This is a genomic window from Xanthomonas sp. 3793 (assembly GCF_024806835.1).
GTDB lineage: Bacteria > Pseudomonadota > Gammaproteobacteria > Xanthomonadales > Xanthomonadaceae > Xanthomonas > Xanthomonas arboricola_F.
Genome location: NZ_JANTYU010000004.1, coordinates 403699 through 517215, shown reverse-complemented (window position 1 = coordinate 517215; position 113517 = coordinate 403699). Strand labels below are relative to the sequence as shown.

Sequence of the window (113517 nt, the reverse complement as noted above, 5' to 3'; positions counted from 1 at the left end):
CGCCACAGCTGATCTGCGTTCTGCCGGTCTGCGCGGGCATGCCACCGGCATGCCCGCCATCGCGAGCGATCACATCGCCGGCTGCTCTCGACGGCGCTTGAGGTCCGCGCGATCGAGTGACTGCTGGCCTTGGCGATGGATCCATCACCTGCCCGCCGTCCGTATGCGCATTGCGGGCCTGTTGCATTGCCACGATGGTGCTGCAGTTGATCGTGCTGCAGGCCCTCTTTCTTGACGGAGCACCATCGCCTCCGCGTTTAGGCCTGTCCATCCGGCAGCCACGGTATCTGATCGACAGACACCCGCCACGGCGCTGGCGCATCACACCCTTGTGGCCTGCCAGCGCACAGGGCCGCGCCCAGACCCAGGTGGCGCGGTGGTTTCATCACCGGTTGCAAACCGGTATGTTCCCGTAGGTGCGTTGTTGTGCGTCTCAAGACGATGCCGCACGTGTGGCCGTCTCTTCTCCCGGGTTTTTATGCATTCGATCGATGTCGTCCTCGCCATGTTGCTGGCGGTCGCGGCCAGCGGTTATCTGATCCGCATCCTGCCGTTCTCGCTGCCGTTGCCGTTGGTCCAGATCGCGCTGGGCGCGGTGGTCTCCGGCGTGTTCGATGCGGGGCACGAACTGGAACCGGAACTGTTCTTCCTGTTGTTCCTGCCGCCGCTGCTGTTCCTGGATGGCTGGCGCATTCCCAAACAAGGCCTGTTCCGCGACAAGGCGGCGATCCTGGAACTGGCGCTGGGCCTGGTGGTGTTCACGGTGATCGGGGCCGGGTTGCTGATCCACTGGTTGATCCCGGCGATGCCGTTGGCCGTGGCGTTTGCGCTGGCGGCGATCATCTCGCCGACCGACCCGGTGGCGGTGTCGTCGATCGCCTCCAAGGTGCCGATCCCCAAGCGCCTGATGCACATCCTCGAGGGCGAGTCGCTGCTCAACGACGCCTCCGGCCTGGTGTGTTTCCAGTTTGCGGTGGCTGCCGTGCTCACCGGTACCTTTTCGGTGGCGACCGCCTCGCTCACCTTCCTGTGGGTGGCGCTGGCCGGGCTAGCGCTGGGCGTGGCCACCACCTTCGGACTGAGCCGCATCCAGGCCTGGATCTGGCGCCATTTCGGCGAAGAGCCCGGCTCGGCGATCCTGGTCAACCTGCTCACGCCGTTCGCCGCCTATCTGCTGGCCGAAGCCTTCCATGCCTCCGGCATCCTGGCCGCAGTCGCGGCCGGCATCACCATGAGCTACGTGGAAATGGCCGGCAATGCGCCGGGCAATATGCGCCTGCAGCGCTCGGCGGTGTGGGACACGGTGCAGTTCACCTTCAACGGCATCATCTTCGTGCTGCTGGGCGAGCAGTTGCCGGGCATCCTCGATGGCGCGGTGCGCAGCGTGCAGGAGGCCGGGCACCTCAATCCGTGGTGGCTGGCGGTGTACGTGGCCACCATCAGCGCCAGCCTGATGGCGCTGCGCTTTGTGTGGGTGTTCCTGTCGCTGCGCTGGAACATCTTCAAGGCGCAGCGACGCGGCGAGGCGCACGTGAGCCCGCCGTGGCGGATCGTGGTGGCGGTGTCGCTGGCCGGCGTGCGCGGTGCGATCACCCTGGCCGGTGTGCTCACCTTGCCCTTGATGCTGGATGACGGCTCGCCGTTTCCGGCCCGCCAGCTGGCGATCTTTTTGGCTGCCTCGGTGATCCTGGTGTCGTTGCTGGTGGCCAGCGTGGCATTGCCGCGGCTTCTGCGCGGGCTGGAATTGCCGGAAGAGGAAGACGAGCAGCAAAAGGAAGACCTGGCGGTGAAGGCGGCCTCGCAGGCAGCGCTGGAGGCAGTGGAGAAGTTGCGCCAGCGGCTGGTGGAAGACAGCGCGCATGCCGAGCGCTACAACGCCGCCGCCAACCAGGTCAGCCAACGCTACCAGCGCAAGCTGGGCGCGGTGGACATGGCCGAGACCGACCCGGAAGAAGCCGGCGCCTACGAGCAGGCCTTGCGCCAGTTCCGTCACGCCGCCCTGGTGGCCGAGCGCAACGAGCTGTTCAAGCTGGCGCGCCGTCGCGAGATTTCCGACGACCTGTCGCGCCGGCTGGTGCGCAATCTGGATCTGATCGAGTCGCGCAAGCGGGCTTGAGCGCGCTGACGCGCGCGGGATTCGGGATTCGGGAATCGGGATTTGTAAAAAGCAAAAGCCCGGGCAATGAAAGCGGCCGCCGTAGGAGCGCACCCGGGCGCGACCGGGCTGTCCCGATACACGTCCCGGCGTGCTGGCTCGGGAATCGGAAATCGCAGCGGCCAGGGCGATGACGACGGCTGCGCCAGGAGCGCACCCGGGCGCGAGAGGCGTTTTCTGGACAGTCCCCGTCGCGCCCAGGTGCGCTCCTACGACACCGCGCGCGTCACAAGGATGTAAGCATTGCAGCTCTTGAGCCGACGCAACGCGCAACCTGCCGGTCCTGTCCGTGTGCACCAGGCACCAGGTACATCAAGGGTCGGGAGACACCATCCCACCAGACCCCCTCCCATCGTCACGGCACGCGGCCTACCCTGTGGCGCTTATCGTTGCCGTGCACAGCCCATGACGCCCATCGTTTCCATCCAGGGATTGAGCAAGACCTACGCCGGCGGTTTCCAGGCCCTCAAACACGTGGACCTGGACATCCAGCGTGGCGAGATCTTCGCGTTGCTCGGCCCCAACGGTGCCGGCAAGACCACCTTGATCAGCATCATCTGCGGGCTCATCAACCCCAGCACGGGCACCGTGCTGGCCGATGGCCACGACATCGTGCGCGACTACCGCGCCGCACGCGCGAGCATCGGGCTGGTGCCGCAGGAGTTGGCCACCGACGCGTTTGAAACGGTGTGGGCCACGGTGCGTTTCAGTCGCGGCCTGTTCGGCAAGCCGGCCAACCCGCACTACCTGGAAACCATCCTGCGCGAGCTGTCGCTGTGGGACAAGCGCAACAACAAGATTTCCACCTTGTCCGGCGGCATGAAGCGGCGCGTGCTGATCGCCAAGGCGCTGGCGCACGAGCCGCGCATCCTGTTTCTGGACGAGCCCACCGCCGGGGTGGACGTGGAGCTGCGCCACGACATGTGGCAGATGGTGCGGCGGCTGCGCGAGCAGGGCACCACCATCATCCTGACCACCCATTACATCGAGGAAGCCGAAGACATGGCCGACCGCGTCGGTGTCATCAATCGCGGCGAGCTGGTGCTGGTGGAAGACAAGCACACGCTGATGCGCAAGCTGGGCAAGAAGCAGCTGACCCTGAGCCTGCAAGCGCCGCTGCAGGTCCTGCCCGCCGCGCTGGCGGACCTGCCGTTGGAAGTGTCGGCCGATGGCAACAGCCTGATCTACACCTTCGACACCCAGGCCGAGCAGACCGGCATTGGCGCATTGCTGCGCCGGCTCAACGAGCATGGCATCGACTTCAAGGACCTGCATTCCAGCGAAAGCTCGCTGGAAGAGATCTTCGTTAACCTGGTGCATGGCGCACGCGCTGCGCAGGTGAGCGCATGAACCTGCATGCGATTGCGGCGATCTATCGTTTCGAAATGGCGCGCGCGTTCCGCACGCTGACCCAGTCGATCGCCTCGCCGGTGTTGTCGACCTCGCTGTATTTCGTGGTGTTCGGTGCAGCGATCGGCTCGCGCATGGGCGATATCGACGGCATCAGCTACGGTGCCTTCATCATTCCCGGCCTGGTGATGTTGTCATTGCTCAACGAGAGCATCTCCAATGCCTCGTTCGGCATCTACATGCCGCGCTGGGCAGGCACCATCTACGAGGTGCTCTCGGCGCCGGTGGCATGGTGGGAGATCGTGATCGGCTACGTGGGCGCGGCCGCCAGCAAGTCGGTGATGCTGGGCTTGCTGATCCTGCTCACCGCGCGGCTGTTCGTGCCCTACGAGATCGCCCACCCGGTGTGGATGCTGGGTTTTCTGGTGCTCACAGCGCTGACCTTCAGCCTGTTCGGTTTCATCATCGGCATCTGGGCCAACGGCTTCGAAAAGCTGCAGGTGATCCCGCTGATGGTGGTGACGCCGCTGACCTTCCTGGGCGGCAGTTTCTACTCGATCAACATGCTGCCGCCGGTCTGGCAGAAGGTCACCTTGTTCAACCCGGTGGTGTATCTGATCAGCGGGTTCCGCTGGAGTTTCTACGGCAAGGCCGACGTGCACATCGCAGTGAGCACCGGCATGACCTTCCTGTTCCTGATCGTGTGCCTGGGCGTGGTGGCGGCGATCTTCCGCAGCGGCTATCGGCTCAAGGCGTGAGTGGTGAATGCAGTGGTGTTGTCGGCCGCGTCTTGCTGAATGCTGTCGCAAGTCCAGGTCAAACGCTGAGTAGGTCGAGGGCGCGGTGCCCTCACCGCTCGCGGGACACGCCGCAAGTACGTCCCTATAGGCTCGGTGGCGGCATCCATGCCGCCACACGGTCCCGCAATCGGTGAGGACACCGCACCAGAAAGTCTGCTGCTTGCTTGAAAGCCATGAACACCGACCATCGTGACTGGTCCTTGCCCGCCCACCGTAGCGGGACCTTACGCGGCAGGGGTGCCGCGTAAGCGCCTACATGAACATACTTGCGGCGTGTCCTGCGATGGTGGGCGGGCAAGGGCCCTGCAGCCAAGTCGCAGATCAGCTGCTAATACGGCAGTCATCGCTGCTACACGAACGGACTTGCGGCGTGTCCCGCGATGGCGGGCGGGCAAGGACCCTGCAGCCAAGTCGCCGCTCAGCAGCTCTGCGATTGAACAGCGTGAAGTAGTTTGGTCAGCCGCTGTTACTCGGCAGCAGGCTTGGCGTCGTGCTTGGTGTCCAGGAAGTAGGCCACCACCTCGCCCTTGACCTTCATCGTCATCGGGTTGCCGCGACGGTCGCGCGCCTTGCCGACCTGCACCTTGATCCAGCCTTCGCTCACCGAGTATTCCTCCACGTTGTCGCGTTCGACACCGTTGAAGCGCACGCCGATGCCGCGGTTGAGGGCGTCGGCATCGTGGAACGGGCTGCGTGGGTCGATGGCCAGATGATCGGGAGGGGTATCGCTCATGGGAAAGGCGTCATGACGGGCCGGATGGCCGTCTTCGGCCGCACAGGATACGGGCCTGCGCCGCGATGACCAGCCCCTGGCAGGCGGCCGCATGGGCGGAGACGGTTTGCTTGGCGCGCGCCAGGCGGCACACTTCACGCTGAATCTTTCTGCGAGACTCCGCCATGCCCGACAACAGTGCCGATTACGAAGACGATGACGGCCTGCCTTCCGATCTGGAGGAAGGCGACGACGTCGACGATCATCCTGCGCGGGTCTGGAACCTGCTGGTCCTGATCAATCCTGGCGACGAAGACACCGCACTGAGCCAGTTCGACAGCTGGCGCGAGGCGCAGGCCGAGGCGGACGCGGACGATGAAGACGACGCCTGGCTGTGGACGTTGAAGGACACGATCGACTGGCGCTCGGGCTTCTACGTCGACTGGAAGGACACCGACTCGTTCATCGCCGCCATCGACGAACTCAGTGCGCGCTGGAACCTGCGCATCGATTGGGGCGGCGACCTGGACGATGAAGACTTCGCGCGCGATCTTGACGTGCCCGACCTGATGGCGGTGGCGTTCGATCGCCTGCGCGAGCATGGGTATTCGCTGTGGAACTGGAACACCGGTGGCGATGCCTATGCCGGCTGGATCGCGCTCAGCCGCGACGACGACGCGATGCTGGCGTTGACCTCGCTGTTGGGCGTGGAAGTGCGGCTGGGGAACGAGGCGTTCTGAGCCAGCCGCACGCCTGGTGACGGAGGCGGCAGACACCGCCCCCGGCGCGCTTGCCGCTTACTGCCGCGCCATCAGCGACACGTTGTTGAAGCCACCTGCGCCGCCGACCAGTTTGATGTAGTAGGTGCCGGTCTGCGGCGCCGTCAGCCGCAGCGTCTGCGCGCTGCCGGTGCGTGCCGATTTCAGCAGGTAGTTGCTGGTGGTCGGCTCGGCCTCGAAGCCGATGTACAGCGCGACGTTGCCGCCGCCACCGTAGCTGAGCACATTCAGGGCGCTGCCGGCGGTGGCGGCGAAGCGATAGGTTTTCTCGTCGCTTTGCGCGCCGCTCTGGCCGGTCAATGCGACCCGGTTGGTCAGGCTGACGGTGACTGGCGTGCAGGTGCTGCCGCTGCAGCTGTTGCGCACATAGTCCAACGCCGCAGTGGCATCGACGATGCCGGTGCCGATCGATCGGCCCGCCGGTGGCCGGACCGGGAACGCACGCGCGGTCTGGCGCAGCATGGCCTCCATCTGCGCAGGGACCAACGGCGTCTTGCCAGATGCAGCCAGCGCGCTCTGCACCAGGGCCGCGACTGCCGCCACATGGGGGGTAGCCATCGAGGTGCCGGCCATGCCGGCATATTCGTACTCGCCGGACGTCGGTGTGGTCGTGCCGCTGTAGCCGGTCGACAGCACCACCCCGTCCCAGCTATTGTTACCGGTGTCGTCGCTGGCGCCACCGCCAGGCCCGGACAGATCCACGCTGCTGCCGAAGTTCGAATAGAACGCGATACCGCCCGTGATACGGGTAGCGCCGACCGTGATCACGTTACCGCAGCTCGACGGGCTGAACTGCGAGGCATTGCTGGCTTCGTTGCCTGCCGCCACCACCACCACCGCACCGTTGGCCACCGCGGTGTCGATGGCGCTCTGGGTGTTGCTGTCGCAGCTGCCAGAGCCGCCCAGGCTCAGGCTGATCACTTCGGCCGGATGGGTGTTGTCCGGCACGCCATCGACATGGCCGCCGGAGGCCCACACGATGGCATCGGCGATATCCGCACCGGTACCGCCGCACTGGCCGAGCACGCGCACCGGCAGGATCTGCGCGTCGTGGGCCACGCCGGCGCCGCCGATCGTATTGTTGGTGAGTTCGCCGACGGTGCCGGCAGTGTGGGTGCCGTGCCAGCTGCTGGGGCTTGCCGGCAGACCGCAGAAATTGCCCTCTTCGGTCCAGTCGCCGTAGTCCAGCGCGCCCGGCACGCGGGCGTCGCTGTCGCGCCGGGAGATCGTGGCGTTGCTGATGAAATCGTAGCCCGGCAGGATGTGGTCGTTACGCTTCAGGTCCGGATGATCGGGCAGGATGCCGGTGTCGAGCACGGCCACCACCACGCCGGCGCCGGTGGAGGTTTCCCAGGCCTCCGGTACGCGGATGCCGCCGGTGCTGTCCTGCAGATGCCACTGGAATCCCGCATACAGCCGGTCGTTGGGGGTGACCGCCGTGGCCGTGGCCTGTGGCGTCACTGCGCTGGCGCCGGCCTTGAGCGCAGGTCCGGCGAAGTCGTCGACCGGACGCAGCATGCGGTCGAACTCGGCGTATTGCACCTGCGGGTCGGCACGCAGCTCGGCCAGCAGCTTGTCGCGGTCGCCGCTGCTCAGCGTGCGCGCCACGTCCAGCAGGCTGGCGCCGGTGCCGGTGCGGCGCAGCACGCGTGCGTTCAGCGGCGTCGCGCGCGCGGCACCGCTGGCGGCGCGCAGCACCCCGGCGCGGTTGGCGGCCGCAGACAGGATCGACAGGCGCGAGCCGTCGGAGGGCACGCTGCTGTGGTACTTGACGATCAGGCGTGTGGGGAGCGTGGTCGGGGTGCCAGCGGCCGGCAGGCCGCGCAGGCTGAGTTGATCGGTGGCCGCATGGGCCTGAAACGTGGCCGTGGCCAGGATTGCGCTCAATAGCAGGGACTTGAGCGGCAGCGAAGCGTTGTTCATGGGAATGGCTCTCGCAAGGATCGATGGAGTGAGGGGGAAGACGTGCACGGCGCGGCGCAGGCGCTACAGGTCCAGGCCGAAGCCCAGTCCTGCGGAGGACTCGCTGCCGCTGAAGGCGCCGCCCAGGCTGAAGGAGGCACGCTCGCCCACTTTCTTGGCGTAGCCGATCGAGAGCGCGCGTTCGCCGCTCTGGAACCCGGCACCGACCGCCACGCGGCCGCGCGCGCTCTGGGTGCCGGCGGCATTGATGCCCATGTTGAGCATCGCCGCGCTCATCGCGCCGATGCGGTCGATGCGGCGATCCATGCTCTGGAAGCGCCGCTCGCTGCCATCGCGCAGTTGGGTGAAGCTGTCGCTCAGCGCCGACACCCGGCTGTCGGTGTAGCTGTTGGCCGAACTCAGCGTGCGGCTGTCGCCGGCATTGAGCTGGGCCACGTTGGCGGCGTCGGTGTCGCTTGAGCCGGCGGCGACGTTGGTGATCTGGCGCGCGTTGCCGGCACTGCCGACCGAGACGCTGTTGGCGCGATCAGCCACCGCACCGCGTCCCAGTGCCACCGCGTTGTCGGCGTCCACGCGCGCACCCTGGCCAAGCGCGGTGCCCGAGGCCGCAGCAACGCTGGCGCTTTCGCCCACCGCCACCGCGTTGGTGGCGGCGGTGGCGATGGTCGTATTGGCACCGACCGCGGTGCTGCCGTCGGCGTTGACCCTGGCATTGGCGCCGAGCGCGGTGTCCTGCGGGCCGTAGGCCAGCGCGTCGGCGCCGACCGCCAGGCCGTTCTCGCCATTGGCGGTGGCCGACGACCCGATCGCCACGGCATTGGTGCCGCTGCCGACCACCGGCGCCAGGCTGCCGCCGCCGACCGCCACATTGCCCGCGGTGACGTTCTGCAAGGCACCGATGCGCCCATCGAAGCCGGTCAAGGCCGCATCGATGGCGCCCATCGCCTCGCCGAAGTTGCCGTAGCTGCTGCCCTGCACCAGATAGCTGCCGCTGATCAGGTTGCCGCCGGGATCGAAGGCGCTGCCGGCGCCCAGGGCGGTGGCCACGCTGCGCAGCTGGGCAAGGTTGACCGCGTCGGTGTCCTCGCTGCCGGCCGCCACGCTGGTGATCTGCCGGGTCAAGCCGGACGCGACATCGCCGACCGCCACGCTATTGCTGCGCGTGGCATGCGAATACGCGCCCAACGCCACCGCACTGCTGGCCGAGCGGTTCCAGCCATCGTCGACCCAATCGCCGACCTTGGCGCCATAGCCGATGGCGGTGGCATCGACGCCATTGACCTCGGTGTCGGCGCCGATCGCGGTGCTGTTGGGGTTGAACCAGGACGTCTCGGCATTGGCACCGATGGCCACGCTGTTGGCGGTGTAGGTCACCGCGCGCTGCCCGATCGCCACCGAGTCGACGTCCTGGGTCAGCGCGAATCCGCCCACCGCCACCGAGTGGGCGCCGAACGATGCCGCGCTATGGCCGATCGCCACCGCGTCGGTGTTGCCCGGCAGGTTGGGAAATACGTTGGCGTTGTAGCCGATGGCGATGGCGTAGTCGGACAGCGTCTGCGCACCGGCACCTACGGCAATCGCGCCGGTGCCGGTGGCTGCAGCAATGCCGACGCTGTTACCGGCGCTTTGCGCAGCGGTGCTGATGCCACCGACGACTACGCTGTCGGTCCCGCTGGCGAACGCGTTGAGCCCTACAGCCACGGTGCTGTCGGCGAGTGCACGCGCGCCGTTGCCGAGTGAACTGCTTCCGAAGCCGAGTGCCTGCGAGCGGCTGCCCACGGACGTGGCGCCTTGCTCCAGCGCGCGCGCACGATGTCCTAGCGCAGTGGCTTCGAAGACACTGGCTTCTGCACCGCTGCCCACCGCGGTGGTCAGCGCATCCAGCGCCTTGGCCCCACCGCCGAGCGCAGTGGAAGCGAAGCCGGTGGCTTCGGTGGATTCGGCATGCACAGCGAGAATGTTGCCGCTATCGTCGTAGTCAAAAACATCGGTGGTACCGCCGACCGCGACCGCCGATTCGCCGGTGGCTGCCGCCGCGTAGCCGGCGGCGATGGCGAACTTCTCGGTAACCGTGGCCCCGGCGCCCAGGGCGATGCCGCCCTCACCGAGCGCATTGCTGGCTTCGCCGATCGCCACCGCGTACGGCTCGCCGGCAAACGCGCCCACATCGGTGCTGGCGTCGGCGCCGCCGACGATATGGAAATGCTTGCCGGTGTCGGCAGCATCGTCCTGGTCGGCATCGGCATCGGCTTGCGAGGCGCTGTCCTGATCGACCGCAAGGGCGGCTGCATCGGTCGCGTCCTGGCCATGGGCTGTGCCTGCGCCGCGCTGGGTGGTGGCGACCTGCGCGATCGCCGTGCCGCTGCCGAGCAGCAGTGCGGTCAGCACTGCGGCATGCAGCAGCACGCGCTGCGGACGTGTGCCGGCATGGGGGTGCGGCGCGGTGGTGGTCGCGTGCCGGGCGCAGGCCCGGTTCGAGAGACGATCAATCTGGCTCATGGAGATTCCCTGGCGCATGGATGGAGTGGTCGACCGCGGCACTCCGGCTCTCAGACACCCCCACATGTCCTGGAGTCCGGTAATTTTCATGTTGCGGGACAACCCAACATAGTCAGGCGCGGCGCCACGTGTCACCAAGCCACGATTGCATCCACTCACCACGAATGTGAGGATGCAAAGACACTCACAGACGTCCCGTCGCGATGCTGTCTGCCGCAAAATCCAGGCTCCTGCCGCGCTGGTTGGCCACGCGCTGGCGCGAGGATCCGATCGATCGACGGCAGGTGGCCTTCCTGCAGCTGCTGCTGGTCGCCATCGCGCTGTACAACCTGGGCGATGTCGGATTTTTTCTGTATGTCGCCGGGTTGGGCCGCTTGCAGGCCAGGCCCGATCTGGCCTGCGCATTGGCCGGCACCGTGCTCACCGCGTTCGGCGCGCTGGCTGGCGTGCCGATGATCCGTCGCGGCCGCAGCGCGGCAGGCGTCAAGGTCTTCATTGCCGCCGCGCTGCTCGGCACCTTCGTCACTTACGTGCGGGTTGACATCTTCGATTTGATGACCAATCCGATGCCGGTGATTGCCCTGGTGCTCGCCGGCATGGCGCTCGGTCGGCGCAATCTGTGGCGCGTGTTTGCGCTGCTGGCGGCGGTGTGCGCGATGGCCTTGATCGCGCAATTGCTGTGGTTTGCGCCATCGCGTTCGACCTGGGGCAATGTCGGCCTGGGGCTGATGACGGTGGGGGTGTATCTGCTGATCACCCTGATGCTCGACCGCACCATCGCCGCGCTGCGCGACAGCCTGGTGGAATCGGAACGCCGCCGACGCGAACTCGAAGCGGTGAACCGCAAGCTGGTGCGCGAAATGGCCGAGCGCGAGCGGGTCCAGGAGCAGCTGCTGCACACGCAGAAGATGGAAGCGCTGGGACGTCTGGCTTCCGGTGTTGCGCACGATTTCGATAACCTGATCAACGTCATCATCGGCTTTGCGCAGCGTCGCGACGCGCTGGAAGGCCGTGGCGAGGCACCGTTGCTCAAGACCCTGGAAAACATCGAAGCCGCCTCGCGCCGCGCGCTGACCGTCAGTCGCAGGATTCTCAACTTCGGTCGTGCCGAACCCGGCATCGCGCGCCTGTTCGATGCGCGCCACGCGTTGCTGGAGATCGAACCCACGCTCAGGCAACTGTTCGGACACGAGATCCGCCTGCAAGGCATCGCGCCAGGACCGCCGCTGTGGATCGCGATGGACCTGGACGAACTGGAGCTGGCATTGCTCAACATCGCCGCCAATGCGCGCGATGCGATGGACGGGCAGGGGCTGTTCCGCATCGACGGCGAGCAGCAGGCCGGCATGGTCGTGCTGCAGTTCGCAGACACCGGCCCGGGGATTCCCGAGCAGTTGCTGGCGCGCATCCTGGAGCCGTTCTACACCACCAAGCCGGCCGGCAAGGGCACCGGTCTGGGCTTGTCGGTGGTGAACGAAATCGTCATCGCCGCCGGCGGGCGTGTGGAGGTCGGCAATACGGGCGACGGCGCCTGCATCCGCCTGCTGTTGCCGCTCGCCGCGCCGCCGGCGCGATCGATACGCGCCGATCAGCTGGCCAGCAGGTAACCCATTCCACGCGAAGACAGCAGCGGAAACGCCGGCGCATCGGCTGCGGTGATGCGTGCGGCCTTGCGTCGCAGGCGATGGATCAGCATCTCCAACCGATGCAGGTCGAAATCGCCGACGCAGTCTTCCAGCGCCGACACCAGCGCATCGCGTTCCACCGCCTGGCCGCGTTGTGCATCCAGGCAGCCCATCAGGCAGCGCTCGAGCGAGGTCAGCACCACGATGCGCGCATCCGGTGCGACCAGGCACCACCCATCCGATTCCAGGCGCCATGCCGGCTTTGCAACGGCACTGGCATCGGCCGGGCGCAATCGCCGCGACAGGTTGCGCAGCGTCAGCGCCAGGATTTCAGGGTCGGCGGGCTTGCGCAGGAAGGCGTCGGCGCCGCTGCTCAGCGCGTGCACATGGTCCGAGCGGCCGCGGTTGCCGGTGAGCACCACGATGCCCAGGCCAGTGAACAGCGAACGCAGATGCGCAACCACGCTCAGGCCGCTTTCGTCCGGAAGCCCAAGGTCCAGCACCACCATGTCGAAGGTCTGCTCGAGCATCAGCCGGTACAGCGCCCCCGCGGTGCCGGCGCCACTGACCGCGAATCCGAACTCCTGCAGGCCGGGAATCAGGATCTGCTCGCGCAGCACGTCGTCGTCTTCGAGAACGGCGACGCGCAACATGGAGGGTGGGTCGGAGGCTGGGGCGCGAACAGGCAATGCAACGGCTCCGGAGGATGGGCGCTTGGATAGTGACAGGCTTGTGCTTGGGCGCGGAAGCAGCGTCGCCGGTCGCACCGGTGAGTGCGTCGCAGACCGCATCCGGTTGCAAGCCTGCATGCGTCGTATGCGCGCGCCTGAGGCGTCGTTGCAGCGCCATGGGTTTCTCGCTGGCGCACGACCGGTATGGGTTGCGTCATCGTGCGGATCTGCGGCGGGTGCTGCGGTTCGATGTGGCGCCGCAACACGTGCCGATAGTGCGTACTGCGGCCAGCCGACCCAACGCGTTGCGTGCTGGCGATGACTGCGCGGATGCGCTTTCCGCAGTGATGTGCTGCGCGCGATTGGCGTGTCGCTGGACCGGCGTTACGGCACCTGGCCGCGCGCCTGCGCACGCGCATTGGCGATCAACGCCTTGAGCAGTGCGCGATCGGTATGGCGGGAGATGGGGATGGTGCCCAGGGCGATGGCCTCGGCGCGTAGCGGTGCGGGCACGTCGTAGTGCGCGCCGCTGAGCTTGTTCTGGAAGGCGCGGCGGGGAATGCCCAGCCGCGCCGCCATGGCATGCAGCTCGTCCAGCGTATCGCCGAGCAGGTGCGCCCAGCGCTGCTCGCGCCACAGATGCACCGCATCGTCGATGTAGACAGCCATCGGCCGGGTCAGGCCTTCTTGGAGGTCTTGCGCTTCTTGCCGGCCGTCTCGCCGTCGGCGTCATCGGGTGTGGCATCGCTGGCGTCTGCGTCTGCCGCGCTGTCGTCGTCGCCGGCAGCGTCGTCGCCAGCCGCATCTTCCGCATCGGCATCGGTACCGGCATCGGCCACTGCGTCTTCGGCGTCGGCATCGCCGTCTTCATCGGCATCGGCGTTCTGGAACTCGGACACCAGCTTGGTCAGATATTCCTCGGCGGTCTGGCCTTCTTCGGCGGCCAGGTCGTCGATCATCTGCTGCAGCTGGGTCGAATATTCCAGCGAGATGGTCTTGCCTTCGGCTTCCTGCAGGTTGGCCAGGTGCTTGAGCATGGCCAGCATCGGCACCGGGTTGTCGGCGCTGCCCATGGTCTGGCCGCCGATCGACAGCATCCACTCGCTGCCACCCTGCAGACCGATCGCGGCCACGACGCGACCGTCGGCGTCCTGCAGCACGGCATGGTTGGTGACCTGGGGCGCCTGGCCCAGACGGACGATGGGGCGCTTGGGCTGCTGCTTCTTGCGCTTGTCGCGCTTGGCCTTGGAATTGCGGGACACGGTGTTCTCGACGCTGGGAATGGCCGCCCATTCTAGAGCGTGCGCCTCACGATGCGATGAGCAGCGGGAATCGCGGGTCCCGGAGCCAGGCGGAACCGGCACCGCAGGCGCGATCAGCTGGCCGATCCGGACCTCAACGCCGCCGGTTACCTGGCCAATCCCCGCTCCCGCAGGGCCGATTACTGCCCCTCTACCGCCACCCGCGGCGCGGCCACGGCCGCTTCGGCCGCCTTGGCAAGTGCGGTGGCCGAGGCCACCTGTGCGCTGGAGGACACCCGCGGTGCGGCGGGGCGTGCCGCGGCCGTGCCGGTCGGTACCGGTGTGGTCCCCGCAGCGGCCTTCCCGGCAGCCGGTGTCGCCGTCGCAGTCGGCGCAGCGCCAGCCACTGGCGCGCCCACGGTGGCCGTGCCGGTGGCAGCGGCGCTGAGGTCCGGCACCTGGGTGTCGGCGTCGTGCACCGACTTGCCCAGCGCCACGCCCTGGCCGGCGCCGGCCAGCGCGGCCTGTTCGGCATCCTGGGTCATCACCACGATGCTGATGCGGCGGTTGATCGGGTTCTGCGGGTCGGTCTTGTCGAACAGCACCGACGACGACAGGCCCACAACACGCGTCACCTTGGCGTCGGACATGCCGCCCCCCACCAGCGCACGCCGTGCGGCATTGGCGCGGTCGGCGCTGAGTTCCCAGTTGGTATAGCCAGCATCGCTGCTGTAGGCGGTGGTGTCGGTGTGGCCGGTGATGCTGATGTGGTTGGGCACCTGATTGATGAAGCTGGACAGCTCGCGCAGGATGTCCACCGTGTACGGCTTGAGCTGATCGCGGCCGATATCGAACATCGGGCGGTTCTGCTTGTCCACGATCTGGATGCGCAGGCCATCGGGCGTGAGGTCGAGCAGCAGCTGGTCCTTGAACGGCTCCAGCGCCTGGCTCTTGTCGATGGCTTCCTTCAGGTCCTGCATCAGCGCCTCCAGGCGCTTCTTGTCCTTGGCGCGGCTGTCCACGTCGGTATCGGCCGCGTTGTCGCGCTTGCGGCCCATCTCGTCCTTCTGTCCCTTGGCCATGTCGGCGGTGCCGCCGAGCTTGATCATCGAGGTGCTGGCGCCCCCGGGGCCGTTCATGCCGGGCGAAGGCGCCGGCGATTTGCCGGACAACGGGCTGGGATTGCGGAAGTATTCGGAGATCGCCGCGCGCTGTTCCTTGGTGGTGGCAGCCATCAGCCACAGCACCAGGAAGAAGGCCATCATCGCGGTCACGAAGTCGGCAAACGCCACTTTCCATGCGCCGCCATGGTGGCCGCCGCCCTGGACCTTCTTGACCCGTCGGATGACGACGGTGGATTTGGCCTCGGCCATGACCGTGGCCCTACTTGATCGTCTTCAGGTGCGTTTCGAAATCGCCGAAGCTCGGACGCACGTTGGAGGGCAGGGTCTTGCGCGCGAATTCCAGCGCGATCTTCGGGTTGTAGCCGCGCAGGCAGGCCAGCAGGGCGGTCTTGACCGCCTCGTAGATGCGTCCGTCCTGGTCGGCGCGCGCTTCCATCGCCGCCGACAGCGGCGCCACGAAGCCATACGCCAGCAGGATGCCCAGGAAGGTGCCGACCAGTGCGGCGCCGACATGGTGGCCGATCTCTTCGATCGGGCCGCCGATCGAACCCATGGTGATCACGATGCCGAGCACCGCCGCCACGATGCCGAAGCCGGGCAGGCCGTCGGACACCTTGCTCAGCGCATGCGCCGGCGCCATCGCCTCGTGGTGATGCTTTTCCAGCTCCAGCTCGAGCAGCGGCTCCAGTTCGTGCGGCTCGATGTTGCTGCCGATCATCAGGCGCAGGCAGTCGGTGATGAAGTCCAGCAGGTGATGGTCGGCCACCACCTTGGGGTAGTTGCCGAAAATGGTGCTGTCCTGGGGTTTTTCGACATGGTCTTCCAGCGCCATGAAGCCGTCGCGACGTGCCTTGTTCAACAGTTCGTAGACCAGGCTCAGAGTGTCCTTGTAGTCCTCGGACTTGTACTGCGGGCCCTTGAACACGCCCATGATGCTGCTGAAGGTCTCTTTGACGATCTTGCCCGGGGTACTGACCAGGAACGCACCGAATGCCGCGCCACCGATGATCATCAGCTCGTACGGCTGCCACAACGCGCCCAGCTTGCCGTGCGACAGCACGTAGCCGCCGAGGACGCTGACGATGACGACAATGAAGCCAACGATGATGAGCATGGCGAAGCCGGAAGCAATCTGGGAGTGCTAGTTGTTTCGGCTTGCGCGGCGGATTCTTGAAGCGCGCGGCGTGAAGATGTGCGCTGTAACTGAATGCTCAGCCGATTGTCGTGGCGGCCTCATGCACGCACCACCGCTTCGCCGCCTGCCAGCGACGGCGTCGCCTCGCCGGCAGGCTCCCGGAACTGCTCGCCCTGCGCGTCGGCAAACCGCGCCCCGGAGGCGGCCCGGGCGTTGAGCAGGGTCAACGTGCGGCCATCGACGCTTAGCTGCACCACATCGGTGGCCGGATCGACGCGGATGACGATCGTACGCGTGCCGCAACGCCAGGCCACCGCGTCCAACGGGCTGCCTGCCTGGCTCAGCTGCTCAGCGAGCTTGCCGGACCGCTGCGTTTCATCAGGCCGGCTGCGCTTCGGCACCGCCGCGCTGCAGCGGGTTGGGCAACGCCTGGCCGTTTTCGGTAAAGCCCAGCGACACCGAGTTGAGGCAATGGCGCTCACCGGTCGGCGGCGGGCCGTCGGGGAACACGTGGCCCAGGTGGCTATCGCAGCGTGCGCAGACGATTTCAGTGCGGATCATGCCGTAGCTGATATCGCGGATTTCGCGCACATGCGCGGCATCGTAAGGGGCGAAGAAGCTCGGCCAGCCGGTGCCGGATTCGAACTTGGCGCTGGAACGGAACAGCGGCAACCCGCACAGCCGGCAGGTGTAGACCCCGTCCAGCTTGTTGTCCAGGAACACCCCGCAGAACGGCGCCTCGGTGCCATGGTGCAGCAGCACGCGCTGTTCCTCGTCGCTGAGCCCGGCGATCAGGGCATCGCGCTGGGCAGGGGAGGGAGGGGTCAGGTCGAACTGGCTCATGGGGTTCTCGCATGCGCGCGCTGGCAGGGTGCCGCGCCTGCACCTGTGATGTGGGCGTAGTCCGCGTGGTTCAAGCGTGCGGGGAGACCAAGCCCCTTTCCCGCCGGGGCGCCACGGCACAGCTTGCGCGCCACTGGCGCGCGTGCCTTGGCGCGCCTGCGCCGGTGGCGCAGGCCGGGGCGCGGAGCGGGGGTTGGGGTGGGGTACGGCAGCGAAGCCATGACGCAGCACTGGTTGCCAGGCCTCGCACGCACCCTCATCCGGCGCTGCGCGCCACCTTCTCCCCATGGGAGAAGGACGTGCTTTTCGCGCCGCACTCATCTCGCGAACGCGTTCAGGCCACCGCCGACCCGATGCATTGCCGCAGCACGCCGGTGCCCCCATCCAGTGAATACTCCTCGATCAAGCACGGTGTCCGTCATGGCGATCCCTTCTTCAACGCGCGGCCTGCTGCTGTGTGGCCTGTTGGTTGCCACCGGCGCGGTAGCAGCGCAATCGGCTACCACCACACGCTCTTCCAGTACCCTGCAGCCGGTCACGACACCGGCTCCGGCGCAGCCCACGCTGACGGCGCCACGCGCCGTGCAGCCTGCGCCGGCCACGGCTCCGGTGCCCTCGCAGCTCGGGCAGCGCCCGTCCGCGCCCACCATTCCGACCCGTGGCCCGGCACAGACGCCGGTGGCACCGGCCGGCAGCCAGGTTGCGCCGGCCAGTGCGCCGATGGTCTACGACCGTAATGGCCGCTTGCTGCAGGGCATGCAGCCGGCCGGTGCCAACCGGGTGCTGGATACCAAGACCGGGCGCTATTACGACGCGGTCCCGGCCGGCGACGGCATGCGCGTGGTGCGCTGACCCACGCTGTTACCAATCCCGAATCCCGAATCTCAGCCCTCAATCGGCAACGCCAAGGTCTCCTTGACCTCTTCCATCACGATATAGCTCTTGGATTCGCGCACATGCGGCAAGGTGAGCAAGGTGCTGCCAAGCAACTTGCGATAGGACGCCATCTCGCTGATGCGGGCCTTGAGCAGGTAGTCGAAATCGCCGGAGACCAGGTGGCACTCCAGCACATTGGGCAGCTTGAGGGCGGCGCGGCGGAACTCCTCGAAGATGTCGCCGGATTTGTAGGCCAGGCTGATCTCCACGAAGACCAGCAGGCTGGCCTTGAGATAGTGCGGGTCCAGCCGCGCGTAGTAGCCGGTGATGGCGCCATCGCGCTCCAGCCGGCGCACGCGCTCGGTGCATGGCGTGGTCGACAGGCCCACCCGTTCGCCCAGTTCGGTAAACGAGATCCGCCCCTCCTGCTGCAGGATGCGCAGGATCTTGCGGTCGATCTTGTCCAGCTCGCGGGCGCGGGTGGGCATGGGGTTTGTCTCCACAAGATTTGACAGGAAGTTTCACTGCGAAGCTGTGTCTATTCCAGAAATGACACTGCCTGGATCGCAATATACTGCGTCTAACTGTCTCCCCTAGCGCGTGGTTGTGGGGGAATACCCTTTCAGGAGAGCGACATGCGGGTGCTCATTCTCGGTAGCGGCGTCATCGGCACCACCAGCGCGTGGTATCTGGCCCAGGCGGGCTGCGAGGTCACCGTGGTCGACCGCCAGCCGGCGGCTGCGCTGGAAACCAGCTATGCCAATGCCGGCCAGCTCTCGTTCGGCTACACCTCGCCGTGGGCCGCGCCAGGGGTGCCCGGCAAGGCGGTGAAGTGGCTGTTCGAGCAGCACGCACCGCTGTCGATCCGCCCCACGCGCGACCTGCGCCAGCTGGCATGGCTCAGCCAGATGCTGCGCAACTGCACCGCCGAGCGCTACGCGGTGAACAAGGCGCGCATGGTGCGCATGTCCGACTACAGTCGCGACTGCCTGAACGCGCTGCGCGCCAGCACCGGTATCGAATTCGAAGGCCGCCAGCTTGGCACCACGCAGTTGTTCCGCACCCAGCAGCAACTGGATGCCGCCGCGCAGGACATCCAGGTGCTGGCGCAGTACGGGGTGCCGTACGAGCTGCTGAGCCCGGCACAGATTGCACAGTTCGAGCCTGGCCTGGCCGGCGGCGGCGCGCAGATGGCCGGCGCGCTGCGGCTGCCCGAAGACCAGACCGGCGACTGCCGCCTGTTCACCCAGCGCCTGGCCGACCTGGCCGCGCAGGCGGGGGTCACGTTCCGCTACGGACAGCAGATCGAGCGCCTGGAACACAGCGGTGGCCGCGTCACCGGCGTGCAGATCGATGGCCGCATGGAAACCGCCGACCGCTACGTGCTGGCGTTGGGCAGCTATTCGGCCGACCTGCTGCTGTCGCTCGGCCTGCATCTGCCGGTCTACCCGCTCAAGGGCTACTCGCTGACGATCCCGATCGTCGATGCCGCGCGCGCACCGACCTCCACCGTGCTGGACGAGAGCTACAAGATCGCGCTGACCCGCTTCGACGACCGTATCCGCGTGGGCGGCATGGCCGAGGTGGCGGGCTTTGACCTGTCGTTGAACCCGCGCCGGCGTGCCACGCTGGAAATGGTGGTCAACGACCTGTATCCAGGCGGCGGCGACCTGGCCCGGGCCGAGTTCTGGACCGGCCTGCGCCCGGCCACCCCGGACGGAACCCCGGTGGTGGGCGCCACCCCGTACGCCAACCTGTTCCTCAATACCGGCCACGGCACGCTGGGCTGGACCATGGCCTGCGGCTCCGGGCGCTACCTGGCCGACCTGATGCAGGGCCGCACGCCCGAGATCGATACCGAGGGTCTGGACGTCTTCCGTTACCTGTCCACGCGCAGCCAGCGCCCGCAGCGGGAGGCCGCGTAGTGCGTCCTGCGCAAGCGTCGATCGATCTGGATGCGTTGCGTCACAACTACCGCCTGGCCAGGCAGCTGGGCAGCGGCAAGGCGCTGGCGGTGGTCAAGGCCGATGCCTACGGGCACGGCGCGGTGCGTTGCGCGCAGGCGTTGGAGCCGGAAGCCGACGGCTTTGCGGTGGCGTGCATCGAAGAAGCGCTGGAACTGCGCCAGGCCGGCATCCGCGCGCCGATCCTGTTGCTGGAAGGCTTCTTCGAACAGGACGAGCTGCGCCTGATCGCAGAGCACGCGTTGTGGACGGTGGTGGCCACGCCGCAACAGGTACGCGCGCTGGCCGAGTTCCAAAGCCCGCGGCCGCTGCGCATCTGGTTGAAGCTGGACAGCGGCATGCACCGGCTGGGGCTGTCGCCGGAAGACTTCCGCGCCGCCTGGCTGCGCCTGCGCGGATTGCCGCAGATCGCCTCGGTGGTGTTGATGACACATCTGGCGCGCGCCGACGAGCTGGAATGCAGCCGCACCGACGAACAGGCAGTGGCGTTTGCGCTGACCGCTGGCGGCATGCGTGCGGAAACCAGCATCCGTAATTCTCCTGGCCTGCTGGGCTGGCCGGCGCTGCGCAACGATTGGTCGCGTCCGGGCCTGATGCTGTACGGCGCAAACCCGTTCCCGCAGGACACCGAGCTCACCACGCAGCTGCGCCCGGTGATGACGCTGCGCTCGCGCATCATCAGCGTGCGCGACCTGCCGGCCGGCGAGCCGGTGGGCTACGGCGCACGCTTCGTGGCCGAGCGCCCGACGCGTGTGGGCGTGGTGGCGATGGGCTATGCCGACGGGTACCCCCAGTTCGCGCCCAACGGCACGCCGGTGCTGGTGAACGGCCAGGTCTGCCCGCTGATCGGCCGCGTGTCGATGGACATGCTCACCGTGGATCTTACCGACCACCCGCAGGCCGACATCGGTGCTAGCGTACAGCTATGGGGCGATGCGCCGCGCGTCAGCCCGCTGGCGACGCAGTGCAATGTCAGCGCGTATCAGCTGCTGTGCGGACTCAAGCGCGTGCCTCGCGTGTATGTGGGCGAGGCTGCAGCAGTTGAAAGATCGGCAGTTTGAACGACACGCGCGCTTTGCCCGTACCTGCACCCCGACCCCCGCTGCGCGCCCAGCCCGCGTTGGCGACGCGGGCGCTCCAGGGCACGCGCGCCACTGGCGCGCAAACCGTGCCTCCTCGCCCCGCCGGGAGCGGGGCTTCAAGCGCCAGCTCGACTGCTTGTCCTTCTCCCGCCAGGCGGGAGAAGGTGGCGCGCAGCGCCGGATGAGGGTGCGCTTGAGGCCTCGTGTAGTTTGAACGACACGAAAGCGTCGCCCGTACCCTCACCTAAAGCCCGCGCGCGTCCACGTCCGCGTTGGCGACGCGGACGCTCCAGGCACGCGCGCCAGCGCCGCCCAAACCGTACCTCCTCGCCCCGACCGGAGCGGGGCTTCAAGCGCCAGCTCGACTGCTTGTCCTTCTCCCGCCAGGCGGGAGAAGGTGGCGCGCAGCGCCGGATGAGGGTGCGCTTGAGACCTCATGCAGTTTGAACGATACGAAAGCGTCGCCCATACCCTCACCTCAACCCCCCGTCACGTCCCAGCCCGCGTTGGCGACGCAGGCGCTCCAGGTCACGCGCGCCAGCGGCGCGCAACCCGTGCCTCCTCGCCCCGACGGCAGCGTGGCTTCAAGCGTCAGCTCACAACCCGGCCGTACTACGATCGCTGCGGAATTGCTTGCGCACCCAGTCGTCGATCATCGCCTTCTCGAAGCGCAGCGGGTCGCTGTCGGTCAGTCGCGGGCCGCTCATCAGGAAGGCCGAGTCCACCAGCTTGCGTTCGCCCTGGTCGATCACCCGGCCGTCGGCACCGGTCAGCGTGTAGCTAAAGCTCAGGCGGGGCGGGTAGATGTCCTTGACCACGCGCACGTCCTGCAGGCGTGGGCCGTGCCAGGGCTCGTACTGGCCGGCGCGGCGGATGTCGGTGATGGTCACGCTCAGGTGCTGGCCTTCGGGCAGCTGCCGCGCCGCGCTCTGCCGGAAATGGGTTGCCAGCTGGGTCACCCAGTCGCCACGCTGCGCTTCCCAGCGATTGCCGCTGAAGCGGAGATCGGAAAACTCGGCCGGGTCGGTCCAGCGCACATCCACCCTGCTATCGCTGGCGAGCGCGCGTGGCGCCTGCGGGTCGGTGACGTTGCGCACGCGCGCCTGCACACCAGTCGCTGCAAGCAGTCCTGCCAGCAACAGGCCGGCGCCGGAAACACTGGAAAGTTTCATGGAAAGCCTCCAAGCGAAAGGGACGTTGCGTACCAGCTGTCAAGGTAGTGTGGGGCTGCACCACGCCGCCCGCAACGCGCGCCGCACTGGTGCCGCCCCTGCGTTGCCGCCCGGTTAATCCGCGTCGCAGCGGCCATGACGGCGAGTTCACCGCGCCTGCGCCCGCGCTTCACGGCGCAGCCTGGAAGATCGAGTGCATGGATACCCACTCGTTTCGCACAAAGTCAGCTTCATCGGCGCCGGCGCATATGCCGGCGGACGTGCGCCTGCAGTTCATCGACTGGGCAAAACAGCACGGCCACAATCCCGCCACCGGCGCCGCAGCCTTCGTCGCCCTGCAAAGCGAAGTGGACCTGGATCTGGCCACTCGCAGCTTGCGCATCGACCCGGGTACCGACCCACGCGACGCGCTGCGCGAGCATCTGGCCGGGCTGGCACGTCAGGTCGACGTGGCAGTGCAGTTTCCCCCTGTATACGCGTACACCGCTGCAACTGGTCTTGAGTATCGCTACTCGCTGATGCTGGTGATCGCCGAAGATTGCGTAGAGTGGACCGGGCGGGTCTGGCAGGACCTGGACTACCAGGGAATGCTGACCGGCCGTGGCCAGGGCCCGCGCGCAAATTACACCCAACTGGCGCGCATGGCGCTGGAACACGAGCTTGATCAGGAGCGTCCGCGTTATGTCCAGGCATGAGCTCGAACTGGAATTGCCACTCGGCGCACAGGTGGCCCCGGGCCAAGACGGCTTCAGTGAGCGTTGCCGGGGCGAATGCGCCGAACTCGGGCTATCGCGGGTAAGGCTGCTGTTGCTAGATGCAGACTACGCACGTTCCACCGCCTGGCGCGAGGAGGCGCAGCGTTGGATGGACGAGCAGCTGCGCCGCGAGGGCGAGTGGGTGTTTCGCGGCGTGATCGCCGGCATCGTGGTCCTGGCCGCCTGCATTGCCCTGGCCGCCGCCACCCTCTGGTGAGTGAGCGGCAGCCCTCCAGGCGACCAGAGGGTGCACCGGAGACGTGAACTCCGTCGTGCCCCTGTGCACCCGCTGACGACATCGGGCATGGTTTCATCTGTCCGTCATCCGCTCCGGCAGCATCCGTGGTTTCCGATTTGAACACCTCCAGTGCCAGCCAAGACCTGGCCGCCGCCTTGCCGGCCGCCATCGCCGAATCGTTTCTTGATCCGGCGATGTATCATGAGATCTTCCACAACATCGATGCCGGTTTCTGCGTCATCGATATGGTGTTCGAGGGCGAGGAGGCGGTCGATTACGTCATTCGCACGACCAATGGCGCATTCGAGCGATATACCGGTTTGTCCAACGCGCTGAACGTGTCCATTCGCGGCATGCTCCCCGATCATGAGCAGGAGTGGTTCGACCGTTATGGCCAGGTCGCCCGCACCGGCAACCGCATCCATTTCGAAATGCAGGCCAAGGCGCTGCGTCGCTGGTATTCGGTGGACGCGTTCCGGGTCGGCCAGCCTGACCAGGCGCGGGTCGCAGTGCTGTTCATGGACATCACCGAGCGCAAACGCGTGGAGCGCGAACTGGCCGAAAGCGAGGCGCGTTTTTCCGCACTGGCAGACGGCCTGCCGATGCCGGTATGGGTGCTGGACGCCCAGGGCGTGGTGCGCTTCGTCAACAGCGCCTACGGTGAGTTCTTCGGCCTGGACATTTCCAGCGGCACCGTGTCGGCATGGAGCGAACTGCTGCACCCGGACGATCTGTCGATTTTCCAATTCGAGCTCTCGGCTGCGCTGGAAGAACAGCGCGGGCTGCGTGCGCTGGTGCGTGCGCGCCGCCACGACGGGCAGTGGCGCTGGATCGAAATGACCGCTACGCCGCGCTACTCGGCCGATGGACGCTTTATCGGCCTGGCCGGCAGCAGCCCGGATGTAACCGAACAGCGCGAAATCGAACTGGCACGCGAGCAGCTGCTGGAATCGGAACGCAGCGCGCGCAACGAAGCCGAAAGCATGGCGCGGCTGAAGGACGAGTTCCTGGCCACGTTGTCGCACGAGTTGCGCACCCCGTTGACCACCATTCTGGGCTGGAGCGAGTTGCTGCTGCAGCGCGTGGAAGAAGGGCATCCCAATTACAAGGGCCTGTCGGTGATCGCCAGCAGCGCGCGCGCGCAGAAGCGGCTGATCTCGGACATGCTCGACCTCAGCAGCATGTTGCTGGGCAAGGTGCAGCTGGAAGTCGAAGCGCTGGACCTGGCCGAACAGGTGCGCGAGGCGCTGAGCACGCAGGAACTGGCCGCCGACGGCAAGGATCAGCTGCTGGAACTGCATGTGCCCCCCACCCCGTGCCTGGTGCTCGGCGATGCCACGCGCCTGCAGCAGGTGCTGTGGAATCTGCTCTCCAACGCGATCAAGTTCACCCCTGCGCACGGCCGCATCGACGTCACCATCGAACGCGACGACGGGCATTTGCTGGTGTCGGTACGCGACTCCGGCGACGGCATTGCGGCCGAGTTCCTGCCGCATCTGTTCGGCCGCTTCCGTCAGGCCGACGGCACCACCACGCGCCAGCACGGCGGCCTGGGCCTGGGCCTGGCGATCGTGCAGCAACTGGTGGAAATGCACGGTGGGCAGGTCGGCGCCACCAGCGGCGGACGCGGCAAGGGCGCCACCTTTACGGTGCGCCTGCCCGAGCATGTTCCCGATCACGCCAAGCGCCCGCGCCGCGAGCTGCGGCGGCGCCTGATGTCCGAACAGATCGTCGAAGCGCGTGCGCTCAACGGCCTGCGCCTGCTGGCGGTCGAAGACCAGCCGGACATGCTCGACTACCTGCGCCGCCTGCTCGAAGAACAGGGCGCCGAAGTGGTCACCGCCGGCAGCGCCACCGATGCCTTGGCCTTGATCGATCATCGCGGGCACGCGCGTTTCGACGTGATGCTGACCGACATCGGGATGCCTGGCATGGATGGCTACGGATTGATCCGTACCGTGCGCGATAACCTGGGGCTGGACGGGCAGGCGCTGCCGGCCGTGGCGGTGACGGCACTGGCACGCGACGACGATCGCAAGCGCGCGCTGGATTCGGGATTTCAGGAACATCTGGCCAAGCCTTACAGCGTTGCGCAGCTGGTCACCGCGGTCCGGGCAGCACGCGAATCCGTGGAGTGATGCGGGCGCGGCGGCAACCTCGCGCAGTCGACGCTGTCGCGGTGCGCGCGGGCCGATCGCAAGGCGGTTGCGCTCGATAGCTGGTCGCATGACAGGCCGCCGATGCCTGCGCGGTGTGCGTAGGGTGCGGATGTAGATGCGGCAATACGCCGCGTTTGCTGCATCTTTCACGCACGTTGGCCTAGCGTGATGCGCTCCGCTCATGGAGATATCGCGATGTCCAGATACGCCCCGCACGTCTATTCCGAGCACGTGCAGATCGCCACCCTCGAGCATTGGGTGGCCCTGCTCGACGGACAGGAACGCGTGCGCATCGAACTCGACGACGGCAGCACGCTCAGCGGCACCGTTGCCGTGCGCCCGACCATCCAGACCTATCTCGACGAGAACGACAACGAAGGCGTCAACGGGCAGTTGCGCCTGGATCAGCTGGACGCCACCCAGGAGCCGCACTGGATCTGGATGGATCGCATCGTGGCCGTGCACCCGCTGCCATTGGGTTCCGATCCACACGTCGTGCCGTGATACGGGGCGTGTTGACGATGTATTTACTTCTCTCCGAGCAGTTGTCGGCATGATGGCCGACTGTCGCAACTGTTCAGGAATGGTTCGCAATGCATGCATCCCTGCCTACGCTGATTCGCTGGCCGCTGTCCTTGATGGCGTTGGCCGTTCTCGCCGGATGCGGCGACACCGCCACGCTGGCCATCGAACAGGGAACCGGGCCTGACCCGCAATTGCCCGAGCCGGTCAAGCGCCTGATCCCCACGGTGAAGGTGGCCCCGGTCAAGCGCTGGGCCGCCAACGCCAAACCCATGGCGGCCGACGATCTGCAGGTCAACGCGTTCGCGCGCGATCTCGATCATCCGCGCTGGGTCTACGTGCTGCCCAACGGCGATGTGCTGGTGGCCGAAACCGCCGAACCGCCGAAGCCGGAAAATGCCGAAAGCGGCGGCGGCCTGCGCAAGAAAGTGCAGGGCGCGGTGATGAAGAAAGCTGGCGCCGTGGTGCCCAGTGTCAACCGCATCACCCTGCTGCGCGACGCCGATGGCGACGGCGTGGCAGAGGTGCGCACGCAGTTCATCAGCGGCCTGTTCTCGCCATTCGGCATGGCGCTGGTCGGCGACCGCTTCTACGTGGCCAATGCCGACGCGCTAGTGAGCTTCCCGTACAAGCCTGGCGATACGCACATCAGTGCCAAGCCGACGTTCGTGGCCAATCTGCCCGGCGGGATCAACCACCATTGGACCAAGTCGCTGTTGGCCAACGCCGATGGCAGCAAGCTGTATGTGGGCGTCGGGTCCAACAGCAACGTGGCCGAAAACGGCATGGAGGCCGAGCTCAACCGCGCGGCGATCCTGGAGATCGATCCAGCCACCGGCAGCAGCCGGGTGTTCGCCAGCGGCTTGCGCAACCCGGTGGGCACCGCGTGGGAACCGCAGAGCAAATCGCTGTGGGTTGTGGTCAACGAGCGCGATGAAATCGGCAGCGATCTGGTGCCGGACTATCTGACCTCGGTACGCGATGGCGGCTTCTATGGCTGGCCCTACAGCTACTACGGTCAACATATAGATGAGCGGGTCACGCCGCAGAACCCCGAGCTGGTGGCCAAGGCGATCAAGCCGGATTACGCGCTAGGCCCGCATACGGCCTCACTTGGCCTGACCTTCGCCAGCGGAACTCTGCTGCCGGAGCGGTTCCGCCAGGGCGCCTTCATTGGCCAGCACGGCTCGTGGAATCGCGACCCGCCCAGTGGCTACAAGGTACTGTTCGTCCCGTTTGTCGCTGGCAAGCCCAGCGCAACGCCGATCACGGTCCTGGATGGATTTCTGGACGCCGAAGGCAATGCCCAGGGTCGCCCGGTGGGCGTTGCAGCGGACAATAGCGGTGCCTTGCTGGTCGCCGATGACGTGGGCAATGTGATCTGGCGGGTGACGCCGAAGGCGCGCTAAGCGGAGACGTTCGCAGGCTTTATCTCTTCTCTCGATCCCTTCTCCCGCCGGGAGAAGGGGCCCCGCAGGGGCGGATGAGGGTACGCGCGCAGCCTCGCGGAACTGCCGCGTTGCATGGCTTCGCCTCCTAGCCTCGCCCAACCTCTTTACCGCGGAACTGTCCTTTCTCCCGCCGGGAGACGGTGCCCCGAAGGGGCGGATGAGGGTACGCGCGCAGCGCGGGCCTGCTGCACAGCGTGGCTTCGCCTCGTGACCGCACCCCACTCCCTCTCCGAGCCCCAGCCCGCACTTGCGACGCAGGCGCCCCAGAGCACGCGCCACTGGCGCGCAACTGTGCCCTCGCTCCCCGAAGGGAGAGGGGCTTTACACATGGTCGAAACGTGAACCGCTGACTCACCCATCGCACACCTTTCATACAGTGGCAGCGAGTCGATAGCCGCAGCGCGTCAAGTCCTGGCTGTGATAACAACGCTTAGCGCGGCGATTCCGGCGATGCGCTGAAACGGCGTGCGTAGCCGCGCTCTTCGGTGATGCGGCTGATGTCGTCGTCGGCCATTTCCGGCGCACCGTAGACGGCGTAGGCCACGCTGCCGTCGTCGCGCTCACCGACCTGGTGCAGACGGTAACGGGGGCGGCCTGCGCCGGTGTTTTCGGGGTAGTGCATCGGTGGCGGTGTGTCGTCCAGATCCATTTCGCTGTTGTCGACAACTCCACCTACGAACAGGGCTCGCATCGCGTATCTCCGGTGTGGGCTTGAATTCCAGCCTAGGCCGGCAGATGTTGCGTATGCATCAACGCTCCGTATAAACCGTGCAAGGTCGCCTGTTCGCAGGTCACGTAATGGACGACCCGCATCAGCGCGTGACGGGCTGTCATGCTGCAAGACCGGATCGGGGGCGACCAGGACGGGTGGCAGGCAGCGCTCCCTTACAATGGCCGCCTGTTCACGACCCGACGATCCGATGGCTGGCCCGCACGATGCACCGCTTCAAGCCCTGTTCCTGCCCTTCGCCCAAGGCGCGCTGCCGTGGCCGACAGGCCCGGTCCTGTTTCTGCGCGCGCGCGACGGTTTTCCGCTGCGCGAGCATGCATCCGCCGACGCGCTGACCTGCGAGCAGAGTTTTCGCCCGTTTGCGCAGGCATTGCAGGGGAGCGGCTGGGGCGTGCGCGAAGAGAGCGAGATCGAGGCCGACAGTACGCGGTATGCGCTGGTGCTGGTGCTGCCGCCGCGGCAGCGCGAAGAAGCGCGCGCGCTGTTTGCACGCGCGCTCGCGCTGACCGCGCCCGGCGGCAGGGTGGTGGCGTGCCAGTCCAACAACGAGGGCGCGCGCTCGGGCGAGGCCGATCTGCGCCAGCTCGCCGGCCTGGCCGGCAGCCTGACCAAGCACCACTGCCGCACCTACTGGACCGCGCCGCTGCCTGCCGACACCGACGCCGCGTTGCAGGCGCGCTGGGCCGCGCTGGATGCGCCACGCAAGATCCTGGATGGGCGCTTCGTCAGCCGACCGGGCGTGTTCGCCTGGGATCGCATCGATCCTGCGTCGGCGTTGCTGGTCGAGCACCTGCCGGCCACTCTGTCCGGGCATGGTGCCGACCTGGGTGCGGGGTTCGGGTATCTCTCGGCCGAACTGCTGGCGCGCTGCCCCAAGGTCACCGCGCTGGACCTGTACGAAGCCGAGGCGCGCGCACTGGCGTTGGCGCGACGCAATCTGCAGGACATCGCGCATCCGGCGCAGGTGCAGTACCTCTGGCATGACGTCACCGCCGGGCTGGCGGCGCAGTATGACTTCATCGTCAGCAACCCCCCCTTCCACACGCCCTCGCGCGCCGATCGCCCGGACATCGGCCAGCGTTTCATCGCCGTGGCCGCGCAGGCACTGCGCCCGGGCGGGCAGCTGCTGCTGGTGGCCAACCGGCATCTGCCCTACGAGCAGGTGCTCAACGAAAGCTTCGGGCAGGTCCGCGTGGCCGCCGAGCGCGACGGCTTCAAGTTGATTGCTGCCGTGCGCGGCAAGGCGGCGCGCGCATGAAGCTGGTCAAACACATCGCCAATCTCGGCTATGGCAGCCGCAAGCAGGTGACCCAGCTGTTTCGCCAGGGCGCCGTCACCGATGCGCAGGGCGAGGTGCTGTATGCCGACGACCAGGTGGAGCACGATGCCATCCGCATCGACGGCGAGCCGCTGGACCCGCCGCCGGGTTTCAGCCTGTTGCTGCACAAGCCCAGCGGGTACACCTGTTCGACCAAGGACACCGGCCGGCTGATCTACGAGCTGCTGCCATCGCGCTTTCGCTCGCGTGCGCCGGTATTGGCGCCGGTGGGGCGGCTGGATCGCGACACCAGCGGCATGCTGCTGATGACCGACGATGGCGCGCTGCTGCACCGGATCATTTCGCCCAAGTCCGCGTTGGACAAGGTCTACGACGTCAGCCTGGCCGACGACCTGCGCGGCGACGAAGCGGCGCTGTTTTCCAGCGGCACGCTGCTGCTGGAAGGCGAAACCAAGCCATTGCTGCCGGCCGAGCTTGAGGTGCTTGGCCCACGCCAGGCACGCCTGACCCTGCACGAGGGCCGCTATCACCAGGTACGCCGCATGTTCGCCGCAGCCGGCAATCATGTGGCGGCGCTGCACCGCAGCCGTATCGGCGGCTTGTCGCTGGACGCGTTGCCGGCCGGGCAATGGCGTGCGCTGCAGGACAGCGATCTGGAGGTGTTGTTCGGGCGTGGAGCGGTTGCATGACGGCGGCCACCCCGCTGCCGTTCCGCCCGCAGGCGGTGATCTTCGATATGGATGGCCTGATGCTCGACAGCGAGCGCGCCATCACCGCCTGCCTGGCACAGGCGGCCGAGGCGCAGGGGCTGACGATCGAGCCGGCGTTCTGGTTGCAGATGGTGGGCACCGGCGATGTCGCCTGCCGCCGCCTGCTCGGCGAACGCGTCGGCGACGCCGCTGCCGACCGCATGCTGGCGCGCGCGCAGCTGCTCTATGCCGTCGTTGCCGAACGCGGTATCCCGCACCGGCCCGGCATCATTGCGTTGCTGGAGTATCTGGTGGCGATCGGCATGCCGCGTGCGGTGGCGACCTCCACCCAGCGCCCGCTTGCGTTGCGCAAGCTCAAGGCGGCCGATCTGCTGTGGCGCTTCGACGCGGTGTGCACGGCCAGCGATGTGGCCCATCCCAAGCCGGCGCCGGACATCTACCTGTTGGCAGCGCATTCGCTCCAGGTGGACCCTGCGCACTGCCTGGTGCTGGAAGATTCGCCGACCGGCGTGCGCGCCGCATTGGCGGCGGGCATGACCCCGATCCAGATCCCGGACCTGCTCGAACCGGATGCGGACGTGCGCGCGCTGGGCCATCGCATCATGCCTTCGCTGAGCGATGCGCAGCGCCTGCTGGAAGCGCAATTGTCGGGCTGACCGGCGGGGTGGGTGAGCGTGCGGACGCGCATCCGGACCGCAGTGCGATGCCAGGCGCAGCAATCCGCGCTGGCGATCAGCCCATGGCACGCTGGCGATCAGCGCGCGACCACCAACGCCCCGCTCCCGCCGGGGCGAGAAGGCACGGTTTGCGCGCCACTGGCGCGCGCGGTTTGGAGCGCCTGCGTCGCAAACGCGGGCTGGGCGCGGTGCGGTACGGACAAACCAACCCAAACCGCTTCACGCATGGACAACGCGCAAAGCCCCGCTGCAGCGGATGCACGATGCGCACCGCTATCGGAGCTTGCGCCTCACCGATGCGCAAACGGGGTTGTCGTGCATGACCACCGCCACAGACCGGCAAGCACGCGCGTAGCAGCGTCACGCCCGGCACGCTGCAACGCGCATCACCCAGCCCGCATCGGCAGCACACCTCACACGTATTGCATCTTGCGCGACATGCCGCCGTCGACGACGAAGTCCTGCCCGGTGACGAACCCGGACAGCTGCGGCGACAGCAGATAGACCGCCAGCTGCGCGATGTCTTCCGGCGTGCCCACACGTCCGGCCGGGTGCTGCGCATGGTCGCGTCGCGACAGTTTGGGCGCACGACGGCGCTGCGGCGCACGCCAGGCATCGGTGCTGATCCACCCCGGGCTGATGCTGTTGACGCGTACCTGCGGGCCTTCGCTCAACGCCAATGCGTGAGTGAAGGCGACCAGGCCGCCCTTGGCCGCCGCATAGGCTTCGCTATGCGGCTCGGACTGCCAGGCGCGGGTGGAGGCGATATTGACGATCGCACCACCGCCCTGCGCCTGCGTCAGCGCAGGCAAGGCATGTTTGCTGCATAAAAATGCGCCATGCAGGCTTGCCAGACGCCGGTTCCAGTCGTCCCATTCCAGCTGCGGCAGCGGCGCAACGTGCGGGTCTGCGACGCCGGCGTTATTGACCAGGCCATCGAGTCTGCCGAAGCGCTTGCGCGCCGTGGCGATCAAGCGCGCGGCCTGGGTCTGGCGCGCGGCATCGCAGCGCACGAACGCACTGCGTTGTGGCAGCGCCCATTCCTGCAGGCAGGCCTTTCCGGCATCGGCATCCAGATCGCCGATCACCACGCTGCCGCCGGCACCAAGCACAGCCTGCGCAATCCCGCGTCCAATGCCTTGCGCGCCACCGGTGATCACCACCACGCGGTCCTGCAGCGGTGACGGGTTCCATGCGGAAACAGCGGGAATCAGGGCCATGGCGTGCGCACATAACGGAAGGATGCGGCACTGTAGCGCGCGCCATGTCAGTGCTGCAGCAACACCGGGTATGCGTGCGACAGTGACGCAAACGTGGTCCTTATCGGCACTTCAACCGATGAGCTGTCGACGCAGGCTGCCGACGGTCGTGGCTTGCTGCACGCGATGGCGCGTAACAGCAGGCGTGCTCAGTGCTCGGCGCCGTTCAATACGCGGTCCCAGCCCGCGTGGCCCAGCCGTTCCAGCGTCTGGATATTGCGCTCGACAATCACGTCAGGATCCGGGAACGCCGCCACCGCACGTTCCACGCTGTCCTCGCGCAGCAGGTGCAGGGTCGGGAACGGCGAGCGGTTGGTGAAGTTGGCCACATCGTCCGGCGCAGCGCCTGCGAATTGGTAATCGGGATGGAAGCTGGCCACCTGCAGGATGCCTTGCAGATCCAGCGCTTCCACCGCTGCGTCGGCGTTGTCGAGGAAGTCGTTGTACTCCAGGAAGTCGGTGAGCACGTCCGGATGCACGATCAGCGTGGTGTCGATCTGCTCGGACGGCGTGTCGCGTAGCAGCACCAGTTCTTCGGCCAGTTGTTCCAGCAGGGCTTCGGGCGTGCTGGCATCGCTGAGTACCAGCCGCACCTGGTCCTTGACGTACACCGCCTTGGCGAACGGGCAAAGGTTCAGCCCGATCACCGCGCGCTCGATCCAGGTGCGGGTCGCGGTCAACGGATCGGGCGTGGCAGGCGTGGTGGTCATCGTGGCGGCAGCGTGATGGCGCGCCAGTGTATGCGATCGCTGCGGGCGCGGCGGCGCTAGCCGATTCATCAACGAGGACGCAGCAGACGCAACCGATGCCGTCCGGCGCGATGTTGCTGCGCCCACGCAATCAGCGCGTGTCGCCGTCGTCGCCGTACTCAGCCTCGTCAACATGTGCACCGACATGCGCACGCAAGAACTCCACCGACACCTGTGCAACGTGTCCGGCCAGCGGCGTCTTGTGCGGCGACCCGATGGCATGCGCGCCGCTGTCGAAGGCGATCGCCTGCTTGAGCGGAGCAGCGGTGCCCAGCGCGTCGAACATGGCCAGCATCGCCGGCACCGAGGCAATCTGATCTTCGTCGCCATTGGGCGCGCGGTAATAGCCCAGCAGCACCGGGCAGCGCACCTGTGACCACGGCGGCGCGGTGGCGAGCGCATCGAAGACGCCGCGCAAGGTTCGAAAGCCATCCGGGTGGATGCTGTCCGACCAGTAGGCCAGCTCCGCGGCGCTGCGCGGGTACGGGTCGGCGATCGGCGCATCGGCGTCGCAGAGCCGATCGAGCAGGTCCGCATTGACCGGCTGGATGCCGGGCGACCACGCCACCACCGCCGCAACCTGCTCGGGATGCCGGGCCGCAAGCCATAACGCCAGCGTGCCGCCCAGTGATGAACCGACAATCGCAACGCGCTCGCCCATGCGCTGCGCCAGCGCCAGCGCCTCCCGTGCAGAGCTGTGTAGCGCCGCTGTGGTCAGCCCCCGCATCGCATCGGGTGCGCTGTCACCATGCTGGGGCCAGCGGTGCACGTAGCCGTTGGCGCCCAATGCATCGGCCATCTGTTCGGGCAGCGCGCCGGCCTCGCCCGGACTTGCAGAAAACCCATGCAGGAACAGCAGCGCCAGTGGGGTGCGTTGCTGGGCAGCGCTGCGCCAATGCCAGCGTGCCGCGGTACCTGGCTTCAGCTCAGTGCTGTGGTCGTTGTGCATGGTGGGCCAGCAGGGCCAGCAGTTCGTGGGCGTTGATCGGCTTGGACAGGTAACCGGCCACGCCGGCGGCTGCGGCTTCGCGCATCGAATCGGTACGCGTGTCGGCGGTCAGCACGACGATCGGCGGCAGCGCGGCAATCGCATCGCGGGCCTGCCCCAAGGCATCCCAGCCGGAGGTGCCGGGCATGTGCAGATCGAGAAACACCAGGTCCGGCGCGGCCTGGGCAATGCGCTGCACCGCATCGGTGCCATCGACATGAAAGCTCACCCGATGCCCGGCGCGCGTCAGCAGGTTGCCGATCACCAGGCGATTGGTGTCCATGTCCTCGAAGACCAGGCAATGCAGCGGCGGAACGGTCTGCGCGTGGTGCGCCAACGCATCGCGCAGGTCGAGCGTGCGGCTGCTGTCGGCTGCGGCCACCGGCAGCTCGAAGATCCAGCGGAAGATGCTGCCGCCGGCCGGGTTGTCGCCCACCGTCAGGCTGCCGCGCATTGCATCGGACACCGACAGGGCGATATACAGCCCCAGGCCGACCCCGCCCTCGGCACGGCTGAATCCGGTGCTGAGCTGGGTGAACGGCGTAAAGATGTAGGCCTTCTTGTCGTCGGGCACGCCGATGCCGGTGTCGGTGATCGTCGCGGCGATCAACCAGCGCTGCTGTATCTGGGTGGCTTCGAGCAGCAATTCGACCGCGCCACCGGCCGGGGTGAACTTGATCGCATTGATGACCAGGTTGCTGATCACCTGCTCGATGCGGCCCTCGTCGCCCAGCACGTAGGGCGTGTTCGGTGCCTCCATGCGCACGCTCAGCGACACGCCCTTGGTGGATGCGGCGGTTGCGCAGACCGCTTTGACGGTGGTCAGCACGTCCAGCAGGCTCAGAGGCTTGCTCTGCAGCTGCAGTCGCCCACCGTCGATGCTGGCAACGTCCAGCACTTCATTGACGCGATGGCGCAGTGCGGTCGCATTGACGGTCATGGCCTGCATCAGGTCGCGCTGTTCGGACGACATGCTGTCGGTGTCGATCAGCTGCGCGCAATTGATGACCGCATTCAACGGCGTGCGCAGCTCATGGTTCATGGTGCTGATGAAACGGCTTTGCGCATCGCGCGAGGCCAGCGCCTGCAGCGCCACTTCCTGCATCGCAAGCACGATGCGCGCCACCAGCAGCGGCAGCACCATGCTGAGCGCCACCGCATACACGAAGTACGCCGGCCGCGACAGCCAATAGCCGCTGGGCGCGGTCAGCAGCATCAGCACGAAGGTGGCCAGCAGCACCGGCAAGGTCGCGCGTTGCCCATAGCGGGCCACCGCCGCGATGGTGATGAACGGCAAAAACGCGTTCAACGACATCAACAGGATGAAGGCCAGCGTGGTCTGGATGCCGATGAACAGCAGGTTCATCGCAAAGCCCATCGCATCCAGCCACTCGCTGGGCGGGATGACCCGGCGCCGCACCAGCACCATCCACGCGACCGAGATGACCCATAAGGCCACGGCGGTGGGGAATACGTTGTGCGCGTCCTTGACCAGCACCGGCTGTGGGCCATACAGCCAGCCCAGGCACCACAGGGTCACCATGGTCTGCACGATCACCCGGCCGACGCAGGCGCGGTATTCCAGAAACGACTCGAACAGCCGCACCAGTCTGTCGTTGCGCAGCTGCCGGGCGGCCAGAATCAGGCCGGGCGCTGCGCCGTCGGAAGTGCTACGCATGAGGCTCCGCGTCGTCGATGGGAAGAGTGCGCCGGTAGCGCTTGACCAGTAGACCTGCGGCAGTGGCCACGGCGGTGAAGCGGTGCGCAAGCATGTCGCTCAACGCGTCGCGTTCCACATCGTCACGCAGCTGGTCGCAGGCCTTGAGCAAGGGCTGCGAGCCGGTCAACGAGATGGTGTTCTTCAACGAGTGGATCTGTTCCAGTGCCTGCGCGTGGCTGGTGTTGGCGTCGCCAAGCGTGCACCGCGCAATGGCGTGTTCGATCTCCACCGCAAAGGCGTCGGCAAAGGCCGCAGCAGCCACCGGGTCGAGGCCGGCCATGGTGTGCAGCGTGGATCCGCTTTCGATCTGCGGTTGCGCATGGATCCTGACCGCCTGCACGCCGCCTGCGGCAGGCGCGCTGGCCTGTAAGGTGCGCAGGCGATGCAGCAGGCGGGTGAGCAGGGAGCGCATCGCGCCGCTAGACCTGCGGCCCGCAGCGACGATCGCGCTCAGCGCGGCCGCAACGCAGGCGTTGCTGGCCCCACTGCACGGCGCCGCAACGCACTGCAGGCGCCTGCATGTCGGCGTTGGCCACCGCACTCACCGGCATCGCCCGCGCACGCTCAGTCGCGGAAGTTGTCAAATTGCAGCGGAAGCTCGAAATCGGCCTTTTTCAGCAGCGCGATCGCATCCTGCAGGTCGTCGCGCTTCTTGCCGGTCACGCGCAGCTTGTCGCCGTTGATCTGCGCCTCGACCTTGATCTTGGCTTCCTTCAACTTGGCCACCAGCTGCTTGGCCTGCTTCTGCTCGAGGCCCTGCTTGACGGTGACCTTCTGCCGCGCACCGGCCAGATTGGTTTCCACATCGCCAAAGTCCAGGCAGCGCACATCGATGCTGCGCGCCAACAGCCGCGCGCGCAGGATGTCGGTCATCTGCTTGAGCTGGAAGTCGCTGGGCGCGGACTGGTTGATCACCTTGCCGTCCTCCAGTTCGAACTTGGCTTCCACACCCTTGAAATCGAAACGCGTGTCCAGTTCACGGTTGGCCTGGTCCACCGCATTGGTCAGTTCGTGCTTGTCGACTTCGGACACGACGTCGAAGGAAGGCATGCAAAGCTCCTGTTGTCTGAAAACAGCGGCCATTCTAGGCCATCGCGCCCGGATGCCCGTCATCGGCGCATGGCGGTTGGCGCGTTGCGACGGCGATAATGCGTCCATGCCCAACCCCCGTTCTCCGCTTGCCGCCATCGCCTGGATGGTCGCCGCCGTGGCCTGCTTCTCGCTGATGGATGCGGCGATGAAGCTGCTGTCGGCGCATTACCCGCCGTTGCAGGTGACCCTGTTGCGTGGCGCCGCGTCGCTGCCGTTCGTGCTGGTGTGGGTGTTCGCCACCGCCGGGCCGCGTGCCATCGTGCCGGTGCGCTGGGGCCTGCATCTGCTGCGCGGGGGCCTGGGCATGGTGATGATCGGCTGCTTCGTCTACGGCCTGAAGCGGATGCCGCTGTCCACCGCCTACACCATCTACTTCGTGGCACCGTTGCTGGTGGCGGCCTTGTCGGTGCCGCTACTGGGGGAACACGTGGGGCCGCGGCGCTGGACGGCGATCGCCATCGGCCTGGTCGGGGTCATCGTGGTGCTGCGCCCGGGCGTGGGCGGGTTGGTGTCGCTGCCAGGGCTGATGGTGCTGCTGGCGGCCACCGCCTATGCCATCGCCGCAGTCACGGTGAGCCTGCTGACCCGCACCGATACGCCGCAGTCCATGGTGGTGTGGTTCCTGCTGTTCATGGCCATCGGCGCCGGCTTGCTGGCCATCCCCGACTGGGTGCCGTTGCAGGCCAGCCACGGCTGGCTGATCGCCGGCATGGGCCTGGCCGGCGCGCTAGGGCAGATTGCGCTGACCCAGGCCTTCCTGCGCGGCGAGGCCTCGATGATCGCGCCGCTGGAATACACCGGCCTGGTCTGGGTGATCGGCTGGGACTGGCTGCTGTGGCAGACCTTGCCCGACGGCTGGACCTGGACCGGCGCCGGCATCATCGTCGCCAGCGGGCTGTATTTGTTGCGGCGGGAGCGGATAAGGCAGGCCGATAGGCCGCCGCCGCTGGATAGGCCGTGATTGGGGATTCGGGATTGGGGATTGGGGATTCGCAAAAGCCAAAGCGCCTTGCCGTTGCCCTTGCGAATCCCCAATCCCGACTCCCGAATCCCAGCCGTTAGAACCTAATGGAATGACGGCCGTAAACATTGACTGGTAGGCTTCACGACCCCCCAATCGGCCACGCGCGGTGATCCAGTTTCAGGGCCTGCACAAGTCTTACTCCGTCGACGGTCGCCAGATCGTGGCGCTGCATCCGCTCGATCTGCGGATCGGCCCTGGCGAGGTGTTCGGCATCATCGGTCATTCCGGTGCCGGCAAATCCACGCTGATCCGCTTGATCAACCGGCTGGAGGAGCCTAGCGGTGGGCGCCTGCTGATTGGCGAGGAAGACGTCACCGCGCTGGACAGCCAGGGCATGCGTGGCCTGCGTCGGCGCATCGGCATGATCTTCCAGCACTTCAACCTGCTGTCCTCGCGCACCGTGGCCGGCAATGTGGCCTTTCCGCTGGAACTGGCCGGCACCGCGCGCGCGCAGGTCGATGCGCGGGTTGCCGAGCTGCTGGCGCGGGTCGGCCTGCAGGAGCACGCCAGCAAGTATCCGGCGCAGCTGTCCGGCGGCCAGAAGCAGCGCGTGGGCATTGCGCGCGCGCTGGCCACCCGGCCGCAGATCCTGCTGTGCGACGAGGCCACCAGCGCGCTGGACCCGCAGACCACCGCCTCGGTGCTGCAACTGCTGGCGCAGATCAACCGCGAGCTGGGCCTGACCATCGTGCTGATCACCCACGAAATGGACGTGATCCGCCGGGTCTGCGACCGCGTGGCGGTGCTGGACGCCGGCAAGCTGGTGGAAACCGGCCCGGTCACCGAGGTGTTCCTGCATCCCAAACATGCCACCACGCGGCGCTTCGTGTCCGAAGCCGAGCACGTGGACGAGGCCGAGCTGCACCGCGATTTCGCCGCCGTCGGCGGGCGCGTCGTGCGCCTGACCTTCCTGGGGAACGGTACCTATGAGCCGGTGCTGGGCCGCATCGCCCGCGAGACCGGGGTCGACTACAACATCCTGTCCGGGCGCGTGGACCGCATCAAGGACACGCCGTACGGCCAGCTCATCGTCGCGCTGACCGGCGGCGACCAGAATGCTGCGCGTGCCGGCTTTGTCGCCGCCGGCGTGCACGTGGAGGACCTGCGCGTATGAACCTGACGCCGATCGCCGCCGCAGGCGGTTTTTTCCGCAATCTCGATGCCGCCAAATGGGGCGACATCGGGCAGGCGACCCTGGATACCTTGCTGATGCTGGCTGGCGCGCTGCCGCTGACCTTGCTGATCGGCCTGCCGCTGGGTGTTGCGCTGTTCCTGTGCGGCGCCCCGCAGCTACGCCGTCGTCCGGTGGTGTACGGCGCGCTGGCCCTGGTGATCAACCTGCTGCGCTCGGTGCCCTTCATCATCCTGATGATTGCGATGATCCCGCTCACCCTGGCGCTGATGGGCACCTCGCTCGGCGTGCGCGGCGCGATCCTGCCGCTGGTGGTGGGCGCCGCGCCGTTCTATGCGCGCCTGGTGGAAACCGCGCTGCGCGAGGTGGACCGCGGCATTATCGAAGCCAGCCAGGCGATGGGTGCCACCACGCGCCAGCTGGTGCTGTGGGTGCTGTTGCCCGAAGCGCGCCCCGGCCTGATCGCAGGCGCCACCGTCACCACCATCGCGCTGATCGGCTTCACCGCCATGGGCGGGGCGATCGGCTCCGGCGGCCTGGGCGATGTGGCCTACCGCGAGGGCTATATGCGCTCGCATGCCGATGTCGCGCTGATCACCGTCATCGCCTTGCTGGTGCTGGTGCAGCTGTTGCAGATGCTGGGCGATCGCCTGGTGGCCCGCTACAGCCGCCGCTGAGCCAGAGGCGCGCCGCTGAGCCAGAGGCGCCGCCGGGTCGGCAACCGTTGGCCGCGGTGCGTGCCCGCATCGGCGGCCATCGTTGCGGTCAGCTGCAGCCGGCTGCGCTGGCATCTTCCCGGCGTTCGTCTTGCCTGCACGGCCGGCGCGGGCCGCCGCATCGCCGCTGCACCTGCGGTCTGCTAGGTTTAACGCCTGCGGCCCGTCCGCATTCCTCCTCCCACGGACCCTTTCATGAGCACATTTGCGTTTCGTTCCCTTCTTGCTGTGGCCACGCTTGCGTTGGCGTCCTGCGGCGGCAATGGCGGCAGCGGTGGCGATACCCTCACCGTCGCAGCCACGGCGGTGCCGCACGCCGAAATCCTGGAAGTGGTCGAACCGCTGCTGGCCAAGCAGGGGGTGAAGCTGGATGTACGCGTGTTCAACGACTACGTGCAGCCCAACGACCAGGTCGTGCAGAAGCAGATCGACGTCAACTATTTCCAGACCGAGCCCTACCTGGACGCCTACAACCGCGACCGCAAGAGCCAGCTGGTGACCGTGGTCGGCGTGCATATCGAGCCGTTCGGTGCATACTCGCGCCGCTTCAAGGCGCTGGCCGATCTGCCGACCGGCGCCGACGTAGTGATTCCCAACGACCCGAGCAACAACAGCCGCGCGCTGATCCTGCTCGACAAGGCCGGCGTGATCAAACTCAAGGACCCGAGCAACGCGCTGTCCACCCAGCGCGACATCGTCGACAACCCCAAGCAGCTGAAATTCCGCGAGCTCGATTCGGCGATGTTGCCGCGCGTGCTGGATCAGGTGGACCTGGCGCTGATCAACACCAACTACGCGCTCGATGCCGGGCTCAACCCCACCCGCGATGCGCTGGCGATCGAAAGCAAGGAGTCGCCATACGTGAACTTCCTGGTGGCGCGCGCAGACAACAAGGACGATGCGCGCGTGCAGAAGCTGGCCAAGGCCTTGACCAGCCCGGAAGTGAAGGCCTTTATCGAACAGAAGTACAAGGGCGCGGTCCTGCCCGCGTTCTGAGTGCGATCACGACGGTCGCGCTCACCAGGCCGGTGCGCGCGGCCGATCGCACCGGTGGCACCGAACACACAGGGCTGACGCCGGCGTAGTAGCGTGGGCAGCCCTGCTCTCCGGCCACCGATGCGATGCCCCTGCTTCTTGCCATCCCGCTGGCCGTGATCATCGCCCTGGCGGTGTTCGCGGTGCTGTTCCCGTTATCGTTGCTGCAGCGTTTCCGTGTCGGTACCGCGCGCCGCCAGGCACGCGGCTGGTTGCTGATGATCAATCTGGTGTCGGCGGTCCTTTCCAGCGTGTTGTTCGTCATTTTCACCGCGATCGCCGCGGCATTCTGGCCAGGTGCGATCAGTCATGCCGCCTTCGGCTGGGCATGCGGGCTGGCGCTGGGTGTGCTGGCGTTGCGCCTGACCCAGTTCGAGCGCACTACCCAAGGGTTGTTCTATCGGCCCAATCTCTGGCTCGTGCTGGCCTTGACCGCGCTGGTAGTGGTGCGGGTGATCGCCGGCATGGTGCAGGGTTGGCGCAGTGCCTGGCAGGGCGTGGCATGGCCGGTCGATGGCTGGCTCAGCCATGCCAGCCTGCTGGGTGCCGCCGGCGTGCTGCTCGGCTATGCGTTGGCTTACGCCACCTTGCTGTGGTGGCGCTGGCGCACCGCGCGCTTGCGCGGCAGCGTCTACTGGCGTTGAAACGCGTCAGGTGCACGCCATGCGCCGACGCAGCCTGGCGCAGTCGTGGATGTCGTGCATAAAAAAACGGGCCTGACGGCCCGTTTTTTCGACTCGGACGTTGCGTATCGCGACGTGCTTAGAAGCGCGCGCCGACACCGAAACCAACGGTCCACGGATCCAGTTCCAGCTCGCTGCCGGTGCCCTGGCCGCCCACGCGCAGTTCCGGACGCGAACGCATGTAGCGGGCGTCGGCACGTGCGAACCAGGTGGAGTTGATGTTCATGTCCACACCGACGGTGCCGATCACGCCCTTGGCGGTATCCAGGCCCACGTGCTGGCCGGTGGTCGACGCCGCATCGATCTTCTCGTTGCTGAAGTTCGACTCGTAGTAGCCCACTCCCACGAACGGACGGAACACGTTGTCGGCCTGGCCGAAGTGATACTGGCCGCTGATGGCGATCGGCTGCTGCTCGACAGTGCCCAGCTTGCCCGCGCCATCGGCGTTGACACGGTGGTTGAACTTGTCGGCGGCGCCCCACAGTTCAACGGCCCAGTTGTCGTTGATGTAGTAGCTGGCGCTCAGCGTCGGCGCCGGGCCGCCATCGACGTCCAGGCCCGGAGCCGGATCGTTCTTCGGCTTGATCAAGGCGACACCACCGACCACTGCCCAATGCTTGCCGGACGCGCTATCGGCGCTGGTGGAAGTCGAGGAGGTGTCGCCGGTATAAGTGGTGTCCTGCGCGAACGCGGACGGTGCAAACGCAAGAGCGGATACGGCAGCCAGGCTCAGGATGGAAATGGCACGCATTGGAGGTCTCCTCGCATAATTTTTGTTAGGCCCGTGGAGTGGGCCGCGCCAAAGCTATTCCTGAAAATCTGAATCCACGCCTACCTGCAGCTCGCTAAAATTTCGTTTGTTCAGGAACTTTCCCGAGAAGGTTGCGGTTGCGACATGCAGGCTGAAAAAGACATTCACGCAGATGCGATTGCCGTGACGAAAAACGACGTACGTGACGGCTTGCCAGCGCACATTCCTAACGATTGCCGTGTCCTGGTGCTCGGCTCGATGCCCGGCATTGCATCGTTGGAGGCGGGTCGCTATTACGCGCATCCGCGCAATCGGTTCTGGCCCTTGATGCATGCCCTATTAGGCATCGATGCCGCCGCAGCGTATGCCTTACGCATGCAGGCGCTGAACGCGCGTGGCGTCGGCGTGTGGGACGTCATCGGCCAGTGCGCGCGCCGCGGCAGCCTGGATGCCGCCATCGTCGCAGACAGTGTCGTGGTCAATCCGCTGCCAGCCGTGCTGGCACGCCTGCCGCAGCTGCGCATGGTGGCCTGCAATGGCGCCGCAGCGGCGCAGGCCTGGCGTCGCCACGTCGATCCGCTGCTATCGCCGGGTGCGCGCAGCGTGCCGCTTGTGGCGTTGCCTTCCACCAGTCCGGCCAACGCTGCATGGTCGTTGCCGCGCCTGTGCCAAGCGTGGCAATCGCTGCGCGATGCATTGGACTGATGCGGCCCTGGCACCGCGAAACAAGCGCCACGCTGCGTACCGGCGCGGCGCGTACACGTCAGTGCTTACGCAGACAGCCGCCACACCGCTAGCTACCGCCATAAGTCATGCCAGCGTCCGGCACAGGCAGCCCGCAGCGCGTGGCCGCACAGTGCAGGCAGCAGATGAAGGAGCACCGCAATGGCGATCAGACACGCAATGACGATGGCGGCAGCGCTGGCGTTGGCGTTGGGCAGCGTTGCTGCAGCGGATGCGACCGCTGCCGACGAGATGCATTGCGATGTCAGCAGCGATTACGACCTCACGCTAAACCCGCGCAGCCTGATCCTGATTCGCGACGCCGGGTCGCCGCAGCGCCTGGTGATGCGCCAGGGCGCGTTGTTCGTCGACGATCGCTGGGTGACGCTGAGCGCAGAAGACCGCACTCGCCTGATCCAGTTCGAGCGGCAGACCCGCGAGGTGGTGCCGCTGGCGCAGGAGGTCGGCCGCGAGGCTGCAGATATCGCGGTCACCGCGCTCGGCGAAGTGGCCGCCGGATTCAGCCGCAGTCCCGAGGCCACCCGTGCGCAACTGGCCAGCGTGCGCGAAAAGATCGATCTGCGCTTGAAGCAGAGCTTCAGCAAAAGCCAGCTCACGCCCGTGAATATCGACGACGACATCGGCGCGCTGGTCGCCGAGGTATTGCCGCAGGTGATCGGCGATGTGATCGCCGGTGCGGTGCAGTCGGGGCTCACCGGCAACGACGTGCAGCTGCGTTCGCTCGATGGGCTTGACGCGCGCATCGAGCGTCTGGTCGAGCCGCAGGCGCGTGCATTGCGCCCGCGCGCGCAGCGCTTGTGCGACCGTGTCCAAGCGCTGGATGGGCTGGACAATGCGCTGGCGTATCGTTTGCCCTCGGGCGAGCCACTGCAACTGTTGCGGGTGGAACGACGCGCCCCGAAATAAGCATGCGCGCGCGTGCGCGGACGCTGCATCCTGCCGGCCGTGCGATTTTTTCCGCGGCAATGGTTGGCGCTGCGGCCCGTGGCCGGCCACAATAGGGGTTTCCCCATCTGTTGCCGGAGTTCCCCGTATGGCCGAAATCAAGGAAGCACTTGTCCCCGATATCGGTGACTACAGCGATGTCCCGGTAATCGAAGTGCTGGTGTCGGTCGGCGATACGGTCAGCAAGGACCAGAGCCTGGTCACGCTGGAATCGGACAAGGCCACGATGGAAGTGCCCTCGTCGGTGTCCGGCGTGGTCAAGGAGATCAAGGTCAAGGTCGGCGACTCGCTGTCGCAGGGCGCGCTGGTGGCGCTGATCGAAGTGGCCGATGCCGGCGCCGACACTGCGTCCAAGCCGGCCGCTGCCGCGCCTGCTGCCCCGGCCAAGGCCGCTCCCGCTGCTGCCCCGGCACCTGCTGCCAAGGCCGAGCCAGTGACGCCTGCCGCGTCTTCGGACGGTGGCCTGGTCGAAGCGCGCGTGCCGGATATCGGCGATTACACCGACATCCCGGTGATCGAAGTGCTGGTCGCGGTCGGCGATACCGTCGCCAAGGACCAGAGCCTGGTCACGCTGGAATCGGACAAGGCCACGATGGAAGTGCCGTCCTCGGCCGCCGGCGTGGTCAAGGAACTCAAGGTCAAGGTGGGCGACACGCTCTCGCAGGGCAACTTGGTGGCGATCATCGCTGCCAGCGATGGGGGCGCCGGCGCGGCGCAGTCCCCGGCCAAGCCCAGCACCGACACCGCCGAAACTGCCGGCAAGGTCGAGCCGGTCGCGGTGTCGGCCGAGCCGGACAAGCTGGCCCAGCGCGAGATCGCGCAGGTGCAGGGCGCGCGCTCCAGCGAGGCCGCGCAGCCTGCGCAGGGCGGCCAGCCGTCGGCCGGGCAGCCATCCAGCCCGCCGGTGAACTTCGACGCCGACAGCGTGCTGCCGTCCAAGGTGGCCTACGCCAGCCCGGTGGTGCGCGTGTTCGCGCGCGAGCTGGGCGTGGACCTGAACCAGCTCAAGGGCAGCGAAAAGGGCGGCCGTATCACCCGTGAAGACGTGCAGCGCTTCGTCAAGGCCGCACTCAGCGGTGGCGCGCCTGCCGCAGCCGGTGCCGCACCGGCCGGTGGCGGCAACGGCCTGAACTTGCTGGCCTGGCCGAAGGTGGACTTCAGCAAGTTCGGCGAGACCGAAACCCAGCCGCTGTCGCGCATCAAGAAGATTTCCGGTGCCAACCTGGCGCGCAACTGGGCGATGATTCCGCACGTCACCCAGTTCGAATCGGCCGACATCACCGATCTGGAAGCCCTGCGCGTGGCGCTGAACAAGGAAAACGAAAAGGCCGGCATCAAGCTGACCATGCTCGCCTTCCTGGTCAAGGCCAGTGCCGCGGCGCTGAAGAAGTTCCCCGAGTTCAACGCCTCGCTCGATGCAGCCGGCGAAAACCTCACGCTGAAGAAGTACATCAACATCGGTTTTGCCGCCGATACGCCGAACGGCCTGGTGGTTCCGGTGATCCGCGACGTGGACAAGAAGGGCGTGCTGCAGATCGCCCAGGAAAGCGGCGAGCTGGCCAAGAAGGCGCGCGACGGCAAGCTCGGCCCGGCCGACATGAGCGGCGGCTGCTTCTCGATCAGCTCGCTCGGCGGCATCGGCGGCACCGCGTTTACGCCGATCATCAATGCACCGGAAGTGGCGATCCTGGGCGTGTCCAAGTCGGCGATGCAGCCGGTCTGGAACGGCAAGGAGTTCGCGCCGAAGTTGATGCTGCCGTTGTCGCTGAGCTACGACCACCGCGTCATCGACGGCGCGCTGGCGGCCCGCTTCACCACCTACCTCAGCCAGGTGCTGGCCGACATGCGTCGCGTCCTGCTGTGAGGACTGCGCTGCTGACGATCGCCTTGCTCGGCGTGTTGCCGTGCAGCGTTGCGGTGGCACGCGAGTGCGACAGCACGCTGGGGCGCGGCTGGCCGCCGGCGGTAGGCAACTACGGCACCGCAGTGAGCACGCTGCTCGACGGCGCCAGCAAGCCGGCCTTGTCGTTGCTGACCCTGCCCGCGCGTGGCGTGGAAAGCGGCGTGTCGCTGGTGCCGGGCGAGGACGGCGCCGACTGGACCTTGCGCCATAGTCGCGCCGACGAGCGCGTCTACAGCTGGGTCAGTCAGGCCGATCGCGGCAGTGTGCAGTTCCGCACCGAGCAGACCCCGGAAACGGTCGAGATCCCGATTCCGGCGGCGCTGGCCAAGCGTCTGGTCAGCAACTGGACCGCGGCCCTGACCCAGCTGGCACCGAGCGGCCGCACCGCGCCGGTGACCGAGGGCGAAGTGCTTTCGTTCCAGGTCGACGGCGTGCGCTACAGCGGTACGCGCCCGAGCTGCGGCGCCGGCGAGCTGCTGCTGCAGCAGGCCGCGTTGCTGATCGAGGCCAGCGACGGCAAGGAAAAGAAGCGCGACAAGCGCTGGACCCAAATCGAATCGTCGCTGGATGAACTCCAGCAGACGCTTGCCGGCACGGCCGGTTGAGCCACAGGAGAAGCAAATGGCGGTCATTGAAATCAAGGTTCCCGACATCGGCGATTACAGCGATGTCCCCGTCATCGAAGTGCTGGTCGCCGTGGGCGACAGCGTGGCCAAGGACCAGGGCCTGGTGACGCTGGAGTCGGACAAGGCCACGCTGGAAGTGCCGTCCTCGGCCGCCGGTGTGGTCAAGGAACTCAAGGTCAAGGTCGGCGACAGCCTGTCCGAAGGCGCAGTGGTGCTGCTGCTGGAAACCACAGGCGAGGCCGCCGCGCCTGCGCCCGCCAAGGCCGACACCAAGGCCTCTGTGCCTGCTGCGGCCCCTGCGGCCGCCGCGCCCGGCAGCAAGCCGCCGGTGACGCCGTCGCATCGCGCCCCGGCCGAGCCGGCGCCGTCCAAGCCGGCCCTGGCCAGCGGCAAGCCGGCCGATATCGAATGCAAGATGGTGGTGCTCGGCGCCGGCCCCGGCGGCTACACCGCCGCGTTCCGTGCCGCCGACCTGGGCCTGGACACGGTGCTGATCGAGCGCTACGCCAGCCTGGGCGGGGTCTGCCTCAACGTCGGCTGCATTCCGTCCAAGGCGCTGCTGCATGCCGCCGCCGTAATCGACGAAGTGGCGCATGCGGGCGATTTCGGCGTGGACTTCGGCCAGCCCCAGATCACCCTGGACAAGCTGCGCGAGTACAAGGAAAAGGTGGTCGGCAAGCTCACCGGCGGCCTGGCCAGCATGGCCAAGCAGCGCAAGGTGCGCACCGTCACCGGCGTGGCGTCGTTCGTGTCACCCAACGAGCTGGAGATCGTCGGCGACGACGGCAAGACCCAGCTGCTGCGCTTCGAGCACTGCATCATCGCCGCCGGTTCGCAGGCGGTGAAGCTGCCCAACTTCCCGTGGGACGACAAGCGCGTGATGGACTCCACCGACGCGCTGGAACTGCACGACATCCCCAAGACCCTGCTGGTGGTCGGCGGCGGCATCATCGGCCTGGAAATGGCCACGGTGTACAGCGCGCTCGGCAGCAAGGTCACCGTGGTCGAGTTCATGGACCAGCTGATGCCGGGCGCCGACAAGGACCTGGTCAAGCCGCTGGCCGACCGCCTGAAGAAGCAGGGCGTCGAGGTCCATCTCAAGACCAAGGCCACCGACGTCACCGCCGACAAGGCCGGCATCAGCGTGTCCTTCGAGGCGGCTGTGGAGGGCGAGAAGCCCGGCCTGCAGGCCACCGCCTACGACCGCGTGCTGGTCGCGGTGGGCCGTTCGCCCAACGGCAAGAAGATCGGCGCAGAGAAGGCGGGCGTCACCGTCACCGAGCGCGGCTTCATTCCGGTGGACCGGCAGATGCGTACCAACGTGCCGCACATCTTCGCCATCGGCGACATCGTCGGTAACCCGATGCTGGCGCACAAGGCCACCCACGAAGGCAAGCTGGCCGCCGAAGTGGCTGCCGGCGAGAAGAAGGAATGGGTGGCGCGGGTGATCCCGTCGGTGGCGTACACCAATCCGGAAATCGCCTGGGTCGGCGTCACCGAGACCGAAGCCAAGGCCAAGGGCCTGAAGGTCGGCGTGGCCAAGTTCCCGTGGGCGGCCAGTGGCCGTGCGATCGGCATCGGCCGCACCGAGGGCTTCACCAAGCTGATCTTCGACGAAGACACCCACCGCGTCATCGGTGGCGCCATCGTCGGCGTGCATGCCGGTGACCTGCTGGCCGAGATCGGCCTGGCGATCGAGATGGGCGCCGAGGCCGAAGACATCGGCCACACCATCCACGCCCATCCGACCCTGAGCGAATCGGTCGGCATGGCGGCCGAGGTCTACGACGGCACCATCACCGACCTGTACATCCCGAAGAAGAAGTAACCGCGCGCGTCCGCAGCGGTCAGCAACGCCCCGCCTTGTGCGGGGCGTTGTCGTCAGGGGCACGGGTAAGCGCGATCGCCGTTGGCACGATCGCTGCTGCGCTGCGCTGCGCCGTATCGTGTGGGACGCGTTAGTGCATGCGATGCGACTGCGCACGCGCAGAGTTTTGCGGCACTTTCGATGTGCGACGCAGCCGCATGTGGCGACCGGACTTGGCCGTTGCGCTCGATCGCCGGGTTCGACAGGGCCGGGCCTGCAAGCCGATTGCGCAGGTCCCCGGGGCATGGCGCGCGGCGATGGCGCATCGCCCGCGCGCCAGACACGGCTGACGAGGCCACGCATTGCATTGCGACGGTGCGACATCCATGCGCAGGCGCTTGCGCAGCCCGCGGTACGCTTGCACCATCGGGGGCGCGGACACCCCGTTCGCAGCTCAGGGACGACCCCGATGTCGAAGATGCGTTTGCCGGTGCTGCTCGCCGCTGCCGGCTGCCTGTGTGCCTCGCTGGGTGCGCACGCACAGACCACCGTGATCACCGCCGCGCGCCTGCTGGACGTGCAGGCCGGCCGCTATGTGGACAAGCCGCAGATCGAAGTGGTTGCCGGCCGTATCACCCGCGTCGGTCGGCAGGGCGATCCGCTGCCGGCCGAGGTGCAGCGCATCGATGTGGGCGAGCGCACGCTGTTGCCGGGGCTGATCGACATGCATGTGCATCTCACCGTGGACCCCACCCTGGGCGGCTACAAGGCCCTGGAGTACACCGACAATTTCTGGACCGTGGTCGGTGTGGCCAATGCCGCAAAAACGCTGCGCGCAGGCTTCACCACGGTGCGCAATGTCGGCTCGCTCAACTACGACGATGTCGCGCTCAAGCAGGCGATCGAGCGCGGCACCGTGCCCGGCCCGCGTATCGTGCCGGCCACCTATGGCATCGGCGCGACCGGCGGCCATTGCGATGCCACCGAATTTCCGCCCTCGGTCAAGGTCAGCGGCCCCGGTGTCGCCGATGGCCCGGACGCGATCCGCGCGGCAGTGCGCACGCTGCGCAAATATGGCGCAGAAGTGATCAAGTTCTGCGGCACCGGCGGCGTGCTGTCCAAGACCGACAGCGTCGGCGGGCAGCAATACAGCCTGGAGGAAATGCGCGCGCTGGTGGACGAGGCGCACCGGCTGGGCCTGAAGGTCGCCGTGCATGCGCATGGCACCGCCGGCATCAACGATGCGATCCGCGCAGGCGCCGACACCATCGAGCACGCCAGCCTGGCCGATGCGGAATCCTTCAAGCTGGCCAAGGCGCATGGCACCTGGTTTTCGATGGACATCTACAACGACGACTACATCCTGGCCGAAGGCGAAAGGAATGGCCTGTTCGCCGAATCGCTGGAAAAGGAGCGCCAGATCGGGCGCAAGCAGCGCGAGACCTTTCGTGCCGCGCACGCGGCCGGGGTCAAGCTGGTGTTCGGCAGCGACGGCGGTGTGTATCCCAACGGCGACAACGCGCGCCAGTTCGCCAAGATGGTGGAGTGGGGCATGACGCCGCTGGAAGCGATCCGTGCCGCCACCGTGGACGCAGCCCTGGCCCTGGGGCGCAGCAACGACGTCGGCGCCATCGCCCCGGGCCGCTACGCCGATCTGATCGCAGTCAGCGGCGATCCGCTGCAGGACGTCACCGTGTTGCGGCAGGTAGAGGGCGTGATCAAGGGCGGCGAACGCGTCGCCGAGTGAGCACGCCGGCGCCTGGCTGCAGCGTGCGGCCGTTTGACGATGCTGGCGGTTGCCGCCGAGCATCTGCCGCAGATTCGCCACAGCGTCGCCCGGCACCAGGGCTTGCCGAGCGCGATCCAGGCCGGACGCGACGGCGTCGCCGCCGGCTGCCGGCTGCCGGTGCAGCATGCCCGCGCCGATCGTGCCTTGCAGGAGCGCGTGCTGGACACCTTGACCAGGAAGGGCGCTCGCAGTGGCGAGGTCGGCGCATCAGCAGGTCCTGCTGACCGACCGCGTGTTCATAGCAGACGACAGACCGCAGCGTTACGGCAGCCAGCTGATCGCCGGGCAGGGCCGTTGGATAACCAGGCCGATCGCCGATGCGGAGCAGGTGGGCGTCTTGCGCGCCTGTATGGACGCGATGCCGCTGGCCGGCCCGTGTGCGTGGCTACGCAGCCGTTCCTGGCGCCGTCGACGCCGCCGGGCAGCTGAAACGCGAACGGCCCGCACAGGCGGGCCGTTCGCTTGCACCGGTGGTGCAGATCAGAACGCGAACGTCACGCCTGCCACCGGGCCCTTGAACTCCTGCTTCAGGCCGATCAGGCCATCGCTGCCGCGCTGGTCGACGTCGAGCTTGAACCAGTCGTAGCCGGCGAAGATGCCGAAGTTCTTGGTGAAGCGGTATTCGGCCATCGCGTTGGCGCGGCTCAGGTCGCCTTCGTAATCGCCGAAATCGCCCCAGCTGGTGTTGAGGTACTGGCCCTGCACGTTGAACAGCCAGTGCTCGCTCGGACGGGCGGTGAAACGGATGCCCACGACCGGCGCAGCGCCGTCTTCGCTTTCATCCACGACATCGCCGCTGAACACGCTGCCCAAATCCGCATAGGCATTGGCCTCGACCTTGGCGTATTCGGCGCCGATCTGCAGGCCCAGGCTGAATTCCGGCGAATCGATCACCGAGTAGTCGTACACCAGGGTCGCGACCTGATACTTCAGCTCGCCCTTGATGAAGCTGCCGGTGGGCACGGTCACGCCGCCGGCGCTCAGATCCTGGCTCAGGGTCTCGCGGCGATCCTTGTCGTACTTGAAGTAATCGAAGATCAGGCGCTGGCGGGTGCTGATGCGGAACACGCCATCCACGCGCGGCTCCCATTCCTTGCCGCCCAGCTTGAAGTCTTCATTGACCGACACGTTGTTGCCCGCCAGCAGCGTGTTGCCGCGGATGGTGTTGTCGTTGTCCACATTCATCGCACCGAGGCGAATCTGGAAGCGGTCATCGGTATCTTCAGCGTGTGCGGGCGCGACGTAGGCGACGGCCAGAACGCACGGGATCGCCAGTGCGAGGAGGTGTTTCATGGGAGCTCCGAATTCTTGGAATGGTCAGGCCGGTGGGCCAGTGGCGCGCACTATCGATAAGACGACGTCTTCCAAAAGTGAAGGACCTGTCGCACACCCGTGAAGACGGAGATAGCAATCGGACAAAACGGTCCGCATGTCCAATAGGCATGGGGGCCGCGCGGCGGACACGGCAAATTCGGCGCTGAAAACGACGCGCAAAAAGTGTGGCGTAGTGCATACCTTCAGGTACGGTCGCCGCTGCCAACTGCGCAACCGGTGCCGCACCAGGCGGCAAGTTGGCGGCCATTGCGGCGCTGCATGGATCGAAACGCGCGTGCGATGCAGCGGATTGGACCGCCGATGGGAAGGTGGCTGCGGCGCGCGACATTGCGTAAAAAGCAGGAGCCCCGGTCTCCCAGGGCTCCCATAGGCGGCCTGCGGCGGTACCTTTCGACGAGGATGTGCAGGCCTCGCAAGTTCCGACCGCCAGTTTGTGGCAAAGTTCCCACCCACCGCCGCGGCGCGCGCTTGGTGCGTTGCAGCAGCGAATGACCTTTGCCGGTTGTCTCGCAATTTGTCCCATTGCTATACTTTCGCGGCTCGACGAGGCGCAACTGCGCTTCCCCCTCATTCACACGTAAGGTAACCGTAGTGCTGAACTCCGTTGACGCGGGTCGGCGGTTGATGCTGCGCGCTGCGGTATATCCGCTTGCCGCTGTAGCTATAACCAGTCTGGGGTTGCTGTTGGTCGGTCCCCGTTACTCTGCCGGTCTGGCGTTGACCGGGTTTGCGACGGTACTGGGCGGTTGGGTTGCGGCACGTACCGCGCTTGGTGGCGGCATCCAGGCAGCAGGCATCGCGATGGTGCGGCTGGTGCTGGCGATGGTGCTGAAGTGGGTGCTGGTATTTGCGGCGTTGTCGCTGGGCTTTGCCCTGTGGCGGCTGCCTCCTCTGGCTCTGTTGGCGGGTATCGCCATCGGGTTGATTTTTCAGGTTCTGGCTCTGGCCAGACGTTGATTCGAACTTAAAGGGCTCCAGACACATGGCGGGCGAGGCAGCAACACCTACCTCCTATATCCAGCATCACCTGCAGAACCTGATCTATCCGGTTCGCGAGGGTGGCGGCACGTTTTGGACCATCCACGTCGACACCCTGGTCATGGCGGTGTTGATGGGCCTGGTCATGGTGCTGGCGTTCTGGACGGCGACCCGCAATGCCACGGCCGGCGTGCCGGGCAAGTGGCAGGCATTCGTGGAAATCTGCCTGGAATTCGTCGATCGGCAGGCCAAGGACACCTACCACGGCAGCAGCAAGCTGGTGACGCCGATCGCGATCACCATCTTCTTCTGGATCCTGTTGATGAACCTCATCAAGATGATCCCGGCCGATTTCATCGCCATTCCGCTGGGCTGGGCCGGCATCCACGCCTGGAAGCCGGTGCCCACCGCCGACGTCAATGCCACCTTGGGCATGTCGATCAGCGTGTTCTTCCTGATGATCGTGTTCTCGCTGCGTTCCAAGGGCGTGGGCGGCATGACCAAGGAATTCCTCACGGCGCCGTTCGGCAAGTGGATGCTGCCGTTCAACCTGATCCTGAACATCGTCGAGTGGCTGAGCAAGCCGATTTCGCTGGCGATGCGACTGTTCGGCAACATGTTCGGCGGCGAGATCGTCTTCCTGCTGATCTGGGTGCTGGGCGGTGCGGGCATCGCCGGCATGGTCGCTGGCGGCGTATTCGGCCTCGGCTGGATGCTGTTCCACCTGTTGGTGATTCCGCTGCAGGCCTTCATCTTCATGATGCTGTCGATCGTGTATCTGAGCCTGGCCGAAGACAGTCACTGAGTTTGCTGCACCCTTCATCTGCTTCATCCCGATTCATCCATCACCCTTAGAAACTTTCGTTCGGAGATCACCATGTACCTCGCCGTCCTGACCAACCTCGCTCAAGTCCAGAGCTCCACCGTCCTCGCCGTCGGCATCATGATCGGCCTGGCCGCGCTGGGTGCCGGCCTCGGTCTGGCCATCATGGCTGGCAAGTTCCTGGAATCGGCCGCGCGCCAGCCGGAACTGATCCCGGTGCTGCAGGTCCGCATGTTCATCACCGCCGGCCTGATCGACGCCGCGTTCATCATCAGCGTCGCCGTCGGCCTGCTGTTCGCCTTCGCCAACCCGTTGGTCGGTGAGTTCGTCAAGCGCCTGCCTCAGGTTGCCGGTTGATCCAGCGGTAGCAGGACGTGGAGGCAGCCAGTGCGGCTGCCCCCGCGGATGAAGGTCGGAAAGCGTCGCCCTGCGGCGGCGCTTTCACCCCTAAACAGCGATTGAGCGACCCATGGATATCACCCTTACCATCTTTGCCCAGGCGCTGGCCTTCGCCGGTCTGATCTGGATCGTCGCGACCAAAATCTGGCCGCCGCTGCTGCAGGCGATCGAAGAGCGTCAGCAAAAGATCGCTGAAGGTCTGGCCGCGGCCGATCGCAGTCAGAAGGATCTGGCGCAGGCGCAGGAAAAGGTCAACGAAGCACTGAAGGACGCACGCACCAAGGCCAACGAGATCATCGATCAGGCCCATGCGCGCGCCAACCAGATCATCGAAGCGGCCAAGCTCGAGGCGATTGCCGAAGCCAACCGTCAGAAGGATCTGGCCCAGACCGAAATCGACGCATCTGCCACCCGTGCCCGTGAGGAGCTGCGCAAGCAGGTCTCTGTGCTGGCGGTCAGTGGCGCCGAGAAGCTGCTCAAGCGCGAAATCGACGCCAACGCCCACAAGGCGCTGCTCGACGAGCTGGCGGCGGAGATTTAATCGATGAGTCAGGCCCTCACACTTGCCCGTCCGTACGGCCGCGCCGCGTTTGCGATCGCGCGTGAGGGCGGCAACTTCGCGCCCTGGTCCGATGCGCTGGCGTTTTCGGCGCAGGTGGCCGGCGACCCGCGCGTGGCCGCGCTGCTGCTCAACCCGGCCCTGCGTCAGGATCAGGCAGTGACGTTGCTGGCACCGCCGCAGGCGAGCGAAGACTATCTGCGTTTCCTCGGCCTGCTGGCCGACGCGCAGCGGCTGTCGCTGCTGCCGGAAGTGGCAGGACTGTACGAACAACTGCGTGCTGAAGCCGAACACGTCGTCAAGGCGACGGTGACCTCGGCGGCTGCAATGAGCCAGGCGGAACTGGACACGATCGCTGCTGCGCTGAAGAAGCGTTTCGGCCGCGAGGTGGACATCACCACCGCGGTGGACGCCTCGTTGATCGGCGGCGCGGTGATCGACACCGGCGACGTGGTCATCGACGGCTCGCTGAAGGGCAAGCTTGCGCGTCTGCAAAGCTCGCTCGCCCACTGAATTCACATAAACGCATGGCCCTCGCGGCCGGCACCTAGGACTGAACGATGGCAACCACGCTCAACCCCTCCGAAATCAGCGACCTGATCAAGACCCGCATCGAGGCGGTCAAGCTGTCCGCAGAGTCGCGCAACGAAGGCTCCGTGACCAGCGTGTCCGACGGCATCGTGCGCATCTTCGGCCTGGCCGACGTGATGCAGGGCGAAATGATCGAACTGCCGAACAACACCTTCGCGCTCGCACTGAACCTGGAGCGCGATTCGGTCGGCGCCGTGGTGCTGGGCGATTACGAGAACCTGCGCGAAGGCGACGTGGCCAAGACCACCGGCCGCATCCTGGAAGTGCCGGTCGGTCCGGAGCTGCTCGGTCGCGTGGTCAACGCGCTGGGCGAGCCGATCGACGGCAAGGGCCCGCTGGGCGCCACCCAGACCGCACCGGTGGAGCGCGTCGCGCCCGGCGTGATCTGGCGCAAGTCGGTCGACCAGCCGGTGCAGACCGGCTACAAGTCGGTCGACGCGATGATTCCGATCGGCCGCGGCCAGCGCGAGCTGGTCATCGGCGACCGTCAGACCGGCAAGACCGCGCTGGCGATCGATGCGGTGATCAACCAGAAGGGCACCGGCATCAAGTGCGTGTACGTGGCGATCGGCCAGAAGGCCTCGACCGTTGCCAACATCGTGCGCAAGCTCGAAGAGAACGGCGCGCTGGCGCACACCGTGGTGGTGGCGGCGACCGCGTCCGAATCGGCCGCGATGCAGTACATCAGCCCGTATGCCGGCTGCACCATGGGCGAGTACTTCATGGACCGCGGCGAAGACGCGCTGATCGTGTACGACGACCTGTCCAAGCAGGCCGTGGCCTACCGCCAGATCTCGCTGCTGCTCAAGCGTCCGCCGGGCCGCGAAGCCTATCCGGGCGACGTGTTCTACCTGCACTCCCGCCTGCTCGAGCGCGCCGCGCGCGTGTCCGAGGAATACGTGGAGAAGTTCACCAACGGTGCGGTGACCGGCAAGACCGGTTCGCTGACCGCGCTGCCGATCATCGAAACGCAGGCCGGCGACGTGTCCGCGTTCGTGCCGACCAACGTGATCTCGATCACCGATGGCCAGATCTTCCTGGAAACCGACCTGTTCAACGCCGGCATCCGCCCGGCCGTGAACGCCGGTATCTCGGTGTCGCGCGTCGGTGGTGCGGCCCAGACCAAGATCATCAAGAAGCTGTCCGGCGGCATCCGTATCTCGCTGGCGCAGTACCGCGAGCTGGCGGCGTTCGCGCAGTTCGCCTCGGACCTGGACGAAGCCACCCGCAAGCAGCTCGAGCGCGGTCAGCGCGTCACCGAGCTGATGAAGCAGAAGCAGTACGCGCCGATGTCCATCGCCAATCAGGCGCTGTCGATCTATGCCGTCAACGAGGGCTACCTCGACGAAGTGCCGGTCAACAAGCTGCTGGCGTTCGAGGAAGGCCTGCACGCGCACTTCGCCAACACCCAGGGTGAGCTGATCTCCAAGATCAACAGCACCGGCGGCTGGGACAACGACATCGAAGCTGCCTTCAAGAAGGGCATCGAAGAGTTCAAGACCACGGGCAGCTGGTAAGGGCGCCGGGATTCGGGATTGGGCATTCGGGATTTGTAGGAGCGGTGGTTCGGGGTCTCGGCTGATGCCGAACCCTGGCTTCTAAGTCCCAGAAGTTAGGCATCCGGGGTTCTCGGAAGCGGTGAGGTAGGGGGCTTTAGCCAATCCCGAATCCCGATTCCCAAATCCCACTAAGCGAGCGAAGCGAGCGAGTATGGCAGGCGGACGCGAAATCAAAACCAAGATCAAGAGCGTGCAGAACACCCGCAAGGTGACGCGCGCGCTCGAAATGGTCTCGGCCTCCAAGATCCGCAAGGCGCAGGACCGCATGAAGACCTCGCGTCCGTACGCGCAGGCGATGAAGCAGGTGATCGGGCATCTGGCGCAGGCCAGTACCGACTACCAGCATCCGTTCCTGGTCGAGCGTGAGCAGGTCAAGCGGGTCGGTTACATCGTGATCTCCTCCGACCGTGGCCTGGCCGGCGGTCTGAACAACAACCTGTTCCGCAAGATGCTGGGCGAAGTGCGTCCATGGCAGGACAAGGGCGCCGAGATCGACGTGGTGACCATTGGTCAGAAGGCGTCCGCCTTCTTCCGCCGCATCAAGGTCAACATGGTCGGCAGCGTCACCCACCTGGGCGACAGCCCGCAGGTGGAGCAGCTGATCGGCGTGATCAAGGTGATGATCGATGCCTACATCGAGGGCAAGGTGGACCGCGTCTATCTGGTCTACAACCGCTTTGTGAACACCATGACGCAGAAGGCCAGCTTCGATCAGCTGCTGCCGCTGCCGGCCGCCGAGCACAAGGTGGCGCATCACGATTGGGACTACCTGTACGAACCCGATGCCGCGACCGTGCTGGAGCACGTGATGACGCGTTACATCGAGTCGCTGGTGTACCAGGCCGTGCTGGAAAACGTGGCCTCCGAGCATGCCGCGCGCATGGTGGCGATGAAGGCCGCCAGCGATAACGCCAACAAGATGATCGGCACCTTGCAACTGGTCTACAACAAGGCGCGCCAGGCGGCGATCACCCAGGAAATTTCGGAAATCGTCAGCGGCGCGGCCGCCGTATAGCCGGGAATAGGGAATGGAGAATCGGGAATGGTCGAGGCAGCGGCACTTGATCTTCCCAATCCCGAATCCCGTTTCCCTAATCCCGACACAAGAATCGAACAGACATTAGTGGAGTTATCCAAATGAGTCAGGGCAAGATCGTTCAGATCATCGGCGCGGTCGTCGACGTCGAATTCCAGCGCAATGAAGTGCCGAAGGTCTATCACGCGTTGAAGGTCGAAGGCACCGAAATCACCCTGGAAGTGCAGCAGCAGCTCGGCGATGGCGTGGTGCGTACGATTGCGCTCGGCTCCACCGACGGCCTGAAGCGCAACCTGCTGGCCACCAACACCGAGCGTGCGATTTCGGTGCCGGTCGGTGCCGGGACGCTGGGCCGCATCATGGACGTGCTGGGTCGCCCCATCGACGAAGCCGGCGACGTGCAGGCGTCGGACCATTGGGAAATCCATCGCGCTGCGCCGTCGTACGAAGACCAGTCCTCCAGCACCGAGCTGCTGGAAACCGGCATCAAGGTCATCGACCTGATGTGCCCGTTCGCCAAGGGCGGCAAGGTCGGCCTGTTCGGCGGCGCCGGCGTCGGCAAGACCGTCAACATGATGGAGCTGATCAACAACATCGCCAAGGCGCACTCGGGTCTGTCCGTGTTCGCCGGCGTGGGCGAGCGTACCCGCGAGGGCAACGACTTCTACCACGAGATGAAGGACTCCAACGTTCTGGACAAGGTCGCGATGGTGTACGGCCAGATGAACGAGCCGCCGGGCAACCGTCTGCGCGTTGCGCTGACCGGCCTGACCATGGCCGAGTACTTCCGCGACGAGAAGGACGAAAACGGCAAGGGCAAGGACGTGCTGCTGTTCGTGGACAACATCTACCGCTACACGCTGGCCGGTACCGAAGTGTCCGCGCTGCTCGGCCGCATGCCGTCGGCAGTGGGTTACCAGCCGACTTTGGCTGAAGAAATGGGCGTGCTGCAGGAGCGCATCACCTCGACCAAGAGCGGTTCGATCACCTCGATCCAGGCCGTGTACGTGCCCGCGGACGACCTGACCGACCCGTCGCCGGCGACCACCTTCGCCCACTTGGACTCGACGGTGACGCTGAGCCGTAACATCGCCTCGCTGGGTATCTACCCGGCCGTGGATCCGCTGGATTCCACCAGCCGCCAGATGGACCCGCTGGTGATCGGCCACGAGCACTACGACACCGCCCAGCGCGTCCAGCAGACCTTGCAGAAGTACAAGGAACTGAAGGACATCATCGCGATCCTGGGCATGGACGAGCTGAGTGAAGAAGACAAGCAATCGGTGTCGCGCGCACGCAAGATCGAGCGCTTCTTCAGCCAGCCGTTCCACGTGGCCGAAGTGTTCACCGGCTCGCCGGGCAAGTACGTGTCGCTGAAGGACACCATCCGCGGCTTCAAGGCGATCTGCGACGGCGAATACGACCACCTGCCGGAGCAGGCGTTCTACATGGTCGGCAGCATCGAAGAAGCCGTCGAGAAAGCCAACAAGATGAGCGCCAAGGCGTAACAGCCGGGATTTGGCATTCGGGATTCGGGATTTGGTACGGCGGTGATCGGGGTGCGGAAACGAGGTGAGTGGCCACAGTGAAAGCTGCGGTTGCCAATCCCGAATCCCCAATCCCCAATCCCCGCCTCACAACGCGAGGCACCATGAGCACTATCCGTTGCGACATCGTCAGCGCCGAGAAGGAAATCTTCCACGGTGAGGCGACGCTGGTCGTGGCCACCGGCGAGCTGGGTGAGCTGGGCATCGCGCCCAAGCACGCGCCGCTGATCACGCGCCTGAAGCCGGGCAAGGTGGTGGTCACCACCGCCAGTGGCGAACAGCTGGACTTCGCCATTTCCGGCGGCATCCTGGAAGTGCAGCCGCAGGTGGTGACCGTGCTGGTCGACACCGCGGTGCGTGCACAGGACATCGACGAAGCCGCCGTGCGCAAGGTCAAGGAAGAAGCCGAGCGTCTGCTGGCCAACCGTGGCGACACGGTGGATGTGGCCCAGGCGCAGCGTCAGCTGGCCGAGGCGACGGTGCAGCTGCAGGCACTGGAGCGTCTGCGTCGCAACCTCAAGCACTGATCGATCGCCTGGCCCACGGTCTGTGGGCCAGCGATACGCCTCAGCTGCAATGCCGCCTGCAGATGTGGACCGGAACGCCGACCTTCGTGTCGGCGTTTTCGTTTTTGGAGATGCGCGTGCGCGGCGGAAAGCCGCGTGCGGCGGCCAGCGCGCACACTGCGTGGCTGGTTGCCATGCAGCGTTTCACTGCGCCATGGCATGGTTACATCCGACGTTGAGGACACTCCCATGGCCCGCTCGATCGATGGCTTCCGCGGTTATGCACTGACGTGCACGCTTGCTGTCGCACTGCTGGGCTGCGCGTTGCCGGCACGCAGCCAGCCGCCGCTGGATCCGCTGCTGGATCGCATCGTGCAGCGCAATGCGATCGGCGATGCGGTGGCGCTGAGCAAGTGGGATAGCGGCAAGCCGGTGCTGGACCAGGCGCGCGAAGCGGCGGTGCTGCAGAGCGTGCGCGACCAGGCACCGGCGCATGGACTGGACGCCGAGGATGCGGCCCGTTTTTTTGCCGCGCAGATCGAGGCCAACAAATCGGTGCAGTACGCGCTGCTGAACCACTGGCACGAACGTGGACGCGCGCCGGATACCGCTCGCCCGGATCTGGCCGCACTGCGCGCACGTCTGGATCAGCTGCAGGGCGAGTTGCTCGATGCGCTGGCTGATGCTGCTGCGGCGCGTTCGGCGGCGCAATGCACGACCAACACGGCACGGGCTGCGGCGCACTACGCGGCGCAATGGCAGCTGGATGCCTTGCACCGCGCGGCACTGGTGCGTGGCCTGGGCGACTTCTGTCAGCAGGCACCCGGCAGGACCTAGTCCGGCGTTGCCGGGATAGGGCCGGTGGCGCGACGCGACTGCAGTGATGAGCGGGCGGCGCGGGCCAGCGGAGCGCCGTGCAGCGCTTGCAAGGCCGCCGGTGTGCCGGACCAGTGCCGGTGCGCGGTTGCCGTCGCAGGCAAGGGCGGTGCGTCGGTAGATGCCGCGCTTGCGCCTGGATCACGCCGGACTGGTGGTTGCGCTAGCGGCGTGGTGAGCGCTTGCAGTGCGCGCGCTGCTGGCGATGAGACGGGCAGCGGCCAGCTGTCTTGGTTGAAACGCTGCGTGCTAGCGCGCTCCAGCCTCGCTAACCGCGTCGCGGTCAGCGATACACCACATGCCGGCCAAGAAAGAACGACACGATCGCCAGCCCGCCTTCGACCAGCGGCTTGGCCAGCCAGGCCTGGCGCAGGCCGACCAGATCCACCGTCGCCGACAGCAGCCAGGTGCTGATCAGCGTCAACGCCAGCCACATCACCGCAAAGCGGCGGAAGCGCTGCCAGCCCAGCCGCGCGCCGCCCTGCTGGGCGAAGGTGTAACGGCCATTGAGCCAGAAACCCAGCACCGCGCCGCTGATGCGCCCGAGCAGATTGGCCGGCACCGTCGGCATGCCGGCGGCGGTGGCGGCGATGAAGATGCCGCAGTCCACAGCCAATTGCAGGCCGCCAATCAGGGTGAACTGGCTGCCTTGGCGGAACAGGCTCATGCGTACCGGGGACGAAGAAAGGGCGCCCATCCTAGCGGCCGCAGTGCTTAAAAAGTTGTCATCGCGTGTTGAGGGTATCGAGCGAGTACGCGGTTTTGCATGGCTGCGACTAGAATTTGGCGTATCTCCCGCCTTTGGAATTCTTGATGACCCTGCCCCTGCACGTCTTGATCCTGGCTGCGGGCGAGGGCAAGCGCATGCGCTCGTCCCTGCCCAAGGTGCTGCAGCCGTTGGCGGGCCAGCCGATGTTGGCGCATGTCATCGCCACCGCGCGGCAGCTGCAGCCGGCCGCGGTCCATATCGTCTACGGGCACGGCGGCGACCAGGTGCGCGCGGCATTTGCCGGACAGGCCGATCTGCAGTGGGCCGAGCAACGGCAGCAACTGGGCACCGGCCACGCCGTGCAGCAGGCGATGGATGCGATTCCGGATGCGGCCACCGTGCTGGTGCTGTACGGCGATGTGCCGCTGATCCGCAGCGAGACCCTGTTGCAGTTGCTGCATGCGCCCGGCCGGATGGCGGTGCTGGTCGCCGAACTCGCCAACCCCACCGGCTACGGACGCATCCTGCGCGATGCCGAAGGCAAGGTGGCGGCGATCATCGAGCAGAAGGACGCCAACGACGAGCAGCGGCGCATCCGCACCATCAACACCGGCATCCTCACCGCCGAATCCACCGCACTGCGGCGTTGGCTGGGCGGGTTGTCCAACAACAATGCACAGGGCGAGTTCTATCTCACCGACGTGTTTGCCAGCGCCGCCGCCGACTTCACGCCGGCCGACATGGTGCATGTGGCCGATCCGCAGGATGTGGAAGGTGCCAACGACCCCTGGCAGCTGGCCCAGCTGGAACGCGCCTGGCAGGCGCGCGCAGCGCGTGCGCTGTGCCTGCAGGGCGTGCGCATGGCCGACCCGGCGCGCGTGGAGCAGCGCGGCACGGTGCAGGTGGGACGCGATGTGCAGCTGGATATCGATGTGATTCTGGAAGGCGATGTCACGCTTGGCGACGGCGTGGTGATCGGCCCGTTCGTACGGCTGCGCGATGTGACCCTGGGTGCCGGCACGCAGGTGCGCGCGCACTGCGATCTGGAAGGCGTGGTGACCGAAGGTGCGGTGCAGATCGGCCCGTTCGCGCGTCTGCGCCCTGGCACCGTGCTCGCCGATGGCGTGCATATCGGCAATTTCGTCGAGACCAAGAAGGTCACAATGGGTGTGGGCAGCAAGGCCAATCACCTCACCTACCTGGGCGATGCGGTGATCGGCAGCAAGGTGAACATCGGCGCCGGCACCATCACCTGCAACTACGATGGCGTGAACAAGTCGCAGACCACCATTGGCGACGGCGCGTTCGTCGGCTCCAACAGCGCACTGGTGGCGCCGATCGCCGTCGGTGCCAATGCCACCATCGGTGCGGGCTCGGTAATTACGCGCGATGCGCCGGCCGGCCAGCTCAGCGTGGCGCGCCCGCGGCAGACAGTGATCGAAGGGTGGGAGCGGCCGACCAAGAAGTAGCATGGAGCGGTTGTCGCGATGCGGGTGAGTGACGCAGCGCAGCCGTGCTGCACAGCGATGCTTGGCCGTGCTGCGGGTAACGACGGAAGGTGCACGATGCTGCGACGACCACATACGGTGTTGATCCTCCTCCTTGGCGTGCCGCTGCTGCAGCCAGGCGTTGCAGCCGCGGCGAGTTACCGGCTGTATCTGGCGCCCGATGGCGATGATGCGGCGGCGGGCACCGCGCCTTCGACGGCATTGCGCAGTCTCGACGCCGCGCAGCAACGCCTGGTCGAACGACGGCCAGCAGGGGACGTGGAGGTGGTGATCGCCCCGGGCACCTATCTTCAACAGTCGGTGCAATGGACCTTTGCCAACGGCGCGCCGATCCGCTTCATCGCCGCTGCTGGCGCTGCCAGCCCGCCGCTCTTCGATGGACGCGGCGGTGCGACCTGGTTCGCCTTGAAAAGTGGTCGAAATGCGCCGACGCGCCTGACATTCGAGGGGTTGAAGGTCAGCAACTACTGGATGGCGCTGGATCTGGGCAGCAGCAAGGCCGCCGAGGACGGCAATGGCGGCAACACGATCCGCAACATGCAGTTCGAGCGGATCGGTGGGCGCTATGGTCGTAGCACCGAGGCCGCGTACTCGTTTGCGGCGATCCGGCTGCAGCAGTCGCGCGATAACCGCATCGAACACAATCGCTTTGTGTCGATCGAAAACGACACCGACACCTCGGGCTTCATCCATGCTCTGTATCTGGCGCGGCACTCGTCCGGTAACCGGATCGAAGGCAATACGTTTGTGGATGTCAACGGCGATGCAGTGCGTACGCGCGATGCGTCCGATCGGACCTATGTCGGCGGCAACCACTTCCTCAGGGCCGGCAAGTACGCCGCGTTTTCGGACTGGTTCAAGGCCGATGGAGAGTGCCCCTCGCAGGGGGGCGAGTTCGTTGGCAATACCGTCGGCATCGGGTATTACCGTGCCATCGACGCGACCAGGACCACCGGCGCAGACGATGCGTGTGGCGCGCTGAAACAGCCGCGCATTGCAGAGCGTGGCACGCTGAAACCCGATTGACGGCGCCGTGGTGGCAGGGCGGGCGTGCGCGTTCTTACACTCGGTGTCCGCGCGGCGGGGTGGTCTTGCCGGGCCTGGCGACCGATCAGTGAGCTGCGCTGGACGAGGCGTTGGACGGGTCGAAAATGTCTGGCTATGCAGCCGATGCCGACGGCAGCAACAAGGTCACGCACAGGCCGCCTTGCTCGCGGTTATGCAGCGAAATACGCCCGCCATGCGCTTCGGCGATCTCGCGGGTGAGCGCAAGCCCCAGCCCGGTTCCATTGCGTTTGGTCGAATAGAACGGCATCAATGCATTGTGCAGCACCGCTTCGTTCATGCCATTGCCACGGTCGAGCACTTCGATCCGCAGCCACTGCGGTAAGCGTGTCACGCGCACTGCAACCTCGCTATTGGGCGGTTGCGCTTCGCTGCAGGCCTCGTGTGCATTCTTGAGCAGATTGAGCATGGCCTGTTCGACCTGCGCTGCATCGATGCGGCTGCTGACACTGCTGATCTCGCCCTGCAACTGGAACGGGATCTGTTGTCGCAGCCGTTCGAGAAACGGCGCCCATTCGATGGTCTGCAATTGCGGCTGCGGCAGCTTGGCAAAGCGCGCGTAGCCGCGAATGAAGCCTTCCAGATGACGCGCGCGCTCTTCGATGGTTTCGAAGACCGTGCCCAGACGGTCGGTGCGCTCGCGGCGCAGCAGCTCGGCGCCGGAATGCGCCAGCGAGGCGATCGGTGCGAGCGAGTTGTTCAATTCATGGCTGATCACGCGGATGACCTTTTTCCAGGTCTGCACTTCCTGCCGTCGCAACTCGGTGGTCAGGGTGCGGATCAGCAGCAACTCGTGGCCGCGGCCATTGAGGTGGAAGCTGCGCCGCGACAGGTGATAGATCTGCTCGTCGTCCTCGTCATCACCGTCCTCGCGTACCGCGAACAGGCAGTCGCCGCCACGCGCCAGCGCATCGCGCAGTTCGCCTGGCATGCGTTCGAGCACGTCGTCCAGATGCTGGCCTTCGAGCTTGCGTCCGTCATGCAATAGCTTGCGCGCGGCGTTGTTGGAAAACCCGATGCGGCGCAGGCCATCGCCGCCAGCGACCACCAGCAGCATTGCCACGGGGGTGTTCTGCAGCATGGTGTCGAGCATCAACTCGCGTTGCACCAGGTCGCGTCGCTGCGCGCGCAGCACATCGCCCAGTTCGGAATGCGCCTGCACCAGTTGCGCCAGTTCGTCGCTGCCGCGCCAGTACACGCCGAAGTTGTATTCGCCATCGCGGTAGCTGCTGGTGGTGCCGGCCAGGGCGCGGAACAGCGAGCGCATCGGCGCGGTGGCGCGGATGAGGCTGAACCACATCGCGGCCAGCACAACGACGACCGAAATCGCAGCGACCTGCCAGCCGCGATCCAGCCAGTACGCCATGAACCACGGCAGGGCGGCGGCCAGTGCAAGCACCGGCAACAGCCTTAGAAACAGGGTGAACGTGAAGGAGCGATGCCACATGCGCGCAGTCATTCCGATCTGATGCCGTAACGGTCCATACGCCGGTACAGCGCCTGTCGGCTCAGTCCCAGTTCGGCAGCGGCCTGTGCGATCACGCCTTGCGCGCGCGCCAGGGCCTGTTCGATGCGTGCGCGATCCGGCTCGCCGGCGACTGCCGCCACCGGCCGCGCTGCGGTGGCGCGCGGCAGGTTCAAATCGCTCGCTTCGATCCGCGCGCCTTGCGCAAGCAGCGACGCACGTTGCAGCACGTTGCGCAGCTCGCGCACATTGCCCGGCCAGGCGTGTCGCTGCAGCGCATCGCGTGCTTGCGCAGACAACGGTTTGCCGCCTGCCAGGAAGTGCTCGGCCAGTGGCGCGATGTCGCCCGGGCGCTCGGCCAGGGCGGGCAGCGCGATTTCCACCGTGTTGAGACGGTAATACAGGTCCTCGCGGAAGCTGCCGTCGCGGATCATCGACGGCAGATCGGCATTGGTGGCGCTGATCACCCGCACCTTGGCGTGGCGCTCGCGGTTGGAGCCCAGCCGCTCATAGCGACCGGTTTCCAGCACGCGCAGCAATTTCATCTGGCCGGCCAGCGGCAGATTGCCGATTTCGTCCAGGAATAGCGTGCCGCCGTCGGCCGCTTCGAACTTGCCTTCGCGCGCCTTGTTGGCACCGGTGTAGGCGCCGGCTTCGGCACCGAACAATTCCGCCTCGATCAATTCGCCCGGCAGGGCGCCGCAGTTGAGCGCGATGAAGGGGCCGCGCTTGTTGACCGAATTGGCCTGGATGATCTCGGCGATCTTCTCCTTGCCGCTGCCGTTGGGGCCGGTGATCAGGACCGGCAACTCCGAACGTGCGACCTGACAGGCGAGCGCGATGGCGCGTTCGCTGGCGGGGTCGGCGAACACCGCGCCGCGCAGATCGTAGCGCTGTGTCAGTTGCTCGCGACCACGGTGCTCGCGTTCGCGGCGGCGCGCGAGCTCGCGGCGCGCTTCGGATAGCTCCAGCAGGTTGTTGACCGTGGTGAGCAGCTTGTTGTCGTCCCACGGTTTGGCGATGTAATCGGCGGCGCCCGCCTTGACCAGCCCGACCGCGCTACCCAGGTGAGTCCAGGCCGTGAGCAGGATCACCGGCAGGTCCGGGTGGCGCTGACGGATCTGGGCGAACAACGCTTCGCCTTCCTCGCCGGAGGTGGTGTCGGCGGTGAAATTCATGTCCTGGATCACCAGGTCGAACGCCTGCTCGTCCAGCAGCGCCAATCCGGCCTGCGGCGAATGCGCGTGCCGCGCCTCGATGTCGTGCAAGGAAAACAGCACCTCCAGCGCGGTGGCTACCGCGGTGTTGTCGTCGATGATCAGGATCTGCGGCATCGGGAACCTTGTTGGAGTGCGAGGGCGAACGGACGGAGGAGGCAGACAGATCGCATCATCGCAGCAGCAGGCAGGATTGTCGTGCCGGCATCCGGCAGGCCGGGCGCCTCATGCAGTGCGTGTGGCAATCGCCGGGGCCACTGTCGCAGCGCGTCGTGCAGGCCACAGCACCGCAAGCTGGCCGAGCAGCAGCACGGTCACCGCACCGGCTGGTAAGTAAAGCGGCGGCAGGGGCACCGCGTCGTAACGGAGCATCAGCCATTGGTTGAGCAGCATTGCCAACAGCATGCCCAAGGCGCTGCCGCTGCCGACGATCAGCAGGTTTTCCGCCTGGAAGTAACGCAGGATATCGCCACGGGTTGCACCGATGGCACGACGGATACCGATCTGTCGCGTCCGCTGCTGGACCCAGAAACTGGCCAGTCCTCCGATGCCCAGGGCGGTGACAAACAGCAATCCCGTGGTCGCGGCAAGCAACAGGCCGATCATCGTCGTATCGCGTTGGAAGTAGCGCGCGCGTATCTGCGCAAAACTGCGTTGCTTGTCTTCCGGGATCATCCGCAACGGACCTGACCTGGCCAGCACGCCGGCCACCTGCACCAGTACGCGATCGCGGTCTTCCGGCGCGCTGCGTACCAGATAGTGCGTCTGATTGCCGGTAGGCAACTGCGGCGACAAGGCCACCAGATGATCGAGCTCGGGCTTGCGCAGCCTTGGCCGCAGCAGATCCTCCACCACGCCGACGACGGTGCTCTGGCTATCCCATGCGTACAGCGTTTTGCCGACGGCCCCCTGATCTGGCCAGAGTTGTTGCGCCAGCGAGCGGGTGACGATGATCGTGCCCGGCGTGGCGCTGGAATACTCGTCCGGACGAAAATCGCGGCCGGCGATCAGGCGCGCGCCCATGGCCCGCACGAAACCGGGCGAGCCGCTGTAGTAGCTGGCGTCGACGCAGCCGGCCGCGCCGCTGGATCGCAGGGCGATTGCGCGCTCCAGTGCGCGTTTGTCGGCACAGATGCCGCTGTCGTCCGCGCCGCCCGACAACGGCAGCGTCGCTCCGATTGCGGTGGCCGCCGTGACCCCGGGAATGCCGCGCAGCGCGATCAGGTCGGCCTGCCATTGCGCTGGCGCATCGGCCTTGGCGTGCAGGCCGCGAACGCTGACCAGCGCCACTTCGTCTTCGGGCAAGCCGGTCGCCGTGCGCAGCCTTTCGATGCGGTCGTCGATCAGGAACACCGCATTGGTGACGAATGCGCAGGTCAGCGCCACCTGCAGGGCCAGCAGCCCGGCGGTAAGGCGGTGGTGTCCCAGGCTGGAAAGAATCGGGCGCAATGGCAGACGCATCTCAGAGGTCCTTGACCTGCAGGGCCGGGTTGATACGGCTGGCCCGCCAGGCCGGCAGCAGTCCTGCAAGCAGGGCGGCGACGATGGCAAGCGCCACGGTGGTCAGCAGCATTGGCGCATCCAGGTGGGCCAAGCCGGCATAGTCGTCGGGGCGCTGGCGCACGCTCCAGAGCCCCGCCTCGGCGATCGCGGTTCCCATCAGGCCACCCACGACGCCGATCAGTACCGCTTCAGTGCCAAACTGCAACATCACGTGGCCGCGGCGTGCGCCAAGAGCACGTCGCACGCCAATCTCGCCACTGCGGCGCAGGAATTTGGCCAGCAACAAGGCGATCACGTTGATCAGGCAGATCCACAGGAACCCCAAGGCCAGCAGTGTCTGCAGACGCAGATCGTCGGGCACCATCTGCAGGTGTTGCAGCCAGTCCATCAACGAATACAGTCGGGCGGTCTGCGGTGGCCGCTGAAAGCGCCCGCTGGCATGTTGGGTTGCGGCGTAGTCGTAGAGAAAACGCTGGTATGCGGCCACTTGTTGCGGGGTATCCAATTGCACCCAGAACTGCAGCCAGCTGGTAGAGGGGCTCTGCAGATGTTTGACGTCATTGTCGCTGTGCGGGTCCCAGCTGCTGATGCTGGTGCCTGCGTCCAGCTTCAGCTCCATCGCCGTTGAGAGCGGCAGGAAGAAATCGTCCTGGTCGCCAAAGGCGCCTTTGCGGCTTGGATCGGCATAGAACAGCGGTTGCGGATTCCATTTGCCGATGACGCCGATCACGCGAAAGCCAATGCGCTGCTCGCCGACGGCGACGGTCTGGCCAATCGGATCGCGCAAACCGAACAAGGTGTTTGCAAGTGTCTGGCTCAACACGATCACGCGCGTGTGGTCCTGGTCGTCCTGCCTGCTCCAGCTGCCCCCACGTTGCAGCGGGATGCCAAACAGCGCAAAGAACCCTGCAGTGGCATAGCGGCCGTTGAGGTCGAGCGGAGTGTTGGCAGCCTGTACCGGCCAGATCAGCGACTGCCCGCTCGCCATTGCGGCTTGATGGACAGCCGGACCGGCGTGCAGCAAGGCCATCGCATCTGGCCAGGTCAGATTGTCCGACGGGTCGGCCCATTCCCGCGAGCGTGGAAGATCCCTTGGCAGCGGATCCAGGTGCGGGGTGTAAAGCGTCTGACTCCTGCCTGGTAGCGGGTCGCGCGACATGACATGCAGGACCGTCAGCATGGTCATGCTTGCACCGATTCCCAGCCCGATTGCCAGCACCATCAGGCCGCTGGCAACCGGAGTGCGCAACAGGCTGCGCCAGGCCAGTTGCAGGCAGTAGCGCAACATCACCGAAGGCCTTTGCGGGTGGCGATCAGCATCTGTGTCACCTCACGCGCTGCGCGTGGCCACTGCCGGCGGCACCAACGCCGCGCGACGTGCGGGCCAGAACACCGCGATCTGGCCCAGTACCCACAGCGTGAGCGCGCCGATCGGCAGATACAGCACCGGCAGGCGTGGCAATTCGTAGCGGGCCATCAGCCAGATATTGATTGAGTAAGCCAGCAGCATGCCGAGCACGATACCGACCGAGGCCAGCAGAAAGTTCTCGATCTGGAAGTAGCGCAGGATCTGGCCACGCGTGGCGCCCAGTGCGCGGCGAATGCCGATCTGCTTGGTACGCTGCTGCACCCAGAAGCTGGCCAAGCCCACGATGCCCAGTGCGGTGACGATCAGCAGTGCGATACAGACCGCGCCAAGTAGCCACACCATTGCGCGATCATTCTCGAAATATTCCGTGCGGATTTCGCTATACGTCTGCTGTTTCAGGACCAGCCGGCTATTGTCTAATTTCATCAGCGCAGCGACGGCAGATTGCAGCACCTCTGCCCGACGCGTTGGATCGGTGACACGAATAATGTACTGGCCTGCGGTGTAGTCGATGCGCAGTGGTAGCAACATCGAGTAATTGCTTTGATCAACACCGCCGGCGCTATCGTTGGTGGGGCGTGCCAGTGTCTGCACGATGCCGATGATGTGGAGTGCGGTATCGCCTGCATAGACTGTCTTTCCCAATGCATTTTGCGAGGGGAACAGCTTGTCAGCCATGCGCCGAGTGATGATCACTGAAAGGCCTTTCTGGTCGATGGACCTGTCGTTATTGGCCTGTGCCATGTCGATGAATTCACTTGCGGTGAAGTCACGCCCTGCGACCAGTTGCAGGCCAAGTGTGCCGAGGGTGCCTTCACCGGCCATGTATTGCGCAGCGCTAAGTGTCTGGCGCTCTTGTTCACGCGTCAGGGAGATGCTGCTGTTCCATGAGTAATGCACAAAGGGAATCTGATTGATGACGATCGCGCTGCGGACACCTGGCAGGCTGCGCAGTGCAGCCAGGTCTTCGCGTGTGCGCGCTTCTGCATTGACCTGGGTGCCGATGCCGCCCAATTGGACGCTGACCAGTTCCGATTCGGCGATGCCGCTGGGTTGCTGCAGCGTCTCGATGCGGTTGCCGATCAAGAACATGGCATTGCAGATGATGGCGCAGGCGAGTGCGATCTCGAGCACGATCAATGCTGACGCGGTCTTGTGACGGCGCAGGGTGGAAATGATGGGGCGGATGTCCATGGGCGGTACCTTCGGATAAGAGGCCGTGCCCGCCGCAGGGCGGCGGGCTTGGTGGTCAGGACGCTTTGAGCTGCAGCGCAGGCGCAACCTGGATGGCACGCCAGGAGGGCAGCAAGCCGGCCAGCAAGCTGGCAACGAGCGCCAATGCGAAGGTGAGCAACAACATCTTCGGATCCAGATGCGCAAGCTTGGCGTAGTCGACAGGTTGTTGGCGCACGACCCACAGCCCCAACCATGCCAGCCCAAGCCCTGCAATGCCGCCTGCAAGTCCGATGGTTCCGGCTTCGACCAGGCATTGCGCAAAGATGGCACCGCGTGAGGCACCCAGGGCGCGACGCACACCGATCTCTCCACTGCGGCGCAGGAACTTGGCAAGTAGCAAACCTACGGTATTGAGCAGACACACCAGCAGGAAGCCCATCGCCAGCCATAGCTGCAGGCGGACGTCGCTAGGGACCACTTCCTTGTAGTCCAGCCACTCCATCACGTTGCGTAGGCGGGTATTGTTCGGACGTTCAAAACGCCCTGCAGCGCGCTGCTGATCGGAGTAGTTATCCAGGTAGGCTTTGTAGTCGCCAGCCTGCGCGGGGCTGTCGAGCTCCAACCAATACTGCATCCATGTGCAGGGTGCGTTGAGCGCTGTCTGGTCGCTGTCGTTCTTGCCATAGCAATTGATACTGCCGTAATGATCCATCTTCAGATCCATTGCGACGGAGAACGGCAGATACACTTGCTCGCTCGAGCCGTAGGTGTTGCTGACATCATAGAAACGTGGATTGACTTTCCAGTCATTGAGAACGCCAACGATACGAAATGTGTTCTTGTCCATGCGCAGGTCACGGCCGACACTGTTGCTGCCGTCGAACAGTTTGTCGTTGAGCTCCTTGGTGATCACCGCAACGCGTTCGTGCCCCGTGTCGCTACCTGCCGACCAGCCTTGGCCATACAGGAAAGGCGTTTCGAACATCGGGAAGAAATCTGCCGATGTAAAGCGCACTTCCGATTTGAAGGCAGTCATACCATTCTTGTCGGGCTCGATCGCCACTCTTCCACCAGTCATCAGCGCTTGCCGTTTTGCACGCTTTTCGCGCAGCAGCGTTTCGGCATCGAAGCGAGTGACCTGGTCGCCAGGCTCTTCTCCCGGCTGGTAGCCTGCCTTGGGGTATGGGTCCACCAAGGCGCTGAACAACCGATCGCTCTTCTGCGGAATCGGATCGCCCGATAGCACATAGAACACCGTCAAGGTGGTCATGCTGGCGCCGATGCCCAGCGCGATCGCAAGCACCATCAGCGCGGTCAGCACCTTGTTGCGGCGGAAGCTGCGTAACGCAAGATTGAAGTAGTAGCCGAACATGGGATGTGCCTCTTACTCGGCCAGGGTAGGTGCGCTGTCGCGCGAGCGCATCAGCGCGGGGTTGCGTTCCAGATCGGTGGCCTGACCGTCGACGATATGGACGTTGCGTTGCGCGCGTGCGGCCAGTTCCGGGTCGTGGGTGACCATCACGATGGTGGTGCCCTGGCTGTTGATCTCTTCCAGCAGTTCCATCACCCCGCGTGCCATTTGCGAGTCGAGGTTGCCGGTGGGTTCGTCAGCCAGCAGCAAACGTGGACTGCCAGCCAGTGCACGCGCAATGGCGGCGCGCTGCTGTTGACCACCGGACAACTCGGTGGGGTAGTGCTTCAGGCGCGAGCCCAGGCCGACCTTGGTCAGGGCCTCTTCGATGCGCTGCTTGCGCTCGGCCGCCGCCATGCCACGATAACGCAGCGGCACATCGACGTTGTCGAACAGGTTGAGATCGGGAATCAGGTTGAAGCCCTGGAAGATGAAACCGATCTTGCGGTTGCGCAGCCGCGAACGTGCGTCGTCGGACAGATGGCTGACGTCTTCGCCGTCGAGCAGGTACTGCCCGCTGGTGAAGGTTTCCAGCAGCCCGGCCAGGTTGAGGAAGGTGGTCTTGCCCGAGCCGGAGGGGCCGGTGACGGCGACGAATTCGCCTTCGCGCACATGCAGGTCCAGCGAACGCAGTGCGTGCGTTTCCACCTGTTCGGTGCGGAAGACCTTGGAGACCGATTGCATCTTGAGCATTGCCGAGTCCTTTGCGAGAGAGGTGTGCGAAAGAGATTGAGCGTGACGGCTGGGACGTGGCGCGTAGTCGCCGGGGTGTGGAGGCTGCAGGGTTATCGTTTCTAGTGAACGGTGACGCGCGGTGCATCCCCGAAGTTGTCTGCGCCGGACACCACCACGCGGTCGCCGACCTGCAGGCCGGACAGCACCTGCACCTCGCCCAGGCTGCTGACACCCATGCGCACCGGTCGGCGCACCGCGGTGTTGCCGTCCATGACGTAGGCGTAGCTGCCGCCGGATTGTTCGACGAACGGGCCACGTTCGACCTTGAGCACGTTGCGGCGGGTATCCATCACCACCCGCGCGCTCATGCGCTGGCTCTGGCGCAGGCCCGGCGGCTGCTTGTCGGCAAAGCGGATGCGCGCGGTGACCTCGCCGTTGACCACTTCCGGCGACACCGCCGAGATGGCGCCGGGGAACGGCTCGCCGCTGCCGCTGGTGAGCTGGGCCGGCATGCCGATGGCGAGGTCGCGCGCGAAGCTTTCCGGTACCTTGATCTCGACTTCGAACTTGGACAGGTCCACCACGCCCAGGATCGGCGCGTTTGCCGCGACCTGGGTGTGCTGCACCGCCTGCACCTGGCCGACCTGGCCGTCGAACGGCGCCAGCAGGGTGAGCGCATCGACCTGGCGCTGCACTTCGGCCACCACCGCGCGCTGGCGGTCGGCCAGCAGGCGCTTGTTGCGCGAATCCAGGTCCGCACCCTGGCTCTTCAACGATGCGTCGCGCTCGGCATGCTGCAGATCGATGTCGGTCTTCTTCAGGGTGTCCTGCGCCTTGGCCAGTTCCACCTGCGGCACGGCGCCGCCATCAAAGCCGCGCTGGTAGCGCTCCAGGTCGCGTGCGGCGGCCTGCTTGTCGATCTTGGCTTGGTCGGTGAGCTTGCTGGCGGTTGCGCGGGCGAGCGTGGCATCCAGGCCGGCGCGGCTGGACTCGGCTTCCAGCCCGGCCAGCGTGGCCTGCTCCTGCGCCAGTTTGCTGCGCAGCTCCGGGCTGTCGATGCGCGCCAGCTCCTGGCCCTGCTTGACCACGTCGCCGGCCACCACGCTCAGCGTCACCGTACCGGCCGAGATGGCGTACAGCACCGGGCTGTTGGCGGCGATGACGCGGCCGTCGGCGGCGATGTCGCGCACCAGGTCGCCCTGGCTGACCGTGGCGATGCGTACCCGGCTGGCATCGAAGGAGCGGCTGCCGGCGCTCCAGGCAGTGATCGCCCAACCGATGCCGGCCAATACCGCCACGCTGGCGACGCCGGGCCACAGCCAGCGACGCCACGGCGCGTTGCCGGCGGGTGTACGAAGAACCTGGTCCTGGGCAGAGGTGTCACGAATCATGGTCGGCGTGCTCGGTGGCGTCATGCTGACAAAGCACGCCGCGTGCCAGATTCCAAGTGGCTGATATCAAAGGTATTCTTGCCAATGCGGCGAGTGTCCGCAGTGTCCGCGGACACCCGCGCGGACACGCTGTCCGGGCACGGTCATGCAGTGGACAAGAGCGGACACGCTAAAATGCCGGTCTTCTTTCCAAATGAGCTGTCCCTATGTGCGGCATTGTCGGAGCGATCGCCGGGCGCGATGTGGTCCCGGTCCTGATCGAAGGACTCAAGCGTCTGGAATATCGAGGCTATGACTCTTCCGGCATTGCGGTGCTCGACGGCGACCGGGTCCGCCGCGTGCGCCGCACCGGGCGCGTGGCCGAGATGGCGCAGGCGGCGCAGGCCGAACAGTTCGGCGCGACGCTGGGCATCGGCCACACCCGCTGGGCCACCCACGGCGGCGTCACCGAGGCCAACGCGCACCCGCATATCAGTGCGGGCGTGGCGCTGGTGCACAACGGCATCATCGAAAACCACGAACAGCAGCGCGAGAAGCTGCGCGCGCTCGGCTACACCTTCGAGTCGCAGACCGACACCGAAGTCATCGCGCACCTGATCCATCACCATCTGGCCGACGCCGGCGATCTGCTCAGTGCGCTGCAGCGCACGGTCAAGGAGCTGACCGGTGCCTACGCGCTGGCGGTGATGAGTCAGGCCGAGCCGGAACGCTTCGTCTGCGCACGCATGGGCTGCCCGTTGCTGATCGGCGTGGGCGAGGGCGAAAACTTCGTCGCCTCCGACGTGTCGGCCATCGTGCAGGCGACCCGCCAGGTGATCTTCCTGGAAGAGGGCGATACTGCCGAGCTGCGTCGCGATGGCGTGCGCATCTTCGATGCCCACGACGCCCCGGTCGAGCGCCCGCTGCATCTGTCCGATGTCTCGCTGGCATCGCTGGAGCTTGGGCCGTTTCGCCATTTCATGCAGAAGGAAATCCACGAGCAGCCGCGTGCACTGGCCGACACCATCGAAGCGGCGATCGATGCGAAGGGTTTCCCGGCATCGCTGTTCGGTGCCAACGCAGAAGCGGTGCTGCGCGACATCGAAGGCGTGCAGATCCTGGCCTGCGGCACCAGCTATTACGCCGGCCTGACCGCGCGCTACTGGATCGAGGCGATCGCCGGGCTGCCGTGCAGCGTGGAGATCGCCAGCGAATACCGTTACCGCGCCGCGTATGCCAACCCGAAACATCTGATCGTCACCATCTCCCAGTCCGGCGAAACCCTGGACACGATGGAGGCGCTGAAATACGCCAAATCGCTTGGCCACCTGCATACGCTGTCGATCTGCAACGTGCCCGAAAGCGCGATCCCGCGCGCCAGCGAACTGGTCTGCTACACGCGCGCCGGTGCCGAGATCGGCGTGGCCTCGACCAAGGCGTTCACCACCCAGTTGGCGGTGTTGTTCCAACTCACCATGGTGCTGGGCAAGTTGCAGGGGCGCATCGGCGAGGCCGAAGAGGCCGACTATCTGGAGCAGCTGCGCTTCCTGCCCGGCAGCGTGCAGCACGCGCTGAATCTGGAGCCGCAGATCATGGCCTGGGCCGAGCGGTTTTCGCCGAAGGAAAACGCGCTGTTCCTCGGTCGCGGCCTGCATTACCCGATCGCGCTGGAAGGTGCGCTCAAGCTCAAGGAAATCTCGTATATCCACGCCGAAGCGTATCCGGCCGGCGAGTTGAAGCACGGCCCGCTGGCACTGGTGGATGCAACGATGCCGGTGGTCGTGATCGCACCGAACGACCGGCTGCTGGAGAAGGTCAAATCCAATATGCAGGAAGTGCGCGCCCGCGGCGGCGAGCTGTTCGTGTTCGCCGACCAGGACAGCCATTTCAGCGAATCCGAGGGCGTGCACGTGATCCGCACCCCGCGTCATGCCGGCGTGCTGTCGCCGGTGATCCACACCATCCCGGTGCAGTTGCTGGCATATCACACCGCATTGGCGCGCGGCACCGATGTGGACAAGCCGCGCAACCTGGCCAAGTCGGTGACGGTGGAGTAAGCGCGGCCCACACACCCGCTGCGCCGTCGAGCGGTCGCGAACGGTGCCGGAATGCGCATGCACCACGCCTTGTACGCCGGCGGCCGTGTCCCGTGCGCACCCGCCCTGGAGCCGCTCGCCCACGTGATGTTGGCGGCTTCGTAGACCGGCGGTGGATGCTGGCGCGACACCGGACTCCTGCGCTTGCCGCGATCCTGGCGAGGCGGGCGATGCCTGTGGGCTTCAGGACGGTCGGGTGTGGAGACCCGTGCGACACTCCGGCCAGCCGACGCTGGCCGGTTAGCGCTCGACCATCGCCGCTGCCAACGCTTTGGCCCAGCTTATGCATAAGCTTCTTGCGAGGGTCAACACCACGCAGGAGGACGTATGCACGAGTCTTTCAAACAGGGCGCGCCGGCGGAATTGTGGCAGGCGTTGGTGCGCGAGGCGGGGCAGCGGATCGCACGTCCGCTGGACGAATCGCGCGAGCACTATCTGGTGTTCGTGTTGCTGCGCTTTCAGCGCGATGCGCATCTGTTGTCGCGCACCCAGGCGCTGGCGTGGTTGCATGCGCAGGATCAGATCGGCAGCGTGCGGGCCGATGCGTTACGCGATGTCGGCGATGGCTGCCTGCTGATTGCCGGGCTATTCCCCGGCGTGGCGCAGCGCCGTCGCCTCAGCGTTGATTACTTCATCGACCTGGGGCGCGGCGCGTATTCGGAGGTAGCCGACACGCGCTGCAGCGATGCGAGCTTGTTCGCACAGCTGGCCGACAGCTATCGCGAGTTGGTCCGCATCCTGGCTGCATTGCGCCCGCCCCGCGAGTGGCAGCCTGGGGCGGGTGGGATCTTGCAGGCCTGAGAGCGGCTAAGGCGGCTGTGCAGCCGCCAGGCGCGTGCGGCCGGTGCCCGGTGCGGCATCGCCGCTCGTGCACTCAGACGATGAGCGCGCCGCGTCCGCGTCTACCGGACGGGGCGCGTGCGACGTGTTGCCAGAAGGACTGAACAATAAGCCTTGGCAGGGGCCGTCCCGACACGCGTCGGGCCCGTCCCGACTGCCATCGCCTGCGTCTGCGCGCACACTAGCCCTGCAGGCAGATCCGCTGGGTGAGTGCCATTACCCGACGATCAGGACCTGCATTGTTGATCGTCGCAGCGTCGGTGCACTGCGGCGCATCGCGCGCGCAGCATGGGGGACATGCTGCGCGTCGCAACCATCCAGAGGGACGTGGATTCATGAAGACGTGTATCGCGGCAGTGCTGTTGGCACTGCCTGGGCTTGCTGTTGCACAAGACCTGCCGCCGGGCTACGCCGGTCAGGGCGGAATGACGCTGCAGGAGATCGACCCTGCCATCTATGCGTATCACTACGACCACGGTTTCGTGGGCGAAGATGCGATGGGCTGGGATCCTGCATTGCAGTTCGCCTGGTCGCGCATCGCCGCTGCCGAGGTTTGCGCACAGCAACCGCCATCGGATGCACTGATCGCCAAGCTGGTGGAGCAGTACGGCAAGGATGCCGTGGTGCACCAGACAAGCGGTATCGGATTCCATGCGGCGCAGATGCGTGCCGCCGGCACGTTCTGTACCCCGACGCGTCATGCAGAAGCAGTCGCGCTACTGCCTGCGTTTGCGGGTGGCGACTTTTCTACTGCAACCGCGTATGCCTCCGCTGCCGAGGCGGGGACGGTGGTGGTGGCAGCACAGGATCAGCCTACGGCCATTGGTGGTGGGGATGCAGCGACTGCGCCATCGCTCTCTGCGGACTGGGCGTTGATGCTGCCGCTACAGCCGCGCATGATCGTCGCAGCCAATGGTCAGCCTGCCGGCGATGAAATGTTGCACGTGATCCGGCGAGGTCATACCGGCGCGGTCATCGCGGGGCAGGTCGCTGGAAATGTAATTACCGGTGTCCTGCTGGGCAGGATGGGCGGATTCACCTTCGACAAACGCCAGTTGAAGGGCGAGGAGATCGAAAGCATCGGCAACCCGGGGTATGCGCTACAGCGCGATGCGATCAACATGCAGTTGAAGCGCTACTTCACCGCCAAGCCCGGCGCGATGCCGATCGATGCTTTTCCATTGCAGGTGCTCATGTCCGAATGGCGGCTGGTCTACCAGAGCCTGAGCGACGAAAACTCCCCGTACGAGCTGCGCTATCAGGTCAGCATAGGTGGTGAATCAAGCGGGTTCCTGAAGCGCAAGGCCAGTCCGTACAGCCTGTCGTGCCAGCCTACCCTGCGCACCGCGTCGCTGGAAGAATGGCAAGCAAACGATTACGCGATGGTCAAAGAAGCTGCGCAGGCCTATAGCGACGAATGTGCCGCAAAGCTCGCCGAGCAGTTGCCGCAGTGGTTCCCGGACAGGGCAACGGTTACTGCCTCCAACTGATTGCCGGATCGGGCGAGGCCGGGCATCCGACCGCTCTGGCGATCTGTAAAAATTGCTATCAGCGCATCCTGAAACCAGAACGGGCACTGCTCCATCGAGCAGTGCCCGTTCCGTCTTGCGGATTGGGAATGCATCAGCCGACTTGGCGTGCCTGGCTGCGTTGCAGTTCTTGCTGATCCTGGACCTGCGTTTGCGACTGCGCGTCCTGTCGTACGGCATTGCTGCTTTGCTCCAATGGGCGTTCTGCAGCGCCTGCCTTGTCCGTATAGATCCGCTGGTGCGCCGGGTCGTTTGGCTGACCCTGTACAGCGAACAATCCGGTGCCGTCCTTGCTCAGTATCACCGCGTCAATGCGCTGCAGACCGCTGACCTTGGCTTCGAACGCCAATGAAGCCGCTGCATTCTCCAACGCGCGACGGTCGGCGAACGAATTCGGACCCAGCTGTTCCAGCTTGCTCACGGCCTGGTTGTACAGCGGATTATCGGGATTGGTTTTTTCCGACAGCAACGGCGTCTTCTCGGCTTGCTTCAGTGCCTTGAGCGTATCGCCGCCGACGACGCCATCATCCTGCAGTCCGTGCGCACGCTGAAAGGCCTTGACCGCCTCACCCGTCCGCTGGCCATAGGCGCCGTCGGAGTTGAGTTCGTTGCCCTTTGCGTCCCTGTAGCCCAACTGCTGCAAGGTCTGCTGCACCTTCAGAACTTCAGCGCCATGCGCCTTTTCGCGCAGCACGCCGGATGTTTGTACCGCATCCTGCGCATGCGCGGGTTTGTGCGCGTCGCTGTCGTGAGATTGTTGCTTGCTCTGGTTGCGGTCCTGCAGCAAGTCGCGCGCTTCGGAAAGCGGGTCGCTGGCATAGAGCTTGACGCCCTTGGCGTGCTTGCGTTCAAGGTAGGTATCCAGCGAGCTGAGCTCGACGCCCTCACCGCCACGCGATTGGCTGATCTTGAGCTCGCCATCCTTGGGATCGCGCACCACCATGGTGATGTGGTCGATGCCCTTGTAGCGCCCTTTGTCCCACCCCAGTGACCCATTGTCCTCGCCGATGATCATGCCTTCTTTGAGGTTCTGGGCAGCGACGTCCTTGCCTTGGATCAGGACGCCGGAGCGTTGTTCGGCCTTGCGTAGCAATTCGGATGCACTATCGAAACCAGGGCTGAACTTTTCGTCCTTGGTGAAGATGACCTTGCCGGCGCCCTCGTTGATTTCACCCATGGTCGCATTCTGCATCTCGACCACCCAGCCAGAACAATCGACCCTCCCTTTGTCTGGATCCTTCGCGCCCATGCCGTACTTGACGTGGTCGTATTTGTTGGTGAGGTCATAGGCGGCGTGGAGCGCGATGCCATGCGCTGCAGCTTTCTCCGGCTGTGCGGCTGCGGACTGCGATGGTGCGGTTTGCGACGGTGCCTGCTGCTGCGTGGCCGAAATGGGCTCAATGCCTTTTTCAGGGATACGGATGCGGTCCATCTTCGTATCCCAGTACTGCACGAACGTCTGTGCCATGTCCTTGTCCGACATGCGCTGGAACGTCGCCGAATCGACACCTGTCAGAGACTTCAGTTCTTTCTCGCCAACATTGTTGAGGATGTTGGCGCGAGTGCTCTCAAGCCCGAAAGATCCTGTGGCGATCGCGGTCTGAAGAGAGCGGTAACCACTCGCGCCCTGCTGATGGGCCATGTACATGTCCAGGCCATCGGGCACTGGTTTGCCCGACAGGTAAGGCCGGCCATCGCGTTCGTGCCGGTCAACCAGGCTGGTCCGATTATCCAGATACAGCCGCGCTGCCGCGTCGGTGTTGACCACTGCATCCAACTCGCGTCCAGCGATGCCGTATTGTGCAGCGGTCGGAGGAGTGAACTGAAATAGCCCCTTGGCACCAGCGGCTCCGCGGCTGGCCAGCTCGTCAAAGGCACCGCCGGTCTCTACGTGGGCAAACCGCAGGAAGTCATCGCGCGGGATATTTCGCTCGGCTGCTTCGCGTTCGATGATGTCGAGCACTTGGGCTCGTGAGTAATTCGTTGGCATCGCTCAAGGTCCTTGATTGAGTGCTACAGCCCAGTGGCTGCAGCGGTACGCCGCCCGAACCAATTCCTTTGGTCCTGTATTAAGGGGTCGGCAAATACGATTTCTGGGCCGCATCGTACCGGTATACGACCGTTTCGTCACCCCCGCTCGTCGGCGAGTCTGCAGAAACGGTCACCCGCAGCGCGGGCAGACCAGGCTGCTTAACAAACGCAAGCGTACTGGTGTTTTTAATACAGGGAATCTTCCCAGGCGCATCCTCGCCACAATTTGCACTGTTGTCCTGCCCGGCCGGGATGTTGCCGATATACGTCCAATGTTTGTCGTTGACGTCATCGGTTTCCTTCGGATTGAACACGAATGCGTCGTAGGAAAGGATCCGTACGCCCGACTGCAGGCTCCACGTCGGTACGGCCAGGACCAGCCGGCTGTCGTCGGTGACGAGGGTCTGTGGCTTACGTGTCGTATCGACGGTGTTGCCTTTTTCCATTCCACCGAATTCGCCGATGTACGGCTCTGCGCCAAGCAGCTTCCATGGCGACTTGCTGCCAGGTTCGCTAATGATGAAGGTGGCATGTGCCAAGGTCACCTTCGTGCCCGGAGCGGGATAGTGGTTCTCGCGCTCTGTGCCGAAGAGCTCGGGCGTTTCCCAGGCGAAGCCGGTGTAATAACGCGTGCCGCTGAGTTCGAATTGAAAGCCGTACCAGTAATTGATCCAGCTGCCATTGGCGACTTCATAGGACGTTGCGCCGTCGCCATCGATGTTGCTGATGAAGTACAGCACGCTGTCCGGGCGGGGCGGCTGGAGCTGTTGGGTTGAACCCTGGGTTGCGTCCTGCATGGGAGAAGCGTCCTTGTCTGAAGGTTTGGGGGTGGCGCTGGCCGCGGCGCTGGCTGTCTTCGGAGGTGTGGCGTCCGTTGCAGCCGGCTTGCAGGCGGCGAGCATCGCTAGCGCAAGGATCAGTGGAATCTTCCTGACGAGCATTGGGGTGCATCCGTTGCGGAGGGCGGCGAAAGTCTACTCCAGCGCGGCGATGTGTCCAGTCGTCGCGCCCAGCCTTGCGCGGCCGGGTTGCCTGCTGCGCGTGGGGCTTCCGACTCAGCGGACGGATGGGGTGTCAGGTCTGCACCCCATCCCCTTGCTTCACCCGTCCACTGAAACTTCAGGCGTGCCGGGTGGCCTGTGTGCTTACGCCAGCGGCGTATTGGAAATGATCTCCACCCAATAGCCATCCGGGTCCTTGATGAAGGCCAGGTGCTTCATGCGGCCGTCTTCCAAGCGTTTTTGGTACGCCACGCCGAGGCTGTCGAAGCGTGCGCAGGCGGCGTGGATATCCGGTACCGAGACGCAGATATGGCCGAAGCCGCGTGGGTCGCTGTTGCCGTCGTGGTAGACCGGGCCGTCCTGGGTTTCGGTACCGTGGTTATGGGTGAGTTCCAGCACGCCGGGGATGCCGGCCATCCACAGACGGCGCGCTGCGTCGTCGTCTGGAATCGCGGTGTCTTGCGGCAGCAATGCGAGAAAGTACAGGCTGAACTCGGCCTCGGCGAAGTGGCGCGCATCCAGCAGGCGGAAGCCGAGCACACGCGTGTAGAAATCCAGCGAGCGCTGCGCATCCTTGATGCGCAGCATGGTGTGGTTGAACACGAAACCGCTGGTTTCGGCAGGCGCGGTGCTGGCGCCGGGAACGTGATTGAGATCGGTCAAAGGCATGTCGGTTTCCTTGTAAAACGTCTTGGGGGGAACAGGTCGGCGCTGTGGTGGATGCCGATGTTAGCCAGGCAATGGTGGTCGGCGTGTCTGCATCGCGCGCGTCGGTGCCCTGGGCGCCGCGCGCTGGGCGGTCATCGGTTCATGTCTGCGTTTGCGTGCATGTCTGCCGTGCGCATGGGGACGAGCTGCCGCACCCATGCGCAGTGCTGCGGCCAGTTCAAAACCAGATGCGCACGCCGACGACGAAGCGGCTGTCGCGCGCCGGTTCGTCGTCCATCGTGGCGCGCCGGGCACGGTCGCCGAAGCTGCGGTGATGCACCCAGCCGATATAGGGCGCAAACCGGCGTGTGATTTCGTAGCGGAGTCGCACGCCTGCTTCGAGCTGCTCCAGGCCGCTGTCGATGCCGCGTTGCCTATCCTCGCTCAGTGCGATGTCTGCTTCCACGCGTGGCTGCAGGATCAGGCGGTTGGTCAGCAGGACGTCGTATTCGCCCTCCAGTCGCATGGCCGCGCGACCGCCGCTGCCAATGAAGAGGGTGGCCTCGGTTTCGAACTTGTAAGGCGCCATGCCTTGCACGCCGAACGCCGCCCAACTGCGATGGTCGGTGCCGATGTCCTGACGCACGCCCACCAATACATCCCACCAAGGCGAGATGGCATGGCCGTAGAACGCTTCGACCGACGCGTCTTGTGTGTGCCCCTGCTGTCGCTCGCCTTCGCTGCGTAGCCACACGCGGTCGATATCGCCACCGATCCACGCGCGCGCTTCCCATTGCCGGCCGCTGCCGCGATCGGTGTCGAAGGCTTCCAGTCGATCGAGCAGCACGTACCGGTTGACTCCCGTCCCATGCATCGCGTGACTGTGCAGCGGTGCGAAGGCTGCGGCGATGTCCTCGGCAGTCGGCTCTGGAATCGGCTCGCGTGGCAGTGCAGCGCTATGTGGGGAGGCATGCGTTTGCATCGGCATCTTGGCTGGTGCGTCGCCATGCATCCGCGCATGGTCCATGGGAGTGTGCTCCATCGGCGCCTGCTGCGCAGGACCTGCGGTCATGGATGCGTGATCCATCGCCGGGTGATCCATCGAGCCATGGTCCATGCCCGCGTGCGACATGTGGTCATGATCTGCAGACGGCCTGACTGCGGACTCCTGCGTCTGAGCACGCTGCAACACCGGTGCATCGCTGGGTGCCACAGATTCTGTGGCGTCATGATGAGAATGCTCGGTAGGCGGTGGCGTCTGGTCGGCGTGCTGCATGTGCGCGTTCGCCACCTCCATGGCAGGCATGGTGTCCTGTGCAGTGGCCGGCGCCGCATCCGACGCTGCCGCCTTTGGCAAATCGGCATCGCCAGCGTCGGACGTCATCTGCATCGCATGCGCATCGTGCGCTGCGGTGCTGCCCGCCGCATCCAGGTGCTCCTGCGCAGCTAACGACGCACTCAGCATCCACATGCTCACCAACAGTGGGCGTAGGCGTAACGCGCTCATGCCTCCACCCGCACTTCGCGCATCATGCCCGCTTCCATGTGGTACAGCAGGTGACAGTGGTAGGCCCAACGGCCGAGCGCATCCGCACGCACGCGATAGGTACGGCGCGTACCGGGCGGCATGTCGATGGTGTGCTTGCGCACCTGGAAATTGCCGTCGGCATCTTCCAGGTCGCTCCACATGCCGTGCAGATGGATGGGGTGCTGCATCATGGTGTCGTTGACCAGCACGATGCGTAGCCGCTCGCCGTAACGCAGCCGCAGTGGGTCGGCCGAGGCGAAGGCGATGCCGTCGAAGGACCATGCAAATTTTTCCATGTGGCCGGTCAGGTGCAGCTCGATCTCGCGACCGGGCTCGCGGCCATCCGGGTCATCGAACAGGCTATGCAGATCGCCGTAGCGCAGCACGCGGCGGCCGTTGTCGCGCAGGCCTACGCCGGGGTCGTCCAGACGCGGCGCGGTGGCATTGCTGCGCATGTCGATCAATGGATTGCCATCCTCGCTGGCGGGGTGATGCGGTGTCTTGTCCGATGCGCTGTCGTGCGCATGCTGGACTGGCATCGGCATCGGCATCGGCATTGGCATTGGCATCGCATGCGCCGCATGCGGGTCGCTTTGCGTCGTGTCGTCACCGTGCATGGCGTGATCGGCATGCGCCATGCCATCGCCATGTCCCATGTCCTGCATGGTGAGGATCGCGCGCGGATCCAGCGCGGGAATCGGCGGCCGCAGGCCATGGCGTACGGCCAGCGTGCCGCAGGCGAATCCGGTGCGGCCCATGTCCTGCGCAAACAAGGTAAACGCATCCTGGCCGATGGGCTCGACGAGCACATCGAAGGTTTCTGCCGCGGCAATCCGTAGTTCGTCCACGCTGACCGGATGCACGTATTGGCCGTCGGCGGCGACAACGGTCATGCGCAGGCCGGGGATGCGGATGTCGAAGTAGGTCATCGACGAGCCGTTGATGAAACGCAGCAACACCTTTTCGCCGGGAGTGAACAAGCCGGTCCAGTTGCCGGCCGGCGCCACCCCGTTCAGCAGGTAGGTGTAGGTGTTGGCGTTGACGTCCGACAGGTCGGTGGGCGTCATGCGCATGCGGCCCCACATGCCACGGTCGGCCAGTGTCGCGCGCAGGCCGTCTTCGCGCGCATCGCGCAGGAAGTCGCCCACGGTGCGCTGTGCGTAGTTGTCGTGGCTGGGCATCTGTTTCAGGCGGCGGAACAGCGCCGCCGGGTCGAGATCGGTCCAGTCCGACAACAGCACCACATGTTCGCGATCGTGGCGGTACGGCGGCGGTGTCAGCGGATCGATGACGATGGCGCCATACAGGCCGGCCTGCTCCTGGAACATCGAATGGCTGTGGTACCAGTAGGTGCCGGATTGGCGCAGCGCAAAGCGGTAGTGATACTCCTGGCCTGGCGCGATGCCATCGAAGCTCATGCCGGGCACGCCGTCCATGTTGGCCGGCAGCAGCAGGCCGTGCCAGTGCACCGAGGTGGGCTGGTCGGTCAGCGCGTTATGCACGCGCACGCTCACCGTATCGCCCTCGCGCCAGCGCAGCGTGGGCGCAGGCAGGCTCTGGTTGACGGTGATGGCAGGGCGCGTGCGCCCGGTGAAATTGACCGGCAGGCGGCCGATCTGCAGCGACTGGCTGCTGCCGCGCAGGACCGGCGTGCTCACCGCGCCGGCTGCACGCGCGTCGGCACGCCACAGCCCGGCACCGGCGGCAAGACCGCCCAGGGCCAGGCCCTGCACGAAACGGCGCCGGCTGATGGCAGGCGGGGAGGTTGGATCGAACACAGGGGAATCGGAAGACATGTCATCTCCGGCGCGTCTGCAACAGCAGGCAGACGCAGCGCATCGCTGGGAAATCCCGCGTACAGGGACGCGGGGCGAAGCATGCATGGGAGGGGCCGATAGGCACGGCGCGCGCGCGTCACGCCAGGCATGCGGTGCGCCTGCTACCCGGGCGCGTGCAGTGACTGCCGATGCCGCGCATCGGCGACGCGTCTGGGCAAGCGCGTCGTGCCGTGTCGGCCGTTAGCCGATGGGAGGTCGAACCGGTTGCTCGTGTGTCGGGTTGCCGCGGCCTGCGTCCAGGGCGGCAGGCGCCGCGGAATGACTGAGCATCCCCGCCGGAACCGCGGGCAGGGTCAGCAAGGCCAGGCTGCAGTGTTGCAGGCAGTCGCAGCTGCCCAGCTTGCAGCAGTCGCTGGCGTGCGCGTGTCTGGTCGTGTCGGGCAACGGCGCCGCATCGGCCGCTGGCATGGCGTCATGGCACGGCATCGCGGCCGCCACGTGCGCCTGCATGGCGTGCGTGACCGTCTGCGGCACGGCCACTTCCGGCATTGCCATGCCCACCGACGCCCACGCGCCGGTGGCCGTATTGGCGACCAGGCACAGGCACAGCAGCAGGCGGAGCAGGCAAGGCAGCACGGGCGGTCGGGGCTGATGGATGACGCTGCGAGCATACCACCGGCCCGCAACCGTCCGCCCGCTGACCGCCGGCGCCGGCTGTGCGCCTGGCGGCGGTAGAATTGACGCCTCTTTCGCTTCACGCCCGTGCCCATGTCGCAGCGCCAGTGGGTGGCCGCCGCCATCCAGAAGATCGAGGCCGATTTCAATCGTTCGGCCGACACCCATCTGATCCCGATGGATCTGCCGGGCTATCCAGGCATCGACCTGTACTTCAAGGACGAGTCCAGCCACCCCACCGGCAGCCTCAAGCACCGGCTGGCGCGCTCGCTGTTTCTCTATGCGCTGACCAACGGCTGGCTGCGTGCCGGGCGGCCGGTGATCGAGGCCTCCAGTGGCTCGACCGCCATTTCCGAGGCCTATTTCGCGCGCCTGCTGGGGGTGCCCTTCATCGCGGTGATGCCGGCCTCGACCTCGCCGGAGAAGATCGCAGCGATTCAATTCCAGGGCGGCCGCTGCCATCTGGTGGAACGTGCCTGCGACCTGGACAGCGCCTCGCACCAGCTCGCGCGCGAGACCGGCGGGCACTTCATGGACCAGTTCACCTACGCCGAGCGCGCCACCGACTGGCGCGCCAACAACAACATCGCCGAATCGATCTTCAAGCAGCTGGCCGAAGAGCCCCACCCCATCCCCGACTGGATCGTCTGCAGCCCCGGCACCGGCGGCACCAGCGCCACATTGGGGCGCTATGTGCGCTATCGCCGGCATCACACCCGCATCCTGTGCGTGGACCCGGAAGTGTCGGTGTTCTTCGACGGTTATTGCCGTGCGGTGGACGGGCAGTGCCCCAAGGAGCTGGCGATCACCGGCGGCTCGCGCATCGAAGGCATCGGCCGGCCGCGGGTGGAATCGAGCTTCATTGCCAGCTGCGTCGATGAAATGATCAAGGCGCCCGACGCCTTGAGCCTGGCGGCGATGCGCCACGTCAGCGCCACGCTGGGCCGTCGCGTGGGCGGCTCCACCGGCACCAACTTCATCGGCGTACTGCACGCCGCGCAGCGGATGCGCGAGGAGGGCCGGCAGGGCTCCATCGTCACCATCCTGTGCGATGCAGGCGAGCGCTACGCGCACAGTTACTACAACCCGGGCTGGTACGCGGAGCGGGCGATCGATGTCACCGACAGCGATGCGGCCATTGCCGAGGCGGTCAACGGCGGCGCATTGCCGCAGCTGCCTTGTGCTGCGCTGCGTTGATCGCCATATCGGGAGCGTGCTGACGCGCTGGGCGTCGGCACCTGTCACCAGACATCTTCGTCATCCCTGATTCAGTCCACCGCCGGAGCGCTCCATGACCAACCCGCTGCTCGATCTGTCCGGACTGCCGTCCTTCGATGCCATCCGCCCTGCGCATGTAGGCCCGGCGATCGACCAACTGCTGGCCGAGGCAGAAGCGGCAGTGAAGGCGGCCGAACAGGTCAGCCCGGTGCGCTGGGACAGTTTCGTGGTGCCGCTGGACGATGCCACCGAGCGGTTGTGGCGCGCATGGGGCCAGGTCGGCCATCTGCAGGCGGTAATGAACACGCCCGAGCTGCGCGAGGCCTACAACAGCAATCTGCCCAAGGTGAGCCGCTTCGGCAGCGCGCTGGGCCAGAACCTGGCCTTGTACGCGCAGTACAAGGCGCTGGCGCAATCGCCTGAAGCGGCCGAGTACGATCAGGCGCGCCGCAAGGTGCTGGACAACGCGCTGCGCGATTTCCGTCTCGGCGGCGCCGAGCTGGACGACGAGGCCAAGGCGCGCTTTGCGCAGATCCAGGAAGAGCTGTCCGCATTGGCAGCCAGGTTTTCTCAGAACGTGCTCGACGCTACCGACGCTTGGTCGTACGTGACCGAAGACCAGGCGCAGTTGTCCGGCCTGCCGGCCGAGGTGATCGCCGCCGCACGCGCTGCGGCTGAAAAAGACGGCGTACCGGGCTGGAAGTTCACCTTGCAGATGCCGTGCTATCTGCCGGTGCAAAGCGATGCCGACAGCCGCGAACTGCGCGCGCTGCTGTATCGCGCCAACGCCGAGCGCGCCTCCGAGTTCGGCGATCCTGCGCTGGACAACAGCGCCAATATCGATCGTATTCTCGCCCTGCGCGCCGAGCTGGCGCAGCTGCTTGGATTTGCAAGTTACGCCGACTACTCGGTCGCCACCAAGATGGCGCAAAGCCCCACTGAAGTGATGGGGTTCCTGCGCGACCTGGCCGTGCGTGCCAGGCCGTATGCGCAACGCGACCGTGCCGAACTCGAAGCCTTCGCACGCGACGAACTTGGCCTGGATGAACTGCAGGCCTGGGACCTGGCCTACGTCAGCGAAAAGCTCAAGCAGGCGCGCTACAGCTTTTCCGAGCAGGAAGTGAAGCAGTATTTCACCGAGCACAAGGTGCTGGCTGGCCTGTTCGATGTCATCCACAGCCTGTACGGACTGAGCGTCAAGCCGGACAGCGCGCCGGTGTGGCATCCGGACGTGCGTTTCTTCCGGCTGGAAGATGCGCAGGGCGCGTTGGTTGGCCAGTTCTATCTGGATCTGTACGCGCGCGAAGGCAAGCGCGGTGGCGCGTGGATGGACGATTGCCGCAACCGCCGCGAGACCGCCAATGGGACGCAGACGCCGCTGGTGTATCTGGTGTGCAACTTCGGCCGCGGCAGTGGCGATGCACCGGCCACCTTCCGGCACGGCGAGGTCACCACGCTGTTCCATGAAATGGGCCACGGCCTGCATCAGTTGCTCACCCGCATCGGCGAGTTGGGTGTGGCCGGCATCAATGGCGTGGAATGGGATGCGGTGGAACTGCCCAGCCAGTTCATGGAGAACTTCTGCTGGGAATGGGAGCGCGTGCAGGCGATGACCGCGCACGTGCAGACCGGCGAGCCGTTGCCGCGCAACCTGTTCGATCGGCTGCTGGCTGCGCGTAATTTCCAGAGCGGCATGTTCACCGTGCGCCAGCTGGAGTTCGCCTTGTTCGACATGCAGCTGCACAGCAGCTTCGACCCGGTGCAGGACAGCGTGCTGCAGCTGATCGAGCGCGTGCGCGACGAGGTCGCCGTCAATCGCCCGCCGGCGTGGAATCGCTTCCCGCATCAGTTCAGCCATATTTTCGCGGGCGGCTACGCAGCCGGCTATTACAGTTACAAATGGGCTGAAGTGCTTAGTGCCGATGCCTACGCCGCGTTCGAAGAGGCGCCGGAGCAGGTCGCTGACACGGGGGAACGTTTTCGCCATGAAGTGTTGTCGCGCGGTGGCAGCCGCAGTGCGGCCGACAACTTCCGTGCCTTCCGTGGGCGTGCGCCGAGCATCGACGCATTGCTGCGGCACAACGGCATGGCGGGCTGATGGTGCCGATTGGGCCGTCGTCACCGGCCACCGGTCGCTACGGAGTTCGCATTGCATTGAGGTGAGCTGTCTTATAACCGCGACGTGGCGCCCCTTCGCGAGGCGCAGCATGCAGTGGAACAAGGCACAAGGAGACCGCAATGCAGCGACGTTTGTCATGGAGTGCGCTATGGCTGATGGCCGTGGCCATGCCGGTTTGGGCGCAACATGCCGGCCACGCCAACGGCCTGGCTGGCCTGCGCGCCGGGCCTGCTGAAGAGTACCGGCGCGTGGGAGAAGTTCAGCCCGGCAATGCGCTTCAGGTCTATGGTTGTCTCGACCGCGGCACCTGGTGCGACGTGCGTTCTCCGGAGGCACGTGGTTGGCTTCCTGCGAACTCGATCGCGCTCAATCACGGCGCCCTGAATCGCGTGGTGCCGAAAGTGAAGTTCGCGCTGGACACCTACTGGGACACGCACTATCGCGGCCGCGAATGGACGGTCGAGAGCGAGCGTGCGTTCTGGCGCGATCACACGCCGGGAGACTCGCTGCCACTGGAGCTCCTGGCACCTGGCGAGGGCGTGCCGGCGGACGGAGTGCAGTCCATGGCAAGACGTGCCAAGCGGCAGACACGTGCAGAGAACGAGCGCACCGAACGCGAGCGTGCCGTGATCGATCGGGCTGCGCTGAATCGGCTGGACCGTGATGCACGGGACGAAAGGATCAACAGGTGCGAACGCTCAGGAGGCCAGGACAGTGCCGTGCAGAGTTGTATCTCTCAGGCACGCAGCGACTACGACGGAGCGGTTCGGCAACGGTGCGCAGGCTCACAGAGTCAGGACGTCGGCTCACAGAGTTGTATCGACCAGGCAAGCATCGACTACGAGCAATCGGTTTGGGAACGGAAAATGCGCGACCAGCAAGATCGCTAGCCGGCCGTTCGTCGGACGAGGTCTGGCGTGCACCTGGCAGGGCATTGCGGTTGGCGCCTTGTGGCGGTATCAACTATGCAAATCCCGGCTTGCCGCGCCTGGCCAACGACATCGGCCGATGGCATGCAAGACACGGCAGTCACTGGGTGATCGGCGCGTTTCTGTCATCGCCGCAACCGGTGCCACCGCAGCGTGATCGCGGCGGTGGCAGCAGCCATCACACCCGCCCGAACACCAACGTGCCGTTGGTGCCGCCAAAGCCGAAGCTGTTGGACATCACCGTGTTCAAGCTCGCCTCCTGCGTCTGCCGCAGGATCGGGAAGCCCTCCGCACGGGGGTCGAGTTCGTCGATATGTGCAGAGCCGGCCATGAACCCGTCGCGCAACATCAGCAGGCTGTAGATCGCTTCGTGCACGCTGGCCGCGCCCAGCGAATGGCCCGACAGCGCCTTGGTCGAGGACAACGGCGGCACGTTGTCGCCGAACACCTCGCGCACCGCGCCCAGTTCGGTGACATCGCCCAGCGGCGTGGAGGTGCCGTGGGTGTTGAGGTAGTCGATCGGCTGGCTGAGGCCTTGCATGGCCATGTGCATGCAGCGCACCGCACCTTCGCCGCTGGGCGCCACCATGTCGGCACCATCGGAGGTCACGCCATAGCCGAGCAATTCGGCATGGATGCGTGCGCCGCGCGCGATGGCGTGGTCGTAGTCTTCCAGCACCAGCATGCCGCCGCCGCTGCCGATGACAAAGCCGTCGCGCTGCGCATCGTAGGGGCGCGAGGCCACCGCCGGGCGATCGTTGAAGCCGGTGGACAGCGCGCCCATCGCATCGAACATCACGCTCATGGTCCAGTGCAGTTCTTCGCCGCCGCCGGCGAACATCACATCCTGCGCGCCGTGCCGGATCAGATCCGCGGCCGCGCCGATGCAGTGCGCCGACGTCGCACAGGCGGCCGACAGCGAATAGCTCAAGCCGCGGATCTTGAACGCAGTGGCCAGCGATGCGGAGACCGCCGAACACATCGTGCGCGGCACCATGTACGGGCCCACCTTGCGCACGCCACGGTTGCGCAGCAGGTCGGCGGTTTCCACCTGCCATTGACTGGACCCGCCACCGGAGCCGGCGATCACGCCGGTCCGCAGGCTACTGACCTGCTCGGCATCCAGCCCGGCATCGGCAATCGCATCGCGCATGGCCAGATACGCGTACGCGGAGGCGTCGCCCATGAAGCGTTTGAGCTTGCGGTCGATCAACGCCTCCAGATCCAGCGTCACCGCGCCGCCCACCTGGCTGCGCAGACCGGCCCCGGCGTGATCGGGCAATGCAGTGATGCCGGAGCGGCTCTCACGCAATGCGGTGGAGACGGTGTCCAGATCGTTGCCCAGACACGAATTGATGCCCATTCCGGTGACGACGACACGACGCATCAGAAGTTCTCCGTCGAAGTGAACATGCCCACGCGCAGATCCTTGGCGGTGTAGATCTCGCGCCCGTCCACCAGCATGCGTGCATCGCTCTGCGCCATCACCAGCTTGCGGTTGATCACGCGGCTGACATCGATCTCGTAGCTCACCAGGCTGGCGCTCGGCAATACCTGGCCGGTGAACTTGACCTCGCCGCAGCCCAGCGCGCGTCCGCGACCGGGTGCGCCGATCCAGGTCAGGAAAAAGCCGGTCAGCTGCCACATCGCATCCAGCCCCAGGCAGCCGGGCATCACCGGGTCGCCGATGAAGTGGCAACCGAAGAACCACAGGTCCGGGCGGACATCGAGTTCTGCGCGGATCACGCCCTTGCCATGCGCGCCGCCGCTGTCGTTGATCTCGGTGATGCGGTCGAACATCAGCATCGGGTCGTTCGGCAGCCGGCCGCTGTCGGGTCCGAACAATTCCCCGCGCGCGCTGGCCAGCAATTGGTCGCGCGAATACGCATTTTGACGAGTCATCACAAACGTGTCCTGCAAGGAGCGAATGGCGAAGCCGGCAAGGGTGCATGAGCCGGCGCGGTTCAATCAAACGTTTTATCCGTACGCATGCGTGCTGTTTTCAGACGCTGCAAGGGTGCGGTGCACAATGTGGAGGCTCGGTAGCTCGCGCCTTCGCACGCCATCCGGTCATGGCCAACGGCCGGATGATGTGCAAAGGCGTGGTGGTCCGGAGCTGAAGGCAATGTCCATCGCTGGCGGCGGTCGCGCCCGTTTCGCGCCGCCTTGCCGTTGTTGCTGGATCATGGCGTGAGACGCGGCTGCCTTATCATGGCCGCATCCTGAGTGGAGAGATGCCAGCTTGATGCGCAAGATCGTGCACGTGGACATGGATGCGTTCTACGCGTCCGTGGAGCAACGTGACGATCCCGGCCTGCGCGGCAAGCCGGTGGTGGTGGCCTGGCGCGGCGCGCGTTCGGTGGTCTGCGCCGCCTCCTACGAGGCACGTACTTTCGGCATTCGCTCGGCGATGCCGGCGCTGCGCGCCGAGCGGCTGTGCCCGGATGCGGTCTTCGTGCCGCCGGATTTTGCGCGCTACAAGGCGGTGTCGCGACAGGTGCGCGAGATCTTCCATCGCCACACTGATCTGGTCGAGCCGTTGTCGCTGGACGAAGCCTATCTGGATGTCACCCAAGCCAAGACCGGCATGCAGCTGGCCACCGAGATCGCGCAGCTGATCCGCACCCAGATCCGCGACGAAACCCGGCTCACTGCATCGGCCGGCATCGCGCCGAACAAGTTCCTGGCCAAGATCGCCTCCGACTGGCGCAAGCCAGATGGCCAGTTCGTCATCGCACCAAGTCGCGTGGATGCATTCCTGCTGCCGCTCAAGGTCAATCGCATTCCCGGCGTGGGCAAGGTGATGGACGGCAAGCTGGCGGCTTTGGGCATCGTCACCGTGGCCGATCTGCGACTGCGTCCGCTGGAAGAATTGCAGGCGCATTTCGGCAGCTTCGGACATAGCCTGTATCGCCGCGCGCGCGGCATCGACGAACGCCCGGTGGAGCCGGATCAGGAAGTGCAGTCGGTCTCCTCGGAGGACACCTTCAGCGAGGATCTGGCGCTCGATGCACTGGATCCGCACATCCTGCGCCTGGCCGAAAAGACCTGGCTTGCCACGCGGCGTACCGAACGGATCGGGCGCACGGTGGTGCTGAAGTTGAAGACTTCGCACTTTCGCATCCTGACCCGCTCCTACACGCCGGAGCAGCCGCCCGCTTCTTTGGACGCATTGGCGCAGATTGCATTGGCGCTGACCCGGCGCGTGGAACTGCCCGAGGAGACGCGCTATCGCCTGGTCGGCGTGGGGCTGAGCGGTTTCAGCGATGCCGACGAGGGCGCGGTGCAGGGAGAATTGTTCGGTGAGATGCCGCCGGCGCAATGAGCGCGGCCTCATGCCCGCGGTGCCGCCACTGCGGTTCTGAGCGCGCCGTCCACACCCACCAGATGGCTGCTCGCTACGTTGGGTGGGCCGCTCCTGGCCTGCTGCATGCAGCGATCGCTGCATCAGGCATCTCCACCGCGCACGCTGACGCGCTCTGAATCCGGGCGCTCGTACACTGCACGCCGCTCCCCCGACGAGGCGTTGTGCATGTTTCCGTATCCGCTGGTGATCTTCGACCTGGATGGCACGCTGGTGGACAGCGCACCCAATATCGCCGAAGCGCTCAACGCCACCCTGCACGAACTCGGGTTGCAGCAGTTCAGCGAGGCGACGATCCGCGGCTGGATCGGCGAAGGCGTGCACGTGCTGCTCGCCACCGCCTTGCGCGAAGCCGGCGGTACCCATGACGCCGATACCGAGATGCCGGTGATGATGCGTCATTACGAAGCCTGCCTGCTGCAGGACCCGCAGCTCTATTCCGGTGTCGGCGAGGCATTGACCGGGTTGCGCGAGGCCGGCGCTACGCTGGCGTTGTGCACCAACAAGCCATCGCGGTTTATCGCGCCGCTGCTGGAGCATCTGGGCATCGCATCGCAGTTCAGCAGCGTGCTCGGAGGCGATTCGCTGGCGCAGCGCAAACCCGATCCGGCACCGCTGCTGCACCTGGCCAGGCAATTCCGGCACACACCGCAGCAGTGCCTGATGGTCGGCGATTCGGCCACGGATGCGGCTGCCGCACACGCAGCGGCAATGCCCTTGGCGATGGTGCGCTACGGCTATCTGCGCGGCTTCGATGTGCAGAGCGCCGGCGCGGTGGCGGTCATGGACGACATGCGCGAGCTGCTTGCGTTGAAGTAAAACGCGCAAGCCAATCAGCACCCGTTGCATGCGCCTCCATCATCGCTTGCACCACCAACGCCGCCGTCGGTTCGCCGCGCTGGATGAACATCGCACGCACGTGCACTGCACCGGCAGACAGCTGGAACGCGCACCGACCTGCAGATAGTGCACAACATGTTGCGGCAAAAGTGCGCTGATCTGTTCCGCAAGAGCCGCATGCGGCTTCGCCGGCGCAGTCATTCTGTTTGAGAATGAATCGCATCTGTGTAGAATGCGCGGGTAATCCTGACTGCGTCAGCGCTTGGCAGGCGCATCGTGCGCCTGCTGCACGCAGCACTCCCCACGTATCACCTCAAGCCGTCGCCAGAGGTCCATCTCCTGTCGAGAGGTTTGAGAATGTCCGCATCACGCCGGTCATGGATGTCTGCGCCTGCGCGTCGTCCCATGTTGTCCCACCGCCAGCTAGTGTTGGCCATTGCGCTCGGCTGTGGCAGCTGCATTTGCAGCGCATCGGCCGAAGACGCCGCGGCCGATCCGCAATCGCTGGACACCGTGCACGTCACCGCCGCGCAAATCGCACGGCAAGCATTGGGTTCGTCGGTCATTACCGCCGAAGACATCGAACGACGCCCGCCGGTGAATGATCTGTCGCAACTGCTGCGCACTATGCCGGGCGTCAACCTCACCGGCAACAGTGCCTCCGGCCAGTACGGCAACAATCGCCAGATCGATCTGCGCGGCATGGGCCCGGAAAACACGCTGATTCTGGTCGATGGCAAACCGGTGGGATCGCGCGATGCGGTGCGCATGGGCCGCAGCGGCGAGCGCAATACGCGCGGCGACACCAACTGGGTGCCGGCCGAAGCGGTGGAGCGGATCGAAGTGCTGCGCGGCCCGGCCGCGGCGCGTTATGGCTCCGGTGCCTCCGGTGGCGTGGTCAACATCATCACCAAGAAGCCGACCGGCGATCTGACCGGCTCGATGAGCCTGTTCGGCCTGGTGCCGCAGCACAGTGCCGAAGGCGGCGGCCAGCGTGCCGGCTTCCAGCTCAGCGGGCCGCTGAGCGACACGTTCTCGTTCCGCCTCTACGGCAATCTCAACAAGACCGATCCGGATTCACTGGAGCTCAATCGCCGCTTTGCCAGCAGCGCCGCCGCGGTGCCGCCGGCCGGACGCGAGGGTGTGCGCAATAAGGACATCAACGGCCTGCTGCGCTGGGATCCGATGGAAGGCCAGGTGATCGAACTCGATACCGGTTTCAGCCGCCAGGGCAATCTGTACGCGGGCGATCGCGCGGTCAGCGCCGATGGCCTGGCCGGTGCCGATCTGGGTGCGTTGTTTGGCAGCGAAACCAACACGATGATCCGCCGCACCGCCTCGCTGACCCATCGCGGCACCTGGGCGCTCGGCACATCGCGCCTCACCGCCGCCTACGAAGGCACCGACAATACCCGCCTCAACGAAGGCCTGGCCGGCGGGCCGGAAGGCTCCATTGCCGCCAGCCTGCTCGATTCCACCGCCACGCTCGACAACCTCAACATCGACGGCGAGTTCAACATGCCGCTGCAGGCCTGGACCGAGCAGGTGCTGACGCTGGGCTTCGAACGCCGCCAGAGCCGCCTCAGCGATGCGTATTCGATGTCGCAGACGGTGAGCGCAGGCGGTGGTTTCCCCGGTCTTGCCAATGGCACGCGCAGCCCGCGAAGCGAGGCCACGCTCAGCGCGGTGTATCTGGAAGACAACATCTACGCCAGCGAGCGGCTGACGCTGACGCCAGGTGTGCGGCTGGATCACCACAGCCAGTTCGGCAACAACCTCAGCCCCAGCCTCAACGTGCAGTACAAACTCAGCGAAGACTGGTTGCTCAAGGGCGGCATCGCGCGCGCCTTCAAGGCACCCAACTTGTACCAGTCCAACGCCAATTATCTGTATTACACACGCGGCAATGGCTGCCCGGTGCTGTTCCCCAATCTTGGTTCGGGCTGCTATATCCAGGGCAACGACAACCTCGATCCGGAGACCAGCATCAACAAGGAGATCGGCATCGAGTGGGCACCGCAAACCGGTCACCATGCCTCGCTGACGTATTTCCACAATGCCTACGACGACAAGATCGTCGCCGGGATGGTGCCGGTCGGGGTCACGGTCGACCGGCGCGGGCAGGTGTTCCAGTGGACCAACGCATCGGAAGCGATCGTGCAGGGCGTGGAAGGCAACCTCACGTTGCCGCTGCTGGGTGAGCAGGGCCGCGAGCTGAAGTGGAACACCAATGTCACCTACATGATCGAGAACAAGAACACCGCGACCGATCAGCCGCTGTCGGTGATTCCGGAATACACGGTCAACACCACGCTGGATTGGCAACCGACCCAGGCCTTGTCGCTGCTGCTCACCGGTACGTTCTATGGCAAACAGGAATCGGCCACGCAATCGAGTACCAGCGGCGGCGCCATCGCCCCCGACTCGCGCGACCCCTACGACCTGTGGGGCGTCAGTGCGCGTTACCGCATCACCCGCAAGGTCAGTGTGGGCCTCGGTGTGGACAATCTGTTCGACACCCGCCTGTTTCGCGAAGGCACCAACAACACCGGCGGTGCGGCAGGTGCGGCGACCTACAACGAGCCCGGCCGAGCGTATTGGGCGAGCCTGAGTTTCGGTTTCTGACAGCGATGCGGCGCTGCGTGAGAACGCGCGCGCCGCAACAGGAGAGTGCAATGACCCGACAGCAGCGTTGGCGGCTTGCGTGTGCCGGTGTGCTGATGTGGATCGTCGGCGCCGTGCCGGCGTTCGCGCAGCCGGACCTGAGCCGCACGATCGGCAGCACCGTCGCCGATCGCCCCAGTGCCTCCTATGGCTTCAGCGCATTGCGGCTGGACTCGGCCGATGCTCAACGCCATTACCGCGTGCGGATTGCCACACCCAAGGCTGCGCCGCCCGTCGCCGGTTATCCGGTGGTGTACCTGCTCGATGGCAACGCGGCATTGATGGAACTGGATGAGCGTTTGCTCGACAGCCTCTCGACTGACGGCGATGCGCCGGTGCTGGTGTTCATCGCCGACGACAGCGCGTTGCGCATCGATGCGGTGGGGCGCAGCCTGGACTACACGCCTGCGCGTTTTACCGATGGCCGTGTCGAAACCGACCCGCTGAACCCTGAGCGCAGGACTGGCGGCGCTGCCGCATTCGCGCAACTGATCGCCGCACGCATTCGCCCGCAGGTGCAGGCTCATGTGTCGGTGGATCCTCTGCGGCAGACGCTATGGGGCCATTCGTATGGCGGGCTGTTCGTGCTGCAGGTGTTGCTGACGCAGCCACAGCTGTTTCAGCACTACGTGGCAGTCGATCCATCGCTGTGGTGGGGCGATGGATTCATCGTCCAGCAGGCGCAGCGCGTGGTCGATAACGCACACGCAGCTTCTGCGAGCACGCAGCCAGACAAGCATCGTCTGACGCTGATGGCGGGCGAGGGCGGCACGCCGGCCAACGCTACAAAACCGGAGCGTCCCGGGCGGCCACAGTCAGATCCACATGCGGCACAGAATCTGGTCGCGCTGTTGTCGTCGTTACCCGGCCTCAGCGCCGCGTATCAACCGCTACCAGGCCTCAGCCATGGTCAGACGCTGGGCGCATCGCTTGCGCCGACGTTACGAGACGCAGCGGCGCGTTGACGAAGCCAGATCAGGCAAGCGATCGAAATACATCGATCTAGAACGCAACAAGCACGCTAGCGCTGGTCGCCGCGCCAGCGTCATGCGCGCACGGCTGCGGCAACCCGGCGCAAACATTCAATCCTCGCGCGTTTGGCTCAGGTCCGCAGCGTCATCGTCTGCTTCGCCCATGTCGCCATGCGTATCGTCGTTGTCTGCCCGCGCGTAGTGCACGGTTTCCACCGGCCCGGCGACCGCGCGGCCGCGCACCGGCAACAGCGCGCTGGCCGCCTCGTATTCGGCCAGCAAGGCATGCCGGCGCGCTTCGGGCACGTCCTGCCAGTGGCAGTCGGTCAAGGCGCCTTCCAGCGAGTACAGCAGGTTGAGGCTGGGCTTGAAACCGGCCCGGCGCACCTTGACGAATGCGCCCACCGCGCCCACCGCCTGCAGATCCTGCTGCGTGCGCAGGCCGACCTGGCGCAGCCACGCCGCACTTTTCGGGCCGATGTTGCGCAGCCGTTCGGTGGTCACGTCAGCGCGCCGACAAAAACCTGCGCGATGGCTTCCAGGCCGTGCTGATCGTCGGCGTCGAAGCGATCCAGCTCCGGGCTGTCCAGATCCAGCACGCCGATCAGCGCATCGCCCTTGACCAGCGGGATCACCAGCTCCGAGCGCGACGCCGAATCGCAGGCGATATGCCCGGGAAACGCGTCCACGTCGGCAATACGCTGGCTTTGCCGGGTGCTGGCGGCCGCACCGCACACGCCCTTGTCCAGCGGAATGCGCACGCAGGCCGGCAAGCCTTGGAACGGCCCCACCACCAGCTCGCGGCCGTCGTAGAAATAGAAGCCGGCCCAGTTGAGCGACGGTAGCGAGTTGAAGATCAGTGCGGCCAGGTTAGCGGCATTGGCGATCCGGTCCGGCTCGCCGTGCACCAGGGCCTGGGCCTGGGCGGTGAGCTGGGCGTATTGTTCCGGCTTGCTGCCGGTCAGCGATGAGGTGGCGAACATGGCCGAAGTTTAGCAGCGGCCATCCGCAGCGGCATTGCGACTCAGCCGCGCGTCCGGATCCGCGCGTTATGCTGCGCGCCCTCTCGGCAATGGCGGCGCGGCCGCAGGATCGAACGCATGCAGCATCCGGCGTTGTATGTCACCGGCACCGACACCGGCATCGGCAAGACCATGGGCAGCACCGCGCTGCTGCACGCGCTACGCGCGCGCGGGCGCACCGCCGTGGGGATGAAGCCGGTCGCCAGTGGCTGCGAACAGACGCCCGATGGTTGGCGCAATGAAGACGCGCTGGCGCTGCAGGCGGCCAGCGACCCGCAGCCGGACTACGCCACCCTCAACCCCTACGCCTTGCCCGCACCGCTGGCACCGGAGCTGGCTGCGGCCGATGTCGGCGTCACCCTGTCGCTGGACCCGATCGCCCGCGCCTTCGCGCAATTGCGTCGTCAGGCCGATGTGGTGGTGGTCGAAGGTGTCGGTGGCTGGGCCGCGCCGCTCAGCGCCGATCTGGACCAGGCCGATCTGGTCCGCGCGCTGCAATTGCCGGTGGTGCTGGTGGTCGGCGTGCGGCTGGGCTGCATCAACCACGCGCGCCTGACCGCCGCCGCCATCGCCGCCGACGGGCTGGAGTGCATCGGCTGGATCGCCAACGAGGTGGACCCGCAGATGGAACGCGTCGAAGCAAACATCCAGATGCTGCATCAGCGGCTGGGGATGCCGTGCTGGGGGCGGATCCGTTGGCGCCCGGGCGCCGATGCCGCCAGCCAGGCGCAGGAGCTGCGGCTACCGATCTAGCCGCGCCGGCTGCAACCGCGCCAGTGCCGATCGCCGCGCGCAAGCCACGGCGACGGGCCGACCGGCAAACGCACAATAAAAAAGCCCGACAGAGGGAGGGATCTGTCGGGCCGGATTGCACGGGGGGAGGGACCCATGCAAAGACGCTGAATTTTGGTGGCCGTTACTTGCGCCGTGTCTTGCCTGTTGCGCCGGCCTGTTCACTGCCGTTATCGAACTGCTGCTTGGCGAACTGCCCCAGCTCGCTGGACATCTTCAATCCCATCCCGACCACTTCCTGATTGGCCGAAGCCAGGCGTTCCAGGTTGTCGCGGGCCAGCTGCAGGCCTTTCGGCCAGAGCGTCTGGTAGGCACCCAGGTCGCGTGCCTGCGCAAACTCACCGAAGAACGTGGTGGTTGCGTTGACGTTCTGCTCCAGCGTGTCCAATGCCAACTGGTTGGCACGTGCTGCGGCAGAGGCGAACTGACTGGTGAAGCTGTTATCGAACTGCGCCGACATTGCGAACCCCTTGGGGAAAGCCGTGACCGTTTGTTGCGATGCAGCATACGCGGATATTGGTGCGATGCAACAAGTTTCCTGAAGTTTCCCCAAACTTTGTTCAAATCCATTTGAATTCAAGCGGTTGACGATGCGTCAAAAACGACGAAGCCGCCCAGTAGGCGGCTTCGGGGTAGATCATTGCGCACGCGATCAGCCGCGATAGCGGCAGCCGGAAGTGCAGGTTTCGTGCACCACGATCTCGCTCAACTGCGGCAGCGCCGGTTTGAGTTGCTGCCAGATCCAGATCGCCAGCCGCTCGCTGGTCGGGTTCTCCAGCCCCTCGATGTCATTGAGGTAGTGGTGGTCCAGGCGGTCGTAGATCGGTTGGAAGGCGGCCTTGATGTCGCCGAAATCCATGATCCAGCCGGTCTGGTCACCGGGTTCGCCGCTGACATGCAGTTCGACCCGGAACGAGTGCCCGTGCAGCCGGGCGCACTTGTGGCCGGGCGGCACATTGGGAAGCCGATGCGCGGCTTCGAGCGTAAAGACTTTGAAGATATCCATGCGCGCCATTGTAAGTGCGGCAGTGCTTCTCGGGGCTGTGCCAATCGCAGCGAGACCGTGCATTTGCGTCCTCGCGAGGACACCGGCACCACCGGTTGGCCCGGATGCGCTCCAACGACGCGCGCGGCGTCTTGAGGTCCGACGCGCGGACGATCGCGTCTGTCCGGCGCCGTGTGTCACGGCGCGTCATATCCCTATGCAGTTATGTAATTTTTGTTAATCAATCGCGCATGGCCCACTGCAAAGCCCCCTATTCATGGATGCCGTGCGTGAAGCGCCCTACGCCTTACCTGCTGTCTCTTGCCGTTCTCTCGGCGCTGATTCCCCTCGCTCATGCCGACGACGCGACACCCGACACGGGCAAGACCCTGGCCACCGTCAGCGTCACCGGCTCCAACATCAAGCGCACCGACAGCGAAGGCCCGAACCCGGTCCAGGTGATCGACCGCCAGCAGCTGGAGCAGTCCGGCAAGGTCACCGTGGCCGACGCACTGCGCTCGATCTCGGCCAACACCGGCAACGCCACCAACGAAACCACCAACAACGGGTGGGCCTCCGGCTCGGCGGGCATCGGCCTGCGCGGGCTGTCGCAGAAGAACACCCTGGTGCTGCTCAACGGACGCCGGCTGGCCAACTACGGCTTTCCCGCCAACGGCCTGGGCGACACCTTCGTCAACCTCAACGCGCTGCCGCTGGTGGCAGTGGAACGCATCGAGGTGCTCAAGGACGGCGCCTCTGCCGTGTACGGCTCCGATGCGGTGGCCGGCGTGGTCAACATCATCACCCGGCAGGATTTCCAGGGCGCCGAGCTCGGCTTGAGCGGCGGCACCTCCGATCAGGGCGGCATGGACACCCAGCGCGCCAAGTTCATCGGCGGCATCGGCGATCTGGACAGCGATGGCTACAACATCCTCTTCAGTTTCGACGCCTACAACCGCGACCGGCTGGATCAGGATCAGCGCGCGCTGACCCGCTCGGGCATCTACACCGACCTGCCCGGCGGGCGCTGGAACGGCTGGTCGGCCAAGGGCGCGCGTTACCTGGTCGGCGGCCGCTCTGTACCGATGCTCGATGCGCAAGGCAATTGCCCCACGGGGACGGTGCTCACCGCCAGCGCGCCGATCGACGGCCTGGCCGGCGATACCTGCGGCTTCAACCAGGCCCCGTTCACCACGCTGATCCCCTCGACCAAGCGCTATCAGGCCTATACCAACGCCACCTTCCGGCTCGGCGACAATGTCGAGGCGTTTGGCGAGGCGCTCTACAGCGAGGTCAAGGGCGTGTCGATCTTCGGTTCCAGCCCGTACTTCACCCTGGAGGGCGGCCGCTTTGCCTTGAACGCCAGCACAGGCCTGGCCGAGCCGGTATCCAACCTGTTGCCGGCCTCCAGCCCGTACAACCCGTACGGCACCGCGGTACCGATCGAATACACCTTCTTCGACCTGGGCCAGACGGTCAAAACCAACCGCTCGCAGTCCTATCGTTTTCTCGGTGGCGTGCGCGGCAAGACCGAACGCTGGGATTGGGAGGCGGCGGCGTTCGCCGCACGCAGCACCGAGCACGAAACCGTGTCCGGTGGTTTTGCCAATCGCTTTACGCTGGCCCAGGCGCTGGCCGATGGCAGCTACAACCTGCTCGATCCATCGGCCACACCGCAATCGGTGATCGACGGCATCAACCTCAGCACGCTTCGCCCGGCCCAATCGACACTGCGCGGCGTCGACGCCAAAGTGTCCGGCAATCTGTTCGAGCTGCCGGCCGGTAGCGTCGGATTCGCCGCCGGCGCCGAGTGGCGGCAGGAGGAGCTGGTCTCGCGCAATCCCTGGCAGATCGACCAGGGCCTGCAGATCCGCCCGGCGATTGCCGCGGTGGATGGTGAGCGCAAGGTGTCGGCGCTATATGCCGAAGTCAACCTGCCGCTGCTGCAATCGCTGGAACTGCAACTGGCAGGGCGCGGCGATCATTACAGCGATTTCGGCAATGCGTTTTCGCCCAAGGCCAGCCTGCGCTGGCAACCGCTGGACGCCGTGCTGGTACGCGCGGCCGCCTCGCGCGGCTTTCGCGCACCGTCGTTGTCGGAGAATGCGGCCAGCACCAACATCTCCTACGGCTCGGTGGTCGACCCGTTCGATCCGGACGTGCCGGGCTCGCGCCAGAACCCGACCTTCTTCACCGTCGGCAACACGGAGCTCGATCCAGAGCGCACGCGCAGCTACAACCTGGGTGTGGTGCTGTCGCCGTGGGCCGACACCAGCCTGAGCGTGGACTGGTACAAGATCGAACTGGAGAATCTGGTCGGCACCGGCAACAACGCCACCATCGTGCAGAACAACGACCCGGCCGACGTTATCCGCGACGCGCGTGGCACGCTGGTGGCGGTGTACAACCGCTACCAGAACCTCAGCGAACTGACGACCTCGGGCATCGATGTGGAACTGCGCCAGCGCTGGCGCACCGAAGCGGCTGGCAACTTTGGCCTCAATACCGCCTATACCCATGTGCGCGATTACCGTCGCCCCACCGTGGTCGGTGGCCCGTTGCAGGATTACGCCGGCAGCAATCTCGGCCCGTCGTTGCCGCGCAACAAGGCCACCACCACGCTGGACTGGAATCTGGGCACGGTGAGTGCGGCGCTGACCTGGTACTACACCGGCGGCTACGACCAGAAGGCCAGCGCCGCGGCCAGCGCCGTGCAGTCGCGCGTGGGCGACTACAACCAGTTCGACCTGTATCTGGGGTACACCGGGATCGACAAGCTCACCCTGTACGCCAAGATCGAGAATCTGGCCGACAAGCAGCCGCCGGTCGATGCCTCGTTCCCGGGCATTCGCGCGCCATACGACTTCACCCAGTACGACCTGCGTGGGCGCTATTTCACCGTCGGCCTGGATTACCGATTCTGATCGGCATACGCACGGCCCTTGTGCGCGACGTGGGAGTGCCGGTCAGGCCCCATCGCGCACAGGCGGACTCCTGCACACTGCGGCAGCTAGGTTCGCGATCGCAGCCGTGCAATGGTGGATCTGCCTGCCACCGCTCTGAACGACTGCAGCGCCATTGGCCCTGGACACTTTCAAGGAATCACGATGACCTCTTCGCAGCACGCCTGGCTACTCGCCCTGGCCTTCGTCGCGCCTCCCCTGGTCGCGCAACCTGCCGCACCACCCGCCGCGCTACCGGGTTACGACGCCGATGCCGCACAGGCGCAACGCGCGCTGGAAGCGCGTTTCGATAGCGGCTTGCAGGACGCCGATTATCGCGGCTGGTTGAAGCAATGGTCGTCGGCGCCGAATCATGTCGGCGCGCCGCATAACCTGGAAAACGCCCGCGATCTGCAAACGCGCCTGCGCGGCTACGGCTGGGATGCGCGCATCGAAACCTTCGAGGTGTTGTGGCCCTCGCCCAGGACCTCGCAGCTGGAATTGCTCGGTCCCAGACCCTATGTCGCGCGTCTGAAGGAGCCGCCGCTGCCGGGCGACAGCACCTCCACCCAAACCGACAACGTACTGCCGCCGTATGTGATCTACGGCGGCAATGGCGATGTCACCGGCGATCTGGTCTACGTCAATTACGGCATTGCCGAAGACTACGAAGCGCTGGCGCGCAACGGCGTGGATGTGCGCGGCAAGATCGTCATCGCCCGCTACGGCAAGGGATGGCGCGGGCTCAAGCCGCGGCTGGCGCAGGAGCATGGCGCGATCGGCGCGATCATCTATTCCGATCCGCGCGACGACGGGTATTTTCAGGATCGGGCCTATCCCGATGGCCCGGCGCGCAATCAGTGGAGCGTGCAACGCGGCTCGGTGGCCAATTTCGCGATCTATCCCGGCGATCCGCTCACCCCGGGCGTCGGCGCCAGCAAGGGCGCCAAACGCCTGAAGATCGACCAGGCCGGCAGTGTGTTGAAGATCCCGACCCTGCCGATCAGCTGGGGCGACGCGCAGCCCTTGCTGGCCGCCCTGGGCGGGCCGGTGGCACCGGAGGACTGGCGCGGCGCGCTGCCGATCACCTACCGCATCGGCGGCGACGACAGCGCGCGCGTGCATCTGAAGGTGGATGCGGACTGGGGCAGCAAGACCATCTACAACGTCATCGCCACCCTGCGTGGCAGCGAATATCCGGACCAGTGGGTGGTGCGCGGCAATCACCGCGACGGCTGGGTATTCGGTGCGGCCGATCCGCTCTCGGGCACCACCGCCTTGCTGGCCGAAGCCAAGGCGATCGGCGAGCTGGCCAGGCAGGGGCAGCGCCCCAAGCGCACGCTCGTCTACGCCAGTTGGGACGGCGAAGAGGCCGGCCTGCTCGGCTCCACCGAATGGGCCGAACAGCACGCCGACGAACTGCGCCGCAAGGCGGTGCTGTATGTCAACACCGACGGCAACGGGCGCGGCTTTCTCAATGCCGGCGGCAGCCATGCGCTGCAGCGGCTGGTCAACGGCGTGGCAGCGGATCTGCGCGACCCCGACAGCGGCGTGAGCGTGCTCGAACGGCAGCGCGCCCGCGCCCGCATCGACGCGCTGGCGCCCACCGCCAAGCCGGTGCAGAAGGACATCGCCAAGCAGGTCGCAGCCGGCGGCGATGTGCCGCTGAAGGCACTCGGCTCGGGCAGCGACTACAGCCCCTTCCTGCAGCATCTGGGATTGGCAACGCTGGATCTGGGCTATGGCGGGCAGGGCGGCGGCAGCGGCGTCTATCACTCGCTGTACGACTCCTACGATTACTTCGCACGCTACATCGATCCGGATTTCAGCTATCTGCCGCTGTTGTCGCAGACGGTCGGCCGCACGGTGTTGCGCGTGGCAAATGCACCGGTGTTGCCGCAGCGTTTCGGCGACTTTGCCGATGCGGTGGCCGGCTATGCGCAGGAGCTCAAGCAGCAGGCCGACAGCGATCGAACTGCCGCACGCACGCAGGCCGAGTTGCTGCAGGCCGGAGCCTATGCGGCCGTCGATAACCCGAACCGGCCGCAACGCGCGCCCGAGCCGAAAGCCGCGGTGCCGCAGATCGACTTCGCCGCGCTGGACCAGGCCATCGCGCGATTGCAGGCCAGTGCCAAGCGCTACGACGGAGCGCTGGCGTCGCGTGGCGGCAGCCTGGATGCAGGCGTGCGCAGCAAGCTCAACGCCTCGCTGCAGCGCATCGACCAGACCCTGCTGGCCGAAGGCGGTTTGCCGGGGCGGCCGTGGTACCGCAACCTGATCTACGCCCCCGGCCTGGCTACCGGTTACGAGGTCAAGACCCTGCCAGGCATTCGCGAAGCGCTGGAAGACCGGCGTTGGGAGGATCTCAACAAGTACATCGTGCAGACCGCCGCGGTACTGGATCGCTACCGTGAGGCAATCGATCGCAATACCGCGTTGATCGACGGCTAGGCAGTGAGCACGCAAGACAGGAAGCGCTGAGGGTTGGCGGTGAGGTTCCAGCCTCCCGTCAGTCCTGAACGTTGCCGCGATCGGTGCTCGCGCTCAAGCCGCTGCGTCTGCGGTGTGGCCGAGCGCAGGGAGTGCCGGAAGATCGGCGGGCACGTTGCTTGCCTTGCGGAAGCAGACCAACTGCAGCGGCGAGCGAGGAGGGGTGGCGCCAGCCACGCGCCACCAGTGTGACCGGGCTTGTTTGTGCAACCACCGGTTCTTGCCTTGATCGTTGCACCGCTCCGGCTTCTTCGATGGCACGCGCGGCGCTTGCGAAGGTTGCACTTGGCCTCTACCGCCTTGCACCTTCGCGCGACGACGACCACAAAAAAGCCGCCCCGAGGGGCGGCTTTTTCTGTCACGTCACTGCATGCGGCAACGCCAGTGGAACCGGCGCGCGGGATTCAGCGCGTGCCGCTCGGGCGCTGGCCGCCACGGCCGCTGTCGCGACGGCCTGCACCGGCACCCGCGCCCGCACCGGCCTGACGCGGCCCGCTGCTGCGCTGGCCACCGGGCTTCTTCGGGCCGGCATGCGCATGCGCCTGACGCGGCGCATCGCCATGCGGACGACGTGCGTGGCTCTTGCGCGGGGCGCGATCGCCACCCGGCTGTTCGGCACGACCCGGCGCGCTATTGCCCCAACGGATCGGGGTCTGCGGCTCGTAGCCCGGCACGTCGCGGATTTCCACGTCGCGGCCCAGCATGCGCACGATCTGGCGCAGCAGCTTGGCTTCGTCCTGCGCCACCAGCGAGATCGCCTCGCCGGTGGAACCGTTGCGACCGGTGCGGCCGATGCGGTGCACGTAGTCTTCGGCCACCATCGGCAGGTCGTAGTTGATGACCTTGGGCAACTGGTCGATGTCGATGCCGCGCGCGGCGATATCGGTGGCCACCAGCACGGTCACGCGGCCGGCCTTGAAGTCGCTCAGGGCACGCATGCGCTGGCCCTGGCTCTTGTTGCCGTGGATCGCCGCGGTCTTGATGCCGGACTTCTCCAGGAACAGCGCCAGCTTGTCGCTGCCGTGCTTGGTGCGGGCAAACACCAGGGTCTGCTCGCGGCTGTCCTGCGCCAGCAGGTGCAGCAGCAGGTCGCGCTTGCGCGCGCCATCGACCGGGTGCACGCGGTGGGTGATGCTCTCGGCCACGGTGTTGCTCGGGGTGACCTGGATCTGCATCGGGTTGCGCATGAATTCCAGCGCCAGCTGCTTGATGTTCTCTTCGAACGTTGCCGAGAACAGCAGGGTCTGGCGGTCCTGGCGCGGCAGCTTGGTCAGGATGCGCTTGATCGACGGCAAGAAGCCCATGTCGAGCATGCGATCGGCTTCGTCCAGGATCAGCACTTCGATGCCGGACAGGTCCACGCTGCGACGCTCGATATGGTCGATCAGGCGGCCCGGGCAGGCGATCAGCAGGTCCACGCCACGACGCAGCGTATCGAGCTGGTTGCCCATGCCCACGCCGCCATAGATCACCGCGCTCGGAATGCGCAGGTACTTGCTGTAGCCGCGCAGGCTGTCATGCACCTGGGTCGCCAGTTCGCGGGTCGGGGTCAGGATCAGCGCGCGCGGCTTGCGCGGGCCGTTGACCGGCTGCGGGCTGGTGCCCAGGTGCTGCAGCAGCGGCAGGCCGAACGCGGCAGTCTTGCCGGTACCGGTCTGCGCGCCGGCCAGCAGGTCGTGACCTGCCAGCACCAACGGGATCGCCTGCTGCTGGATTGCAGTGGGGGTTTCATAGCCCTGCTCGGCCAAAGCGCGCAGCAGGAAGGGCGCCAGGCCCAGGGATTCAAAAGACATCAGGAAGCTCCAAGTAAAGCGTCGCCACCAGGCCAGGCCCGGAGCGCAAACGCATTGCAGATGCAAAAAGTGAGGCTCGGAGCGTTCCCGTGAACCGCGCTGCGAGATGGTGGAACAACCCAATCAAGAAGCGATGGGTTTGTCGGCACCACGAAAGGCGTCGGGTGGGGCGGGCGAGCGGATCGAGCGATCCTGGCCTCGCCGGCGGTCCCAAAGGGAAACGGACGGCCGCATGCAGACCCGGCAAGTGTACGCCCCTTTGGCGCGCTGCACAAAATTTCGGCATCGCGTTGTGTTTCGGGTCAGCTGTTTCAACCGCAACCATTATTGTGCCAGGTCGTACAATCGGCGCATCAGCCACAGCACAGGATGGTCATGAAGCTAGGTTCCCTGAAGGAAGGCGGCCGCGATGGCAGCCTGATCGTGGTCTCGCGCGACCTGAGCAAGGCCGTGCATGCCACCGGCATCGCGCCGACGCTGCAGCGCGCGCTGGAAGACTGGAGCAACGTCGCGCCACGGCTGAACGCCTTGTCTGCCGCGCTCGACGAGGGCAGCGCCGATGGCGTCTTCGATCTGGATCTGCAGGCACTGGCCGCGCCGCTCCCGCGCGCGTACGAATTCGTCGATGGCAGCGCCTACCTGCCGCATGTGGAGCGCGTGCGGCGCGCGCGCAATGCCGAGGTGCCGGAAAGCTTCTATACCGACCCGCTGATGTACCAGGCCACCAGCGCCGGCTTCTACGGCCCGCGCGATGCCATCAAGGTGATCAGCGAAGACCACGGCATCGATCTGGAAGCCGAAATCGTGGTGATCACCGACGACGTGCCGATGGGCGCATCGCCCGAACAGGCGGCCGCGCATATCCAGTTGATCGGCCTGGTCAACGATGTTTCGCTGCGCAACCTGATCCCGGCCGAGCTCGCCAAGGGGTTTGGTTTTGTGCAGTCCAAGCCGCGCTCGGCGCTGTCGCCGGTGTTCGTCACCCCCGACGAATTGGCCGATGCATGGCGCGACAACAAGGTGCATCTGCCGCTGGTGACCCACGTCAATGGCGCCTGGTTCGGCGCGCCGGAGGCAGGCAACGACATGCAGTTCGATTTCGCCCAGCTGATCGCCCATGCCGCCAAGACCCGCCCGTTGTCGGCCGGCACGATTGTCGGGTCCGGCACCATCGCCAACGAAGACACCACGCTGGGCGCATCGTGCTTCGCCGAACAGCGCGTGGTCGAGACCTTGCGCGATGGCAAGCCGAGCACGCCGTTCATGGCGTTCGGCGATGTGGTGCGGATCGAGATGTTCGATGCCGGCGGCGCCAGCGTCTTCGGCGCGATCGAGCAGCGCGTCGAACGGCAGCCATTGCCATGACGCGCAGCGTCTGGCCGGCGGGCGCGGTCACCGGCGGGCGCGCATGAGCGCGGCGCTGGAGCTGTTTTCGTACTGGCGTTCTAGCGCGGCGTACCGCGTGCGCATCGGCCTGCACCTGAAGTCGCTGGCCTATGTCACCCATCCGGTGCATCTGGTACGCGACGGCGGCGAGCAGCATGCGGCGGCCTATGCGCAGCTCAACCCGCAGCAGCTGGTGCCGACGCTGCGTCACGGCGCAGTGGTGATCCCGCAGTCGCTGGCGATTCTGGACTATCTGGAAGAGGCCTTTGCGGGCAGCGCGCCGCTATTGCCGGCAGCCCCGGCCGACCGCGCCCGCGTGCGCGCGCTGGCCCAGCTCATCGCCTGCGATGTGCATCCGCTCAACAATCTGCGCGTCACCCAACTGCTGGAGCGCGAGTTCGCGCTGGACGCTGCGCAGCGCCTGCACTGGACCCGGCACTGGATGCAGCGCGGGTTCGCCGCACTGGAGGCGCAACTGGCGCACGATGCGCGCACCGGGCGTTTCTGCCACGGCGACACGCCGGGGCTGGCCGATTGCGTCCTGATTCCGCAGCTTTACAACGCCCATCGCTTCGAGGTCGATCTGGCGCCGTATCCGACCTTGCAACGCATCGAACTGGCCTGCCTGGCGCTGCCGGCCTTCGATGCGGCACGGCCCGAAATGCAGGTTGATGCGATGGCGTGAGGGTAGGGAATCAAGGCCCTCATCCGCCCTGCGGGCACCTTCTCCCGCTGCGCGGGAGAAGGGGGTGCCAGGACTCCGACGCGCCAACTCCCAGCCAGGCACTGCGGGAACTGGCTTGTCGCTGGCACATCAAGCCCCTCATCCGCCCTTCGGGCACCTTCTCCCGCCGCGCGGGAGAAGGGGGTGCGGGAGAGGGGCATGCCAGGACGCCGCGCGACAGCTCCCGGCCAGGCACTGCGGGAACTGGCTTGTCGCTGGCACATCAAGCCCCTCATCCGCCCTTCGGGCACCTTCTCCCGCCGCGCGGGAGAAGGGCGTGCGGGAAGGGTGAGCCAGGACGCCGACGCGCTGGTTCCCGACCAGGCACTCCGATAAATGGCTCCCCGTTTCGCGCACCTGCAGACCCTGGCGTTGCCATCAACGAGAGCTGCGGCTTGCAACGCCGGTCGAGATGCCTTGCAGACCCCGGATGCGTGCTTGGGAGAAACGCAGGGATGCGCTCTGGAGCAGGTGATGCTCTGGAGAAGGCGAATGACGTGTTCTGGAGCAGGTGATGCTATGGAGAAGGTGGATAACGTGCTTCTGAGAAGGCAGTAGCGCTGGAAACACTACCTCAGGCAGCAGCGGCGTTGCCCCCGGGCCACGTTGACGTTCCGGGTTGCCGACTCCGTTGCCCTTCTCCCGCGAGCGGGAGAAGGTGGCGCGCAGCGCCGGATGAGGGCGCTTCGGGCAGCGACGACACGCCGCAGGACTCAGCGCCGGCAGCGACCATCTGACAACGCTGCCGCCTGCCGCTTCTGCCCACCAGACCGATCAGATAAATCCGTGGCTAATCTTCGGTGCGGCGGCAGTCTCGTAATCCGCATACGGGTCGTGCTCGCCCGAACCACCTTCGGACAGCCGGAACTTCAGTGCCAGGCCATCGCGCGAGTCGGCAGCGCGCAGCGCCTCCTCTTGCTCGATTTCCCCTGATTTGACCATGCGGAACAGGCATTGGTCGAAGGTCTGCATGCCTTCTTCCAGCGATTCTTCCATTGCCTGCTTGACCTCGTGCACCTGGCCGCGGCGCAGCAGGTCGCGGATCATCGGGGTATTGAGCAGCACTTCGGTCGCCGGGCGACGGCGCCCATCCAGCCCCTTGACCAGGCGCTGCGAGACCACTGCGCGCAGATTCAGCGCCAGGTTCATCAGCACGTTCTTGTGCGCGCTTTCCGGGAAGAAATTGAGGATGCGCTCGATGGTCTGGTCGGCATTGTTGGAGTGCAACGTGGCCAGGCACAGGTGACCGGTCTCGGCGAAGGCGATGGCCGCCTCCATGGTCTCGGCATCCAGGATCTCGCCGATCAGGATCACGTCCGGCGCCTCGCGCATCGCGTTCTTCAGCGCGCTCTGGAAGGCATGCGTGTCCAGTCCCACCTCGCGCTGGTTCACGATCGACATCTTGTGCTTGTGCAGATATTCGATCGGGTCCTCGATGGTGAGGATGTGCCCGGTGGTGGTGCTGTTGCGGTGGTCGATCATCGAGGCCAGCGAGGTCGACTTGCCGGAGCCGGTCGAACCGACCACCAGCACCAGCCCGCGCGGGGTCATGATGACGTCCTTCAGCACCTGCGGCAGGTTGAGTTCTTCGATGCTTGGGATCCGGCTGCGGATGGCGCGAATCACCATGCCCACCTCGCCACGCTGCTTGAATACGTTCACGCGGAAGCGGCCGGCGTCGGGCAGGGCGATGGCCATGTTGAGCTCGAGCTCGCGCTCGAACTGCGGTACCTGGCCTTCGTCCATCAATGAGTAAGCGATTTTCTTGACCATCCCCGGCGGCAACCCCGTATTGCCGAGCGGGTAGAGCTTGCCTTCGATCTTGATGTACACCGGCGCACCGGTGGTCAAGAACATGTCCGAGGCATTCTTTTCGGTCATCAGCTTCAGGAAGTAGCCGATATCCATGCGCAATGGTTCCCCAACAAACAGCAGCGTCTCGTTGCAAGTCCGCCGCAGGCTTCCGACAATGGCCGTGCTCGAGACTTCCTCGCTACGGCTCCCCTAATGACGGCTAGCTTCGCATACTTGCGGCGATCCCTGTATGGCATCGCCTGTTTCATGGTTTTTTCCTCTCCGGCCGCCGCTCAGGTGGCTCCGGAGCTCACCGCCGCCGAACAGGCCGTGCAACGCGCCACCCAGGCCGACGCCGACCAATACGCCCCGGATCTGGTCAACCTGGCCCGCCAGGAACTGATGCAGGCCCAGCAGGCGCAGCTGGACAAGCGCCAGCGCAAGCAGGTGCCGCAGATCGCCCTGCGCGCCGCCGCCGATGCCGATCTGGCCAAGGCGCGCAGCGAAGAGGCGGTGGTCAGTGCCCAGCTGGAGCAACGCCGCAAGGAAGTGGCGCAACTGCAGAACAGCCTCAACACCGGGGAGAGCGGTCGATGAAACTGCGCCCCTACCTTTATATCGGTGTGCTGAGCCTGGCCACGCTGCCGTCGCTGGTGATGGCGGCCAAGGACGACCCGCAGGCCGACGCGCTCAACCGGCGCCTGGCGGCGCTGCAGAACGACCCGCAGACCAGCGACCTGGCCCGCTACGAGCGCTTGCAGGCCCAGCAGACCGTGGCCGCGCTGGCCGAGGCCAAGCGGCGCGACCGCGATGAGCTGGTGTTTCTTGCCGACCGCCGGGTCGAGATCGCCGAGCTCACCGCCCGCACCGCGCTGGCACGGCGCGAGCTCGACCGCCTGGAAGGCACCCGCAACGACCTGCTGATCGAAGCCAGCCGCCGTGACGCCTCGCGCGCCCGGCAGGAGGCCGAGCGCCTGCGTGTGCAGGCGCAGATCCAGGCTGAGGAGGCCGAGCGCATGCGTCAGGCCGCCGAACAGGAAACCCTGGCCCGCCAGGATGCCGAGCTGGCGCTGACCAACGTGGCCGGCAAGCAGACTGCCAAGCTCAACGCCGCCCAGCAGAAGGCGCTCCAGCTGGCGCACGAGGAGGCCGAACTGGTTGCAGGGGCCAAACTGCCCTCGTCCAAGGTGGACAGCCGCGGCGAAGTGTTCTCGCTGGGCAGCGGCGCGTTCGGCGGCAAGGCGGCGTTGTCCGGCGATGCGGCCGGGCAGGCCAAGGCGCTGGCCGAGTATCTCAACATCGGCAAGAAGGGCCGGGTCAGCATCGTGGGTTTCGACAGCGATGCGGCCGTGGCCAAGAAGCGCGCCGAGGCGCTTCGCGATGCGTTGGTCGCCGGCGGCGTTGCGGGATCGCGGTTGCAGGTCAGTGGCAGCAAGGGTGCCGCCAGCAAGACGCGTGCGGCCGAGGTCGTTGTCGCTCCATAATGCAAGTAGTTGGAAGTTAAGGCGTTTTAACCCGGGCATGACGCCCGGTTGAACCGCGGTCACTGATTGACGCAAGGAACGGCAAAAGCAGCCGTTCCGGCCTTGAACCCCCTCCGCGACCGGCGTAGGGTCGTACCTCCGGGCAGCAACTCCGCCGCCCGGAAAGTACGGAGGGCCGGGTCAGTGACGCAAGGGCACGCAGCGACGCACGCAGTTGCAACAGGTAGTGGTTTTACCAGTGCGTCCACCGTGGTGACCTTTGCCAGCGCGACTCGCGGGTCTTCCATTCCCAAGCAGCGCCCTGCGCCGTCCGCGGCCGGGGCGTTCTTGTTTTAAGTGAAGGAGGTAACGCCATGTTCGAAGGGCAACCGCAGACCGAAATCGACGCATTGGTCAAGTCCGATCCCGAGTTCAAGCAGCTGTACCAACGCCACAAGCTCTTGAACAAGAAATGCATGGATGCCGAACTTGGGGTACTCCCCATCGACGACGTGACCTTGGGCCAGATGAAACGCGAAAAATTGCAGGCCAAAGAAAAGCTCACCCGGATGTACGACCAGCTCACGCACTGATCCTTCCCCACCGTTAGAACAAGTTCACCGTCGCGGGCGGTGGCGGCCTCCTCGTCGGCTTGCCACCGTCCGCGTCCTTGTTTTGGCCGATGCCGGCGCCGCCAGGCGCCAGCGTTTCGAGCAGTTGAGCACGCTCGTTCATAGGCGGGCACGATCGTTTCCCGCCTGGATGAGCATTCCCCGGCGGTTC

At 65.9% G+C, this 113517-nt stretch carries 101 protein-coding genes, 1 other RNA gene and 1 pseudogene (1 of these 103 only partly in view); 59 read left to right on the top strand and 44 right to left on the bottom strand.

Annotation, left to right across the window (positions count from 1 at the left end; translation table 11 throughout):
- From FHY18_RS15735 to FHY18_RS15720, 4 genes are all read left to right on the top strand, one after another.
- On the top strand, positions 1-12 hold the 3' end of the coding sequence (locus tag FHY18_RS15735; RefSeq protein ID WP_259156731.1) for a hypothetical protein. Its footprint begins 630 nt before the window's first position; the window shows 12 of its 642 coding nt (coding positions 631-642); its start codon lies off the left edge, out of view; its stop codon occupies positions 10-12.
- Positions 13-478: 466 nt separating this feature from the next.
- Positions 479-2116 carry a Na+/H+ antiporter gene (locus FHY18_RS15730; RefSeq protein ID WP_046965039.1) on the top strand — a complete coding sequence of 546 codons (1638 nt, stop codon included), beginning with the start codon at positions 479-481 and terminating at the stop codon, positions 2114-2116.
- A gap of 444 nt (positions 2117-2560) precedes the next feature.
- Entirely contained in the window at positions 2561-3505 is a 945-nt protein-coding gene (locus FHY18_RS15725) for an ABC transporter ATP-binding protein (protein WP_259156726.1), read from the top strand.
- Positions 3502-4263 (top strand): ABC transporter permease, encoded by a 762-nt coding sequence (locus FHY18_RS15720; RefSeq protein ID WP_259156723.1) that lies wholly within the window; start codon positions 3502-3504, stop codon positions 4261-4263. The genes FHY18_RS15725 and FHY18_RS15720 overlap by 4 nt, the downstream gene beginning before the upstream one ends.
- A 508-nt stretch (positions 4264-4771) precedes the next feature.
- Here FHY18_RS15720 and FHY18_RS15715 read toward each other — a convergent pair.
- Entirely contained in the window at positions 4772-5038 is a 267-nt protein-coding gene (locus FHY18_RS15715) for a DUF3297 family protein (RefSeq protein WP_259156721.1), read from the bottom strand.
- 164 nt (positions 5039-5202) lie between these two features.
- On the opposite strand from FHY18_RS15715, the gene FHY18_RS15710 reads away from it, so the two are divergent.
- Positions 5203-5757, top strand: a complete 555-nt coding sequence (locus FHY18_RS15710; RefSeq protein ID WP_259156719.1) for a hypothetical protein — start codon at positions 5203-5205, stop codon at positions 5755-5757.
- Positions 5758-5814: 57 nt separating this feature from the next.
- Here the strand turns inward: FHY18_RS15710 and FHY18_RS15705 are convergent, their stop codons facing one another.
- Both FHY18_RS15705 and FHY18_RS15700 read right to left on the bottom strand, forming a co-directional pair.
- Positions 5815-7719: a S8 family serine peptidase gene (locus FHY18_RS15705; RefSeq protein ID WP_259156718.1), complete on the bottom strand. Its 1905-nt coding sequence runs from the start codon at positions 7717-7719 to the stop codon at positions 5815-5817.
- Between the two features lie 63 nt (positions 7720-7782).
- Positions 7783-10218, bottom strand: coding sequence for a YadA-like family protein (locus tag FHY18_RS15700; protein ID WP_259156716.1), 2436 nt, complete (start codon positions 10216-10218; stop codon positions 7783-7785).
- Positions 10219-10421: 203 nt separating this feature from the next.
- Between FHY18_RS15700 and FHY18_RS15695 the strand changes: the two genes are divergently transcribed.
- Complete coding sequence (locus FHY18_RS15695) at positions 10422-11825, top strand: ATP-binding protein (protein ID WP_259156713.1); 1404 nt, start codon at positions 10422-10424, stop codon at positions 11823-11825.
- Here FHY18_RS15695 and FHY18_RS15690 read toward each other — a convergent pair.
- The 7 genes and pseudogenes from FHY18_RS15690 to msrB form a co-directional block, all read right to left on the bottom strand.
- Positions 11807-12493 carry a response regulator transcription factor gene (locus FHY18_RS15690; RefSeq protein WP_326521115.1) on the bottom strand — a complete coding sequence of 229 codons (687 nt, stop codon included), beginning with the start codon at positions 12491-12493 and terminating at the stop codon, positions 11807-11809. The two genes, FHY18_RS15695 and FHY18_RS15690, sit on opposite strands and share 19 nt — an antisense overlap.
- A gap of 405 nt (positions 12494-12898) precedes the next feature.
- On the bottom strand, positions 12899-13183 hold the full coding sequence (locus FHY18_RS15685) for a DUF4031 domain-containing protein (RefSeq protein ID WP_259156711.1): 285 nt from the start codon (positions 13181-13183) through the stop codon (positions 12899-12901).
- A gap of 8 nt (positions 13184-13191) precedes the next feature.
- The gene (locus FHY18_RS15680) at positions 13192-13776 is read right to left on the bottom strand and encodes a hypothetical protein (protein WP_259156709.1); all 585 of its coding nucleotides are present in this window, start codon (positions 13774-13776) and stop codon (positions 13192-13194) included.
- Positions 13777-13955: 179 nt separating this feature from the next.
- Positions 13956-15128 (bottom strand): flagellar motor protein MotB, encoded by a 1173-nt coding sequence (gene motB, locus FHY18_RS15675; RefSeq protein WP_259156707.1) that lies wholly within the window; start codon positions 15126-15128, stop codon positions 13956-13958.
- Positions 15129-15138: 10 nt separating this feature from the next.
- Positions 15139-15993, bottom strand: a complete 855-nt coding sequence (gene motA, locus FHY18_RS15670; RefSeq protein ID WP_259156705.1) for a flagellar motor stator protein MotA — start codon at positions 15991-15993, stop codon at positions 15139-15141.
- Positions 15994-16090: 97 nt separating this feature from the next.
- Positions 16091-16355: pseudogene (locus FHY18_RS15665) on the bottom strand (MliC family protein); the annotation flags it as partial.
- Between the two features lie 37 nt (positions 16356-16392).
- On the bottom strand, positions 16393-16857 hold the full coding sequence (msrB, locus tag FHY18_RS15660; protein WP_259156703.1) for a peptide-methionine (R)-S-oxide reductase MsrB: 465 nt from the start codon (positions 16855-16857) through the stop codon (positions 16393-16395).
- Positions 16858-17277: 420 nt separating this feature from the next.
- Here msrB and FHY18_RS15655 point away from each other — a divergent pair, with 420 nt between their 5' ends.
- Positions 17278-17709, top strand: a complete 432-nt coding sequence (locus tag FHY18_RS15655) for a hypothetical protein (protein WP_259156702.1) — start codon at positions 17278-17280, stop codon at positions 17707-17709.
- Between the two features lie 32 nt (positions 17710-17741).
- Here the strand turns inward: FHY18_RS15655 and FHY18_RS15650 are convergent, their stop codons facing one another.
- On the bottom strand, positions 17742-18221 hold the full coding sequence (locus tag FHY18_RS15650) for an Lrp/AsnC ligand binding domain-containing protein (RefSeq protein WP_259156701.1): 480 nt from the start codon (positions 18219-18221) through the stop codon (positions 17742-17744).
- A gap of 147 nt (positions 18222-18368) precedes the next feature.
- Here FHY18_RS15650 and FHY18_RS15645 point away from each other — a divergent pair, with 147 nt between their 5' ends.
- The gene (locus tag FHY18_RS15645) at positions 18369-19658 is read left to right on the top strand and encodes a D-amino acid dehydrogenase (RefSeq protein ID WP_259156699.1); all 1290 of its coding nucleotides are present in this window, start codon (positions 18369-18371) and stop codon (positions 19656-19658) included.
- A complete protein-coding gene (gene alr / locus FHY18_RS15640; protein WP_259156698.1) occupies positions 19658-20758 on the top strand; it encodes an alanine racemase in 1101 nt (366 codons plus the stop codon). Before FHY18_RS15645 ends, alr begins: the two co-directional genes overlap by 1 nt.
- Positions 20759-21375: 617 nt before the next feature.
- On the opposite strand, the gene FHY18_RS15635 is transcribed toward alr, so the two are convergent.
- Positions 21376-21951, bottom strand: coding sequence for a DUF3016 domain-containing protein (locus FHY18_RS15635; RefSeq protein WP_259156694.1), 576 nt, complete (start codon positions 21949-21951; stop codon positions 21376-21378).
- A 248-nt stretch (positions 21952-22199) separates the two neighbouring features.
- Between FHY18_RS15635 and FHY18_RS15630 the strand changes: the two genes are divergently transcribed.
- From FHY18_RS15630 to FHY18_RS15610, 5 genes are all read left to right on the top strand, one after another.
- Positions 22200-22646 (top strand): hypothetical protein, encoded by a 447-nt coding sequence (locus tag FHY18_RS15630; protein ID WP_259156692.1) that lies wholly within the window; start codon positions 22200-22202, stop codon positions 22644-22646.
- On the top strand, positions 22633-22923 hold the full coding sequence (locus FHY18_RS15625) for a hypothetical protein (protein WP_259156691.1): 291 nt from the start codon (positions 22633-22635) through the stop codon (positions 22921-22923). Before FHY18_RS15630 ends, FHY18_RS15625 begins: the two co-directional genes overlap by 14 nt.
- A gap of 125 nt (positions 22924-23048) precedes the next feature.
- On the top strand, positions 23049-25082 hold the full coding sequence (locus FHY18_RS15620) for a PAS domain-containing sensor histidine kinase (RefSeq protein WP_259156690.1): 2034 nt from the start codon (positions 23049-23051) through the stop codon (positions 25080-25082).
- Positions 25083-25298: 216 nt separating this feature from the next.
- On the top strand, positions 25299-25607 hold the full coding sequence (locus FHY18_RS15615) for a DUF3247 family protein (RefSeq protein ID WP_259156689.1): 309 nt from the start codon (positions 25299-25301) through the stop codon (positions 25605-25607).
- A gap of 89 nt (positions 25608-25696) precedes the next feature.
- On the top strand, positions 25697-27034 hold the full coding sequence (locus tag FHY18_RS15610) for a sorbosone dehydrogenase family protein (protein WP_259156688.1): 1338 nt from the start codon (positions 25697-25699) through the stop codon (positions 27032-27034).
- 472 nt (positions 27035-27506) lie between these two features.
- Here the strand turns inward: FHY18_RS15610 and FHY18_RS15605 are convergent, their stop codons facing one another.
- Positions 27507-27767, bottom strand: coding sequence for a hypothetical protein (locus FHY18_RS15605; RefSeq protein WP_104535155.1), 261 nt, complete (start codon positions 27765-27767; stop codon positions 27507-27509).
- A gap of 229 nt (positions 27768-27996) precedes the next feature.
- Between FHY18_RS15605 and FHY18_RS15600 the strand changes: the two genes are divergently transcribed.
- From FHY18_RS15600 to FHY18_RS15590, 3 genes are read left to right on the top strand one after another with little or no spacing between them, the layout of a single operon-like run.
- Positions 27997-29064: a class I SAM-dependent methyltransferase gene (locus FHY18_RS15600; RefSeq protein ID WP_259156686.1), complete on the top strand. Its 1068-nt coding sequence runs from the start codon at positions 27997-27999 to the stop codon at positions 29062-29064.
- Positions 29061-29774, top strand: coding sequence for a pseudouridine synthase (locus FHY18_RS15595; protein ID WP_259156685.1), 714 nt, complete (start codon positions 29061-29063; stop codon positions 29772-29774). The genes FHY18_RS15600 and FHY18_RS15595 overlap by 4 nt, the downstream gene beginning before the upstream one ends.
- Positions 29771-30451: an HAD family phosphatase gene (locus FHY18_RS15590; RefSeq protein WP_259156684.1), complete on the top strand. Its 681-nt coding sequence runs from the start codon at positions 29771-29773 to the stop codon at positions 30449-30451. The genes FHY18_RS15595 and FHY18_RS15590 overlap by 4 nt, the downstream gene beginning before the upstream one ends.
- Before the next feature lie 434 nt (positions 30452-30885).
- On the opposite strand, the gene FHY18_RS15585 is transcribed toward FHY18_RS15590, so the two are convergent.
- From FHY18_RS15585 to FHY18_RS15560, 6 genes are all read right to left on the bottom strand, one after another.
- Complete coding sequence (locus FHY18_RS15585; RefSeq protein ID WP_259156682.1) at positions 30886-31692, bottom strand: SDR family oxidoreductase; 807 nt, start codon at positions 31690-31692, stop codon at positions 30886-30888.
- A gap of 188 nt (positions 31693-31880) precedes the next feature.
- Positions 31881-32441 (bottom strand): DUF1415 domain-containing protein, encoded by a 561-nt coding sequence (locus tag FHY18_RS15580; protein ID WP_259156680.1) that lies wholly within the window; start codon positions 32439-32441, stop codon positions 31881-31883.
- A 130-nt stretch (positions 32442-32571) separates the two neighbouring features.
- Positions 32572-33429, bottom strand: a complete 858-nt coding sequence (locus tag FHY18_RS15575) for a S9 family peptidase (protein ID WP_259156679.1) — start codon at positions 33427-33429, stop codon at positions 32572-32574.
- Positions 33407-35146, bottom strand: a complete 1740-nt coding sequence (locus FHY18_RS15570; RefSeq protein WP_259156677.1) for an ATP-binding protein — start codon at positions 35144-35146, stop codon at positions 33407-33409. Before FHY18_RS15570 ends, FHY18_RS15575 begins: the two co-directional genes overlap by 23 nt.
- Positions 35139-35600, bottom strand: a complete 462-nt coding sequence (locus FHY18_RS15565) for a hypothetical protein (protein WP_259156675.1) — start codon at positions 35598-35600, stop codon at positions 35139-35141. The genes FHY18_RS15570 and FHY18_RS15565 overlap by 8 nt, the downstream gene beginning before the upstream one ends.
- Before the next feature lie 152 nt (positions 35601-35752).
- The gene (locus FHY18_RS15560) at positions 35753-36238 is read right to left on the bottom strand and encodes a YajQ family cyclic di-GMP-binding protein (RefSeq protein ID WP_259156674.1); all 486 of its coding nucleotides are present in this window, start codon (positions 36236-36238) and stop codon (positions 35753-35755) included.
- Between the two features lie 106 nt (positions 36239-36344).
- On the opposite strand from FHY18_RS15560, the gene FHY18_RS15555 reads away from it, so the two are divergent.
- The 5 genes from FHY18_RS15555 (at position 36345) to FHY18_RS15535 (ending at position 40831) form a co-directional block, all read left to right on the top strand.
- On the top strand, positions 36345-37241 hold the full coding sequence (locus FHY18_RS15555; RefSeq protein WP_259156671.1) for a DMT family transporter: 897 nt from the start codon (positions 36345-36347) through the stop codon (positions 37239-37241).
- A gap of 169 nt (positions 37242-37410) precedes the next feature.
- Complete coding sequence (locus FHY18_RS15550) at positions 37411-38418, top strand: methionine ABC transporter ATP-binding protein (protein ID WP_259156670.1); 1008 nt, start codon at positions 37411-37413, stop codon at positions 38416-38418.
- Between the two features lie 2 nt (positions 38419-38420).
- A complete protein-coding gene (locus tag FHY18_RS15545) occupies positions 38421-39113 on the top strand; it encodes a methionine ABC transporter permease (RefSeq protein ID WP_259156991.1) in 693 nt (230 codons plus the stop codon).
- 234 nt (positions 39114-39347) lie between these two features.
- Complete coding sequence (locus FHY18_RS15540) at positions 39348-40148, top strand: MetQ/NlpA family ABC transporter substrate-binding protein (protein WP_259156669.1); 801 nt, start codon at positions 39348-39350, stop codon at positions 40146-40148.
- 125 nt (positions 40149-40273) lie between these two features.
- Positions 40274-40831: a DUF1453 domain-containing protein gene (locus FHY18_RS15535; protein ID WP_259156668.1), complete on the top strand. Its 558-nt coding sequence runs from the start codon at positions 40274-40276 to the stop codon at positions 40829-40831.
- Between the two features lie 118 nt (positions 40832-40949).
- Here the strand turns inward: FHY18_RS15535 and FHY18_RS15530 are convergent, their stop codons facing one another.
- A complete protein-coding gene (locus FHY18_RS15530) occupies positions 40950-41621 on the bottom strand; it encodes an OmpW family outer membrane protein (protein ID WP_259156667.1) in 672 nt (223 codons plus the stop codon).
- 144 nt (positions 41622-41765) lie between these two features.
- On the opposite strand from FHY18_RS15530, the gene FHY18_RS15525 reads away from it, so the two are divergent.
- From FHY18_RS15525 to FHY18_RS15500, 6 genes are all read left to right on the top strand, one after another.
- Positions 41766-42326 carry a DNA-deoxyinosine glycosylase gene (locus FHY18_RS15525; protein ID WP_259156666.1) on the top strand — a complete coding sequence of 187 codons (561 nt, stop codon included), beginning with the start codon at positions 41766-41768 and terminating at the stop codon, positions 42324-42326.
- A gap of 180 nt (positions 42327-42506) precedes the next feature.
- Positions 42507-43271: a YggN family protein gene (locus tag FHY18_RS15520; RefSeq protein WP_259156665.1), complete on the top strand. Its 765-nt coding sequence runs from the start codon at positions 42507-42509 to the stop codon at positions 43269-43271.
- 127 nt (positions 43272-43398) lie between these two features.
- Positions 43399-45174 (top strand): dihydrolipoyllysine-residue acetyltransferase, encoded by a 1776-nt coding sequence (locus FHY18_RS15515; protein WP_259156663.1) that lies wholly within the window; start codon positions 43399-43401, stop codon positions 45172-45174.
- Positions 45171-45818, top strand: coding sequence for a hypothetical protein (locus FHY18_RS15510; RefSeq protein WP_259156662.1), 648 nt, complete (start codon positions 45171-45173; stop codon positions 45816-45818). Before FHY18_RS15515 ends, FHY18_RS15510 begins: the two co-directional genes overlap by 4 nt.
- 16 nt (positions 45819-45834) lie before the next feature.
- Positions 45835-47667, top strand: coding sequence for a dihydrolipoyl dehydrogenase (gene lpdA / locus FHY18_RS15505; protein ID WP_259156661.1), 1833 nt, complete (start codon positions 45835-45837; stop codon positions 47665-47667).
- A gap of 448 nt (positions 47668-48115) precedes the next feature.
- Positions 48116-49393 carry an amidohydrolase family protein gene (locus FHY18_RS15500; protein ID WP_259156658.1) on the top strand — a complete coding sequence of 426 codons (1278 nt, stop codon included), beginning with the start codon at positions 48116-48118 and terminating at the stop codon, positions 49391-49393.
- Positions 49394-49915: 522 nt separating this feature from the next.
- On the opposite strand, the gene FHY18_RS15495 is transcribed toward FHY18_RS15500, so the two are convergent.
- Complete coding sequence (locus tag FHY18_RS15495; RefSeq protein WP_259156657.1) at positions 49916-50728, bottom strand: hypothetical protein; 813 nt, start codon at positions 50726-50728, stop codon at positions 49916-49918.
- A gap of 633 nt (positions 50729-51361) precedes the next feature.
- Here FHY18_RS15495 and FHY18_RS15490 point away from each other — a divergent pair.
- The 10 genes from FHY18_RS15490 to FHY18_RS15445 all read left to right on the top strand — a co-directional run bounded on the left by FHY18_RS15490 (position 51362) and on the right by FHY18_RS15445 (position 59605).
- On the top strand, positions 51362-51727 hold the full coding sequence (locus FHY18_RS15490; RefSeq protein WP_074059361.1) for a hypothetical protein: 366 nt from the start codon (positions 51362-51364) through the stop codon (positions 51725-51727).
- 25 nt (positions 51728-51752) lie between these two features.
- Positions 51753-52553 (top strand): F0F1 ATP synthase subunit A, encoded by an 801-nt coding sequence (atpB, locus tag FHY18_RS15485; RefSeq protein ID WP_259156656.1) that lies wholly within the window; start codon positions 51753-51755, stop codon positions 52551-52553.
- Between the two features lie 72 nt (positions 52554-52625).
- Positions 52626-52928 carry a F0F1 ATP synthase subunit C gene (gene atpE / locus FHY18_RS15480; protein ID WP_115513946.1) on the top strand — a complete coding sequence of 101 codons (303 nt, stop codon included), beginning with the start codon at positions 52626-52628 and terminating at the stop codon, positions 52926-52928.
- Between the two features lie 112 nt (positions 52929-53040).
- Positions 53041-53511, top strand: coding sequence for a F0F1 ATP synthase subunit B (locus FHY18_RS15475; protein WP_003483999.1), 471 nt, complete (start codon positions 53041-53043; stop codon positions 53509-53511).
- 3 nt (positions 53512-53514) lie between these two features.
- Positions 53515-54042, top strand: coding sequence for a F0F1 ATP synthase subunit delta (locus tag FHY18_RS15470; RefSeq protein ID WP_115050627.1), 528 nt, complete (start codon positions 53515-53517; stop codon positions 54040-54042).
- 47 nt (positions 54043-54089) lie between these two features.
- Complete coding sequence (atpA, locus tag FHY18_RS15465; RefSeq protein ID WP_115050625.1) at positions 54090-55637, top strand: F0F1 ATP synthase subunit alpha; 1548 nt, start codon at positions 54090-54092, stop codon at positions 55635-55637.
- Between the two features lie 193 nt (positions 55638-55830).
- Entirely contained in the window at positions 55831-56694 is an 864-nt protein-coding gene (gene atpG / locus FHY18_RS15460) for a F0F1 ATP synthase subunit gamma (protein ID WP_259156642.1), read from the top strand.
- Between the two features lie 122 nt (positions 56695-56816).
- Positions 56817-58223: a F0F1 ATP synthase subunit beta gene (gene atpD, locus FHY18_RS15455; RefSeq protein ID WP_046963369.1), complete on the top strand. Its 1407-nt coding sequence runs from the start codon at positions 56817-56819 to the stop codon at positions 58221-58223.
- A 143-nt stretch (positions 58224-58366) separates the two neighbouring features.
- A complete protein-coding gene (locus tag FHY18_RS15450) occupies positions 58367-58789 on the top strand; it encodes a F0F1 ATP synthase subunit epsilon (RefSeq protein WP_005992065.1) in 423 nt (140 codons plus the stop codon).
- A gap of 228 nt (positions 58790-59017) precedes the next feature.
- Positions 59018-59605, top strand: a complete 588-nt coding sequence (locus FHY18_RS15445) for a chorismate mutase (protein WP_259156635.1) — start codon at positions 59018-59020, stop codon at positions 59603-59605.
- A 322-nt stretch (positions 59606-59927) separates the two neighbouring features.
- Here FHY18_RS15445 and FHY18_RS15440 read toward each other — a convergent pair whose 3' ends face one another.
- Positions 59928-60311 (bottom strand): GtrA family protein, encoded by a 384-nt coding sequence (locus tag FHY18_RS15440; RefSeq protein WP_046963367.1) that lies wholly within the window; start codon positions 60309-60311, stop codon positions 59928-59930.
- A 146-nt stretch (positions 60312-60457) separates the two neighbouring features.
- Between FHY18_RS15440 and glmU the strand changes: the two genes are divergently transcribed.
- Positions 60458-61822, top strand: coding sequence for a bifunctional UDP-N-acetylglucosamine diphosphorylase/glucosamine-1-phosphate N-acetyltransferase GlmU (glmU, locus tag FHY18_RS15435; protein WP_259156633.1), 1365 nt, complete (start codon positions 60458-60460; stop codon positions 61820-61822).
- A 117-nt stretch (positions 61823-61939) separates the two neighbouring features.
- Positions 61940-62887 (top strand): right-handed parallel beta-helix repeat-containing protein, encoded by a 948-nt coding sequence (locus tag FHY18_RS15430; RefSeq protein ID WP_259156631.1) that lies wholly within the window; start codon positions 61940-61942, stop codon positions 62885-62887.
- Positions 62888-63020: 133 nt separating this feature from the next.
- Here the strand turns inward: FHY18_RS15430 and FHY18_RS15425 are convergent, their stop codons facing one another.
- The 8 genes from FHY18_RS15425 to FHY18_RS15390 form a co-directional block, all read right to left on the bottom strand.
- A complete protein-coding gene (locus FHY18_RS15425; protein ID WP_259156628.1) occupies positions 63021-64373 on the bottom strand; it encodes a HAMP domain-containing sensor histidine kinase in 1353 nt (450 codons plus the stop codon).
- Positions 64374-64381: 8 nt separating this feature from the next.
- On the bottom strand, positions 64382-65725 hold the full coding sequence (locus FHY18_RS15420) for a sigma-54 dependent transcriptional regulator (RefSeq protein ID WP_259156626.1): 1344 nt from the start codon (positions 65723-65725) through the stop codon (positions 64382-64384).
- 108 nt (positions 65726-65833) lie between these two features.
- Positions 65834-67069, bottom strand: a complete 1236-nt coding sequence (locus FHY18_RS15415) for an FtsX-like permease family protein (protein WP_259156624.1) — start codon at positions 67067-67069, stop codon at positions 65834-65836.
- A gap of 1 nt (position 67070) precedes the next feature.
- Positions 67071-68399: an ABC transporter permease gene (locus tag FHY18_RS15410; protein ID WP_259156622.1), complete on the bottom strand. Its 1329-nt coding sequence runs from the start codon at positions 68397-68399 to the stop codon at positions 67071-67073.
- A gap of 42 nt (positions 68400-68441) precedes the next feature.
- Positions 68442-69674, bottom strand: coding sequence for an FtsX-like permease family protein (locus FHY18_RS15405; protein ID WP_259156619.1), 1233 nt, complete (start codon positions 69672-69674; stop codon positions 68442-68444).
- Positions 69675-69729: 55 nt separating this feature from the next.
- Positions 69730-71028, bottom strand: a complete 1299-nt coding sequence (locus FHY18_RS15400) for an ABC transporter permease (RefSeq protein ID WP_259156617.1) — start codon at positions 71026-71028, stop codon at positions 69730-69732.
- Between the two features lie 12 nt (positions 71029-71040).
- On the bottom strand, positions 71041-71760 hold the full coding sequence (locus FHY18_RS15395) for an ABC transporter ATP-binding protein (RefSeq protein WP_046963361.1): 720 nt from the start codon (positions 71758-71760) through the stop codon (positions 71041-71043).
- A gap of 101 nt (positions 71761-71861) precedes the next feature.
- Positions 71862-73133 carry an efflux RND transporter periplasmic adaptor subunit gene (locus FHY18_RS15390; RefSeq protein WP_259156614.1) on the bottom strand — a complete coding sequence of 424 codons (1272 nt, stop codon included), beginning with the start codon at positions 73131-73133 and terminating at the stop codon, positions 71862-71864.
- Positions 73134-73339: 206 nt separating this feature from the next.
- On the opposite strand from FHY18_RS15390, the gene glmS reads away from it, so the two are divergent.
- From glmS to FHY18_RS15375, 3 genes are all read left to right on the top strand, one after another.
- A complete protein-coding gene (glmS, locus tag FHY18_RS15385) occupies positions 73340-75169 on the top strand; it encodes a glutamine--fructose-6-phosphate transaminase (isomerizing) (RefSeq protein ID WP_259156613.1) in 1830 nt (609 codons plus the stop codon).
- A 366-nt stretch (positions 75170-75535) separates the two neighbouring features.
- Complete coding sequence (locus FHY18_RS15380; RefSeq protein WP_259156611.1) at positions 75536-76009, top strand: hypothetical protein; 474 nt, start codon at positions 75536-75538, stop codon at positions 76007-76009.
- Positions 76010-76383: 374 nt separating this feature from the next.
- Complete coding sequence (locus tag FHY18_RS15375; protein ID WP_259156610.1) at positions 76384-77538, top strand: hypothetical protein; 1155 nt, start codon at positions 76384-76386, stop codon at positions 77536-77538.
- 133 nt (positions 77539-77671) lie between these two features.
- Here the strand turns inward: FHY18_RS15375 and FHY18_RS15370 are convergent, their stop codons facing one another.
- The 6 genes from FHY18_RS15370 to FHY18_RS15345 all read right to left on the bottom strand — a co-directional run bounded on the left by FHY18_RS15370 (position 77672) and on the right by FHY18_RS15345 (position 85199).
- Positions 77672-79540 carry a peptidoglycan-binding protein gene (locus FHY18_RS15370; protein ID WP_259156608.1) on the bottom strand — a complete coding sequence of 623 codons (1869 nt, stop codon included), beginning with the start codon at positions 79538-79540 and terminating at the stop codon, positions 77672-77674.
- Between the two features lie 106 nt (positions 79541-79646).
- On the bottom strand, positions 79647-80405 hold the full coding sequence (locus FHY18_RS15365; RefSeq protein ID WP_259156990.1) for a hypothetical protein: 759 nt from the start codon (positions 80403-80405) through the stop codon (positions 79647-79649).
- Between the two features lie 348 nt (positions 80406-80753).
- Positions 80754-81278, bottom strand: a complete 525-nt coding sequence (gene gloA, locus FHY18_RS15360; RefSeq protein WP_259156606.1) for a lactoylglutathione lyase — start codon at positions 81276-81278, stop codon at positions 80754-80756.
- Between the two features lie 217 nt (positions 81279-81495).
- Positions 81496-82764, bottom strand: coding sequence for a copper resistance protein B (locus FHY18_RS15355; RefSeq protein WP_259156604.1), 1269 nt, complete (start codon positions 82762-82764; stop codon positions 81496-81498).
- Complete coding sequence (locus tag FHY18_RS15350; protein ID WP_259156602.1) at positions 82761-84581, bottom strand: copper resistance system multicopper oxidase; 1821 nt, start codon at positions 84579-84581, stop codon at positions 82761-82763. The genes FHY18_RS15355 and FHY18_RS15350 overlap by 4 nt, the downstream gene beginning before the upstream one ends.
- Before the next feature lie 222 nt (positions 84582-84803).
- Positions 84804-85199: a CopL family metal-binding regulatory protein gene (locus tag FHY18_RS15345; protein ID WP_259156601.1), complete on the bottom strand. Its 396-nt coding sequence runs from the start codon at positions 85197-85199 to the stop codon at positions 84804-84806.
- A 132-nt stretch (positions 85200-85331) separates the two neighbouring features.
- Between FHY18_RS15345 and FHY18_RS15340 the strand changes: the two genes are divergently transcribed.
- The 3 genes from FHY18_RS15340 to FHY18_RS15330 all read left to right on the top strand — a co-directional run bounded on the left by FHY18_RS15340 (position 85332) and on the right by FHY18_RS15330 (position 89465).
- Positions 85332-86435: a PLP-dependent cysteine synthase family protein gene (locus FHY18_RS15340; RefSeq protein ID WP_259156599.1), complete on the top strand. Its 1104-nt coding sequence runs from the start codon at positions 85332-85334 to the stop codon at positions 86433-86435.
- A 94-nt stretch (positions 86436-86529) separates the two neighbouring features.
- Positions 86530-88554, top strand: coding sequence for a M3 family metallopeptidase (locus FHY18_RS15335; RefSeq protein ID WP_259156597.1), 2025 nt, complete (start codon positions 86530-86532; stop codon positions 88552-88554).
- A gap of 140 nt (positions 88555-88694) precedes the next feature.
- Entirely contained in the window at positions 88695-89465 is a 771-nt protein-coding gene (locus tag FHY18_RS15330; protein ID WP_259156595.1) for an SH3 domain-containing protein, read from the top strand.
- 217 nt (positions 89466-89682) lie between these two features.
- Here FHY18_RS15330 and fabB read toward each other — a convergent pair whose 3' ends face one another.
- Both fabB and fabA read right to left on the bottom strand, forming a co-directional pair.
- Positions 89683-90891 carry a beta-ketoacyl-ACP synthase I gene (gene fabB / locus FHY18_RS15325; protein ID WP_259156594.1) on the bottom strand — a complete coding sequence of 403 codons (1209 nt, stop codon included), beginning with the start codon at positions 90889-90891 and terminating at the stop codon, positions 89683-89685.
- Positions 90891-91406, bottom strand: coding sequence for a 3-hydroxyacyl-[acyl-carrier-protein] dehydratase FabA (gene fabA / locus FHY18_RS15320; RefSeq protein ID WP_259156593.1), 516 nt, complete (start codon positions 91404-91406; stop codon positions 90891-90893). The genes fabB and fabA overlap by 1 nt, the downstream gene beginning before the upstream one ends.
- A 343-nt stretch (positions 91407-91749) precedes the next feature.
- Between fabA and dinB the strand changes: the two genes are divergently transcribed.
- The 5 genes from dinB to FHY18_RS15295 all read left to right on the top strand — a co-directional run bounded on the left by dinB (position 91750) and on the right by FHY18_RS15295 (position 97337).
- Positions 91750-92829 carry a DNA polymerase IV gene (gene dinB / locus FHY18_RS15315; protein WP_259156592.1) on the top strand — a complete coding sequence of 360 codons (1080 nt, stop codon included), beginning with the start codon at positions 91750-91752 and terminating at the stop codon, positions 92827-92829.
- Between the two features lie 10 nt (positions 92830-92839).
- Positions 92840-92918, top strand: a non-coding RNA gene (locus FHY18_RS15310) — sX9 sRNA.
- A 118-nt stretch (positions 92919-93036) separates the two neighbouring features.
- On the top strand, positions 93037-93687 hold the full coding sequence (gene gph / locus FHY18_RS15305; RefSeq protein WP_259156591.1) for a phosphoglycolate phosphatase: 651 nt from the start codon (positions 93037-93039) through the stop codon (positions 93685-93687).
- A gap of 402 nt (positions 93688-94089) precedes the next feature.
- Positions 94090-96333 (top strand): TonB-dependent siderophore receptor, encoded by a 2244-nt coding sequence (locus FHY18_RS15300; protein WP_259156589.1) that lies wholly within the window; start codon positions 94090-94092, stop codon positions 96331-96333.
- Between the two features lie 50 nt (positions 96334-96383).
- Complete coding sequence (locus FHY18_RS15295) at positions 96384-97337, top strand: alpha/beta hydrolase-fold protein (protein WP_259156587.1); 954 nt, start codon at positions 96384-96386, stop codon at positions 97335-97337.
- A 117-nt stretch (positions 97338-97454) separates the two neighbouring features.
- Here the strand turns inward: FHY18_RS15295 and FHY18_RS15290 are convergent, their stop codons facing one another.
- The gene (locus tag FHY18_RS15290; protein WP_259156585.1) at positions 97455-97847 is read right to left on the bottom strand and encodes a TfoX/Sxy family protein; all 393 of its coding nucleotides are present in this window, start codon (positions 97845-97847) and stop codon (positions 97455-97457) included.
- On the bottom strand, positions 97844-98326 hold the full coding sequence (locus FHY18_RS15285; protein ID WP_259156583.1) for a GAF domain-containing protein: 483 nt from the start codon (positions 98324-98326) through the stop codon (positions 97844-97846). The genes FHY18_RS15290 and FHY18_RS15285 overlap by 4 nt, the downstream gene beginning before the upstream one ends.
- Before the next feature lie 117 nt (positions 98327-98443).
- Between FHY18_RS15285 and bioD the strand changes: the two genes are divergently transcribed.
- A complete protein-coding gene (gene bioD / locus FHY18_RS15280; RefSeq protein WP_259156581.1) occupies positions 98444-99118 on the top strand; it encodes a dethiobiotin synthase in 675 nt (224 codons plus the stop codon).
- Between the two features lie 163 nt (positions 99119-99281).
- On the opposite strand, the gene FHY18_RS15275 is transcribed toward bioD, so the two are convergent.
- Positions 99282-99617, bottom strand: a complete 336-nt coding sequence (locus FHY18_RS15275; protein WP_259156579.1) for a phasin family protein — start codon at positions 99615-99617, stop codon at positions 99282-99284.
- Positions 99618-99809: 192 nt separating this feature from the next.
- Complete coding sequence (gene queD, locus FHY18_RS15270; protein ID WP_259156577.1) at positions 99810-100163, bottom strand: 6-carboxytetrahydropterin synthase QueD; 354 nt, start codon at positions 100161-100163, stop codon at positions 99810-99812.
- Positions 100164-100432: 269 nt separating this feature from the next.
- Here queD and FHY18_RS15265 point away from each other — a divergent pair, with 269 nt between their 5' ends.
- Together FHY18_RS15265 and FHY18_RS15260 are read left to right on the top strand one after the other, a co-directional pair.
- A complete protein-coding gene (locus tag FHY18_RS15265; protein ID WP_259156575.1) occupies positions 100433-103066 on the top strand; it encodes a TonB-dependent receptor in 2634 nt (877 codons plus the stop codon).
- 183 nt (positions 103067-103249) lie between these two features.
- Positions 103250-105535, top strand: a complete 2286-nt coding sequence (locus tag FHY18_RS15260; protein ID WP_259156574.1) for a transferrin receptor-like dimerization domain-containing protein — start codon at positions 103250-103252, stop codon at positions 105533-105535.
- A gap of 443 nt (positions 105536-105978) precedes the next feature.
- Here FHY18_RS15260 and FHY18_RS15255 read toward each other — a convergent pair whose 3' ends face one another.
- The gene (locus FHY18_RS15255) at positions 105979-107367 is read right to left on the bottom strand and encodes a DEAD/DEAH box helicase (RefSeq protein WP_259156570.1); all 1389 of its coding nucleotides are present in this window, start codon (positions 107365-107367) and stop codon (positions 105979-105981) included.
- Between the two features lie 306 nt (positions 107368-107673).
- On the opposite strand from FHY18_RS15255, the gene FHY18_RS15250 reads away from it, so the two are divergent.
- A complete protein-coding gene (locus FHY18_RS15250; RefSeq protein ID WP_259156988.1) occupies positions 107674-108732 on the top strand; it encodes a fumarylacetoacetate hydrolase family protein in 1059 nt (352 codons plus the stop codon).
- Between the two features lie 43 nt (positions 108733-108775).
- The gene (maiA, locus tag FHY18_RS15245; protein WP_259156568.1) at positions 108776-109438 is read left to right on the top strand and encodes a maleylacetoacetate isomerase; all 663 of its coding nucleotides are present in this window, start codon (positions 108776-108778) and stop codon (positions 109436-109438) included.
- Between the two features lie 813 nt (positions 109439-110251).
- On the opposite strand, the gene FHY18_RS15240 is transcribed toward maiA, so the two are convergent.
- Entirely contained in the window at positions 110252-111385 is a 1134-nt protein-coding gene (locus FHY18_RS15240; RefSeq protein WP_259156566.1) for a PilT/PilU family type 4a pilus ATPase, read from the bottom strand.
- A gap of 99 nt (positions 111386-111484) precedes the next feature.
- On the opposite strand from FHY18_RS15240, the gene FHY18_RS15235 reads away from it, so the two are divergent.
- The 3 genes from FHY18_RS15235 to FHY18_RS15225 all read left to right on the top strand — a co-directional run bounded on the left by FHY18_RS15235 (position 111485) and on the right by FHY18_RS15225 (position 113327).
- Positions 111485-111868, top strand: a complete 384-nt coding sequence (locus FHY18_RS15235) for a DUF4398 domain-containing protein (RefSeq protein WP_259156564.1) — start codon at positions 111485-111487, stop codon at positions 111866-111868.
- A complete protein-coding gene (locus FHY18_RS15230; RefSeq protein WP_259156563.1) occupies positions 111865-112755 on the top strand; it encodes a hypothetical protein in 891 nt (296 codons plus the stop codon). The genes FHY18_RS15235 and FHY18_RS15230 overlap by 4 nt, the downstream gene beginning before the upstream one ends.
- A gap of 353 nt (positions 112756-113108) precedes the next feature.
- On the top strand, positions 113109-113327 hold the full coding sequence (locus FHY18_RS15225) for a YdcH family protein (protein ID WP_002814034.1): 219 nt from the start codon (positions 113109-113111) through the stop codon (positions 113325-113327).
- Positions 113328-113517 lie beyond the last annotated feature (190 nt).

Bases quoted from the DNA above. Each gene is read 5' to 3' on its own strand.
- msrB (WP_259156703.1), bottom strand. From the start codon at position 16,857: ATGAGCCAGTTCGACCTGACCCCTCCCTCCCCTGCCCAGCGCGATGCC.
- FHY18_RS15415 (WP_259156624.1), bottom strand. From the start codon at position 67,069: ATGCGTCTGCCATTGCGCCCGATTCTTTCCAGCCTGGGACACCACCGC.
- FHY18_RS15535 (WP_259156668.1), top strand. From the start codon at position 40,274: ATGCCCCTGCTTCTTGCCATCCCGCTGGCCGTGATCATCGCCCTGGCG.
- atpB (WP_259156656.1), top strand. From the start codon at position 51,753: ATGGCGGGCGAGGCAGCAACACCTACCTCCTATATCCAGCATCACCTG.
- FHY18_RS15365 (WP_259156990.1), bottom strand. From the start codon at position 80,405: ATGCAGGACGCAACCCAGGGTTCAACCCAACAGCTCCAGCCGCCCCGC.
- fabA (WP_259156593.1), bottom strand. From the start codon at position 91,406: ATGACTCGTCAAAATGCGTATTCGCGCGACCAATTGCTGGCCAGCGCG.
- FHY18_RS15635 (WP_259156694.1), bottom strand. From the start codon at position 21,951: ATGAAACTTTCCAGTGTTTCCGGCGCCGGCCTGTTGCTGGCAGGACTG.
- FHY18_RS15560 (WP_259156674.1), bottom strand. From the start codon at position 36,238: ATGCCTTCCTTCGACGTCGTGTCCGAAGTCGACAAGCACGAACTGACC.
- FHY18_RS15230 (WP_259156563.1), top strand. From the start codon at position 111,865: ATGAAACTGCGCCCCTACCTTTATATCGGTGTGCTGAGCCTGGCCACG.
- FHY18_RS15400 (WP_259156617.1), bottom strand. From the start codon at position 71,028: ATGTTCGGCTACTACTTCAATCTTGCGTTACGCAGCTTCCGCCGCAAC.
- FHY18_RS15655 (WP_259156702.1), top strand. From the start codon at position 17,278: ATGGCGATCCCTTCTTCAACGCGCGGCCTGCTGCTGTGTGGCCTGTTG.
- FHY18_RS15395 (WP_046963361.1), bottom strand. From the start codon at position 71,760: ATGCTCAAGATGCAATCGGTCTCCAAGGTCTTCCGCACCGAACAGGTG.
- FHY18_RS15540 (WP_259156669.1), top strand. From the start codon at position 39,348: ATGAGCACATTTGCGTTTCGTTCCCTTCTTGCTGTGGCCACGCTTGCG.
- queD (WP_259156577.1), bottom strand. From the start codon at position 100,163: ATGGATATCTTCAAAGTCTTTACGCTCGAAGCCGCGCATCGGCTTCCC.
- FHY18_RS15405 (WP_259156619.1), bottom strand. From the start codon at position 69,674: ATGGACATCCGCCCCATCATTTCCACCCTGCGCCGTCACAAGACCGCG.
- FHY18_RS15700 (WP_259156716.1), bottom strand. From the start codon at position 10,218: ATGAGCCAGATTGATCGTCTCTCGAACCGGGCCTGCGCCCGGCACGCG.
- fabB (WP_259156594.1), bottom strand. From the start codon at position 90,891: ATGCGTCGTGTCGTCGTCACCGGAATGGGCATCAATTCGTGTCTGGGC.
- FHY18_RS15330 (WP_259156595.1), top strand. From the start codon at position 88,695: ATGCAGCGACGTTTGTCATGGAGTGCGCTATGGCTGATGGCCGTGGCC.
- maiA (WP_259156568.1), top strand. From the start codon at position 108,776: ATGAGCGCGGCGCTGGAGCTGTTTTCGTACTGGCGTTCTAGCGCGGCG.
- FHY18_RS15730 (WP_046965039.1), top strand. From the start codon at position 479: ATGCATTCGATCGATGTCGTCCTCGCCATGTTGCTGGCGGTCGCGGCC.
- FHY18_RS15600 (WP_259156686.1), top strand. From the start codon at position 27,997: ATGGCTGGCCCGCACGATGCACCGCTTCAAGCCCTGTTCCTGCCCTTC.
- FHY18_RS15720 (WP_259156723.1), top strand. From the start codon at position 3,502: ATGAACCTGCATGCGATTGCGGCGATCTATCGTTTCGAAATGGCGCGC.
- FHY18_RS15725 (WP_259156726.1), top strand. From the start codon at position 2,561: ATGACGCCCATCGTTTCCATCCAGGGATTGAGCAAGACCTACGCCGGC.
- FHY18_RS15685 (WP_259156711.1), bottom strand. From the start codon at position 13,183: ATGGCTGTCTACATCGACGATGCGGTGCATCTGTGGCGCGAGCAGCGC.
- FHY18_RS15575 (WP_259156679.1), bottom strand. From the start codon at position 33,429: ATGCACAACGACCACAGCACTGAGCTGAAGCCAGGTACCGCGGCACGC.
- glmU (WP_259156633.1), top strand. From the start codon at position 60,458: ATGACCCTGCCCCTGCACGTCTTGATCCTGGCTGCGGGCGAGGGCAAG.
- FHY18_RS15475 (WP_003483999.1), top strand. From the start codon at position 53,041: ATGGATATCACCCTTACCATCTTTGCCCAGGCGCTGGCCTTCGCCGGT.
- FHY18_RS15410 (WP_259156622.1), bottom strand. From the start codon at position 68,399: ATGTTGCGCTACTGCCTGCAACTGGCCTGGCGCAGCCTGTTGCGCACT.
- motA (WP_259156705.1), bottom strand. From the start codon at position 15,993: ATGCTCATCATCGTTGGCTTCATTGTCGTCATCGTCAGCGTCCTCGGC.
- motB (WP_259156707.1), bottom strand. From the start codon at position 15,128: ATGGCCGAGGCCAAATCCACCGTCGTCATCCGACGGGTCAAGAAGGTC.
- FHY18_RS15650 (WP_259156701.1), bottom strand. From the start codon at position 18,221: ATGCCCACCCGCGCCCGCGAGCTGGACAAGATCGACCGCAAGATCCTG.
- FHY18_RS15350 (WP_259156602.1), bottom strand. From the start codon at position 84,581: ATGTCTTCCGATTCCCCTGTGTTCGATCCAACCTCCCCGCCTGCCATC.
- FHY18_RS15705 (WP_259156718.1), bottom strand. From the start codon at position 7,719: ATGAACAACGCTTCGCTGCCGCTCAAGTCCCTGCTATTGAGCGCAATC.
- FHY18_RS15695 (WP_259156713.1), top strand. From the start codon at position 10,422: ATGCTGTCTGCCGCAAAATCCAGGCTCCTGCCGCGCTGGTTGGCCACG.
- FHY18_RS15520 (WP_259156665.1), top strand. From the start codon at position 42,507: ATGGCGATCAGACACGCAATGACGATGGCGGCAGCGCTGGCGTTGGCG.
- FHY18_RS15590 (WP_259156684.1), top strand. From the start codon at position 29,771: ATGACGGCGGCCACCCCGCTGCCGTTCCGCCCGCAGGCGGTGATCTTC.
- dinB (WP_259156592.1), top strand. From the start codon at position 91,750: ATGCGCAAGATCGTGCACGTGGACATGGATGCGTTCTACGCGTCCGTG.
- atpE (WP_115513946.1), top strand. From the start codon at position 52,626: ATGTACCTCGCCGTCCTGACCAACCTCGCTCAAGTCCAGAGCTCCACC.
- FHY18_RS15335 (WP_259156597.1), top strand. From the start codon at position 86,530: ATGACCAACCCGCTGCTCGATCTGTCCGGACTGCCGTCCTTCGATGCC.
- FHY18_RS15225 (WP_002814034.1), top strand. From the start codon at position 113,109: ATGTTCGAAGGGCAACCGCAGACCGAAATCGACGCATTGGTCAAGTCC.
- FHY18_RS15605 (WP_104535155.1), bottom strand. From the start codon at position 27,767: ATGCGAGCCCTGTTCGTAGGTGGAGTTGTCGACAACAGCGAAATGGAT.
- FHY18_RS15450 (WP_005992065.1), top strand. From the start codon at position 58,367: ATGAGCACTATCCGTTGCGACATCGTCAGCGCCGAGAAGGAAATCTTC.
- FHY18_RS15445 (WP_259156635.1), top strand. From the start codon at position 59,018: ATGGCCCGCTCGATCGATGGCTTCCGCGGTTATGCACTGACGTGCACG.
- FHY18_RS15255 (WP_259156570.1), bottom strand. From the start codon at position 107,367: ATGTCTTTTGAATCCCTGGGCCTGGCGCCCTTCCTGCTGCGCGCTTTG.
- gloA (WP_259156606.1), bottom strand. From the start codon at position 81,278: ATGCCTTTGACCGATCTCAATCACGTTCCCGGCGCCAGCACCGCGCCT.
- FHY18_RS15300 (WP_259156589.1), top strand. From the start codon at position 94,090: ATGTCTGCGCCTGCGCGTCGTCCCATGTTGTCCCACCGCCAGCTAGTG.
- FHY18_RS15355 (WP_259156604.1), bottom strand. From the start codon at position 82,764: ATGAGCGCGTTACGCCTACGCCCACTGTTGGTGAGCATGTGGATGCTG.
- lpdA (WP_259156661.1), top strand. From the start codon at position 45,835: ATGGCGGTCATTGAAATCAAGGTTCCCGACATCGGCGATTACAGCGAT.
- FHY18_RS15595 (WP_259156685.1), top strand. From the start codon at position 29,061: ATGAAGCTGGTCAAACACATCGCCAATCTCGGCTATGGCAGCCGCAAG.
- FHY18_RS15440 (WP_046963367.1), bottom strand. From the start codon at position 60,311: ATGAGCCTGTTCCGCCAAGGCAGCCAGTTCACCCTGATTGGCGGCCTG.
- FHY18_RS15390 (WP_259156614.1), bottom strand. From the start codon at position 73,133: ATGATTCGTGACACCTCTGCCCAGGACCAGGTTCTTCGTACACCCGCC.
- FHY18_RS15610 (WP_259156688.1), top strand. From the start codon at position 25,697: ATGCATGCATCCCTGCCTACGCTGATTCGCTGGCCGCTGTCCTTGATG.
- FHY18_RS15630 (WP_259156692.1), top strand. From the start codon at position 22,200: ATGCCGGCGGACGTGCGCCTGCAGTTCATCGACTGGGCAAAACAGCAC.
- FHY18_RS15235 (WP_259156564.1), top strand. From the start codon at position 111,485: ATGACGGCTAGCTTCGCATACTTGCGGCGATCCCTGTATGGCATCGCC.
- FHY18_RS15500 (WP_259156658.1), top strand. From the start codon at position 48,116: ATGTCGAAGATGCGTTTGCCGGTGCTGCTCGCCGCTGCCGGCTGCCTG.
- bioD (WP_259156581.1), top strand. From the start codon at position 98,444: ATGCAGCATCCGGCGTTGTATGTCACCGGCACCGACACCGGCATCGGC.
- atpD (WP_046963369.1), top strand. From the start codon at position 56,817: ATGAGTCAGGGCAAGATCGTTCAGATCATCGGCGCGGTCGTCGACGTC.
- FHY18_RS15585 (WP_259156682.1), bottom strand. From the start codon at position 31,692: ATGGCCCTGATTCCCGCTGTTTCCGCATGGAACCCGTCACCGCTGCAG.
- FHY18_RS15420 (WP_259156626.1), bottom strand. From the start codon at position 65,725: ATGCCGCAGATCCTGATCATCGACGACAACACCGCGGTAGCCACCGCG.
- FHY18_RS15340 (WP_259156599.1), top strand. From the start codon at position 85,332: ATGTCGCAGCGCCAGTGGGTGGCCGCCGCCATCCAGAAGATCGAGGCC.
- FHY18_RS15425 (WP_259156628.1), bottom strand. From the start codon at position 64,373: ATGTGGCATCGCTCCTTCACGTTCACCCTGTTTCTAAGGCTGTTGCCG.
- FHY18_RS15525 (WP_259156666.1), top strand. From the start codon at position 41,766: ATGCAGGCTGAAAAAGACATTCACGCAGATGCGATTGCCGTGACGAAA.
- glmS (WP_259156613.1), top strand. From the start codon at position 73,340: ATGTGCGGCATTGTCGGAGCGATCGCCGGGCGCGATGTGGTCCCGGTC.
- FHY18_RS15715 (WP_259156721.1), bottom strand. From the start codon at position 5,038: ATGAGCGATACCCCTCCCGATCATCTGGCCATCGACCCACGCAGCCCG.
- FHY18_RS15580 (WP_259156680.1), bottom strand. From the start codon at position 32,441: ATGACCACCACGCCTGCCACGCCCGATCCGTTGACCGCGACCCGCACC.
- FHY18_RS15275 (WP_259156579.1), bottom strand. From the start codon at position 99,617: ATGTCGGCGCAGTTCGATAACAGCTTCACCAGTCAGTTCGCCTCTGCC.
- FHY18_RS15285 (WP_259156583.1), bottom strand. From the start codon at position 98,326: ATGTTCGCCACCTCATCGCTGACCGGCAGCAAGCCGGAACAATACGCC.
- FHY18_RS15380 (WP_259156611.1), top strand. From the start codon at position 75,536: ATGCACGAGTCTTTCAAACAGGGCGCGCCGGCGGAATTGTGGCAGGCG.
- FHY18_RS15470 (WP_115050627.1), top strand. From the start codon at position 53,515: ATGAGTCAGGCCCTCACACTTGCCCGTCCGTACGGCCGCGCCGCGTTT.
- gph (WP_259156591.1), top strand. From the start codon at position 93,037: ATGTTTCCGTATCCGCTGGTGATCTTCGACCTGGATGGCACGCTGGTG.
- FHY18_RS15295 (WP_259156587.1), top strand. From the start codon at position 96,384: ATGACCCGACAGCAGCGTTGGCGGCTTGCGTGTGCCGGTGTGCTGATG.
- FHY18_RS15495 (WP_259156657.1), bottom strand. From the start codon at position 50,728: ATGAAACACCTCCTCGCACTGGCGATCCCGTGCGTTCTGGCCGTCGCC.
- FHY18_RS15530 (WP_259156667.1), bottom strand. From the start codon at position 41,621: ATGCGTGCCATTTCCATCCTGAGCCTGGCTGCCGTATCCGCTCTTGCG.
- atpG (WP_259156642.1), top strand. From the start codon at position 55,831: ATGGCAGGCGGACGCGAAATCAAAACCAAGATCAAGAGCGTGCAGAAC.
- FHY18_RS15625 (WP_259156691.1), top strand. From the start codon at position 22,633: ATGTCCAGGCATGAGCTCGAACTGGAATTGCCACTCGGCGCACAGGTG.
- FHY18_RS15615 (WP_259156689.1), top strand. From the start codon at position 25,299: ATGTCCAGATACGCCCCGCACGTCTATTCCGAGCACGTGCAGATCGCC.
- FHY18_RS15555 (WP_259156671.1), top strand. From the start codon at position 36,345: ATGCCCAACCCCCGTTCTCCGCTTGCCGCCATCGCCTGGATGGTCGCC.
- FHY18_RS15710 (WP_259156719.1), top strand. From the start codon at position 5,203: ATGCCCGACAACAGTGCCGATTACGAAGACGATGACGGCCTGCCTTCC.
- FHY18_RS15645 (WP_259156699.1), top strand. From the start codon at position 18,369: ATGCGGGTGCTCATTCTCGGTAGCGGCGTCATCGGCACCACCAGCGCG.
- FHY18_RS15240 (WP_259156566.1), bottom strand. From the start codon at position 111,385: ATGGATATCGGCTACTTCCTGAAGCTGATGACCGAAAAGAATGCCTCG.
- FHY18_RS15570 (WP_259156677.1), bottom strand. From the start codon at position 35,146: ATGCGTAGCACTTCCGACGGCGCAGCGCCCGGCCTGATTCTGGCCGCC.
- FHY18_RS15565 (WP_259156675.1), bottom strand. From the start codon at position 35,600: ATGCGCTCCCTGCTCACCCGCCTGCTGCATCGCCTGCGCACCTTACAG.
- atpA (WP_115050625.1), top strand. From the start codon at position 54,090: ATGGCAACCACGCTCAACCCCTCCGAAATCAGCGACCTGATCAAGACC.
- FHY18_RS15375 (WP_259156610.1), top strand. From the start codon at position 76,384: ATGAAGACGTGTATCGCGGCAGTGCTGTTGGCACTGCCTGGGCTTGCT.
- FHY18_RS15515 (WP_259156663.1), top strand. From the start codon at position 43,399: ATGGCCGAAATCAAGGAAGCACTTGTCCCCGATATCGGTGACTACAGC.
- FHY18_RS15260 (WP_259156574.1), top strand. From the start codon at position 103,250: ATGACCTCTTCGCAGCACGCCTGGCTACTCGCCCTGGCCTTCGTCGCG.